This is a genomic window from Aeromonas sp. 9A, from assembly GCF_963900955.1.
In the GTDB taxonomy this organism is placed as follows: Bacteria; Pseudomonadota; Gammaproteobacteria; order Enterobacterales; family Aeromonadaceae; genus Aeromonas; species Aeromonas salmonicida.
The window spans coordinates 3,844,673-3,957,135 of sequence record NZ_CAWRFG010000001.1 but is presented as its reverse complement, the minus strand read 5'-3'; the positions used below and the strand labels follow the sequence as shown (position 1 = coordinate 3,957,135).

113 protein-coding genes, 2 tRNA genes and 2 pseudogenes (2 of these 117 running past the window's edge) are annotated in these 112,463 nt (G+C 59.3%); 58 read left to right on the top strand and 59 right to left on the bottom strand.

The window, feature by feature from the left end:
- A protein-coding gene (acs, locus tag AACX78_RS18280) for an acetate--CoA ligase (protein WP_058393738.1) crosses the window boundary here: on the bottom strand, positions 1 to 527 show its beginning. Its footprint begins 1,420 nt before the window's first position; 527 of the gene's 1,947 nt are visible here — the first part of the coding sequence; its start codon is at positions 525 to 527; its stop codon lies off the left edge, out of view.
- A 168-nt stretch (positions 528 to 695) separates the two neighbouring features.
- On the opposite strand from acs, the gene AACX78_RS18275 reads away from it, so the two are divergent.
- Positions 696 to 995, top strand: coding sequence for a hypothetical protein (locus AACX78_RS18275; protein WP_099994151.1), 300 nt, complete (start codon positions 696 to 698; stop codon positions 993 to 995).
- A 45-nt stretch (positions 996 to 1,040) separates the two neighbouring features.
- On the opposite strand, the gene AACX78_RS18270 is transcribed toward AACX78_RS18275, so the two are convergent.
- From AACX78_RS18270 to AACX78_RS18240, 6 genes are all read right to left on the bottom strand, one after another.
- Positions 1,041 to 3,491 carry a sensor domain-containing protein gene (locus AACX78_RS18270; protein WP_159167043.1) on the bottom strand — a complete coding sequence of 817 codons (2,451 nt, stop codon included), beginning with the start codon at positions 3,489 to 3,491 and terminating at the stop codon, positions 1,041 to 1,043.
- A gap of 124 nt (positions 3,492 to 3,615) precedes the next feature.
- Positions 3,616 to 4,251, bottom strand: coding sequence for a hypothetical protein (locus AACX78_RS18265; RefSeq protein WP_159167042.1), 636 nt, complete (start codon positions 4,249 to 4,251; stop codon positions 3,616 to 3,618).
- Entirely contained in the window at positions 4,241 to 5,380 is a 1,140-nt protein-coding gene (locus AACX78_RS18260; RefSeq protein WP_021138121.1) for a hypothetical protein, read from the bottom strand. Before AACX78_RS18260 ends, AACX78_RS18265 begins: the two co-directional genes overlap by 11 nt.
- A 171-nt stretch (positions 5,381 to 5,551) precedes the next feature.
- A complete protein-coding gene (locus tag AACX78_RS18255; protein ID WP_005317625.1) occupies positions 5,552 to 5,920 on the bottom strand; it encodes a hypothetical protein in 369 nt (122 codons plus the stop codon).
- A 4-nt stretch (positions 5,921 to 5,924) separates the two neighbouring features.
- Entirely contained in the window at positions 5,925 to 6,569 is a 645-nt protein-coding gene (gene torD, locus AACX78_RS18250) for a molecular chaperone TorD (RefSeq protein ID WP_159167041.1), read from the bottom strand.
- 298 nt (positions 6,570 to 6,867) lie between these two features.
- Complete coding sequence (locus tag AACX78_RS18240) at positions 6,868 to 7,155, bottom strand: hypothetical protein (RefSeq protein WP_021138124.1); 288 nt, start codon at positions 7,153 to 7,155, stop codon at positions 6,868 to 6,870.
- 560 nt (positions 7,156 to 7,715) lie between these two features.
- Between AACX78_RS18240 and glyA the strand changes: the two genes are divergently transcribed.
- From glyA to AACX78_RS18165, 15 genes are all read left to right on the top strand, one after another.
- Positions 7,716 to 8,969, top strand: coding sequence for a serine hydroxymethyltransferase (gene glyA, locus AACX78_RS18235; protein WP_159167040.1), 1,254 nt, complete (start codon positions 7,716 to 7,718; stop codon positions 8,967 to 8,969).
- A 106-nt stretch (positions 8,970 to 9,075) separates the two neighbouring features.
- The gene (locus AACX78_RS18230) at positions 9,076 to 9,504 is read left to right on the top strand and encodes a hypothetical protein (RefSeq protein ID WP_125607164.1); all 429 of its coding nucleotides are present in this window, start codon (positions 9,076 to 9,078) and stop codon (positions 9,502 to 9,504) included.
- Between the two features lie 67 nt (positions 9,505 to 9,571).
- On the top strand, positions 9,572 to 9,904 hold the full coding sequence (locus AACX78_RS18225; protein ID WP_159167039.1) for an NIPSNAP family protein: 333 nt from the start codon (positions 9,572 to 9,574) through the stop codon (positions 9,902 to 9,904).
- A 134-nt stretch (positions 9,905 to 10,038) separates the two neighbouring features.
- On the top strand, positions 10,039 to 10,488 hold the full coding sequence (nrdR, locus tag AACX78_RS18220; RefSeq protein ID WP_005317604.1) for a transcriptional regulator NrdR: 450 nt from the start codon (positions 10,039 to 10,041) through the stop codon (positions 10,486 to 10,488).
- A gap of 74 nt (positions 10,489 to 10,562) precedes the next feature.
- Complete coding sequence (gene ribD / locus AACX78_RS18215) at positions 10,563 to 11,672, top strand: bifunctional diaminohydroxyphosphoribosylaminopyrimidine deaminase/5-amino-6-(5-phosphoribosylamino)uracil reductase RibD (RefSeq protein ID WP_159167038.1); 1,110 nt, start codon at positions 10,563 to 10,565, stop codon at positions 11,670 to 11,672.
- A gap of 55 nt (positions 11,673 to 11,727) precedes the next feature.
- Positions 11,728 to 12,381, top strand: a complete 654-nt coding sequence (gene ribE1 / locus AACX78_RS18210; protein ID WP_159167037.1) for a riboflavin synthase E1 — start codon at positions 11,728 to 11,730, stop codon at positions 12,379 to 12,381.
- Between the two features lie 143 nt (positions 12,382 to 12,524).
- A complete protein-coding gene (gene ribBA, locus AACX78_RS18205; protein ID WP_159167036.1) occupies positions 12,525 to 13,634 on the top strand; it encodes a bifunctional 3,4-dihydroxy-2-butanone-4-phosphate synthase/GTP cyclohydrolase II in 1,110 nt (369 codons plus the stop codon).
- A gap of 131 nt (positions 13,635 to 13,765) precedes the next feature.
- Entirely contained in the window at positions 13,766 to 14,236 is a 471-nt protein-coding gene (gene ribH / locus AACX78_RS18200; RefSeq protein WP_005317595.1) for a 6,7-dimethyl-8-ribityllumazine synthase, read from the top strand.
- 14 nt (positions 14,237 to 14,250) lie between these two features.
- A complete protein-coding gene (nusB, locus tag AACX78_RS18195; RefSeq protein WP_005317593.1) occupies positions 14,251 to 14,664 on the top strand; it encodes a transcription antitermination factor NusB in 414 nt (137 codons plus the stop codon).
- Positions 14,665 to 14,765: 101 nt separating this feature from the next.
- On the top strand, positions 14,766 to 15,725 hold the full coding sequence (gene thiL, locus AACX78_RS18190; RefSeq protein WP_058393750.1) for a thiamine-phosphate kinase: 960 nt from the start codon (positions 14,766 to 14,768) through the stop codon (positions 15,723 to 15,725).
- The gene (locus tag AACX78_RS18185; RefSeq protein ID WP_159167035.1) at positions 15,722 to 16,216 is read left to right on the top strand and encodes a phosphatidylglycerophosphatase A family protein; all 495 of its coding nucleotides are present in this window, start codon (positions 15,722 to 15,724) and stop codon (positions 16,214 to 16,216) included. Before thiL ends, AACX78_RS18185 begins: the two co-directional genes overlap by 4 nt.
- A 510-nt stretch (positions 16,217 to 16,726) precedes the next feature.
- Positions 16,727 to 18,451 carry a dipeptide ABC transporter ATP-binding protein gene (locus AACX78_RS18180; protein WP_159167034.1) on the top strand — a complete coding sequence of 575 codons (1,725 nt, stop codon included), beginning with the start codon at positions 16,727 to 16,729 and terminating at the stop codon, positions 18,449 to 18,451.
- Positions 18,452 to 18,510: 59 nt separating this feature from the next.
- Positions 18,511 to 20,067, top strand: coding sequence for an ABC transporter substrate-binding protein (locus AACX78_RS18175; protein ID WP_159167033.1), 1,557 nt, complete (start codon positions 18,511 to 18,513; stop codon positions 20,065 to 20,067).
- A gap of 97 nt (positions 20,068 to 20,164) precedes the next feature.
- A complete protein-coding gene (locus tag AACX78_RS18170; RefSeq protein WP_159167032.1) occupies positions 20,165 to 21,139 on the top strand; it encodes an ABC transporter permease in 975 nt (324 codons plus the stop codon).
- Between the two features lie 4 nt (positions 21,140 to 21,143).
- Complete coding sequence (locus tag AACX78_RS18165) at positions 21,144 to 22,085, top strand: ABC transporter permease (RefSeq protein WP_059111414.1); 942 nt, start codon at positions 21,144 to 21,146, stop codon at positions 22,083 to 22,085.
- 215 nt (positions 22,086 to 22,300) lie between these two features.
- Here the strand turns inward: AACX78_RS18165 and dxs are convergent, their stop codons facing one another.
- From dxs to xseB, 3 genes are read right to left on the bottom strand one after another with little or no spacing between them, the layout of a single operon-like run.
- On the bottom strand, positions 22,301 to 24,166 hold the full coding sequence (dxs, locus tag AACX78_RS18160) for a 1-deoxy-D-xylulose-5-phosphate synthase (RefSeq protein ID WP_159167031.1): 1,866 nt from the start codon (positions 24,164 to 24,166) through the stop codon (positions 22,301 to 22,303).
- Between the two features lie 21 nt (positions 24,167 to 24,187).
- Positions 24,188 to 25,078, bottom strand: coding sequence for a (2E,6E)-farnesyl diphosphate synthase (gene ispA / locus AACX78_RS18155; RefSeq protein WP_159167030.1), 891 nt, complete (start codon positions 25,076 to 25,078; stop codon positions 24,188 to 24,190).
- The gene (gene xseB / locus AACX78_RS18150; RefSeq protein ID WP_005317577.1) at positions 25,079 to 25,330 is read right to left on the bottom strand and encodes an exodeoxyribonuclease VII small subunit; all 252 of its coding nucleotides are present in this window, start codon (positions 25,328 to 25,330) and stop codon (positions 25,079 to 25,081) included. It abuts the gene before it with no gap.
- A gap of 219 nt (positions 25,331 to 25,549) precedes the next feature.
- Between xseB and pomA the strand changes: the two genes are divergently transcribed.
- The 3 genes from pomA (at position 25,550) to greA (ending at position 27,850) form a co-directional block, all read left to right on the top strand.
- Entirely contained in the window at positions 25,550 to 26,308 is a 759-nt protein-coding gene (pomA, locus tag AACX78_RS18145) for a flagellar motor protein PomA (RefSeq protein WP_159167029.1), read from the top strand.
- An 8-nt stretch (positions 26,309 to 26,316) separates the two neighbouring features.
- On the top strand, positions 26,317 to 27,234 hold the full coding sequence (locus AACX78_RS18140; RefSeq protein WP_159167028.1) for a flagellar motor protein MotB: 918 nt from the start codon (positions 26,317 to 26,319) through the stop codon (positions 27,232 to 27,234).
- Between the two features lie 139 nt (positions 27,235 to 27,373).
- On the top strand, positions 27,374 to 27,850 hold the full coding sequence (gene greA, locus AACX78_RS18135; RefSeq protein WP_005317553.1) for a transcription elongation factor GreA: 477 nt from the start codon (positions 27,374 to 27,376) through the stop codon (positions 27,848 to 27,850).
- Positions 27,851 to 27,897: 47 nt separating this feature from the next.
- Here the strand turns inward: greA and AACX78_RS18130 are convergent, their stop codons facing one another.
- Positions 27,898 to 28,491 carry a PilZ domain-containing protein gene (locus AACX78_RS18130; RefSeq protein ID WP_159167027.1) on the bottom strand — a complete coding sequence of 198 codons (594 nt, stop codon included), beginning with the start codon at positions 28,489 to 28,491 and terminating at the stop codon, positions 27,898 to 27,900.
- A 104-nt stretch (positions 28,492 to 28,595) separates the two neighbouring features.
- Positions 28,596 to 28,892: a ribosome assembly RNA-binding protein YhbY gene (yhbY, locus tag AACX78_RS18125; protein ID WP_005298134.1), complete on the bottom strand. Its 297-nt coding sequence runs from the start codon at positions 28,890 to 28,892 to the stop codon at positions 28,596 to 28,598.
- A gap of 97 nt (positions 28,893 to 28,989) precedes the next feature.
- On the opposite strand from yhbY, the gene rlmE reads away from it, so the two are divergent.
- From rlmE to AACX78_RS18045, 16 genes are all read left to right on the top strand, one after another.
- Positions 28,990 to 29,619 carry a 23S rRNA (uridine(2552)-2'-O)-methyltransferase RlmE gene (gene rlmE, locus AACX78_RS18120; protein ID WP_005317545.1) on the top strand — a complete coding sequence of 210 codons (630 nt, stop codon included), beginning with the start codon at positions 28,990 to 28,992 and terminating at the stop codon, positions 29,617 to 29,619.
- 45 nt (positions 29,620 to 29,664) lie between these two features.
- Positions 29,665 to 31,614, top strand: coding sequence for an ATP-dependent zinc metalloprotease FtsH (ftsH, locus tag AACX78_RS18115; protein ID WP_159167026.1), 1,950 nt, complete (start codon positions 29,665 to 29,667; stop codon positions 31,612 to 31,614).
- A gap of 62 nt (positions 31,615 to 31,676) precedes the next feature.
- On the top strand, positions 31,677 to 32,522 hold the full coding sequence (gene folP / locus AACX78_RS18110) for a dihydropteroate synthase (protein ID WP_113719970.1): 846 nt from the start codon (positions 31,677 to 31,679) through the stop codon (positions 32,520 to 32,522).
- Between the two features lie 17 nt (positions 32,523 to 32,539).
- A complete protein-coding gene (glmM, locus tag AACX78_RS18105; RefSeq protein ID WP_005317535.1) occupies positions 32,540 to 33,874 on the top strand; it encodes a phosphoglucosamine mutase in 1,335 nt (444 codons plus the stop codon).
- Between the two features lie 131 nt (positions 33,875 to 34,005).
- The gene (gene tpiA / locus AACX78_RS18100) at positions 34,006 to 34,770 is read left to right on the top strand and encodes a triose-phosphate isomerase (protein ID WP_159167025.1); all 765 of its coding nucleotides are present in this window, start codon (positions 34,006 to 34,008) and stop codon (positions 34,768 to 34,770) included.
- Positions 34,771 to 35,097, top strand: coding sequence for a preprotein translocase subunit SecG (gene secG / locus AACX78_RS18095; RefSeq protein ID WP_021138145.1), 327 nt, complete (start codon positions 34,771 to 34,773; stop codon positions 35,095 to 35,097).
- A gap of 9 nt (positions 35,098 to 35,106) precedes the next feature.
- A tRNA-Leu gene (locus tag AACX78_RS18090) sits at positions 35,107 to 35,191 on the top strand.
- Between the two features lie 92 nt (positions 35,192 to 35,283).
- A tRNA-Met gene (locus tag AACX78_RS18085) sits at positions 35,284 to 35,360 on the top strand.
- A 166-nt stretch (positions 35,361 to 35,526) separates the two neighbouring features.
- Positions 35,527 to 35,985, top strand: a complete 459-nt coding sequence (gene rimP, locus AACX78_RS18080; protein ID WP_005317527.1) for a ribosome maturation factor RimP — start codon at positions 35,527 to 35,529, stop codon at positions 35,983 to 35,985.
- Positions 35,986 to 35,999: 14 nt separating this feature from the next.
- Entirely contained in the window at positions 36,000 to 37,502 is a 1,503-nt protein-coding gene (gene nusA / locus AACX78_RS18075) for a transcription termination factor NusA (RefSeq protein WP_005317524.1), read from the top strand.
- 20 nt (positions 37,503 to 37,522) lie between these two features.
- Entirely contained in the window at positions 37,523 to 40,219 is a 2,697-nt protein-coding gene (gene infB, locus AACX78_RS18070) for a translation initiation factor IF-2 (RefSeq protein ID WP_159167024.1), read from the top strand.
- A gap of 55 nt (positions 40,220 to 40,274) precedes the next feature.
- Complete coding sequence (rbfA, locus tag AACX78_RS18065) at positions 40,275 to 40,709, top strand: 30S ribosome-binding factor RbfA (protein WP_005317518.1); 435 nt, start codon at positions 40,275 to 40,277, stop codon at positions 40,707 to 40,709.
- Position 40,710: 1 nt separating this feature from the next.
- Complete coding sequence (truB, locus tag AACX78_RS18060) at positions 40,711 to 41,670, top strand: tRNA pseudouridine(55) synthase TruB (protein WP_005317516.1); 960 nt, start codon at positions 40,711 to 40,713, stop codon at positions 41,668 to 41,670.
- A 144-nt stretch (positions 41,671 to 41,814) separates the two neighbouring features.
- A complete protein-coding gene (gene rpsO / locus AACX78_RS18055; RefSeq protein ID WP_005317514.1) occupies positions 41,815 to 42,084 on the top strand; it encodes a 30S ribosomal protein S15 in 270 nt (89 codons plus the stop codon).
- Positions 42,085 to 42,251: 167 nt separating this feature from the next.
- A complete protein-coding gene (gene pnp / locus AACX78_RS18050) occupies positions 42,252 to 44,393 on the top strand; it encodes a polyribonucleotide nucleotidyltransferase (protein ID WP_059111423.1) in 2,142 nt (713 codons plus the stop codon).
- 41 nt (positions 44,394 to 44,434) lie between these two features.
- Positions 44,435 to 45,745, top strand: a complete 1,311-nt coding sequence (locus AACX78_RS18045) for an MFS transporter (protein ID WP_339389593.1) — start codon at positions 44,435 to 44,437, stop codon at positions 45,743 to 45,745.
- Here AACX78_RS18045 and AACX78_RS18040 read toward each other — a convergent pair.
- Positions 45,742 to 46,824, bottom strand: a complete 1,083-nt coding sequence (locus tag AACX78_RS18040; RefSeq protein ID WP_058393766.1) for a protoglobin domain-containing protein — start codon at positions 46,822 to 46,824, stop codon at positions 45,742 to 45,744. The two genes, AACX78_RS18045 and AACX78_RS18040, sit on opposite strands and share 4 nt — an antisense overlap.
- Positions 46,825 to 46,963: 139 nt before the next feature.
- Positions 46,964 to 47,317 (bottom strand): DsrE/DsrF/TusD sulfur relay family protein, encoded by a 354-nt coding sequence (locus AACX78_RS18035; RefSeq protein WP_096118667.1) that lies wholly within the window; start codon positions 47,315 to 47,317, stop codon positions 46,964 to 46,966.
- A gap of 159 nt (positions 47,318 to 47,476) precedes the next feature.
- Between AACX78_RS18035 and AACX78_RS18030 the strand changes: the two genes are divergently transcribed.
- Positions 47,477 to 47,869 (top strand): DUF1090 domain-containing protein, encoded by a 393-nt coding sequence (locus AACX78_RS18030; protein ID WP_058393767.1) that lies wholly within the window; start codon positions 47,477 to 47,479, stop codon positions 47,867 to 47,869.
- A 66-nt stretch (positions 47,870 to 47,935) separates the two neighbouring features.
- Here the strand turns inward: AACX78_RS18030 and fumC are convergent, their stop codons facing one another.
- The 3 genes from fumC to AACX78_RS18015 all read right to left on the bottom strand — a co-directional run bounded on the left by fumC (position 47,936) and on the right by AACX78_RS18015 (position 51,774).
- Entirely contained in the window at positions 47,936 to 49,330 is a 1,395-nt protein-coding gene (fumC, locus tag AACX78_RS18025; RefSeq protein ID WP_159167022.1) for a class II fumarate hydratase, read from the bottom strand.
- Positions 49,331 to 49,430: 100 nt separating this feature from the next.
- A complete protein-coding gene (pepE, locus tag AACX78_RS18020; protein WP_159167021.1) occupies positions 49,431 to 50,180 on the bottom strand; it encodes a dipeptidase PepE in 750 nt (249 codons plus the stop codon).
- A 229-nt stretch (positions 50,181 to 50,409) separates the two neighbouring features.
- Positions 50,410 to 51,774 carry an endonuclease/exonuclease/phosphatase family protein gene (locus tag AACX78_RS18015; protein WP_201302892.1) on the bottom strand — a complete coding sequence of 455 codons (1,365 nt, stop codon included), beginning with the start codon at positions 51,772 to 51,774 and terminating at the stop codon, positions 50,410 to 50,412.
- Between the two features lie 143 nt (positions 51,775 to 51,917).
- Between AACX78_RS18015 and AACX78_RS18010 the strand changes: the two genes are divergently transcribed.
- The 5 genes from AACX78_RS18010 (at position 51,918) to AACX78_RS17990 (ending at position 57,640) form a co-directional block, all read left to right on the top strand.
- Positions 51,918 to 52,766, top strand: a complete 849-nt coding sequence (locus AACX78_RS18010) for a patatin-like phospholipase family protein (RefSeq protein ID WP_159167019.1) — start codon at positions 51,918 to 51,920, stop codon at positions 52,764 to 52,766.
- A gap of 544 nt (positions 52,767 to 53,310) precedes the next feature.
- Complete coding sequence (locus AACX78_RS18005) at positions 53,311 to 54,285, top strand: L-tyrosine/L-tryptophan isonitrile synthase family protein (RefSeq protein WP_021138153.1); 975 nt, start codon at positions 53,311 to 53,313, stop codon at positions 54,283 to 54,285.
- A 10-nt stretch (positions 54,286 to 54,295) separates the two neighbouring features.
- Positions 54,296 to 55,171, top strand: a complete 876-nt coding sequence (locus tag AACX78_RS18000; protein ID WP_159167018.1) for a TauD/TfdA dioxygenase family protein — start codon at positions 54,296 to 54,298, stop codon at positions 55,169 to 55,171.
- Positions 55,171 to 56,454 (top strand): glycosyltransferase, encoded by a 1,284-nt coding sequence (locus AACX78_RS17995; protein ID WP_159167017.1) that lies wholly within the window; start codon positions 55,171 to 55,173, stop codon positions 56,452 to 56,454. The genes AACX78_RS18000 and AACX78_RS17995 overlap by 1 nt, the downstream gene beginning before the upstream one ends.
- A gap of 265 nt (positions 56,455 to 56,719) precedes the next feature.
- Entirely contained in the window at positions 56,720 to 57,640 is a 921-nt protein-coding gene (locus AACX78_RS17990) for a L,D-transpeptidase family protein (protein ID WP_021138156.1), read from the top strand.
- A gap of 83 nt (positions 57,641 to 57,723) precedes the next feature.
- Here AACX78_RS17990 and AACX78_RS17985 read toward each other — a convergent pair whose 3' ends face one another.
- The 4 genes from AACX78_RS17985 to fldB all read right to left on the bottom strand — a co-directional run bounded on the left by AACX78_RS17985 (position 57,724) and on the right by fldB (position 61,702).
- The gene (locus AACX78_RS17985) at positions 57,724 to 58,029 is read right to left on the bottom strand and encodes a hypothetical protein (RefSeq protein ID WP_005317463.1); all 306 of its coding nucleotides are present in this window, start codon (positions 58,027 to 58,029) and stop codon (positions 57,724 to 57,726) included.
- A gap of 217 nt (positions 58,030 to 58,246) precedes the next feature.
- The gene (locus AACX78_RS17980; protein WP_159167016.1) at positions 58,247 to 59,587 is read right to left on the bottom strand and encodes a TldD/PmbA family protein; all 1,341 of its coding nucleotides are present in this window, start codon (positions 59,585 to 59,587) and stop codon (positions 58,247 to 58,249) included.
- The gene (locus AACX78_RS17975) at positions 59,587 to 60,987 is read right to left on the bottom strand and encodes a TldD/PmbA family protein (RefSeq protein WP_159167015.1); all 1,401 of its coding nucleotides are present in this window, start codon (positions 60,985 to 60,987) and stop codon (positions 59,587 to 59,589) included. Before AACX78_RS17975 ends, AACX78_RS17980 begins: the two co-directional genes overlap by 1 nt.
- 196 nt (positions 60,988 to 61,183) lie before the next feature.
- Positions 61,184 to 61,702, bottom strand: coding sequence for a flavodoxin FldB (gene fldB, locus AACX78_RS17970; protein WP_005317454.1), 519 nt, complete (start codon positions 61,700 to 61,702; stop codon positions 61,184 to 61,186).
- Between the two features lie 205 nt (positions 61,703 to 61,907).
- On the opposite strand from fldB, the gene xerD reads away from it, so the two are divergent.
- Positions 61,908 to 62,819 carry a site-specific tyrosine recombinase XerD gene (xerD, locus tag AACX78_RS17965; RefSeq protein WP_159167014.1) on the top strand — a complete coding sequence of 304 codons (912 nt, stop codon included), beginning with the start codon at positions 61,908 to 61,910 and terminating at the stop codon, positions 62,817 to 62,819.
- Here xerD and AACX78_RS17960 read toward each other — a convergent pair.
- Entirely contained in the window at positions 62,816 to 64,102 is a 1,287-nt protein-coding gene (locus tag AACX78_RS17960; protein WP_445206868.1) for a diguanylate cyclase domain-containing protein, read from the bottom strand. The genes xerD and AACX78_RS17960 overlap by 4 nt on opposite strands.
- A gap of 333 nt (positions 64,103 to 64,435) precedes the next feature.
- The gene (gene mscL, locus AACX78_RS17955; protein WP_159167013.1) at positions 64,436 to 64,843 is read right to left on the bottom strand and encodes a large-conductance mechanosensitive channel protein MscL; all 408 of its coding nucleotides are present in this window, start codon (positions 64,841 to 64,843) and stop codon (positions 64,436 to 64,438) included.
- A 258-nt stretch (positions 64,844 to 65,101) separates the two neighbouring features.
- Between mscL and AACX78_RS17950 the strand changes: the two genes are divergently transcribed.
- The 4 genes from AACX78_RS17950 (at position 65,102) to nqrE (ending at position 69,002) form a co-directional block, all read left to right on the top strand.
- Positions 65,102 to 65,818, top strand: a complete 717-nt coding sequence (locus AACX78_RS17950) for a disulfide isomerase DsbC N-terminal domain-containing protein (RefSeq protein WP_159167012.1) — start codon at positions 65,102 to 65,104, stop codon at positions 65,816 to 65,818.
- Positions 65,784 to 67,514 (top strand): single-stranded-DNA-specific exonuclease RecJ, encoded by a 1,731-nt coding sequence (gene recJ, locus AACX78_RS17945; protein WP_159167011.1) that lies wholly within the window; start codon positions 65,784 to 65,786, stop codon positions 67,512 to 67,514. Before AACX78_RS17950 ends, recJ begins: the two co-directional genes overlap by 35 nt.
- Before the next feature lie 410 nt (positions 67,515 to 67,924).
- Positions 67,925 to 68,236, top strand: coding sequence for a hypothetical protein (locus AACX78_RS17940; RefSeq protein WP_159167010.1), 312 nt, complete (start codon positions 67,925 to 67,927; stop codon positions 68,234 to 68,236).
- Between the two features lie 166 nt (positions 68,237 to 68,402).
- A complete protein-coding gene (gene nqrE, locus AACX78_RS17935; protein WP_017412923.1) occupies positions 68,403 to 69,002 on the top strand; it encodes an NADH:ubiquinone reductase (Na(+)-transporting) subunit E in 600 nt (199 codons plus the stop codon).
- Positions 69,003 to 69,043: 41 nt separating this feature from the next.
- Here nqrE and AACX78_RS17930 read toward each other — a convergent pair whose 3' ends face one another.
- The 18 genes from AACX78_RS17930 to leuS form a co-directional block, all read right to left on the bottom strand.
- Entirely contained in the window at positions 69,044 to 69,616 is a 573-nt protein-coding gene (locus AACX78_RS17930; protein ID WP_159167009.1) for an RBBP9/YdeN family alpha/beta hydrolase, read from the bottom strand.
- Between the two features lie 142 nt (positions 69,617 to 69,758).
- Positions 69,759 to 70,250, bottom strand: coding sequence for a GNAT family N-acetyltransferase (locus AACX78_RS17925; RefSeq protein ID WP_159167008.1), 492 nt, complete (start codon positions 70,248 to 70,250; stop codon positions 69,759 to 69,761).
- Positions 70,251 to 70,362: 112 nt separating this feature from the next.
- A complete protein-coding gene (locus AACX78_RS17920; RefSeq protein ID WP_059111443.1) occupies positions 70,363 to 71,115 on the bottom strand; it encodes a substrate-binding periplasmic protein in 753 nt (250 codons plus the stop codon).
- A 235-nt stretch (positions 71,116 to 71,350) separates the two neighbouring features.
- Positions 71,351 to 72,316, bottom strand: a complete 966-nt coding sequence (gene lipA, locus AACX78_RS17915; RefSeq protein ID WP_017412924.1) for a lipoyl synthase — start codon at positions 72,314 to 72,316, stop codon at positions 71,351 to 71,353.
- An 85-nt stretch (positions 72,317 to 72,401) separates the two neighbouring features.
- Entirely contained in the window at positions 72,402 to 73,079 is a 678-nt protein-coding gene (gene lipB, locus AACX78_RS17910; RefSeq protein WP_005317363.1) for a lipoyl(octanoyl) transferase LipB, read from the bottom strand.
- Between the two features lie 81 nt (positions 73,080 to 73,160).
- Positions 73,161 to 73,424 (bottom strand): DUF493 family protein YbeD, encoded by a 264-nt coding sequence (gene ybeD, locus AACX78_RS17905; protein ID WP_005317360.1) that lies wholly within the window; start codon positions 73,422 to 73,424, stop codon positions 73,161 to 73,163.
- 279 nt (positions 73,425 to 73,703) lie between these two features.
- Entirely contained in the window at positions 73,704 to 74,894 is a 1,191-nt protein-coding gene (locus AACX78_RS17900) for a serine hydrolase (protein WP_059111444.1), read from the bottom strand.
- Between the two features lie 195 nt (positions 74,895 to 75,089).
- Positions 75,090 to 76,046, bottom strand: coding sequence for a septal ring lytic transglycosylase RlpA family protein (locus AACX78_RS17895; RefSeq protein WP_159167007.1), 957 nt, complete (start codon positions 76,044 to 76,046; stop codon positions 75,090 to 75,092).
- Positions 75,988 to 76,986, bottom strand: a complete 999-nt coding sequence (gene mltB / locus AACX78_RS17890; protein ID WP_159167006.1) for a lytic murein transglycosylase B — start codon at positions 76,984 to 76,986, stop codon at positions 75,988 to 75,990. The genes AACX78_RS17895 and mltB overlap by 59 nt, the downstream gene beginning before the upstream one ends.
- A complete protein-coding gene (gene rodA / locus AACX78_RS17885) occupies positions 76,986 to 78,089 on the bottom strand; it encodes a rod shape-determining protein RodA (RefSeq protein WP_159167005.1) in 1,104 nt (367 codons plus the stop codon). The genes mltB and rodA overlap by 1 nt, the downstream gene beginning before the upstream one ends.
- Positions 78,082 to 79,998: a penicillin-binding protein 2 gene (gene mrdA, locus AACX78_RS17880; protein ID WP_159167004.1), complete on the bottom strand. Its 1,917-nt coding sequence runs from the start codon at positions 79,996 to 79,998 to the stop codon at positions 78,082 to 78,084. Before mrdA ends, rodA begins: the two co-directional genes overlap by 8 nt.
- A 101-nt stretch (positions 79,999 to 80,099) precedes the next feature.
- Positions 80,100 to 80,567: a 23S rRNA (pseudouridine(1915)-N(3))-methyltransferase RlmH gene (gene rlmH / locus AACX78_RS17875; RefSeq protein ID WP_159167003.1), complete on the bottom strand. Its 468-nt coding sequence runs from the start codon at positions 80,565 to 80,567 to the stop codon at positions 80,100 to 80,102.
- Positions 80,568 to 80,586: 19 nt separating this feature from the next.
- The gene (rsfS, locus tag AACX78_RS17870) at positions 80,587 to 80,928 is read right to left on the bottom strand and encodes a ribosome silencing factor (protein WP_005317340.1); all 342 of its coding nucleotides are present in this window, start codon (positions 80,926 to 80,928) and stop codon (positions 80,587 to 80,589) included.
- A gap of 185 nt (positions 80,929 to 81,113) precedes the next feature.
- Positions 81,114 to 81,758, bottom strand: a complete 645-nt coding sequence (gene nadD / locus AACX78_RS17865) for a nicotinate-nucleotide adenylyltransferase (RefSeq protein ID WP_159167002.1) — start codon at positions 81,756 to 81,758, stop codon at positions 81,114 to 81,116.
- Positions 81,759 to 81,834: 76 nt separating this feature from the next.
- On the bottom strand, positions 81,835 to 82,866 hold the full coding sequence (holA, locus tag AACX78_RS17860) for a DNA polymerase III subunit delta (protein ID WP_159167001.1): 1,032 nt from the start codon (positions 82,864 to 82,866) through the stop codon (positions 81,835 to 81,837).
- On the bottom strand, positions 82,866 to 83,012 hold the full coding sequence (locus AACX78_RS17855; protein WP_159167000.1) for a DNA polymerase III subunit delta: 147 nt from the start codon (positions 83,010 to 83,012) through the stop codon (positions 82,866 to 82,868). Before AACX78_RS17855 ends, holA begins: the two co-directional genes overlap by 1 nt.
- A 13-nt stretch (positions 83,013 to 83,025) precedes the next feature.
- Complete coding sequence (locus AACX78_RS17850) at positions 83,026 to 83,508, bottom strand: LPS-assembly lipoprotein LptE (protein WP_021138176.1); 483 nt, start codon at positions 83,506 to 83,508, stop codon at positions 83,026 to 83,028.
- 166 nt (positions 83,509 to 83,674) lie between these two features.
- On the bottom strand, positions 83,675 to 86,254 hold the full coding sequence (gene leuS, locus AACX78_RS17845) for a leucine--tRNA ligase (protein ID WP_159166999.1): 2,580 nt from the start codon (positions 86,252 to 86,254) through the stop codon (positions 83,675 to 83,677).
- Positions 86,255 to 86,399: 145 nt separating this feature from the next.
- On the opposite strand from leuS, the gene AACX78_RS17840 reads away from it, so the two are divergent.
- A complete protein-coding gene (locus tag AACX78_RS17840; protein WP_005317324.1) occupies positions 86,400 to 86,906 on the top strand; it encodes a zinc ribbon-containing protein in 507 nt (168 codons plus the stop codon).
- Positions 86,907 to 86,992: 86 nt separating this feature from the next.
- Here AACX78_RS17840 and lnt read toward each other — a convergent pair whose 3' ends face one another.
- Entirely contained in the window at positions 86,993 to 88,537 is a 1,545-nt protein-coding gene (gene lnt / locus AACX78_RS17835; protein ID WP_159166998.1) for an apolipoprotein N-acyltransferase, read from the bottom strand.
- 158 nt (positions 88,538 to 88,695) lie between these two features.
- Here lnt and AACX78_RS17830 point away from each other — a divergent pair.
- Positions 88,696 to 88,809: pseudogene (locus tag AACX78_RS17830) on the top strand (magnesium/cobalt efflux protein); the annotation flags it as partial.
- 125 nt (positions 88,810 to 88,934) lie between these two features.
- Here AACX78_RS17830 and corC read toward each other — a convergent pair.
- The 4 genes from corC to miaB all read right to left on the bottom strand — a co-directional run bounded on the left by corC (position 88,935) and on the right by miaB (position 92,917).
- Positions 88,935 to 89,819 carry a CNNM family magnesium/cobalt transport protein CorC gene (corC, locus tag AACX78_RS17825; RefSeq protein WP_005317320.1) on the bottom strand — a complete coding sequence of 295 codons (885 nt, stop codon included), beginning with the start codon at positions 89,817 to 89,819 and terminating at the stop codon, positions 88,935 to 88,937.
- Positions 89,820 to 89,922: 103 nt separating this feature from the next.
- Positions 89,923 to 90,387, bottom strand: a complete 465-nt coding sequence (gene ybeY, locus AACX78_RS17820) for an rRNA maturation RNase YbeY (protein ID WP_159166997.1) — start codon at positions 90,385 to 90,387, stop codon at positions 89,923 to 89,925.
- Entirely contained in the window at positions 90,384 to 91,427 is a 1,044-nt protein-coding gene (locus tag AACX78_RS17815) for a PhoH family protein (protein WP_159166996.1), read from the bottom strand. The genes ybeY and AACX78_RS17815 overlap by 4 nt, the downstream gene beginning before the upstream one ends.
- Positions 91,428 to 91,483: 56 nt before the next feature.
- A complete protein-coding gene (miaB, locus tag AACX78_RS17810; RefSeq protein ID WP_005317314.1) occupies positions 91,484 to 92,917 on the bottom strand; it encodes a tRNA (N6-isopentenyl adenosine(37)-C2)-methylthiotransferase MiaB in 1,434 nt (477 codons plus the stop codon).
- A gap of 267 nt (positions 92,918 to 93,184) precedes the next feature.
- On the opposite strand from miaB, the gene AACX78_RS17805 reads away from it, so the two are divergent.
- From AACX78_RS17805 to AACX78_RS17785, 5 genes are all read left to right on the top strand, one after another.
- Entirely contained in the window at positions 93,185 to 94,348 is a 1,164-nt protein-coding gene (locus tag AACX78_RS17805) for an FAD-dependent monooxygenase (RefSeq protein ID WP_159166995.1), read from the top strand.
- Positions 94,349 to 94,413: 65 nt separating this feature from the next.
- Positions 94,414 to 94,680 carry a hypothetical protein gene (locus AACX78_RS17800; RefSeq protein WP_159166994.1) on the top strand — a complete coding sequence of 89 codons (267 nt, stop codon included), beginning with the start codon at positions 94,414 to 94,416 and terminating at the stop codon, positions 94,678 to 94,680.
- Positions 94,681 to 94,744: 64 nt separating this feature from the next.
- The gene (locus tag AACX78_RS17795) at positions 94,745 to 95,311 is read left to right on the top strand and encodes a cysteine hydrolase family protein (protein WP_159166993.1); all 567 of its coding nucleotides are present in this window, start codon (positions 94,745 to 94,747) and stop codon (positions 95,309 to 95,311) included.
- Between the two features lie 119 nt (positions 95,312 to 95,430).
- Positions 95,431 to 96,108, top strand: coding sequence for a cold shock domain-containing protein (locus AACX78_RS17790; RefSeq protein ID WP_159166992.1), 678 nt, complete (start codon positions 95,431 to 95,433; stop codon positions 96,106 to 96,108).
- Between the two features lie 203 nt (positions 96,109 to 96,311).
- Complete coding sequence (locus AACX78_RS17785; protein ID WP_159166991.1) at positions 96,312 to 97,268, top strand: GGDEF domain-containing protein; 957 nt, start codon at positions 96,312 to 96,314, stop codon at positions 97,266 to 97,268.
- Here AACX78_RS17785 and AACX78_RS17780 read toward each other — a convergent pair.
- On the bottom strand, positions 97,254 to 98,216 hold the full coding sequence (locus AACX78_RS17780; protein WP_059111456.1) for a LysR family transcriptional regulator: 963 nt from the start codon (positions 98,214 to 98,216) through the stop codon (positions 97,254 to 97,256). The two genes, AACX78_RS17785 and AACX78_RS17780, sit on opposite strands and share 15 nt — an antisense overlap.
- Before the next feature lie 115 nt (positions 98,217 to 98,331).
- On the opposite strand from AACX78_RS17780, the gene AACX78_RS17775 reads away from it, so the two are divergent.
- Both AACX78_RS17775 and AACX78_RS17770 read left to right on the top strand, forming a co-directional pair.
- Positions 98,332 to 98,556: a hypothetical protein gene (locus AACX78_RS17775; RefSeq protein WP_058393800.1), complete on the top strand. Its 225-nt coding sequence runs from the start codon at positions 98,332 to 98,334 to the stop codon at positions 98,554 to 98,556.
- On the top strand, positions 98,553 to 99,206 hold the full coding sequence (locus AACX78_RS17770) for an HAD-IA family hydrolase (protein ID WP_159166990.1): 654 nt from the start codon (positions 98,553 to 98,555) through the stop codon (positions 99,204 to 99,206). Before AACX78_RS17775 ends, AACX78_RS17770 begins: the two co-directional genes overlap by 4 nt.
- A gap of 62 nt (positions 99,207 to 99,268) precedes the next feature.
- On the opposite strand, the gene AACX78_RS17765 is transcribed toward AACX78_RS17770, so the two are convergent.
- The gene (locus AACX78_RS17765) at positions 99,269 to 99,871 is read right to left on the bottom strand and encodes a nitroreductase family protein (RefSeq protein WP_021138189.1); all 603 of its coding nucleotides are present in this window, start codon (positions 99,869 to 99,871) and stop codon (positions 99,269 to 99,271) included.
- A gap of 307 nt (positions 99,872 to 100,178) precedes the next feature.
- Here AACX78_RS17765 and AACX78_RS17760 point away from each other — a divergent pair.
- Both AACX78_RS17760 and AACX78_RS17755 read left to right on the top strand, forming a co-directional pair.
- Positions 100,179 to 100,519, top strand: a pseudogene (locus AACX78_RS17760) (diguanylate cyclase domain-containing protein); the annotation flags it as partial.
- Positions 100,520 to 100,753: 234 nt separating this feature from the next.
- Complete coding sequence (locus AACX78_RS17755; RefSeq protein WP_021138191.1) at positions 100,754 to 101,230, top strand: YMGG-like glycine zipper-containing protein; 477 nt, start codon at positions 100,754 to 100,756, stop codon at positions 101,228 to 101,230.
- A gap of 70 nt (positions 101,231 to 101,300) precedes the next feature.
- Here AACX78_RS17755 and AACX78_RS17750 read toward each other — a convergent pair whose 3' ends face one another.
- The 5 genes from AACX78_RS17750 to AACX78_RS17730 form a co-directional block, all read right to left on the bottom strand.
- A complete protein-coding gene (locus tag AACX78_RS17750) occupies positions 101,301 to 102,257 on the bottom strand; it encodes a D-2-hydroxyacid dehydrogenase (protein ID WP_159166989.1) in 957 nt (318 codons plus the stop codon).
- 126 nt (positions 102,258 to 102,383) lie between these two features.
- Positions 102,384 to 103,136: a DUF3530 family protein gene (locus AACX78_RS17745; protein ID WP_021138193.1), complete on the bottom strand. Its 753-nt coding sequence runs from the start codon at positions 103,134 to 103,136 to the stop codon at positions 102,384 to 102,386.
- Between the two features lie 119 nt (positions 103,137 to 103,255).
- Entirely contained in the window at positions 103,256 to 103,822 is a 567-nt protein-coding gene (gene efp / locus AACX78_RS17740) for an elongation factor P (protein WP_021138194.1), read from the bottom strand.
- 45 nt (positions 103,823 to 103,867) lie between these two features.
- Positions 103,868 to 105,055, bottom strand: coding sequence for an elongation factor P maturation arginine rhamnosyltransferase EarP (earP, locus tag AACX78_RS17735; protein ID WP_159166988.1), 1,188 nt, complete (start codon positions 105,053 to 105,055; stop codon positions 103,868 to 103,870).
- Between the two features lie 132 nt (positions 105,056 to 105,187).
- Complete coding sequence (locus tag AACX78_RS17730) at positions 105,188 to 106,231, bottom strand: GMP reductase (RefSeq protein WP_058393805.1); 1,044 nt, start codon at positions 106,229 to 106,231, stop codon at positions 105,188 to 105,190.
- A 403-nt stretch (positions 106,232 to 106,634) separates the two neighbouring features.
- Between AACX78_RS17730 and rloA3 the strand changes: the two genes are divergently transcribed.
- Positions 106,635 to 107,138, top strand: a complete 504-nt coding sequence (gene rloA3, locus AACX78_RS17725) for a retropepsin-like aspartic peptidase RloA3 (RefSeq protein ID WP_159166987.1) — start codon at positions 106,635 to 106,637, stop codon at positions 107,136 to 107,138.
- A gap of 74 nt (positions 107,139 to 107,212) precedes the next feature.
- Here rloA3 and AACX78_RS17720 read toward each other — a convergent pair whose 3' ends face one another.
- From AACX78_RS17720 to AACX78_RS17695, 6 genes are all read right to left on the bottom strand, one after another.
- Positions 107,213 to 108,658, bottom strand: coding sequence for an ATP-binding protein (locus AACX78_RS17720; protein ID WP_159166986.1), 1,446 nt, complete (start codon positions 108,656 to 108,658; stop codon positions 107,213 to 107,215).
- Positions 108,659 to 108,734: 76 nt separating this feature from the next.
- Positions 108,735 to 109,424, bottom strand: coding sequence for a response regulator (locus AACX78_RS17715; RefSeq protein ID WP_005317257.1), 690 nt, complete (start codon positions 109,422 to 109,424; stop codon positions 108,735 to 108,737).
- A 112-nt stretch (positions 109,425 to 109,536) separates the two neighbouring features.
- A complete protein-coding gene (locus AACX78_RS17710) occupies positions 109,537 to 110,169 on the bottom strand; it encodes a tetratricopeptide repeat protein (protein ID WP_159166985.1) in 633 nt (210 codons plus the stop codon).
- A gap of 1 nt (position 110,170) precedes the next feature.
- Positions 110,171 to 111,040, bottom strand: coding sequence for an SDR family oxidoreductase (locus tag AACX78_RS17705; protein WP_159166984.1), 870 nt, complete (start codon positions 111,038 to 111,040; stop codon positions 110,171 to 110,173).
- 70 nt (positions 111,041 to 111,110) lie between these two features.
- Positions 111,111 to 111,767 carry a TenA family transcriptional regulator gene (locus AACX78_RS17700; protein ID WP_021138202.1) on the bottom strand — a complete coding sequence of 219 codons (657 nt, stop codon included), beginning with the start codon at positions 111,765 to 111,767 and terminating at the stop codon, positions 111,111 to 111,113.
- On the bottom strand, positions 111,764 to 112,463 hold the final stretch of the coding sequence (locus tag AACX78_RS17695) for an AMP-dependent synthetase/ligase (protein ID WP_159166983.1). 797 nt of this gene lie beyond the right edge of the window; 700 of the gene's 1,497 nt are visible here — the last part of the coding sequence; its start codon lies beyond the right edge, outside the window; its stop codon occupies positions 111,764 to 111,766. The genes AACX78_RS17700 and AACX78_RS17695 overlap by 4 nt, the downstream gene beginning before the upstream one ends.

The window sequence follows — 112,463 nt, the reverse complement described above, 5'->3', positions numbered from 1 at the left end:
ATGATGCGGCCGGCCAGGGCCTCCGGCGAGAAGCCGCCGAAGACGATGCTGTGCACGGCACCTATACGGGTACAGGCCAGCATGGCGATGGCCGCTTCCGGCACCATGGGCATGTAGAGGCAGACCACATCACCCCGATGCACACCCTGTGCTTTCAATACGTTGGAAAACTTGCACACCTCGGCGTGCAGCTCGCGGTAGGTCAGCTTGCGATCCTCTGCCGGGTTGTCCCCTTCCCAGATGATGGCCACCTTGTCACCGCGCTGTGCCAGATGGCGATCCAGGCAGTTGGCCGAGACGTTGAGCAGGCCATCCTCATACCACTTGATGGAGACATGCCCCGGGTCGTACGAGGTGTTCTTTACCTTGGTATAAGGCTTCATCCAGTCGATGATTTTTCCCTGTTCACCCCAGAAGGCATCCGGATCCTGCACGGAGGCTAGGTACATGGCCTCGTAACCTGCCTTGTCCAGCAGGGCACCGTTGCTGATGTGGGCTTTGACCGGGTAGACCTTGCTCTCGCTCATCTGTCACTCCTTTGAATACATTCTCGTAATGATTAAGTAACAACTTATACCTTTGGCGTACGAGGGCAATTAGACTTTTGGATAGATGGAAACATCTGCTTACAGTGCCATTCGTGACAATTCATCAGTGATTGAGTAAAAACATCGGTTTTATCGATGGAGATAGCCATGTTGTCCCTGCTCCTTTGCACCGCCCTCTGGCAGTCCGATGCCTCTACGCTTGCCGATGAAGCCGCGCTGGCTGCTCCCCAGCCCAAAGAGTTTGCCGTGACCCGCGAACAGGCCAGCTTGCCAGCAGTGCGAGAGCGTATTGCCGATCAGATGGGCAATGCATTTCTGGCGCGCAAACCCCCAGTGACTGTTACCCTAGGGCAGCCAAAACCGCGCTACCCGAAGGATGCACTGATGGCAGACTCGCTCCAGGGCCAGAGCGAGGGGTGGGATGCCAGGCTGACGTTCAGTGAGTGAGCCGTATTTTCGATCATTGAGCGGCTCTTGCAGCACTTGCCGGCTTCAGCACCAGACTCCCTTGCGGGGGGTCAGCTGGGCAGCCAGATGGGGTTCGGTCAAGGGGTGGCTGAACAGGTAGCCCTGTCCCTCCTGACAGTGCAGGGATTGCAGAAACTGGCGCTGTGCCTGGGTCTCGATCCCCTCGGCGGTGACCGCCATGCCCAGGCTGTCGGCCAGGTTGATGATGGTGCGGCACAGCTCCCGACTGTGCTTGTCATCGGGCAGAGCCTGCACGAAGGTTTGATCTATCTTGATGCGATCGATGGGCAGGCTTTTGAGCAAGCTCAGGGATGAGAAGCCGGTGCCGAAGTCATCGATGGCAATCTGCACCCCCAGCGCCTTGAGGCGGGTGAACAGCTGCAAGCTATGGTCGACTCGCTGTATGATGCTTTCCGTCACCTCTATCTCCAGCCGCTCCGCCGGGAAGCCGGTCTCCGCCAGGATGGCCGCGACCCGTTCCACATAGCCAATGGCGCGCATCTCCCTTACCGACACATTGACCGAGAGCCGTGGCACGGCCAGCCCGGCCGCCAGCCATGCCTGTCCTTGCTGGCAGGCGGTGCGCATTACCCACTCCCCAATCTGCTCTATCAAACCACACTCCTCTGCCACCGGTATGAAGCGGGCTGGCGCTATCATGCCTTCGCTGGGATGTTGCCAGCGCAACAGGGCTTCCAGCCCGCTCAGGCGGTTATTGGCCAGATCCGTCATGGGTTGATACAGGATGCAGAGCTGATGCTGATCAACGGCCTTGAGCAGCCCCTGCTCCATGCTCATCCGTTCCCGTGTCTGTTCGGCCATGTCGGGACTGTAAAACAGATAGCCGTTACGGCCCTGGCTTTTGGCTTCGTACATGGCGTTGTCGGCGGCACTGACCAGGGCGTCCGGGCTCCGGGCGTGCTCAGGGTAGAGGGCTATGCCGATGCTGGCGGAGATGGCGACCTGCTCGTGTTCCAGTTCGACCGGCTCGCGCAGACGTGCCAGCAGCTGTTCGGCGAGCTGTGCCAGCTCATCCTGTTGTTCGAAATAGGGGATCAGCACCAGGAATTCATCTCCACCTAGCCGAATGGCCACATCGTTGTGACGCAGGCTTTGGCGGATACGCCCGGCCAGCAGCTTGAGCAGTTGGTCCCCCGCCCTGTGGCCCAGGTTGTCATTGATCAGTTTGAAACCGTCGAGATCGATGAACAGCAGGGCAAGTTGTTGCCGATTGAGCTGGGCAGTCTTGATTTCCAGTTCGAGCCGCTCCTGCAACAGGTTGCGGTTGCCAAGCTCGGTCAGAGGATCGTGATAGGCGAGGTGGTTGAGCTGCGCCTCTGCCTTGCGAATGGCGCTGATGTCGGAGAAGGTGATCACATAGTGGGCCGTGTTGTGGCGGCTGTCATAGACGGCGCTGACATGCTGCCAGGAGGTGAAGTAGTCGCCATCCTTGCGCAGACACATCATCTCCCCGTGCCAGGCGTGGCTGCCTGGCAGCAGGGTGTGCCAGGGGTAGTCAATGTCGGTATGGCGACGGGGATGCATGATGGCCTCAGGTGACTTGCCCACTATCTCGTCCGGTTCGTACTGGGTCATGTTGCAGAAGGCCGGGTTGACCGAAATGATCTGGCGCTGCCCATCCATGATGATGATGCCTTCGGCCGTGGTGTCGAAGACTACATTGGCCTGGCGCAGCTTGTCTTCCTGATTGCAGCGATCGGTTGCATCGTGGATCACTCCCATGATGCGGCGTCCCTGAGTGTCGGTGGCGGCCACATGATCGGCATGGAGATCGACCCAGCCCCGCATCTGGTTGGGCCCCAGGTAGCTCAAAGTCAGGTGAAGGGGGGCCGTGCCGTTGAGGGCGGTTCTGAGCTGCTCCCCCGACACGGGATCGAAGCGTTTGATGAAATTATCCATTCCCCCCTGAAACTGGTTGGCGGCCGTGCCGAGCAGGCGTTCGACCTGGCCATCAAATTGCAACCTGTCTTCGGCCACATGCCACTCCCAGACGCCAATCTGGCCTGCACTCATGGCCAGTTGCAGCCGTTGCTGCACTTCATACTGCTCGGTGACATCCCGCACTATGGTCAGTATGCCGTCAGGAGTGCCCTGTTCATCCAGCATGGGGCTGTAGATTGCCTGCCAGCGTCGTTGCTGGCCCTGATGGGCCTCCGTCTGGCCGCTCAGGCTCAATTCCACCTGGGGAATACCGCTGCTGATGAGCTGCTGGAACAGGGGTTCCAGCACAGGGGCCAGCGTCGGCACTATGTCACGCAGGTATTTGCCGTAGTGATCTTCCCGGGAGAGGCCGTTGATATCGGCCAGCGTCTGGTTGACGCTGCGGCAGCGAAAGTAGCGGTCGAACACGCCTATGCCGAACGGCGCCAGCTCAAACAGCTGTTGCAGCTCGTTTGGATTCAGTTGACCCGGCGTTGGCGGATCTGGCATGGATTCGGATGTCTCTTCCTGCATGACGGCTCCTGAATTGACTTTTTTGTCATTTAAGGTGTTGTCAGTATGGCATGAAGCGCTTTGGAGGGAAGAGAGAGGGCTGCATTTGCCCCCTATCTGGTTGTGTTGCCGGTTGAAGTGATGGCTACCAGCTGAAGCGATAGCTCAGGGTCAGGTTCACCACGGGTTGCCAATCGCGATCCTTGATAAGCCACTGTTTGGCGCCCACTTCTGTGCCCAGTCGCCACTGTTGCCAGCCCCAGCTGCGCTCCAGCGTGACGCCCCAATCCCGCCACCCCTCGCTGGTACCATAGGCCGCCATGTGAGCCTGGCTGCCTCGCGTCAGCCAGAGATTGAGGGAGAGGGCAGCCGGCAGCGGCAGGCTGTGTTCCATATACCAGATATGGCCATAGCGACCGGTCACATCATAGAGCTGACCCAGGCTCAGCTGATGATCCTCGTCCAGTTGCCAGCCGAGGCGCCAGAGCGCGCTGAAACGGGTGCGATCCACCACCTGCATGGGACTGACCCCCAGCGCGAGGAAGCTCTGCTTGTAGAGCGGCAAGGCCAGCCCGGCGCTCTGCCCATCGGCAAAGATCAGGCCGACCATGGTTTCTCGCTCATAGGCGAGCCAGAAGTGGGCGCTGGCGTCAGCCTTGACCCCGGCCTGATTGCTGTCGAGTTGCCACTGGCCGCCCACCTGCCACAGGTTATCCTGCTCCTTGGCCGACAAGGGCAGCGCGAGTGGCAGGGTCAGCAGCAGCCAGCGACTACTTGCCATAGAGCCGCACCCAGTCTCTGTCCTGATGCATGCCCATCAGGTGGCAGATGATGCCGGAGCGCTGGAAGGCATAGATGAGCAGCACGCTGGTGGCACTGAGCAGCATGATAAGGCCGAAGCTGTTGGGCAAAATGGTGCCCTGGCGGGCAGTCCACCACAGCAGCAAGGGGCCCCACAGGTGCACGAAGATACTCTTGTGGAAGATGAAGACGGTCAGCGAATACATGCCGATCCAGTTGAGCGGTCGCCAGCACAGGTTGATGTTGCGCTGATGCAGCCAGAGTACGGCCCCGATCACCAGAAACTCCATGCCCCAGATCCCGGCGCGTCCCGTCATGTCCAGCGCCAGCTCGTGCTCGTTGGCGTAGATGTCACTGAGTTCGACCGAACTGCTCTCGCCAAACGCAAGATAGATAACGAGGGCGATGAGGGAGAGAGTCAGTACCAGGCCGTTGAGGCGATCCCGCCACTGGGGGCGCTGATGCCAGCACCAGCCGTACAGGAAACCGAAGCAGCCGCTGGCCATGAAGAGATCGAGGCGTGCATCCAGCTCATAGTCGGGGTGTACGTGCAGCTTCATCCAGCTGTCGATATTGCCAAGCAGGGTCTGCACGCCGAATTGATCCAGCAGCAGGCTGAGCACTGTCAGTACCAGCATGCCCCGGATGCCGAACCAGGCGTAAACCAGAGAGAAGAGTGCCAGCAGGCACATCCACAGCATGACAGGATAGAAGGAGATGGCCTCGCCGAAGTTGGGGGCTATGACCAGCCCTTCGACATAGAGCATCAATATGATGCTGGCAAACAGCACCAGCTTGCCGCCCAGTTGTGGTCTGAAACGCTCCTGGCTGCGACGGCTCAGGTTGAAGGCCGCCAGGGCCAGGTAGATCTGGCTCACCCAGGGAATAAGCCAGGCCGAGACCTGTGCCGTGGTGTTATCCATGGGCAGCAGGTGGCCGGCCATCGCCTTGTGTGACAGATAGAAGCTGTCCCAGAGGGCATGTTCACGGTTGAAAAAGTCGATGTACCAGTAGTTGAGGTAGCCGGTGTAGTGCTCGAAGACGGCCATGAAGATGACAAGCCCTCGCAACAGATCGAGACCCGTGATGCGCGCATCCTGTGGAGGCATGCTGTTGCTCCTGTGTCGGTTGGTAAAAAGGAGCCGCACTATAACGGTTGCAACAAAACTGAATGGGAGCTGAATGTAAGCAGATGTTACCGGCCCCCACCACGCCGACCTTGCTGGGACGGGGAATGCGGGGATCCGGCTGTCATGATTTGTAATACTTTTGGTGGTTTTTCAGCCTTTCTGACGGCCGAATGCCTGAATGCCGCGCGTCAGCACCAGCAGGCCGAGCACATGAAAGGGCAGGGAGAGGGCAAGTAGCAAGAGCCAGTGGGCTTCGCTGCCGCTGGCATTGATAAAGCCTATCCAGGCGACCAGCAGGGTCAGCATGCCGGCTATCTGAAAACGACGGCGAAGCACCACTTCCACCCCCAGGTTGGCGAGATAGAGGGTCAGGAGTATGCCGCCGAAACCGGTGAGCTGGGCCGTGCCATACAGATCTCTGTCCGGATTGAACAGCAAGCTGAAGAGCGGCGTCAGACCCTGATCCTGCGGGATCAGGGTCAGCAGCCAGCAGGCGATCAGTAGCAGGGCGGTTTTCATCGGCTTAGTCGGCGGAGGATGCCGGTTTGACCAGGCTGAGGTAGTTGGCATCCATGGTGAGGAATACACCCAGCAAGCGAGCACTGGCGCCGTAGAAACCGAAGGGATCGGCGGCGCGGCAAGCGGCTTCGAAATGGGGGAACCAGGCCAGCAGATGGCCATGCAGCAAGTCTTCCTGCTCGCCTAGCCACTGTTCACGCTGATCGGCACTGGGGGCTTCGGCGGCACGTATGATGAGGTTGCCCATCAGATCCAGTTCGACCCCAAGGTGATCGACCGGCTGCGGGTATTTGGCACTGACATCGATGGCAAGGCGCACCAGTCGTTGCTGCATGCGGCCGAGGGATGAGGCATCCAGATGGGCGGATTCATAAGGTTGAACGGCCGTATCGGCCAGAAACAGCCCCTTGAAGTCGGCCGCCAGGGCAGTGGCGCGCTCGTCACGCACCAGCAGGCGGGCGATGGCCTCATTGAGCTCGGCGACGGCCGGGCGCATGGGATCCAGCGTGGAGAGGCTCTTCAGGAAGCTTCGCACATCGTAGCTGTCGTATTCGGCGATCTGTTCATCGCTGAGCTCGGCGCTAAACAGGGTGGCGAACCACCAGTAAAGTTCGGCCCGACGTTCGCTAGTGGCCAGAAATTCCTGCATTTTTCCTCCGTGGATGGCAAGCGGGAAACAGAGTGAGCCCGATTCTAACGGCTTTGGCAGAAAAGTTAACCCATAGGTGACAATTCGGCGAACAAGCCAGAAAAAACGCCGCCGATGGCGACGTTTTCAGGGCGTATTGATGGCAACTCAGAGGGGGCGGGTCTCGAACTGCGGCAGCCTATCGGCTATTTCGTGCCGGGGCGCTTTGGAGCCCACGAAGATGTGGAAGCCGGGTCGAGGATCCCGAGGCGTAATCGGCCCCGGAGAACTTGCAGCTCCCAGGGTGATGAATCAGATATCAGATCTCTTCGCGGTAGATCGCCTTCTTGCAACGGGTGCAGATATGCTGGCGGCGAAAATCGGTCTGGTGCAGCAGGCCGACATCCAGTTGCTGATGATGGCCGCAGTGAATGCAGAAGATGATATCGCCATCAATGGCCTCCGGGTGCGCCGCCAGATACTGCTCTTTGGTGGGCAATGTCTCCCACTGGGTGGTGAAAGGGCTTTTGCGACTGCCGGTATAGTAGACCCAATAGAAAACAGCGAATACCGATATGATCAGAAAAAGCATCAGGTTATCCATCATGGTGTACCCCCGTGTTGAGGTGATGCAAGGAAGGATGAGAGAGGCTTGACCCGCCATGGAACAGGTGTGTCGAGTGGAAATTCTTGCTGCCAGCGTTCGGTCGGCAGGCAGGCTGGCGAAAGCTCAGTGCCAGGGGAAGGTGCAAATCGAGATCTATCTGGGGCGTGGCGAGAGTCTTGCCCGGCATGTTTTGCCTCCATCTATCGGCTGTGCAACCGCTGTGCCGTGTAAAGATGTTATCTGTTAGTAACGGCTATATCCATGATCCGGCTCTGGTTTTGGCTGTTTGTTGTCCCGGTTTCTGTTTACTGGCAGGGCTATGGTGTGATGGGTATCGGGGACGGATGGACAGAGGGAGGATTATTCGCCAGCACTAATGTCAGCACGAATGCCAGCGCTATGGCTGAGGGGATAGCCTGCACTGACTTCGAAATTCGCGACACATTTTACATTTTATAAACAATTTTTTGGGTGGTTGGACTGTCTCTTTGATCCAGCTCACGTTACAATGCGCGGGCCCACTTCACCTAACGCGCAAACGATTTTCAGGAGAGAAACGGATGTTGAAACGTGACATGACCATCGCCAATTATGATCCGCAATTGTGGCAGGCCATCACAGACGAGACCCGTCGTCAGGAAGAGCACATCGAGCTGATCGCGTCTGAGAACTACACCAGCCCCCGTGTCATGGAAGCCCAGGGCTCCCAGCTGACCAACAAGTACGCTGAAGGCTATCCGGCCAAGCGCTACTACGGTGGTTGCGAGTATGTCGACGTGGTCGAAACCCTGGCCATCGAGCGCGCCAAGGAACTGTTTGGTGCCACTTACGCCAACGTGCAGCCGCATTCCGGCTCCCAGGCCAACAGCGCCGTTTACATGGCTCTGTTGCAGCCGGGTGACACCGTGCTGGGCATGAATCTGGCCCATGGCGGTCACCTGACCCACGGCTCCCCCGTCAACTTCTCCGGCAAGCTCTACAACATCATCCCCTACGGTATCGATGAGTCCGGCAAGATTGACTACGACGAGATGGAGCGCCTGGCCGTTGAGCACAAGCCGAAGATGATGATAGGTGGCTTCTCCGCCTACTCAGGTATCGTTGACTGGGCCCGCATGCGTGAAATCGCCGACAAGATCGGTGCTTACCTGTTCGTCGACATGGCTCACGTAGCCGGTCTGATTGCCGCTGGTGTCTACCCGAACCCGGTGCCCCACGCCCACGTGGTTACCTCCACTACCCACAAGACCCTGGCCGGTCCCCGTGGTGGTTTGATCCTCTCCGCCGCTGACGACGAAGATCTGTACAAGAAGCTGAACTCAGCCGTCTTCCCGGGCGGCCAGGGCGGCCCGCTGATGCATGTCATCGCCGGTAAAGCCGTGGCGTTCAAAGAGGCGCTGGAGCCCGAGTTCAAGACCTATCAGGCTCAAGTCGTCAAAAACGCCAAAGCCATGGCGGCGACCTTCATCGAGCGCGGTTACAAGATCGTCTCAGGCGGTACCGACAACCATCTCATGCTGGTTGACCTGATCGGCCGTGAGCTGACCGGTAAAGAAGCCGATGCCGCTCTTGGCAAAGCCAACATTACAGTCAACAAGAACTCGGTGCCGAACGACCCGCGTTCCCCGTTCGTCACCTCAGGTGTGCGGATCGGTACCCCGGCCATCACCCGCCGCGGTTTCAAGGAAGCAGAGTCCATCCATCTGACCAACTGGATCTGTGACGTGCTGGACAACCATGACAACGACGAAGTGCTGGCCAACACCCGCGAAAAGGTGCTGGATATCTGCCGTCGTTTCCCGGTTTATGCCTGATACACCAGCCATGCTGGTTTGAGACCAATGCCACCTGCGGGTGGCATTGTTTTTTCTGTTTCGGCCCCGCCATGGGCGCCGAGCTTGTGCAGACATAGGAGGCATAATGCCAGCCCAGCCCGGGATCACAGATGACGATCTGATCGTGTCCATCCGTGCCCAGTACCATTTTCGCGATAGTCCGGAGGGGCTGCTGGCATGGGATGTACGGCGTCTGGTGCGGTTGAGCCAAGGCTTGCCGGTGCAAGCTGTGCCATTGGTACAGATTGCCGAGCTGGATACCGATCACTGGTACGGACACGGCGTGGCCAGACCCACGGTGCGCAGCATAGCCGAGCATTGTCAGTTGATTGCCAGTGCTTCCCTTGCCTATCCCATCATTCTGGATAGTGCAGGTCGGGTCATGGATGGCATGCACAGGGTGTGCAAGGCATTGATAGAGGGACACACTCACATTGATGCGGTGCAGTTTGCGCAAGATCCGGTACCCGACCACGCAGGTTGTGAGCCCGACGACTTGCCCTATGACGACTGAGCTCAAGGTTGACTGAAGGGTTGAATATCGCCTTGCTGGCGGTATTTTTTTAGCTGGAGAAAGTGCGATGAAGAGAGTGCTGGAAATCCGCAGTTATCGGCTCAAGGCGGGGAGCCGCGCCGCGTTTCATGCGCTGGTGACCGAGCAGAGCATGCCACTGCACCGTAAATGGGGGATGGATGTGGTGAGCCACGGTCCCTCCATGCATGATCCGGATGCCTATTTTCTGATGCGGGCATACGATGATCTTGCGCATCTGATCGCTTCCCAGGCGGCATTCTATGCAACGGATGCCTGGCGAGAAGGCCCGAGAGACGCCATTGTTGCGCTGATCGAAGCGGATGCAAATACCGTCATCTGCTTGCCTGCAACGGCCATAGAGGGACTTCGCATCCCCTGAAGTGTTTAAGGAATATAGACGGTGACATATTGTTTTTCTGGGCTTTTACCGGTTTTGGATGGCCGTGCTACACTGGCCCGCCAAGATCCTGCCCCTGTGGGGCAGGTGCCCTGTTTGTTAACGCCGGAGGTCCGATGCATTGCCCTTTCTGTAGTGCGGTTGATACCAAGGTGATCGATTCCCGTCTGGTGGCAGAAGGCCATCAGGTACGCCGCCGTCGTGAGTGCCTGCTCTGTCACGAGCGCTTCACCACCTTCGAGATGGCCGAGCTGGTGATGCCCCGTGTCATCAAGTCCAACGGTTCCCGCGAGCCCTTCAATGAAGAGAAGCTGCGTGGTGGCATCCTGCGGGCGCTGGAGAAGCGACCCGTGAGCATGGAGGCCATCGAAAAGGGGGTCAACCATATCAAGTCCTGCCTGCGAGCCACCGGTGAGCGCGAAGTCGCCTCCCAGCTGGTGGGCAATCTGGTGATGGATGAGCTCAAGAGCCTGGACAAGGTCGCCTATATCCGTTTTGCCTCCGTCTATCGCAGCTTCGAGGACATCCGCGAGTTCGGCGAAGAGATCGCCAAGCTGGAGAAATAAGCTTCCCAATGTCCGGTTACGCTGCGCTAATCGAACCTACAACGCCCATTTTCTCGCTTTGAACGGGAGCCCAGATGTTTAGTCAAGATGATTACCAATGGATGAATCGGGCCCTTGAACTGGCCCGCCGCGGCCGCTATACCACTGCCCCCAATCCCTGTGTCGGCGCCGTGCTGGTGAAAGCCGGCGTTGTGGTCGGCGAGGGATGGCACAAACGAGCCGGAGAACCCCATGCAGAGATCTATGCCCTGCATGAGGCCGGTGACGAAGCCCGTGGTGCGACCGTTTATGTGACCCTGGAGCCCTGCTCCCATCATGGCCGCACCCCCCCTTGCGCCGAGGCGTTGATCAAGGCCGGGGTGACCCGGGTGGTGGCGGCCATGGTCGACCCCAACCCCGAGGTGGGCGGGCGTGGTCTGCGGATGTTGTCGGAAGCGGGTATCAAGACCGATTTTGGCTTGCTGTCGAGCGAAGCCGAGGCGCTCAATCCGGGCTTCTTCAAGCGTATGCGTACCGCTTTTCCGCTGGTGACCGTCAAACTCGGTGCCAGCCTCGATGGCCGCACCGCCATGGCAAGCGGCGAGAGTCAGTGGATAACGGGCCCCCTGGCCCGTGCCGATGTGCAGCGGCTGCGCGCCGGTCACGACGCCGTGCTCTCCAGCGCCGAAACCGTGCTGGCCGATGGCGCCTCCCTGACAGTGCGTTGGGATGAGCTGCCCCCTTCTCTCAAGGCCACTTATGCCAAAGAGACGCTGCGCCAGCCTCTGCGGGTCATCGTCGATTCCCGGAACCGGCTGACCCCGGACTTGCCCCTGTTCCAGAGCACAGGCCCTGTCTTGCTGGCCCGTCACAAGGCGGCTGGCGACTGGCCTGAATGGGTGCAGCAACTGGAGCTGCCCCTGCTGGATGGCAAGCTGGATCTGGTCAGCCTCTTTATGCTGCTGGCCAAGCGGAACATCAATTCCGTACTGGTGGAAGCCGGCCCCAGGCTTTGCGGTGCCCTGCTGGACAAGGGGCTGGTGGATGAGCTGGTGCTTTATCAGGCGCCGAAACTGATGGGGGATGAGGGGCGTGGCCTGTTCCATCTGCCAGTGCTCACCCGTCTTTTCCAGGCGCCCAAGCTCTGCATCAAGGATGTGCGGCTGGTGGGACAGGATATCCGCATCACCGCCAGGATAGCCTGATTTTCCAATCGTTATCGGGGGCCGAACCGGCCCCGTCATCATCAAGGTGATCTGCATGTTTACCGGAATTATCGAAGCGGTGGGAACCCTTGCCGCGCTGCGCCGCCAGGGCGAGGACATGGCGCTCACAGTCCACGCGCCGACGCTGGATTTTGGCGACGTCAAGCTGGGCGACTCCATTGCCACCAACGGCGTCTGCCTGACCGTGATTGGTCTTGGCGACAAGAGTTACACCGCCGATGTGTCGCTGGAAACCCTGTCTCGTACCGGCTTCGCCGCGGCCAAAGTCGGCGATCCCGTCAATCTGGAGAAGGCCTTGATGCCGACCTCCCGGCTTGGCGGCCATCTGGTCTCCGGTCATGTGGACGGGGTGGGTGAGGTGAAGAGCAAGTCCAGCAGCGGTCGTGCCATCGAATACTGGATCAAGGCACCGGCGGAACTCTCCCGCTACATCGCCGAGAAGGGGTCGATTGCGGTAGATGGCATCAGCCTGACGGTCAATGCCGTGCAGGGGGACTTGTTTCGCCTCACCATAGTGCCGCACACCGCCCAGGAGACCACCATAGCCCGCTGGAAACCGGGTCACAGGGTAAATCTCGAGGTGGATCAGATAGCCCGTTATCTGGAGCGGCTGATGCAAGGCAAGGCGCAGGACGCTGCTACCTCCAGCCTGACTCTGGAGAAACTGGCCCAGTCCGGTTTCCTGTAAGTGGCGAAACAGCTGACCAAAACGATTTTCTGTGATCCCGCTCTGATTGAAATGGGGCCCAGAGCCCCCATCTAGAGCAACATAATTCTGTATCAAAGTGAGCCTCCGGGCTCAATCCCCGAAGCAAGTTGATGGAGTAGCCCATGGCGCTGAGCACAACCCAGGAAATCATTGCCGATATCAAGGCTGGCAAGATGGTGATCCTGATGGATGACGAAGACAGGGAGAACGAAGGGGACCTCATCATGGCCGCCTCCTGTGTCCGCCCGGAGGATATCAACTTCATGGCCCGTTACGGCCGTGGCCTCATCTGTCTGACCCTGACCCGTGATCGCTGCAAGCAGCTGGCGCTACCGCTGATGGTTGATCGCAACAATGCCCAGTTCTCCACCGCCTTTACCGTGACCATAGAAGCGGCCGAAGGGGTGACGACCGGTATCTCCGCCGCCGATCGCGCGGTGACCGTACAGGCCGCCGTGGCGCCCGATGCCAAGGCCGCCGACCTGGTGCAGCCGGGCCACATATTCCCGCTGATGGCGCAGGATGGTGGCGTGCTGACCCGCGCTGGCCACACCGAAGCGGGCTGCGACCTGGCCCGTCTTGCCGGTTACGAGGCGGCTTCCGTCATCGTCGAGATCCTCAACGAGGATGGCTCCATGGCCCGTCGTCCGGATCTGGAAGTATTCGCCGAGCAGCACGGCATCAAGCTTGGCACCATCGCCGACCTCATCGAGTACCGCAACCAGCACGAAACCACGGTGGAGAAAGTGGCCGAGTGCAAACTGCCTACCGAATATGGGGAGTTCGAGCTCATCACTTTCCGCGACACCATCGACAATCAGGTGCACTTTGCCCTGAAGAAAGGCGACATCCAGACCGAGCAGCCGACCTTGGTGCGGGTGCACCTGCACGATGTGCTGAGCGATCTGCTGTTGACCGACCGCCATGCCGCCCGCAGCTGGCCCTTGCCCAAATCCATGGCCCGCATCTCCCAGGAAGGCGGCGTGCTGGTGATCCTGGGGGCCGAGGCCCATGGCGCCGAGTTGCTGGCGCGGGTCAAGGGCTTCGAGGCCGCCGACAAGGGGCTGCAACCGGAAGGGGCAAAGTGGCAGGGTACTTCGCGTCGGGTCGGTGTCGGCTCCCAGATCCTCAAGACCCTGGGGGTTGGCAAGATGCGGCTCTTGAGCTCACCGAAAAAATACCACGCCCTCGGCGGTTTCGGTCTGGAAGTGGTGGAATACGTCGGCGAATAAGCACGTCGCCCGAATGACATAGCGATCATGGCCGTCCGTTGCGGCCATGGTTTTTGTCGTGGGTCTGTTGTGCTAGAATATGCGCACTTTTGACTCCGGCCCCTTTTGATTGCACAGATACAGGATTTCCAATGAAGGTTATCGAAGGAAATATCGCCGCTCCTGAGGCGCGCGTTGCTATTGTCGTTGCCCGTTTCAACAGCTTCATCAACGAAAGCCTGGTAGACGGTGCTGTGGACGTACTGAAGCGTCAAGGTCAAGTCCAGGACAGCAATCTCACCCTGGTACGCGTGCCGGGCGCCGTCGAAATTCCCTTGGCTATCAAGAAGCTGGCCAAGAGTGGTCAATACGACGCCATAGTCGCGCTGGGCACCGTCATCCGTGGTGGCACCTATCACTTCGAGCTGGTGGCAAGCGAGAGCAGCAAGGGCATGGCCCAGGTAATGATGGAATATGAAATTCCCGTTGCCTTCGGCGTACTGACCACCGAAAACATTGAACAAGCCATCGAGCGAGCCGGTACCAAGGCGGGTAACAAGGGTGCAGAGGCTGCACTGAGCGCGCTCGAAATGATCAACGTCCTGAAACAGCTGGACGTGTAACGAGGAGAAGTACATTGAAACCGTCCGAGCGCCGTAAAGCCCGCCATTGCGCCACCCAGGCCATCTACCAGTGGCAGATGACCAGGGCCAACGTGGGCGACATCGAAGAGCAGTTCAAGATCGATCAGGACACCAAGGGTGTGGACCTGAACTATTTCCGCGATCTGCTATTCGGGGTAGCCCTCCACTGCAACGAGCTGGACAAGGTGTTTGCACCTTTCCTCTCCCGTCCGCTGGAAGAAGTGGACATGGTGGACAAGGCGATCCTGCGTCTGGCGACCTATGAGCTGACCCGTCGCGATGATGTGCCGCCCCGTGTGGTGATCAACGAAGCGATCGAGCTGGCCAAGGCCTTTGCTGCCGATGACAGCCACAAGTTTGTCAACGGTGTACTGGACAAGGTGATCAAGACGCTGAACAAGCGTTGATCCTGATGTCCATCAGCATCACGAGCGTGTTTACGGCTTCGCAGCAAGATCGTGAACCGCTTTGAAGAGAGGAGCCAGCCTAACCGCTGGCTTTTTATTGCATGGGTGAATTTGAGCTGATTGATAAGTACTTCAAGATCCCCCACGCCCGCAAGGACGTGGTGATGGGCCCTGGAGATGACTGCGCCCTGCTGACCCTGCCAGCGGATACCCAGCTGGCGGTGAGCACAGACACCCTGGTGAGCGGCGTCCATTTTTTTCCCGACATGGATCCGGTGGATCTTGGCTACAAGGCGCTGGCGGTCAATTTGTCCGATCTCGCCGCCATGGGGGCCGAGCCGCGCTGGGTGTCGCTGGCGCTGACCCTGCCCGCCATCAATGAGAGCTGGGTCGCAGGTTTTGCCGAAGGCTTTCTGGAGTTGGCCGAATACTACAATGTGGCGCTGGTGGGCGGTGACATGACCCGCGGCCCGCTTTCCATCACAGTCTCGGTGAAGGGATCCGTTCCCGCAGGCCGGGCCCTGATGCGCAGTGGTGCCAAGGCCGGTGATGGCATCTATGTGACCGGTACCCTGGGGGATGCTGCCCTGGCGCTCTCCCATCTGCTTGGCAAGCGCACCCTCAACGAGAACCAGCTGGCCGCCGTGCTGCCTAGGCTCGATCATCCCCATCCCCGTATTCTGGCCGGCCAGGCCCTGCGCGGGCTGGCGGGCAGTGCGCTGGATCTTTCAGATGGGCTTTCCTCGGATCTCGGTCACATCCTCAAGGCCTCCGGCGTGCGTGCCCAGATTGACCTTGGTCTGCTGCCCCTCTCGCCCGTGCTGCAGGATGCGGTCTCGGAGCTGGATGCCTGGCAGCTGGCGCTGGCCGGGGGCGATGACTACGAGCTCTGCTTCACCGTGCCCGAAGAGTATCGCGGCGCGCTGGACACGGCGCTCGCCAACTGTGGCGTCAAGTTCACCCGGATCGGCCGCATTCTGGCCGGTGAACCGGGTATCGACTATGTTCGCGGCGAGCAAACGGTCGAGCTGCAACTGACAGGCTGGGATCACTTCGCATGACCTTGTTTATGATAAAGCCCGAGCTGAAAAGGCTGAACCTGAAGAACCCGCTCCATTTTCTGGCGGTGGGGTTTGGCTCCGGCCTCTCTCCCAAAGCGCCGGGCACCATGGGGACGCTGGCCGCCATACCGCTTTACCTGCTGGTGAGCGGGCTTTCCACTCCCTGGTTCATTGCCCTGCTGGTGGTGGGTTTCGTGGCGGGTATTCGCATCTGCCAGAGTGCCACCGACGCCATCGGTATGCCGGATCACGGCGCCATCGTCTGGGATGAAGTGATCGGCTTTGGTGTTACCATGATAGCGGCGCCAGCCGGCTGGCCCTGGGTGCTGGCCGGCTTCGTGCTGTTCCGGTTGTTCGATGTGTTCAAGCCCTGGCCCATCTCCTGGTTTGATCGCCGGATTCACGGCGGACTCGGCATCATGCTGGACGATCTCATCGCCGGTTTGTTCGCCCTGCTTTGTATGCAATTACTGGCATATTGGCTGGGTTGAATTGCCCTGTCAGGGGGATGACCACACTGGCATTCCCCTATATACCACTGTTTAATTTTCATTCACTGGCATATGCTGCCGTTTAAAAATCATTTCACATAAATATTCACTACTCATTCGAAGCTTAATGCTATTGTGCTGATAGTGAATATTCCCGCCTGTTGAGCCTTTGTTGAAAGTAAAAGCACTAAAAATGATTGATGATGGTCATATAGTCTGGTTATGTGACATAAGTCATCATTTATGACTATTGAAGTGGCCACTGACTAGGCAAAGTATTGCGAAATTGTATAACCCGATCATTTACACTCGCGGTTAAACCGTCTAAGTTACTCGCGGGTTATTCCAAAAAAATGCAAAAAACCCGCCCGGATCGCTGGTTTAACTGCCTCATGGATTGAGCGTTTCTTACTCAGAACAAGCACTCAAGATAAGTACCAAGGCAAACCGGCATCTGCGGCTGATTTACGGACGAATGATTTGGGACGGATGTCCCCCGCAGAGGTAAACATGTCCTTGCTCGAAGTGAAAAACTTGCGGATCGAGTACCCCTCCCGCTATGGGGTGCTGGCCGCGGTCAAAGATCTCTCTTTGTGTGTCGAAAAAGGGGAGATCGTCGGTGTGGTAGGCGAATCTGGCGCCGGAAAGTCCACCATAGGCAACGCCGTCATCGACCTGCTGAGCCCACCGGGTCGCATCGCCCGTGGTGACATCTATCTCAACGGCGAACTCATCTCCGGCAAGAGCCAGAACGAGATGCGAGCCATCCGTGGTTCCCGCATCGGTTTCATCTTTCAAGATCCCATGACCTCCCTCAACCCCTTGTTCACCGTTGAACAGCAGTTGGTGGAAACCATTCTGGCCAATACTGAGCTCTCTCGCGACGCGGCTTTTGCCAAGGCCCTCGAGCTGATGGGGGCTGTGGGGATCCCGCAGCCCGAGCTGCGCATCAAGCAGTATCCGCACCAGTTCTCAGGCGGCATGCGTCAGCGGGTCGTTATCGCCATCGCCCTGAGTTGCGATCCCGAGCTCATCATTGCCGATGAACCGACCACGGCCCTCGACGTCTCCATTCAGGATCAGATCCTCCAGCTCATCCGCAACCTCTGCAAAGAGCGCCAGGTGGGCTGCATGCTGGTGACCCACGACATGGGAGTGGTTTCCAACGTGACCGACAAGGTGGCGGTCATGTACCGCGGTGATCTGGTGGAGTTTGGGACCACTGAACAGGTACTGGGTCGCCCCAGTCATCCTTATACCCGCAGCCTCATCTCGGCAGTGCCCCGCTCGGACGTCAAGCTGGTGCGCTTCCCGCTGGTCTCCTACATCGAAGATGCCAGTGCGCCTGATACCAATATCGATCTCAAGACTCACTGGCTCGGTCAGAGTCAGGATGAGCGCACTTACGAAGGGGCCCTGCTGCGGGTGGAGAACGTGGACCTGAGGTTTGTCACCAAGGATTCCATCTTCCCGAGCCGCCGCCAGTACGTGCGGGCCTGCAACAACATCAGCTTCGAGATCTTCGAAGGGGAGACCTTCGGTCTGGTGGGGGAGTCGGGCTCCGGCAAGTCCACCATAGCTCGCGCCATTACAGGCCTCTATCCGCCCGATACCGGCAAGATCTTCTTCGAGGGGATCGATCTCACCGCCCTCAAGAGCGAGCGTGAGCGTCGCCCCCTGCGCCGCCAGATGCAGATGGTATTCCAGAACCCTTACTCCTCGATGAACCCGCGCATGAAGGTGCGTGACATCATCGCCGAGCCCATCCGCTTCCATAAGCTGGCGGGCAGCGAGAGCCAGATCGAGGGCATCGTCAACGACCTGCTCGATCACGTCGGACTCGGCCGTGGTGCCGGGGTCAAGTATCCCCACGAGTTCTCCGGCGGTCAGCGTCAGCGCATCTCCATCGCCCGAGCCTTGGCGACCCGGCCGCGCTTCCTCATCTGTGACGAGCCCACCTCGGCGCTGGATGTGTCGGTACAGGCCCAGATCCTCAACTTGCTCAAGGATCTGCAGCAGGAGCTTGGGCTCACCATGTTGTTCATCAGCCACGATCTGCCGGTGATCCGCCAGATGTGCGATCGCATCGGTGTGATGCAGCACGGTCATCTGGTGGAAGTGGCCGAGACCGAAAAATTGTTTACCAATGCCGAGCATGAGTACAGCTGCAAGCTGATTTCCCTCATGCCGGAATTCAAGGGAATGTCCCGTGAGGGGCTGGAAATCGCAAGCTAGGAAAGCACCGGCTCGCCGGTTTGTCTGTCAATAAGAAAGCCAAAAGCATGGAGAAAGACATGAAGAAAGGATTATCCAAGATCGCCATGGCGCTGTTCGCCGCCGGCCTCGCCTTTAACGTTTCTGCCGCCGACATCAAGGTCGCCGTAGCCTCTGATCCGACCTCGCTGGATCCCCAGGAGCAGCTCTCCGGTCAGACCCTGGAGATGTCCCACCTGGTGTTCGATCCCCTGATGCGCTGGACTCAGGATCTGCAGTTCGAGCCGCGCCTGGCCGAGAAGTTTGAGCGTATCGACGACAAGACAGTCCGCTTCCATCTGCGCAAGGGCGTCAAGTTCCACTCCGGCAACGACTTCACCGCCGATGACGTGGTGTGGAGCGTCAAGCGTTTGAAAGACTCGGTGGACTTCAAGGCCATCTTCGACCCCATCGCCGACATCAAGAAGGTGGATGATTTCACCGTTGATATCATCACCGACAAGCCCTATCCCCTGGTGCTGCAGACCGTCACCTATATCTTCCCGATGGACTCCAAGTTCTATACCGGCAAGACAGAAGCAGGTAAAGACAAGGCCGAGATCGTCAAGAACGGTGACTCTTATGCATCCACCAATGTCTCGGGTACGGGGCCGTTCAGCGTCAAGTTCCGCGAGCAGGGCGTCAAGTTGGAGTACACCCGCAACGCCAACTACTGGGACAAGAGCTCCAAGGGCAACGTTGACAACCTGACCCTGGTGCCCATCAAGGAAGATGCGACCCGTGTTGCCGCCCTGCTGGGCGGGGACGTGGATGTCATCTACCCGGTTGCCCCGAACGATCTGGAACGCGTCAAGAATGGCAAGGACACCCAGCTGGTGACCCTGTCCGGTACTCGCGCCATCATCATAGAGCTGAACCAGGGCACCAACCCTGCACTCAAAGACAAGCGCGTGCGTCAGGCGATCAACTACGCCATCAACCAGGTGGGCATCGTCGACAAGATCAACAAGGGTTTTGGTACCCCCGCTGGTCAGCTGAGCCCGAAAGGCTATGCCGGTCACAACGAAGCGCTGGTACCCCAATATGACCTGACCAAGGCCAAGGCGCTGATGAAGGAAGCGGGCTACGAACAGGGCTTCAAGATGAGCTTCATCTCCCCGGCCGCCCGTTACGTCAACGACGTCAAGATTGCCCAGGCAGTCTCCGCCATGCTGGCCAAGATCAACATCAAGGTGGATCTGAAGACCATGCCGGTGGCGCAATACTGGCCCGAGTTTGACAAGTGCGCCGCAGACATGCAGCTGATCGGCTGGCACTCGGATACCGAAGATACGGCCAACTTCTTCGAGTTCCTGACCTTCACCAAGAATGCCGAAACCGGCATGGGTCAGTACAACTGCGCCGGCTATGCCAACGCAGAAGCTGACAAGATGGTGATGGATGCCAACGCCGAGACAGATCCGGCCAAGCGTGCTGCCATGCTGCAAAAGGTGGAAGCCATGCTGATCGATGATGCTGCCTATGTGCCGCTCCATTGGGAAAATCTGGCGTATGGCGCCAAGAAAAACGCCGACATCAAGCCCATCGTCAACGTAATGAACTTCCCTTACTTCGGCGATCTGGTGGTCGGCAAGTAAGCGAGTCGCAAGGAAGGACTGAGCGGGGGTAGCCTGTGGCGACCCCCGCCATTAACAGAAGCCTGTGCCAAGACACAGGCCACGTAGAAGGACAAGCATGTTTACATTCCTGCTGAAACGGTTCTATCAGGCCGTGATAGTGATGTTCGTCATCAGCCTGGTCGCCTTCTCCATCCAGGACAACCTGGGGGATCCGTTGCGCGAGCTGGTGGGACAATCCGTCTCCGAAGCCCAGCGTCACGAATTGCGCGAGAAGATGGGCCTTAACGATCCTTTCCTCATCAAATACAGCCGCTTCTTGAAAAATGCGGTGCATGGGGATTTGGGCACCTCCTATTTCTTCAAGCGACCCGCTCTCGAGGTGATCCTCGACAAGCTGGTGGCTACCCTTGAGCTGGTGTTTGCTGCCGCGCTCATCATCGTGGTGGTCTCCATTCCACTCGGTGTCTATTCGGCGATCCGCCCGCGCAGCATCCTGACCAAGATCATCATGGCCGTGAGCAGCATAGGCATCTCCATTCCTGTGTTCCTGACCGCCATCATGTTGATGTACCTCTTCTCCATCCAGCTTGGCTGGCTGCCGGCCTATGGCCGTGGCGAGACCGCCAATGTGCTGGGCTGGGAGTCGGGTTTCTTCACCTGGGACGGTATCCTGCACCTGATACTGCCGGCCGTGTCTCTCTCCTCCATCATGCTGCCGCTGTTTATCCGGCTGGTACGCTCCGAGATGCTGGAGCAGCTCTCCTCCGAGTACGTGAAGTTTGCCCGTGCCAAGGGGCTGGACAACAACAAGGTCTACTACCAGCACGCTCTGAAAAACACCATGCTGCCGGTGATTACCGTCGGTGGCGTACAGATCGGCACCATGGTGGCCTACACCATTCTGACCGAGAGCGTGTTCCAGTGGCCGGGAACCGGTTTCCTGTTCCTTGAGGCGATCCACAGAGTGGATACGCCGCTCATCACCGCCTACGTCATCTTCGTGGGACTGATCTTCGTGGTGACCAATACCCTGGTCGACCTGCTCTACGGGTTCATCAACCCGACCGTCAACCTGACCGCCAAGGGGTAAGCGCATGAGTAACGCTGTGACTGTGAGCCCAAGCCGTTGGGCTCGATTCAAGAACTCTGATTTTGTCTACTACTTCCTGCGGGACAAGGTAGCCATGTTCAGCTTTGCTGTGTTCGTGGTGTTCGTGTTGGCGGCGCTGCTGGCGCCCTGGCTGGCACCGCACAACGTCTATGACCAGACCAGTTTTGATCTGATGGATGCGGAGCTGCCACCCTCCTGGCTGGATGGTGGTGAAGAGCGCTTCTGGCTTGGTACCGACAACCAGGGGCGTGATATCTGGAGCACTATCCTCTATGGCGCTCGCATTTCGCTCTCCATCGGCCTGTTTGCGGTGGGGTTGCAACTGGTGCTCGGCATCGTCATTGGCCTGATCGCCGGTTACTTCGGTGGCCGCATCGACAATCTGCTGATGCGCTTTGCCGATGTGCAGCTGTCGTTCTCCACCATGATGGTGGCCATCATCATCTCCGCCATCTTCCAGGCAACCTTTGGCTCCGAGTTCTACTCGAAGTTTGCCATCCTGATGCTGGTGGTGATCATCGGCATTGCCGAGTGGCCTCAGTATGCCCGGACTGTGCGTGCCTCTGTGCTTGCCGAGAAGAAGAAGGAATATGTGGAAGCGGCTAAGGTGATGGGGTTCCGTGCTCCGCGCATCATGTTCCGTCACATTCTGCCGAACTGCCTGTCGCCCATTCTGGTGATTTCCACCGTTCAGGTGGCCAACGCCATCATGAGCGAGGCTGCTCTCTCCTTCCTCGGATTGGGGATGCCGGTGGATCAACCTTCGCTGGGCTCGCTCATCAGTGTCGGCTTCAACTACATCTTCTCGGGCTCCTGGTGGATCACCGCCTTCCCCGGCATCTGTCTGGTGGTGCTGGTGCTGGTCATCAACCTGCTGGGTGACTGGCTGCGGGATGTGTTTAACCCGAAGATCTACAAGGGCTGATAAAAACCTGTCCTCACACTTACTGCGAGGGCGTGAACAAGGCTCATGTGCTGGAACCAAAGAGTGCTCACGTATGTCTATATGCTCCGGTTCCTGAGCAGCTTGTAACCTTGCTGACGCCCTTCTCGCGACAGTGTGTGCACAGGTTTGAAATAATGGATAACAAGAAGGGCGCCATCAGGCGCCCTTCTTTATTTGCTCGTCAACGAGCCTGTTCAGGTCAACAGCCAGGCCTCTATGCTGGCTTGAATGCCCGTGCTGTCGAGTCCCAGCAGCGCATAGATCTCCTCCTGGGTGCCTTGCTCCACGAAGCGATCCGGCAGGCCCAGATTGAGCACCGGCTTGCACTGCTTGTTGCGCATCAGCAGCTCGTTCACTGCAGAGCCGGCGCCACCCATGATGGCGTTGTCCTCTATGGTCACGAACTGGTCGTGGCTGGCGGCAAGCGACAGCACCAGCGCTTCATCCATCGGCTTGACGAAGCGCATGTCCACCAGGGTGGCATCCAGCGCCTCGGCGGTAGCCCTGGCCTGCAGCAGCAGGGTGCCGAACGCCAGTATGGCGGTGCCTTTGCCCTCGCGAATGACACGGCCCTTGCCCAGTTCGAGCGCCTGCATCTCGGTCTGCACCTCGATACCTGTGCCACTGCCACGGGGATAACGCACCGCAGCCGGCTGGTTGCACTGATAGCCGGTGTAGAGCATCTGGCGACACTCGTTCTCGTCGGACGGGGTCATGACGACCATGTTGGGCACGGTGCGCAGAAAGCTGATGTCGAACGCTCCCTGATGGGTCGGCCCATCTGCACCCACCAGACCAGCCCTGTCGATGGCAAACAGCACCGGCAATGCCTGCAGCGCCACATCATGGATCACCTGGTCATAGGCCCGTTGCAGGAAGCTGGAGTAGATGGCAACCACAGGTTTCTTGTCGGCGATGGCAAGGCCGGCGGCGAAGGTGACCGCATGCTGTTCGGCGATAGCCACATCAAAGTAGCGATCCGGATACTGCTGGCTGAACTTGACCAGCCCCGAGCCCTCGCGCATGGCGGGGGTGATGCCGACCAGCTTCTCGTCTTTCGCCGCCATGTCGCACAGCCACTGGCCGAAGATGGCGGAGAAGCTTGGCTTGCCGCCACTCGCCTTGGGCAATGTGCATTCGTCCGGATCGAACTTGGGCACACCGTGATAACCGATGGGGTCTTTCTCTGCGGGCTCATAGCCCTTGCCCTTCTTGGTCTTGACGTGCAGCAGCTGCGGGCCCTTGAGATTGCGCATGTTGCGCAGGGTCTCGACCAGCGCCTCAATGTCATGGCCGTCGATGGGGCCTATGTAGTTGAAGCCGAACTCCTCAAACAGGGTACCGGGTACTACCATGCCCTTGAGGTGCTCTTCGGCCCGTTTGGCCAGCTCCTTGACCGGCGGCAGCCCCGCCAGCACCTTCTTGCCACCCTCGCGGATAGTGGTGTAGAGCTTGCCAGACATGATGCGGGCCAGATGGTTGTTCAGCGCCCCCACATTCTCGGAGATGGACATCTCGTTGTCGTTGAGCACCACCAACATGTCCTTGTGGACATCGCCGGCGTGGTTGAGCGCCTCGAATGCCATGCCGGCGGTGATGGCGCCGTCGCCAATCACTGCCACCACCTTGCGACCCAGGCCCTCGCTCTCGGCGGCAACGGCCATGCCGAGCGCCGCACCTATGGAGGTGCTGGAGTGACCGACCGAGAGCACGTCATACTCGCTCTCGCCGCGCCAGGGGAAGGGGTGCAGGCCGTCTTTCTGACGAATGCTCTGCATCCGGTCGCGACGCCCGGTCAGTATCTTGTGGGGATAGGCCTGATGACCCACGTCCCACACCAGCCGATCGAACGGGGTGTTGTAGACGTAGTGCAGCGCTACCGTCAGCTCGACGGTGCCGAGCCCGGAGGCTAGATGACCACTGGAGCGACTCACCGAACGCAGCAGATATTCACGCAGTTCGTTACACAGCAGCGGCAGCCGTTCGTAGGGCAGGGATCGCAACTCGACCGGCGTATCCGCGAGGGCCAGGTTGGGGAAATTGCTTATATCAACGCTCATATTGTTACTGTTATCCAGCGTTTAGTGGGTTCGCTCAATGATGTAATCGGCAAACGCTTCCAGAATGTCGGTATTGTAGGGCAAAGATTGCAAGGCTGTTAAGGCTTTACCGTGCAGTTCGCGAGCCAGCTCACGGGCATTGTCGAGTCCGAGCAGGGCCGGATAGGTACTTTTTTCCTGTGCCAGATCAGAGCCTTGTGGCTTGCCCAGTGTCACTGTATCCCCTGTAATGTCGAGGATGTCATCCTGTACCTGGAAAGCGAGCCCTATGGCTGCCGCGTACGTTTGCAGTGTCGCCAGTGTGGAGTCGTCTATGTCGGCCTTGCACAGGGCACCGAGTGCCACTGCGCATTCGATCAGGGCGCCAGTCTTGTGGCGATGCACCTGCTCCAGCTCGGGGAGGCTGATCTGGCGGCCTTCGGCCTGCAGATCCAGTGCCTGTCCGCCACACATGCCAAGGTAGCCGGAGGCGCGGGCCAGGGTGCTCAGCATACGTACCCGGTTGGCCAGAAGCCGGTCGGGCAGGGGATGATCTGCCAGAATGGAGAAGGCCAGGGTCTGCAAGGCATCACCGGCCAGGATGGCGGTGCCTTCATCAAATGCCTTGTGTACTGTCGGTTGACCACGACGCAAGTCATCGTTGTCCATGGCGGGCAGATCGTCGTGCAGCAGCGAGTAGGCATGAATGCACTCCACTGCCGCGGCAGGGCCATCCAGCAGCTCGCGTTCGACGCCCAGCATCTCCCCCACGGCATAGACCAGGAAGGGGCGCACCCGCTTGCCGCCGAGCAGCAGGCCATAGCGCATGGCATCGCGCAGACGCGGGGCCATGGCGGGCAAGGATTCAAGTTGTGCAGACAGACAGTCGTCAATACGTTGCCGATGCAGACGGGAAAAATCGTCCAGCGTCACTCATTCCTCTCCTTGCTCTGGCTGGAAGGGGACTGCTTGCTCAGTGCCATCGGCCTGAGTCAGCAGGATCTGGATCTTCTGTTCGGCCTGTTCCAGCTTCTGCTGCCCAGCCCGTACCAGATGGACACCCTGTTCGAATTGCTTGAGCGCCTCTTCCAGCGGTAAGGAACCTTGTTCCAGTTGATGAACTATGGTTTCCAGCTCTTCCAGAGTGGCATCAAAACTCAGGCGGTCGATTTTCTTACTGGCCATGTTCATCCTCGGGGATTGAAAAAAACGGCTTATCTTAACATCGACGACGCACAGGGGGGAGGCAGAAAAGCACAGTCGGCTTAAACTCTCGGAAAAGTGGCCGATAATAAGCCATCTTGTGGGTAAGGAAAAATATGGCGGCCCTTGCCGCTTGGTGCGTAATAGCAGAAAATTCAACAAACTATCATAGACATCAGAACCGGTGACAGGAGTAGGGACGTGGATCTAGGCAGTCTGATAGGCATAGTGCTCGGCTTTGGGGTGGTGGGTTATGCCATGGTGCTGGGCGGTGGCGTCGGCATGTTTGTGGATGTTCCCTCCATTCTGATCACTTTTATGGGCTCAATTTTTATTGGCATGATGAAGTTCAACATCGGCCAGTTTTTTATGGCATTCAAGGTCGCTGGCAAGGCCTTCATGTACAAGGGGGACAAGCTCGATGACCTGATCCTCAAGTCCGTCGAGCTGGCCGATGCGGCTCGCAAAGGGGGCTTTCTTGCACTGGAAGCGGCCGAGATCCCCAATACCTTCATGAAAAAGGGGATCGACATGCTGGTCGATGGTCATGATGCGGACGTGGTGAGATCTGTGATGGAAAAAGACATAGACCTCACCGAGGAGCGGCACACCAATGCCACCAAGGTCTTTCGGGCGCTGGGGGACTTGGGCCCCGCCATGGGCATGATAGGTACTCTGGTGGGGCTTGTTGCCATGCTTTCCAACATGAGTGATCCCAAATCCATCGGGCCTGCCATGGCGGTTGCCTTGTTGACCACCCTTTATGGGGCCATCCTTGCCAACATGTTTGCCATTCCCATCGCGGACAAGCTTGATTTGCGCAATTCGGAAGAACGGCTCAGTCGCTCGCTTATCCTCGATGCCATCATGGGGATCCAGGATGGTCAGAACCCCAGGGTGATAGAGTCCCTGCTCAAGAATTATCTGCATCAATCCAAGCGTGAGCAGGCAACGGAGTAATCTTCGCCATGGCAAAATGCAAGTGTCCGCCTCCCGGTCTCCCCGCATACATGGGGACCTTCGCCGATCTCATGTCATTGCTGATGTGTTTCTTCGTACTGCTGCTCTCTTTTGCCGAGATGGATGTACTCAAGTTCAAGCAGATCGCCGGTTCTATGAGAAATGCTTTTGGTGTGCAGAGCATTCTGGAAGTGAAAGACATTCCCAAGGGAACTTCCGTCATCGCCCAGGAGTTCAGGCCGGGTCGCCCTGAGCCGACCCCTATCGACACCATCATGCAACAGACTATCGACATGACCCAGACGGAGCTTGATTTTCAGCCCGGTGACGCCGATCAGGCGGGTGGGCATGACAAGACTGATGGGCAGTTGAGTGGTGGCGATACCCAGCAAGAGGCGCAAAAGCAGCAGGAAGCACAGAAGCAGCAAGAGCAGTCAAATGCACTGGCGAAGGCGCTGGCCGAGCAGATGAAAGCCCAGATTCAAGATGGCGCCATCGAGGTGGAAGCCCTTGGTCAGCAGATTATCATCCGGATCCGTGAGAAAGCAGCCTTCCCGGCCGGTTCGGCTTTCTTGCAACCCCAGTTCTGGCCGGTTATTCGCAAAGTCGCCAGCTTGTTGAAAGATGTGCCAGGCGAGATAACCGTGTCGGGCCACACCGACAACATAGCGACCGAAAATGAGCTGTTTCAATCGAACTGGGATCTCTCATCCCAGCGTGCGGTGGCGGTGGCTCACCAGATGATCAAGGTGCCTGGCTTTGACGGTAAACGGTTGGTGGTGCAAGGCATGGCCGATTCCCAGCCCCTGGTGCCCAACACCAATCCGGACAATCGGCGTATGAACCGGCGAGTGGAGATCTCCATCATGCAGGGCAAACCGACAGTGTCGGCCCCGATTGGCGTCTCTGAACCCAAGCAGAATTGAGTGCAAAGCGCGATCCCGCTCGCAGGGACTGACATGGATTTTGTGCTGGCTTCATATTAAGATGCCCCATCCGAACCGATAGCTGCGGCTCTCTTTGATTGCCGCAGCTTCTCTTTTTCAAGCAACCCAGGTTTCGACTATGAATCATACTCCGATGACTGTTCGCGGCGCGGAAAAGCTGCGTGAAGAACTCGACTATCTGAAGAGCGAGCTTCGTCCGCAGATAATCGAAGCGATTGCAGATGCCCGTGAACATGGCGATCTGAAAGAAAACGCCGAATACCATGCCGCCCGTGAGCAGCAAGGTTTCTGTGAAGGTCGCATTCAGGAAATTGAGAGCAAGCTCTCCAATGCCCAGGTGATCGATGTCACCAAGATTGCCAACAATGGTCGCGTCATCTTCGGTGCAACCGTGACTCTGCTCAAGAGCGAGACGGAAGAAGAAGTGGTCTACCGTATCGTGGGTGACGACGAGTCGGACATCAAACAGAACATGATCTCCGTGAACTCGCCCATTGCCCGAGCCTTGATCGGCAAGGAAGTGGACGATGTCGTCATCGTCAAGACGCCGGCTGGCGATGTGGAATACGAGATCTTGGCCGTCGCCTACCTCTGATATGAGGTGATGCCTGAAACAGGGGAGCACGGCTCCCCTGTTTGTATTTAGCGGGGTTGGTAAGCCTGGGTGAACGCATCCTGATGGCGCTGGAACATCCAGCTTCGCAGTCGTTCCAGGTCTGGCTTGGCCATCTGGAAGTGGAGTGCCCAGCCTTGTACGCCATTGCGCTGATGGATATGCCTGATCAGCTCGGCGCAGAGGGGGAGAGGGGCCAGTTCATGAATGAGCAGGGTACCGCTGAGAGTGGTGCCGACGGTCAGTCTGGTCGGCAAGCCTTCCACTACAAGCCCATCCAGCGACAGACTGTGTACCAGATATTCGGTTTCGGCCATCTTGAAGCGGGCTTTTTCATCCAGGCGCCAGGCGCGCAGATGGGGGTAGCCCAGCTCCTTGATGACGGGAGCGGCGATGCGTGGTTCGACAAAGCCATCGTCTCCCTGCGTGAAACGCAGCGGAAATCGGAGTTGATGCCCGGCAAAGCGGGCTTCGAGTACCAGCTGATCGGCGCGTTGCAACAGCCCGAGCAAGGGAGTGGCGAGATAACCGCTCAGGGATTGTCCGGCGGCCATCTCCTGATCGCTCCCCAAGTCCCGTAGCATGGCCAGTTCATCTTCGGTGAGAATCTGATGGTGATCCATAGCGGGTATCCAGGAGTATTCATCGCAGGTTAAGGGCCTGGCGACTACTTTGGCAAGCGACTTGGGAAGAAGAGAAATGAAGGAAAGAGCGAGGCTCTTTCCTGTTACTTGCGGGGCAGCTGGATTTTTGGCTCGTTGGCCTGACGGTAGATGGTCAGCACGTGGCCGATGCTCTGTACCTTGACCGCGCCGGTTTCACGGACAATTGCATCCATAACCAGTTGTTTCATCTCACGATCTTCAGACGCAACCTTAACCTTGATCAGCTCGTGGTGGTTCAGCGCCAGATCGATCTCGGCCAGTACACCTTCGGTCAGACCATGTTGACCCAAGAGGACAACGGGCTTCAGACTGTGGGCAAGGCCCTTGAGGTACTGTTTCTGTTTATTGTTGAGAATCATGGCAATTTCTTCATAAGTCAGGGTTGAAAGGGGCGTATTCTACCCCCACTTAGCCCTTAATACTAATAACCCTTGTGGTTTTTTAAAGTCGATAATCATGACCCAGAAAAAACGTTCCCCCAGCTCAACCCGCTGGTTAAAAGAACATTTCGACGATCAATACGTCAAAAAAGCCCAGAAATTGGGGCTGCGTTCCCGCGCTGTTTTCAAAATTGATGAAATTCAGGGCAAGGACAAATTGCTTCGCACCGGCATGACGGTCGTGGATCTGGGGGCAGCCCCAGGTGGCTGGTCCCAGTTCGCCGTTGAGCAGGTGGGTGACAATGGGCGAGTCATCGCCTGTGATATTTTGCCGATGGATCCCATTGCCGGTGTCGATTTCCTGCAAGGGGACTTTCGGGAGGAGACTGTACTCGGCGCTTTGCTGGACCGGGTTGGTCCGGACAAAGTGGACGTGGTCATGTCTGATATGGCGCCCAATATGAGTGGCACCCAACAGGTGGATCAGGCCCGCGCCATGTACTTGATCGAGCTCGCGCTCGACATGTGCAATCAAGTGTTACGCACTAATGGCAGCTTCGTGGTGAAGGTATTCCAGGGAGAGGGGTTCGATGCCTATCTCAATGAAATTCGTAAGCTTTTCTCTGCTGTCAAGATTCGTAAACCAGACTCGTCTCGTGCTCGTTCACGAGAAGTCTACATTGTGGCTACCGGTTTTAAACTGTAGTACCCTAACCTTCATCGTTAACTGTCAGTCTGCGAGGTCATTGATTTGAGTGACATGGCGAAAAACCTAATCCTGTGGCTGGTCATCGCCGTCGTGTTGATGTCGGTGTTCAATAGCTTCAGCCCCAGCGATACCACCAGTCGCCAGCTGGACTATTCCAGCTTCGTTAAAGAAGTGACCCAAGAGCAGATCCGTGAAGTGCGGATGGATGGCAAGGTCATTAATGGCGTCAAGCGCACTGGTGAACGTTTCACCACCATCATACCGGCGCCGGATCCCCAGCTGCTCAACGACATGCTCAATCACAATGTCAAAGTGATGGGTGAGAAGCCGGAAGAGCCGTCTTTGCTGACCTCTATCTTCATCTCCTGGTTCCCGATGCTGCTGCTGATCGGTGTCTGGGTCTTCTTCATGCGTCAGATGCAGGGCGGCGGTGGCAAGGGTGCCATGTCGTTTGGCAAGAGCAAGGCTCGCCTGATGAGCGAAGATCAGATCAAGACCACTTTTGCTGACGTCGCAGGCTGCGATGAAGCCAAAGATGAGGTGAAAGAGCTGGTCGACTATCTGCGCGACCCGAGCAAGTTCCAAAAACTGGGTGGCAAGATCCCGACCGGCGTACTGTTGGTAGGTCCTCCCGGTACCGGTAAGACCCTTTTGGCCAAGGCCATAGCGGGCGAGGCCAAGGTGCCTTTCTTCACCATATCGGGTTCTGATTTCGTCGAAATGTTTGTGGGTGTCGGTGCCTCCCGGGTACGTGACATGTTTGAACAAGCCAAGAAGTCGTCCCCCTGCATCATCTTCATCGATGAAATCGATGCGGTCGGTCGCCAGCGTGGCGCCGGTCTCGGCGGTGGTCACGATGAGCGCGAGCAAACCCTGAACCAGATGCTGGTCGAGATGGATGGTTTTGAAGGCAATGAAGGCGTCATCGTCATCGCAGCCACCAACCGTCCTGACGTACTGGATCCAGCCTTGCTGCGTCCGGGTCGCTTCGACCGTCAGGTTGTGGTCGGTCTGCCGGATGTGCGCGGTCGCGAGCAGATCCTGAAAGTACACATGCGCAAGGTGCCATTGGCAGATGATGTCAATGCAGCCGTGATTGCACGTGGTACTCCGGGTTTCTCCGGTGCTGATCTCGCCAACCTGGTCAACGAAGCTGCGCTCTTCTCTGCCCGTGAGAGCCGCCGTGTGGTTTCCATGGCCGAGTTCGAGAAGGCGAAGGACAAGATCATGATGGGGGCGGAACGCCGTTCCATGGTGATGAAGGAGTCCGAGAAGGAGATGACGGCTTACCATGAGGCGGGTCACGCCATCATAGGTCGTCTGGTGCCGGATCATGACCCTGTCTACAAGGTTTCCATCATACCGCGCGGTCGTGCGCTGGGTGTGACCATGTACCTGCCCGAGCAGGATCGCTGGAGCCACTCCAAGCAGCACCTGGAGTCCATGATCTCCAGCCTGTACGGTGGTCGTCTGGCGGAAGAGCTGATATACGGTGCCGAGAAGGTCTCGACCGGTGCGTCCAATGACATCGAGCGTGCGACCGACATCGCCCGCAAGATGGTGACCCAGTGGGGCATGTCCGAGCGTCTCGGCCCCATGCTCTATGCAGAAGAAGACGGCGAAGTGTTCCTCGGTCGCAGCATGGCCAAGGCCAAGCACATGTCCGATGACACTGCCAGGGTCATCGATGCCGAGGTCAAGCAGGTTATCGATCGCAACTACGCCCGCTCCAAGCAGATCTTGCTGGACAACATGGACGTACTGCACACCATGAAAGATGCCCTGATGAAGTACGAAACCATCGACGCCAAGCAGATCGATGATCTGATGGCCCGTCGCGAGGTGCGTGCTCCGAGCAACTGGCATGATGAGCACAGCGATACCCCGTCAGGTGGCGCCACTGTCGCAGAGGATGCCAAACCGGCTGTGACCGAGGCCGAGCAGGTGGCTGATGTCGATATCGACAAGGCCAATGATCTCCCGGCCAAATAAACTGTAATGATACAAACCCCGGGCTGGTCCCGGGGTTTTTCTTTATGCAAACGGAAGTGAAGATGCAGCTAATCAGCAAAGGGCTCAGCCTCTCCCTCGAACGCCCCCATGTCATGGGGATCCTCAATGTCACCCCAGACTCCTTCTCCGATGGCGGTCATTTCAATCAGATTGAACGGGCGATGGCCCATGCGCGTCAGATGGTCTCTGACGGAGCAACACTTATCGATATTGGTGGCGAGTCGACCCGTCCTGGCGCTCCTGACGTGAACGAACAGGAAGAGCTGGACAGGGTGATCCCCGTGGTCGAGCGGCTGGTCGCCGAGCTGGATGTGATGGTATCCCTCGATACCTCCAAGGCTGCCGTGATGCGCGAAGGTTGCAAGGCGGGAGCCCATCTCATCAATGATGTCAGGGCGCTGCTTGAACCCGGCGCCCTGGCGGTTGCCGCAGAAGCTGACGTACCTGTGTGTCTGATGCACATGCAAGGCCAACCGAGAACCATGCAGGCCGAACCCCATTATGATGACCTGCTGGGGGAGGTGAGGGCTTTCTTCGATGAGCGTATTGCCGCCTGTCTGGCTGCCGGGATACGGCGCCAGCAGCTGTTGCTGGACCCGGGCTACGGCTTTGGCAAGACGCTGGCACACAACTATCAACTACTGGCACAGCAGAGCAAGTTGCTCGATTACCAGCTTCCGCTCTTGGTCGGCATGTCGCGAAAGTCTATGATAGGCAACCTGCTTGGCCGACCGGTTGATGATCGGTTGGCCGGCAGCCTGGCTTGCGCGCTGATCGGGATGCAACATGGCGCCCGGATCATCCGGGTGCACGATGTGCGAGAGACCATGGATGCCCTGCGCGCCGGCTGGATGGTAATGACGGGACAAGATTTCATATCCAAATAAAAAAACGAGAACAGATAATGGCAAGAAAGTATTTCGGCACCGATGGTGTCCGCGGCAAGGTTGGCGAATTTCCGATCACCCCTGATTTCGTGATGAAGCTGGGTTGGGCAGCAGGCAAGGTGCTCTCCAAGAAGGGCACCAAGAAGGTGCTGATCGGCAAAGATACCCGCATCTCTGGCTACATGCTGGAATCAGCACTGGAAGCTGGCCTCTCCGCTGCCGGCCTCAAGGCTATTCTGATGGGTCCCATGCCCACCCCGGCCGTTGCCTACCTGACTCGCACCTTCCGTGCCGAGGCCGGTATCGTTATCAGTGCCTCACACAATCCCTTCTATGACAACGGCATCAAGTTCTTCTCCGCTGACGGTACCAAGTTGCCGGATGATGTGGAAATGGCTATAGAGGCCGAGCTGGATCACGAGATCAAGTGTGTCGAGTCCGCCGATTTGGGCAAAGCCGTGCGTATCGAGGATGCTGCTGGCCGCTATATCGAGTTTTGCAAGAGCACCTTCCCCTCCAATCTGAGTCTGGAAGGGTTGAAAATGGTGGTCGACTGCGGCAATGGCGCAACCTATCACATAGCCCCCTCCGTCTTCCGCGAGCTGGGCGCCGAGGTGATTGCCATCGGCTGCAGCCCGGATGGTCTCAACATCAATGACGGGGTCGGTTCTACCGCTCCCGACGCGCTGGCAGCCAAGGTGCTGGAGTGCAAGGCAGACCTGGGCGTGGCCTTCGACGGTGACGGCGATCGTCTGGTCATGGTTGATCACACCGGTTACATCATCGACGGCGACGAGATCCTTTACATCATTGCCCGCGATGCCCTGCGCAACGGTCGCCTCAAAGGCGGTGTGGTCGGTACTCTGATGGCCAACATGGGCCTGGAGCTGGCGTTGCAGACCCTGGGGATCCCGTTTGCCCGGGCCAAAGTGGGTGACCGCTACGTGCTGGAGATGATGAATGAGAAAGGCTGGCGTATCGGGGGTGAAAACTCAGGTCACATCATCTGCCTGGATCAGACCACGACAGGGGATGGCATAGTCGCCGCCCTGCAGGTGCTGATGGCCATCTGCACCGCCGAGATGCCGCTGGCCAAGCTGCGCTCCGGCATGAGCAAGTTCCCGCAGGTGCTGGTGAACGTCCGTTTCGCCGAGGGCAAGGATCCGCTGGCGGCTGACGCCGTCAACCAGGAAGTCGCCAAGGTGGAACAGGAGCTGGCCGGCCGTGGTCGCGTATTGCTGCGTAAATCCGGCACCGAACCCCTGATCCGGGTCATGGTGGAAGGTGAACATGAGCAACAGGTGCGCGACATGGCCCAGCGCATTGCACAACAGGTTGAATCGGCGTTTTAATGAACAAAAAGGGCGGCTTTTTAGCCGCCCTGGTTGTATCTTGTTCAAACGATTCGAAAATTCAAAAATAGCACTTGTCAGCTGACAATCCTCTGGATATTATCAGCCCCGCTTTCGCAAGGGAGTTGCCGATGGGACATCGCAAGCCGTTTGTAGCAGCCAACTGGAAGTTACACGGCAGTAGGTCGCAGTTAGAGCAGTTTACTGGCCAATGCCTGAAAGGTATTGATGAGCAAGTAGATGTGGCCTTGTGTCCATCCCATGTGCATCTCGACTTCGCCGCCGCACTGCTCAACGAGCAAAAGGTAATGAAGTTGGGGGCTCAGAATGTGAGTCAGCACCGACAAGGCGCTTATACGGGTGAAGTTTCGTGTGAGATGCTGGTTGAGGCAGGGTGTCGTTACGTACTGGTAGGGCACTCCGAGCGCAGGCGTCTCTTTGGTGAGACCAGCTTTATCGTCGCAGAGAAGTTTGCGGCAGCCAGAGCGGCAGGCTTGATCCCCATCCTCTGTTTGGGGGAGTCAGGTGCAGCGAGGCAAGCGAGAAGAGCCTTCGAGGTGATCGCTGAAGAGCTGGATATCGTCATAGAGAAAAATGGCGCGATGGCTTTCGATAATGCTATCATCGCCTACGAGCCGATTTGGGCTGTAGGTACAGGTAAATGCGCCACACCCGAGCAGGCACAAGAGGTTCATTCCTTTATACGCGGTCGCTTGGCGGAGGATACTCCGGTAATAGGTGAGAAAGTTAGAATCATCTATGGTGGGAGCGTGACACCGACCAATGCGAGAGATTTGTTTGCCCAGCCCGACGTTGACGGCGGCCTGATTGGTGGAGCAAGCCTCGATGACAAGACGTTTTTAGGAATTGTTGAAGCGGCAAAGGGTGCAAGTTAAATGTACGAAATTCTTTTAGTCGTTTATCTGCTGGTTTCACTGGCTCTGATTGGTCTGGTGATGATTCAGCAAGGTAAAGGGGCTGACATGGGCGCCTCCTTCGGCGCAGGGGCATCGAATACCGTATTCGGCTCCGGTGGTTCAGGCAGTTTCCTGACCCGAACAACAGCAGTTTTGGCTACTCTGTTCTTTCTGATTAGTTTGGTGCTTGGCTCTATGTCTAGCCACAAGGTCAAACAGGGTAGTGAATGGGAAAATCTGCAACAAACCGAACAGGTTGAGCAGACCAAAGCGCCAGTAAACAAAGATACTGACGTTCCCCAATAAGTGAGTTTTGCCGTGGTGGTGGAATTGGTAGACACGCTATCTTGAGGGGGTAGTGCTCTAGGGTGTGCGGGTTCGAGTCCCGCCCACGGCACCAATTAAGCAGTGAACTCGGGTAACCGGGTGTATTATAGTCACTCAGTCTTGTATGAAGAGAATGAACTGGCTATAATCTCGCACGATTTCGGACGCGGGGTGGAGCAGCATGGTAGCTCGTCGGGCTCATAACCCGAAGGTCGTCGGTTCAAATCCGGCCCCCGCAACCAAATTTCACGCATTTCCTACGCTCAGGAAGGCGGTCGCTGCGAGGCGACAATCAGGGTAAAGCGCCAAGCCCCGATTTGACATCGGGGCTTTTTGTTATGTGCGATTTACTCTGAATCGATATCTATCTGGGCTTTATGCCCTTTTTTTGTTTTTCGGAGGGTGACTTTGGCTACGTTGGAACAACGTTTGACCGATCTGCTCGAGGCTCCGGTCGTTGCCTTGGGTTTTGAACTTTGGGGTATTGAGTTTATCCGCGCGGGTAACCACTCCACTTTGCGTGTCTTTATCGACGGCGAGAATGGTGTGACTGTCGAAAACTGTGCTGAAGTCAGCCACCAGGTTGGCGCCATCATGGATGTCGAAGATCCCATCACAGAAGAATACTTCCTGGAAGTATCCTCCCCTGGTCTGGATCGTCCGCTGTTCAAGGTTGCCCAGTTCGAAAAATACGTTGGCCAAGAGGCGGCAGTGCAGCTGCGGATGGCAACAAATAACCGCCGCAAGTTCAAAGGCGTAATCAAAGCTGTGCAAGGCGACATGATCACCCTGACAGTAGATGGTAAGGACGACGTGTTGGCTTTCACCAATATCCAAAAAGCGAACATAGTGCCGAACTTTGGTTAACGAGGCTATCGGATATGAATAAAGAGATTTTGCTGGTCGTTGACGCTGTATCCAACGAGAAGGCGGTACCCCGCGAGAAGATTTTCCAGGCTCTGGAGACTGCGCTGGCGACTGCGACCAAGAAAAAATATGAAGGCGAGATTGAAGTTCGGGTTGAAATCGATCGCAAGACCGGTGACTACGAAACCTATCGTCGCTGGGTTGTTGTGGCCGATCAGGCTGCAATGGAGAACCCGTACGGTGAAATCACCCTCGAAGCCGCTCAGATCGAGCAGCCCGAGATCCAGCTCGGTGACTATGTAGAAGATCAGATTGACTCTGTTACCTTCGACCGTATCACCACCCAGACCGCCAAGCAGGTTATCGTGCAGAAAGTGCGCGAAGCCGAGCGTTCCCAAGTCGTTGACCAGTTCAAGGACAAGGAAGGCACCATCATCAGCGGTGTGGTCAAGAAGAGCAATCGTGACAACGTGATCCTGGATCTGGGCAGCAATGCCGAGGCCGTTATCTTCCGTGACGACATGCTGCCGCGCGAGACCTTCCGTCCGGGCGACCGTATTCGTGGTCTGCTCTACGCCGTGCGTCCCGAAGCCCGTGGTTCCCAGCTGTTCGTCAGCCGCTCCAGCCCGGACTTCCTGAAAGAGCTGTTCCGCATCGAAGTACCGGAAATCGGTGAAGAGATGATCGAAATCATGGGCGCCGCCCGTGACCCGGGCTCCCGCGCCAAGATCTCCGTCAAGACCAACGATCGTCGTATCGACCCGATCGGTGCCTGTATCGGCATGCGTGGTGCTCGTGTGCAAGCTGTCTCTGCCGAGCTGAGCGGTGAGCGTGCCGACATAGTGTTGTACGATGACAACCCCGCACAATACGTGATCAATGCCATGGCGCCAGCCGATGTGGCCTCCATCATAGTGGATGAAGACAACCACACCATGGATATCGCCGTGGAAGCCGCCAACCTGGCCCAGGCCATCGGCCGCAACGGTCAGAACGTGCGTCTGGCTTCCCAGCTGACCGGTTGGGAGCTGAACGTCATGACCGTCGAGGACATGCGCTCCAAGCACCAGGCCGAGAACGATCGCATCCTGACCCTGTTCACCAGCGCCCTGGACATCGACGACGATTTCGCCGGTCTGCTGATGGAAGAAGGCTTCTCGACTCTGGAAGAGATCGCCTTCGTACCCGTCAATGAGCTGCTGGCCATCGACGGTCTGGACGAAGACATGGTGGAAGAGCTGCGCAAGCGTGCCAAGGATGTCCTGACCACCAAGGCCCTGGCCAAAGAAGAATCCTTGGATGGCGTAGAGCCTTCCGAAGACCTGCTCAATCTGGCTGGCCTCGGTCGCGACATGGCATATGCCCTGGCCGCGCGTGGTGTCGGCACCCTGGAAGATTTGGCAGAGCAAGGTATCGACGACCTTGCCGACATTGAAGAGCTGACCGCTGAGAAAGCCGGTGAGCTGATTATGGCTGCTCGCAATATCTGTTGGTTCGGAGAAGAGCAGTCTGAATAAGATCAAACGGAGGAAAATGAATGGCAGAAGTATCAGTCAAACAACTTGCCACTGACATCGACACGCCGGTTGATCGTCTTCTCCAGCAGTTTGTCGATGCCGGTATCAGCAAGAGCAAGGCCGACGACCTCGTCAGCGAGTCTGAAAAACAGACTCTGCTGGCTCACTTGAAAAAACAGCATGGAGGTGACGAGCTCACCGCACCAGCCCGCATGACTTTGCAGCGCAAGACCAAGAGCACCATCAGTGTTCAGGGGACTGGCGGCAAGAACAAGGAAGTGCAGGTTGAAGTGCGCAAGACTCGCACCTATGTAAAACGCTCGGCGCTGGAAGATGAACAGCGCCAGGCGGAAGCCGAGGAAACAGCGCGTTTGGAAGCAGAAGAAAAAGCTCGTAGCGAGGCCGAGAACAAGGTTCGTCTCGATGCTGAAGAGAAGGCTCGCCGTGAGGCTGAGCAGGCTCGTCGTGAAGCTGAGGAAAAGGCGCGGATCGAGGCACAATCAAAGGCTCGACAGGCTCCACAGCCCGCCAAAGCAGCCAGTAGCACAGCTCAGCAAGAGGCAGAAAAGATGGCCAAGCGCGAAGCAGAAGAACTGAAGCGCCAACAGGAACAAACAGCTTTGCAAAAAGCAGAAGAACTCGCCGCCAAGAAAGCCGAAGAGGCTCGTCTCATGGCGGAACAGAACGGCCCTCGCTGGGCTGAAGAAGAAGCTGCTCGCGCCAAAGAGAGCAGTGACTATCATCTGACCACCAACAAGCATGCGCAAGCCGCAGAAGACGAGTTGGACCGGAAGGAAGAGACCAGTCGTCGCACGGCTGCTGCAGCGGTCAAGGCCCCGAAAAAGGCCGGTCGTCGTGAAGACGATCGCGACTCCCGCAACCCGCGTGCCCGCAAAGGCAAGCGCGGCAAGATGGCCATGCCCAACGCCATGAAGCACGGCTTCAACAAGCCCGCAGCTGTGGTTAACCGTGACGTTGTCATCGGCGAAACCATCACTGTAGCCGAACTGGCCAACAAGATGGCCGTCAAGGGTGTTGAAGTCATCAAGGCGATGATGAAGATGGGCGCCATGGCCACCATCAACCAGGTGATCGATCAGGAGACTGCCCAGCTGGTCGCCGAAGAGATGGGTCACAAGGTGGTGTTGCGCCGTGAGAACGAACTGGAAGAGGCGGTACTGTCCGATCGTGACGAGACCTCCGAAGCCAAGTCCCGTGCCCCTGTCGTGACCATCATGGGCCACGTCGACCACGGCAAGACCTCGCTGCTCGACTACATCCGTAAAGCCAAGGTTGCTGCTAGCGAAGCCGGTGGTATTACCCAGCACATCGGTGCTTACCACGTCGAAACCGACAGTGGCATGATCACCTTCCTGGATACTCCGGGTCACGCTGCGTTTACCTCCATGCGTGCTCGTGGTGCCAAGTCGACCGATATCGTCGTTCTGGTTGTTGCTGCCGATGACGGCGTCATGCCGCAGACCATCGAAGCCATCCAGCACGCCAAGGCGGCTGAAGTACCCATCGTGGTTGCGGTCAACAAGATCGACAAGCCTGAAGCGGATCCGGATCGCGTCAAGACCGAGCTGGCCCGTTATAACGTCATGTCAGAAGACTGGGGTGGCGACAGCCAGTTCGTTCATGTCTCTGCCAAGTCTGGCGAAGGTATCGACGACCTGCTGGAAGCCATCCTGATCCAGTCCGAAGTGCTGGAACTGAAAGCGGTAGTCGATGGCATGGCCAGCGGCGTCGTGATTGAATCCTTCCTGGACAAAGGTCGTGGTCCGGTTGCCACCGTGCTGGTACAAGAAGGTACTCTGCGCCAGGGCGACATCGTACTGTGTGGTCTGGAATACGGTCGTATTCGTGCCATGCGTGACGAACTGGGTCGCGAGATCAAGGAAGCGGGTCCGTCCCTGCCGGTGGAAATCCTGGGTCTGTCCGGGGTGCCGTCTGCCGGTGACGAAGCCACTGTTGTACGTGACGAGAAGAAAGCCCGTGAAGTGGCGCTCTATCGTCAGGGCAAGTTCCGCGACGTCAAGCTGGCTCGCCAGCAGAAGGCCAAGCTGGAAAACATGTTCGCCAACATGACCGAGGGCGAAGTGTCCGAAGTGAACGTGGTGATCAAGGCTGACGTACAGGGTTCGGTGCAAGCCATTTGCGATGCGCTGGTCCAGCTCTCTACCGACGAAGTCAAAGTCAAGATCGTGGGCTCGGGTGTTGGTGGCATCACCGAAACCGACGCCACTCTGGCTGCGGCTTCCAGCGCCATCCTGGTGGGCTTCAACGTCCGTGCCGACGCTTCTGCGCGCAAGGTCATCGAATCCGAGAGCCTGGATCTGCGTTATTACTCCGTCATCTATGATTTGATCGACGAAGTGAAGCAGGCCATGAGCGGCAAGCTGGCTCCTGAGTATCGTCAGGAAATCATCGGTCTGGCTGAAGTGCGTAGCGTCTTCAAGTCACCGAAGTTCGGCGCCGTTGCCGGCTGTATGGTTACCGAAGGTGTGGTCAAGCGTTCCAACCGTATCCGTGTTCTGCGTGACAACGTGGTTATCTATGAAGGCGAGCTGGAATCCCTGCGCCGCTTCAAGGATGACGTCAACGAAGTCCGCAACGGTTACGAGTGTGGTATCGCGGTCAAGAACTACAACGACGTACGCGAAGGCGACCAGATCGAAGTTTACGAGACCATTGAAATTCAACGGACTCTGTAAGCCGACAGTTAGACAAAATAGGGGGCTGCGGCCCCCTTTTATCGCAGGATAGAATATGGCCAGAGAATTCAGCCGGACCAACAGGGTCGGCCAGCAGATCCAGCGCGAAATCGCGCTGATCTTGCAGCGTGAGGTCAAGGACCCGCGCATCGGCATGGTAACCGTCTCGGACGTGGAAGTGTCCAAGGACCTCAACTATGCCAAGGTTTATGTCACCTTCTTGCAGCTGGATATCGATGCCGAGCGCATCGCGGAAGGGCTCAAGGGCCTGACCGAAGCGGCCGGCTACATCCGCAGCCTGCTCGGCAGCGCCATGCGCCTGCGGGTGGTGCCCGAGCTGCGCTTCTACTACGACCAGACCCTGGTCGAGGGGATGCGCATCTCCAACCTGGTGTCCAACACAGTGCGTGACGACAAGCGTCGCATGGCCGAAGCCGGCCGTGAAGAAGACGAAGCCGCACCGGATGATACAACTGAGGATAAAGCCTGAGATGTCTCGTAGACGCCGTTTCAAGGGTCGTGACGTACACGGCATCCTGCTGCTGGACAAGCCGACCGGTCTGACCTCCAACGATGTGTTGCAGAAGGTCAAGCGTATCTACAACGCCGCCAAGGCCGGTCACACCGGCGCTCTGGATCCGCTGGCGACCGGTATGCTGCCGATCTGCCTCGGCGAGGCCACCAAGTTCTCCCAGTATCTGCTGGAGGCGGACAAGCGCTATGAGGTGACCGCCAAGCTGGGCGAGCGCACCAACACCAGCGACTCCGACGGCGAGGTGGTTTCCACCCGTCCGGTGAACGTGGCCCTGGGTACCCTGATCGAGTCGCTGGACCAGTTCCGCGGCCCCATCATGCAGGTGCCGTCCATGTACTCTGCCCTCAAGCACAACGGTCGCCCGCTCTATGAATATGCCCGTGAAGGCATAGAGATCGAGCGGGAAGCACGCCCCATCACAGTGTTCGAGCTCAAGCTCATCAGCTTTGAAGGGGATGAGGTCAAGCTGGAAGTGCACTGCAGCAAAGGCACCTACATTCGCTCCCTGGTGGACGACCTGGGTGAAGTGCTGGGCTGTGGCGCACACGTTACCCAGCTGCGCCGTACCCAGGTGGCCACGTATCCCTATGAGCGGATGCTGACCCTGGAACAGCTCGAGTGCATCTTCGAACAGGCCAAGGCAGAGAGTATCCCGCCACGGGAGCAGCTCGACCCCTTGTTGCTGCCGATGGATACCGCCGTGGCCGCACTGCCCGAGGTGAACATGCTGGCGGCAGTCGCCGCCTATGTGAACCAGGGTCAAGCCGTGCAGGTAGCTGGCGCGCCGCAAAGCGGCCAGGTTCGCATGACGGTGGGCCCGGAGCGTGAGTTCATCGGTGTGGGCGAGATCGACGATGAAGGGCGGGTTGCCCCCAAGCGTCTGGTTCGCTACCACGATGAACACGACGAGGAGTGATCCTCAGGCGGTATCAGGGCGTCTTTCCCGCTGCGCCTCTTTCTCGTTGCGAAAAGTGACGGGGACGATTATGATACCGCCCTCATTTCACGGCTGAATTAGAGATTGGCTGTGAACCTTTAAACACTCTACTGGAGTAATACCATGTCTCTAAATGCTGAGATCAAAGCTTCCATCGTTGCTGACAACGCTCGTTGCGCCAACGACACTGGCTCCCCCGAAGTGCAGGTTGCCCTGCTGACTGCCCAGATCAACCATCTGCAAGGTCACTTCAAAGAGCACGCTAAAGATCACCACGGTCGTCGTGGTCTGCTGCGCATGGTTTCCCAGCGTCGCAAGCTGCTGGACTACCTGAAGCGTAAAGATGTTCAGCGTTATGCTGCTCTGATCGCCAAGCTGGGTCTGCGTCGTTAATCGACCATCAGATTTCGCGAAAAAGGGGAACCTCAGGGTTCCCCTTTTTTATTGTCCGTCAGGCTGTTGCCATCCTCACAGAATGTGTGTCACTGCTTACCTTTTGGTTCGAATCAAGTATACTTGCACGCGAATTTAAAGAGCCAAATTGTAAAAAGGAAATTCACGTGAATCCTATTGTAAAGTCATTCCAGTACGGTCAACACACCGTCACTCTGGAAACCGGTGTGATGGCCCGTCAAGCCACTGCGGCCGTTATGGTCAGCATGGACGATACCTGCGTATTTGTGACCGTAGTAGGCAAGAAAGAGGCCGATCACGGTCGCGATTTCTTCCCGCTGACCGTCAACTACCAGGAGCGTACCTATGCTGCTGGTCGTATCCCGGGTGGTTTCTTCCGTCGCGAAGGCCGTCCGAGCGAAGGCGAAACCCTCACCTCCCGCCTGATCGACCGTCCTATTCGTCCGCTGTTCCCGGAAGGCTTCCTCAATGAGGTTCAGGTGGTTGCCACCGTTATGTCCGTGAACCCGCTGGTTTCCCCGGACATCGTTGCCATGATCGGTGCCTCTGCTGCACTGGCCATCTCCGGCATCCCGTTTGGTGGCCCGATTGCGGCTGCTCGCGTGGGTTACATGAACGGTCAGTATGTGCTGAACCCGACTACCGCCGAACTGCCCCAGAGCGATCTGGATCTGGTGGTTGCCGGTACCGCCAACGCCGTGCTGATGGTGGAATCCGAAGCGGCCATCCTCTCTGAAGAGGTGATGCTGGGCGCCGTTGTGTATGGCCACGAGCAGATGCAAGTCGTGATCAACGCCATCAACGAATTCGCCGCCGATGTGGGTACCCAGCCATGGGATTGGACCCCGCCTGCGACCAACGAAGCCCTCAAGGCCAAGATTGCCGAGCTGGCTACAGCTGAACTGGGTGAAGCCTACCGCATCACCGAGAAGGCCGTGCGTTACGCCGCCATCAGCGCCATCAAGCAGCGCGTGATCGAGCAAGTGATCGCCGCCGGCGTGGAAGACGATGCCAAGAAGATTGGCGAAGAGTTCCACAGCCTGGAAAGCCGCATCGTCCGTGGTCGCGTCGTACGTGGCGAGCCGCGCATCGATGGTCGCGATCCGGAAATGATCCGTGCCCTCTCCGTCGGTACCGGCATTCTGCCCCGTGCTCACGGTTCTGCCCTGTTCACCCGTGGTGAGACTCAGGCCATCGTCGTTGCGACCCTGGGTACCGAGCGTGACGCCCAGAACATCGACGAGCTGGCTGGCCACCGCGCCGACCGCTTCATGCTGCACTACAACTTCCCGCCGTATTGCGTCGGTGAAACCGGCATGATGGGTAGCCCCAAGCGTCGTGAAATCGGTCACGGTCGTCTGGCCAAGCGCGGCGTTGCTGCCGTGATGCCGAGCGCCGCCGAATTCCCGTACGTGGTGCGCGTGGTGTCTGAAATCACCGAATCCAACGGCTCCTCCTCCATGGCGTCCGTTTGTGGTTCCTCCCTGGCGCTGATGGATGCGGGTGTGCCGATCAAGGCCTCCGTTGCCGGTATCGCCATGGGTCTGGTGAAGGAAGAAGAAGGTTTCGTCGTGCTGTCCGACATCCTGGGTGACGAAGATCACCTGGGCGACATGGACTTCAAAGTGGCCGGTACTACTCAAGGTATCACTGCGCTGCAGATGGACATCAAGATCGAAGGCATCACCAAAGAGATCATGGAGATTGCCCTCAAGCAAGCCCGTGGTGCTCGCCTGCACATCCTGAAAGTGATGGACGAAGCCATCCAGGCGCCGCGTGCCGAGATTTCCGATTTCGCCCCGCGTATCCATACCATCAAGATCAATCCCGAGAAGATCAAGGACGTGATCGGCAAGGGTGGCTCCGTGATCCGTGCGCTGACCGAAGAGACTGGCACCAACATCGAGCTGGATGATGACGGTACCGTCCGCATCTCCGCCGTGGCCAACGAAGCGGCCATGGAAGCGATCCGTCGTATCGAAGCCATCACTGCCGAGATCGAAGTGAACCGCATCTATGAAGGCAAGGTTGTGCGTCTGGCCGATTTCGGCGCCTTCGTCAATATCCTGCCGGGTAAAGACGGTCTGGTACACATCTCCCAGATCACCGACGCCCGCGTGCAGAACGTGGCCGACTTCCTGAAGCTCGGTGACGTGGTGAAGGTAAAGGTACTGGAAGTGGACCGTCAAGGCCGTGTGCGTCTCTCCATCAAGGAAGCGAATGCACCGACCGAAGCCGTTGCTCCTGCTGCTGACGTAGCCGCTGTCGAAGAGCCGGCTGCCGAATAAGGCTGCTGCACTGTGAAGAGCCGACCTCAGGGTCGGCTTTTTTGTGTCCGCTGTCCGCCACGCTTGTTTCCTATGAGACCCTCTGTTACAACGGAGAGCTCCCCGCACGACGGGCAACAAGGAGCAGTATGATGTCGTGGGCCCTCCTCAGGCAGTTTTCCCCTCTGGTCTGGACAGTGATCCTGGGTACCTTCATGGTGCGCACCAGCTATTACATGGTCTGGCCGTTTCTCTCCATCTTGCTCTATCGGGAGTATGCCCTTTCGGCCACCAGTATCGGTGCCATGCTGGGGGCGACTGCTGCGATCTCGACTCTGGTCAGTTTCTATGGTGGCTGGCTGTCGGACAAGCTGGGGCGGCGCAACATCTTGCTGGCCGGTTGTCTGGTCGCGCTGCTCTGCTACGGCCTGTTGGGATTTGCCCACTCTGTATTCTGGTTAGGGGTCGGGGTGCTTGGCAGCGGCCTCTCTTCCGGCTTGATCGATGCGCCCGGCAAGGCGCTGATGGCCGACAGCCTCATCTTTGCCAAGGCCCGCGAGCTGGCACTCCACCTGCGTTACTTCTTGCTCAACCTGGGGGCGGCGATCGGGCCCCTGCTTGGGGTGACGCTGGGGATCAGTGCCCAGCAGCACACTTTTTTGCTGCTCTCCGGCAGCTATCTGCTGCTGGGAGCCGCCTTCGTCTGGGGTTTTCGCCAGCTGATTGAGGGCGAGCAGCGCAGCGACGGCCTGGGTCTGCGCGCCGCCATCAAGGTGCTGTGGCTGGATTTGGGTTTTCTGTTGCTGGTGATGGCCAATCTGCTGATGGTGCTGGTCTACTCCCAGTTTCACTCGCCGCTGGTGCAATACCTGACTCGGGCAGAAACCCCAGAGGTGGCGAAACTGGTCGCCATCCTGGTGACCACCAATGCACTGACCGTGGTTGTGCTGCAATTCCCCCTGCTGCATCTGCTCGCCCGCTGGCCGCACAAGGTGCGGCTGCAGGTCGGCATCATGTTGTTTCTGGGGGCTCAGGTGCTGTTTGCGCTGGGGGATCCCCAGCAGTGGTCACACTGGATCGGGGCCGTGCTGTTGCTGAGCGTGGGGGAGACCATTCTGTTTCCGCTGCTCAACGTGCTGATCGACCAGATGTCGCCCCCTCATCTCAAGGGGAGCTATTTCGGCGCCGGTGCGCTGGCCGGGCTGGGTGGGGCCATTGGCGCCGTGCTGGGAGGCTGGATTATCGAGCAGTGGAATGGCCAGTGGCTCTACATACTGATGACGCTGCTCTGCGTGCTGACTTTTCTGTTGTACGAATGGGGGGCCCGGATCCCGCGCCCCGAGGCGGCGAAATCCTGTGCCCACCAAGGCTAGTGGGTCTCTTTCGGATTCACCTCTTTCAGCGCCTTCTTGGCGGCATACATGCGCTCGTCGGCCAGCCGGATCAGGCTGTTGCCCTCGTCGAACTGCAATGGCCCTGTCTGCACCAGGCCGATGCTGAGGGTCACATCACCTATCTGCTCTGCCAGTGTGTGGGTCAGCCGTTGCAGATAGACGTCTCTGGCCTGATCCTCGCTGCAGTTGGGCAGGATCAGACAGAACTCGTCTCCGCCGTAACGAAAGCAGCAGTCCTCGGCCCGTGACACCTTGCGGATGGACGCGCCCACTATGCGCAGTATCTCGTCTCCCCGCTGGTGCCCCTGGGTGTCGTTGATCTGTTTGAAGTCGTCGATGTCGAGGTAGGCAATGACCACTGGCTCGGCCCTGCGCTGGCAGGTGCGCAGGGTGCGGGTCAGGTTCTCCTGCAGGTGGCGCACGCTGAGCAGGCCGGTGAGGGCATCGGTGCGGCTCATCTCCTCCAGTTGCTGGGTACGCTCCCTGACCTTCTCCTCCAGCGCTTTGGCATAGATCTCCGACTTCTCCTTGGATGACTCTATCTCCGAGACCAGGCTGCGGATGTAAGTTTCGAATACCAGGGTAATGTCGAACAGAAACAGTTTGTCGAGGGCGGTCAGCATGGCGATGCGCTCGGGCTCATGGGCTATCTGGAGGAAGATATCCTCGATGAGCAGACCCTTGAGGGTGTTGATGGCCGCCAGATAGAGCTTGGGTTCCACCCCGATCCGCTTGTGTACCAGCCCGATCCGCAGCCGGTTGTTGACGTACTCCAGGTCATACAGGCCGCTGAACAGATCGAGTATGTAACGGCGCTGAGCCGCTCTGAGTCTTGTCAGCGTATCGGCATCGCCGATCAGCAGGGCAATCTCGGTGATCCCGGTCTGCAGTATATAAAACTTGTCGACCAACATATCAATATGAGGTTCTATCTTGGCGCGATAGCTGGCGAGCCGGGTGAAGTCGTCCTCGTCCAGCAGCAGCAGCTCCTTGCGATGGGCGATCTCAAACTCGGTGATCCGCATCTGTTCCAGCAGGGTCTGTTCGGTTGGATTCATGGTAGTTCCCTGAACGAATATGAGGGGGGCGCACATCGTTATCTAATTGACAGTGTAGACAGTAAAAACAGGGTAATGGTTTTCAAATGGCGCAGGCTCCCCGCTGATCAAGACTTGCGCCTCTGAGGCTGTGAGCTGGCTAGAAGGTCAGCACCTTGTCGGCTGCCAGTGTCCATTGGGCCAGCAGTGGCAGGGTACCAATCTCGATCCCCTCAATGAGGGGCAGCGCCGTGATGCCGCGGGCATCGGTGCAGGTCTTGCACAAACGGATGGCGGTGCCCTGTGCCAGCAGTATCTCCAGCATCTGGCGCAGGTTGTAACCCTCGGCCGGGGCTTGCCCCGCCAGGGCGGCACTGACAGCGTCGGACATCAGGAACAGCTGCAGGCTGGCGCCACCCTGCTCGCCCAGGGCAATAGCCAGACGCAGGGTATTGAACAGGGACTCGCTGCCATAGGGGGCGCCGTTGGCAATGATGACAATATGTTGATTCATAAGAGACTCCATCACGAAAACACCATTGTAGACCCGGCCGGCCTGTATTGGCGTGATGTTGCACAAACTCTGTCGTACCGGTTTGCGCATGACTTGACCCGGTTGGCCGAGTACGGTCTGATAGGCGACCATCAAACATGACAGAGGAATGAGGTCGTTATGTGGAAGGTTTTCGGAATAAGTATGCTGCTGTTGGCCGGTCAGGCTTATGGCAGCCAGCAGGTCGGCTGCAAGGCTCGGCAACAGGCAGTGGCGGATCAGCTGGTTTTCGCCAAGGCGCACAATAATGCGGATCAGATAGCCGGGCTGGAGCAGGCGCTGCGCAACATAGAGGCCCACTGTACCGATGACGGTCTGTTCAAGGAGCAGCAGCAACGGGTAGCCAAGCTGAAAGAGCAGGTGAATGAGCGGCTGCTCGAGCTGCAAAATGCGCGTGTGTCGGGCAAGCCGGACAAGATCGCCAAGAAGCAGGCAAAGCTGGAAGAGGCCCAGGCCAAGTTGCTGGCGGCCCAGAGCGAGCTGGATGCCCTGAGCAAGCTGATCAAACCCTGAACGACGAATTGCACAATGAAAAAGCCGGGCATGCCCGGCTTTTTCATTTTTCAGCAGGCACTCATGTCAGATCCCCCGTCGCCCCACCATGTTGGCGGGCACTACCCAGGCATCGAACTCCTGCGCCGTGAGGTGGCCGGAGGCGATGGCGGCCTCCCGCAGGCTGAGCCCCTCACTGTGGGCCCGCTTGGCTATCTCGGCCGCCTTGTCGTAACCGATGTGAGGGTTGAGTGCCGTGACCAGCATCAGGGAGCCGGCCAGCAGCTCGTCTATGCGGGCCCGGTTGGGTGTGATGCCGGTGGCGCAGTGGTCGTGGAAGCTCTGCATGCCGTCGGCCAGCAGGCGCACGCTCTGTAAAAAGTTATGGGCGATCAGTGGGCGGAAGACGTTCAGCTCGAAGTTGCCGCTGGCGCCGCCTATGTTGATCGCCACGTCGTTGCCCATCACCTGGGCACACAGCATGGTGAGCGCCTCGCACTGGGTCGGGTTGACCTTGCCGGGCATGATGGAGGATCCGGGTTCATTTTCCGGAATGAGCAGCTCACCGAGCCCGCTGCGGGGGCCGCTGGCCAGCCAACGTACGTCGTTGGCGATCTTCATGAGTGACGCGGCCAGCGTCTTGAGGGCGCCGTGAGCATGAACCAGGGCATCGCTGCTCGCCAGCGCCTCGAATTTGTTGGGAGCACTCACCAGGGGCAGGCTCGTCTGCTCCGCCAGGGTGGCCGCCACGGCATCGGAAAAACCGGGTGGCGTGTTCAGGCCGGTGCCGACGGCCGTGCCCCCCAGTGCCAGTTCGCAAAGATGGGGCAGGGCGGCTCGAATGTGGCGCTCCCCCTGTTCCAGCTGGGCAACCCAACCGGAGAACTCCTGCCCCAGGGTGAGCGGGGTGGCGTCCTGCAAGTGGGTGCGGCCAATCTTGACGATATCGTCGAAAGCGTGGGCCTTGCGGGCCAGCGTCGCGCTCAGGGTGATCAGGGCGGGCAGCAGTTGCAAGGTAATGGCAGTGACGGCGGCCAGGTTCATGGCGCTCGGGAAGACATCATTGCTCGACTGACTGAGGTTGACCTGATCGTTGGGATGGACGAGACAGCCCTGCCCCCGCGGACCGCCGAGCAGCTCGCTGGCCCGGTTGGCCAGCACCTCGTTGACATTCATGTTGGTCTGGGTGCCCGAGCCTGTCTGCCAGACGCGCAGTGGAAACTCTTCCTCATGCAGGCCGCACAGGACTTCATCGGCGGCGCTCATGATGGCCTGGGCCGTGCGGGCGGGCAGCAACCCCTTGGCGTGATTGACCCGGGCGCAAGCAGACTTGATACGGGCCAGGGCGCAGATGAGCTCGGCGGGTTGGCGTTCCCCCGAGATGTCGAAGTGGAGCAGGGAGCGCTGGGTCTGGGCGCCCCACAGCCGTTCGGCCGGCACCTCTATCTCCCCGAAGCTGTCGTGTTCGATCCGTGTCGTCATCGCATACTCCCGTCTAACAAAACAAGGGGCGAGGGAAGATCCCTTGCCCCTTACAGCATGGCAAACCGCCGGTTCGGCGGCTCAGATCAGCACCTCACCTCTATGCCCCCTTTTTGTGAGGGCTAAAGGGGGTCAACTTAGCCAGCGGGGTGGCATCCATGAATTCCTGCACCTCCTCGCCGTGTTTGAAGATCTTGTAGCTCTCGCCGCGGGCGCTCCAGTATTCGAGGGTGTCGCCGCTACTCTCACCGCTTATCTGCAGCAGGCTGGCTTCGCGCAGGGCCACCACATGTTCGCTCGGATTGATGGCGCAGAACTCCGCCAGACGTTCGTCGCGGGTTTCGCCCATGTGACCGCTGATGCTGGCATCCAGATAATGAGGGTTGATCTGCAGCGGGAACAGGCCCAGTGCAGGCAGCACGGCGGCGTTGCACACCGGCATGTCGTTGGTGGTGCGAATGCTGGGGGTTGCCACATTGCAGCCTGCGCTCCAGCCCACATAGGGCACGCCCCGCTCGCGTACCGCGCGCTGGATTGGCACGACCAGACCATATTCGTGCAGTAGCTGGTTCAGGCGCCAGGTATTGCCACCGCTGATGAAGATGGCATCAGCCTGATTGATGGCATCCACAGGGTCATCAAACTGATGAATACTGATGGCTTCTACCCCCAGACTCTCGGTGAGATCGCGGGCGCGGGCATCCCAGTCGCTGCGGATCACGGCGTAGGGGATCAGAAGTATGCGTTTGACTTGTTTTCGGGCGAGCAGGGTTTGCACCCTATCCCGGGCCCAACCGAGCAGACCCGGAAATTCAGTGGCTTTACCGTTGCTGAGAAGAAGCAGTTCCATGAAGCGTGTCCTCGATGAGTGAAAGCGGAGGCATCATCGCCAGAGCCTGGCGACAAGAGTCCCCATTCTAGCCTCATTGGTGCCCGGGTTCTGTGATCCCGTCGCTCCACCTTGGCAATCGCCCCCATTGCTGCGCCCCTTGGCGCTTGCCGTGACCAAGGGCGGTTCACTTTGTTTGAAAACAATCAGGGGGCCCGCGGGCCCCCTGATTGTTGATAACACCATCAAGTTAGTCGAGCTTGAGGTCGACCCACACCAGCCGGTGATCCGAGCTCACTCCCTTGGCGATGCCCAGCTTGGCGTCGTACACCAGGTGATAGCCCGGCTCGAAGCTGGCGGGCCAGAACACGCCCGAGGCGACCGCGTTCAGGTTGGCGGAGGGCAGCAGGTGATCGAGCTGCAGGCCGCTGCTGCTGGTGATGCGCTCCGGGGTGGGGCGCTTGTTGTTGCGCTTGCACTGATCCGGCTGGCTGGCGAGGCATTCGGGGCCGCCCTGGCTGACCGGAATGATGGCGCCGTTGGTGACCGCCTGGTTGACCAGCACATGGTTGTGCAGATCCTGAATGGCGGTGAGATCCCCGTCGCCAATCTGGGGATCGGCGTTGAGATCCCCGGCGATGACGAACTTGGCGCCCTCGGCCAGGCCGCCGGCCTTGCCCGCGTCATCCACTATGTAGCTGGCGGTCTCCACGTAGTCCTGCCAGAAGGCGACTTCGGCGCGGTTGTGCTTGACGTTGTGGCGCGCCGCGTTGCCGAAGATGGGCGGGGTCGGGTGGGAGATGAGGAAGTGGATAACCTCCTCCTTGTTGCCGCGCTTGATGCGCACCGGCACGTCGGCGTGGTTCTTGGAAGAGAGGGGGAACTGCTGCCAGGCGGCGTCGTCATACCAGGCATCGCCACACTGGCGGCCCGCCGGGATCGGGGCCTTGGGGTTGCTGCAGTCGTCGATGACAGGGTTCGATTCGCCCGGCATGTCCTTCCACTTGAAGTGCTGGAAGGTGCGGATCTGCTTGGTATCGATGGGGTACTGGGACATGACGGCGAAGGCGTACTGGCCGTGGTAGTTGCCAAAGCCCCAGGCGTCGTCCGGCCCTGTGTTGACCTTGCCATCCTGGTTGAGGTCATGGCCGCTCATCAGGCCGGTGTTGGTGGCGAAGTTTTGCAGCACAGGGTAGCTGATGGCGGTCACCTCGCCGTGCTGGGCGTGGGCCAGATAGTTGTCGTTGAACGCCTTCAGATCGGCGGTGCCGGCTCCCTTGCCGTCGTTGTCGAACTCGTTGAGCAGGAAGACGTCCGGCCGGGTGCGCTGCACTATCTCGGCGATATTGCGGATCTGCTGCACGTCCAGGGCCTTGGTCTTCTCTGCGCCGCTCAAGGTGCCGTCGGCGAGGCGAGCCAGCAGGCTGTCCTGCTCGGCGCGGGTCAGGGCCAGTTCCCCGCTCAGCATGCCGGGAGCGGTGCGATCAAAGGAGAGGTTGAAAGTTGCGAAGCGAACCATGGGGGTCGGGGTCTCGGAGTCGTTTTGGCTGTTACAGCCTGCCATCAATCCGAGGGAAATGGCAGCGGCGAGTAGGGACTTGCTGATTTTTTTCATTGTAATATTCCGTAGCATCAATAAGTTATACCTCATGGCACCAGAGCAGAGGCGCGCCCATTATAGGGAGCGCAACGTGGGGATGGGCACCGGATGGGTCAAAGTGTGAGTCCATTCACAGAGCAAATTCAGCGGGAGGTGAGATGAGTCGGCGGCAAACGGCCCTGGTGGTCGAGGGGGGCGCCATGCGCGGCATTTTTGCCGCCGGTGTGCTGGATGCCTTTCTGGCACAGGGCAGGACGGCGTTTGATCACTGTATCGGGGTCTCGGCGGGAGCGGTCAATCTGGCGGCTTTTCTGGCCGGTCAGCGGGGACGCAACCACAGCGTCATCACGGACTACTCCTGCCGCCCCGAGTTCATCAGTCTGGCCAGGTTCGTGCGTGGCGGTCACTGGCTCGATCTCGACTGGCTGTGGGCGATCACCATCCGCGAGTGCAGACTCGATCTAGCCCGCTTTGCCGTCAATCCGGTGCCGCTGACAGTGGTGACCACCCGGGTCTCGGACGGCCAGGCCGCCTACCTCAAGGGGAACGCGGCCGAGCTGGAGCAGCAGATCAAGGCCTCCTGCTCTGTGCCCCTGGTCTATCGCGACTTCGTGCGCATCGGCGGGGAGGCCATGACGGATGGTGGGGTGGCCGACTCCATTCCGGTGCGTTACGCCTACGAACAGGGGGCGCGCGATATTACCGTGGTACTCTCCCGCCCCCTCGGCTATCGCAAGCGGGCGCCACGTCTGCCGGCCCTGCACCGTTATCTGCTGCGCCAGACCCCGGCTCTGGCTCGCGCCAGCCTGGCTCGCCATCACAGCTACAACGACGCCATCGACTTCATCCGTCAGCCACCGGCGGATTGTCACATCCGGCTCATCCACCCGCCGGCGGGCTTTCGGGTCGGTCGCATGACCACAGACAAGGGGCGGCTGGAGCAGGGTTACCAAATGGGCTGGCAGGCGGCCCTGGATTATCTGGCGGCCGACCGGGCCCAGTTTTGAATCGTCTGGCGGCTCCGCCCGGGGCCGCTACCATGAAAAACCATGGCAATGCCGCTGCGGGTCAGTGATGAATCACTTCGCCCGCCACTCCCCGTCTTGATTGCCAAAGCTCACGCCCTGCTCGTCGTCTTAATATGCAGCTGGATAATAGTTTGCGATATTTAAAACAAAATGGTCAGCATTGCCGGCATGAGAAAATATCACTATTAATTTGAGCTAAATAATCCACGAGTCAAATTGTGACGGATTAATAGAGCCGGTGGGGAACTTTCCTGATTGGTGTTTTTTAATACGTTTTAATATTTATTAAATCTGTTTTTATTCATATGCATAGGGTGAGTTAGCTTATGCGAAATAGATTGTTAGCGCTGGGTTGAATCTCTTTACATTAATGGCGAATTGATAGCCTGACTTCATCTCGGCTACTGTCCCCTCTCGATTCGTTTGGGTAGCAAACGGATACATCCATAATAACGACAGAGACTGGACGCATTGATAAAGAGTCATCTTTATTGATTTTATCCTGCCTAAAGGAGCCGGAATAATGAGTGGTTTATCTTCCCATCAAATTGCCCGTGAGATATTTGCCGAGTTGTTGCCCTATCGTCGCCGCTTTCCCGATCCCATCCTGGACCGGCACAGCGAAGAGCAGGAGGTGGCGGCCATCCAGATCCCCCGGCTGCAGGCCTTCATCGAGCGGGGCGAGACCATCACCTGCGTCTTGCCCGCTTTTCCCACCAAGTCGCCGAACCCGAACAAGGTACTTGGCACCCTGCCGGACATGGCGGAGCGCCTCTCCCTCAGCTTTCTCAATCACCTCTGCCAGCGTATCCAGCTGCACTACCGGCCCGGCATGCGGATCCTGATCTGCTCGGATGGCCATGTCTTCGGCGATCTGATCCGGGTATCGGACCCGGCCATCGATGCCTATCAGGCCCACATAGAGCAGCTGATCCTGGAGCTGGGGGCGACCCACCTCGGGGTCTTTCACCTGGGGATGGTGGCGGGCATGGCCGAGTTCTGCGCCAGCCGTGATTTCGACACCTTGCGTGAACAGCTGGTTGAGCGTTATGCCGAGCCGCTGGCGCAGATAAGCGAGGAGGTGAAGACCACGGAGGAGGGGGTTCGTCTCTATCGTGCCATGACCCGCTTCCTGTATGAAGACAGTCAGCTGCCGGACACGCCACTCTCCAACACGGCGCTGCAGCGGGATGCCAAGTCGCGCACCCACGGCGTGATCCAACGCAGCCGCGCCTGGGGCAAGCTGCTGGCGGAGCGCTTCCCCGAGGCCATCCGTCTCTCCATCCACCCCCAGGCCAGCCACAGCCTGAAGATGGGCATTCACATGCTGCCGACCCGGGATGACTGGCTCACTCCCTGGCACGGGGTCGCGGCCAATCTGGATGGCCAGTTCGTGCTGATGAAGCGGCGCGACGTGCTGGCCCTGGAGCATGAACTGGTCCATATCCACGGCCGTCCGAGCCACTACCTGATCCACAGCAAACGGGCCGCCGCCTGAGGAGTTCACCATGACTGCATCCATTATTCCCCTCGGCGGCGAGCTCTGCCGTATCCATCCCCAGGTTCCCTTTGGCCTGCTGATCGAACCGGCCAGGAGCGAGCAGCCGGTGCAGGCTCTGCCGGTCGGGTCGCTGCGCGAACTGGCCCGTCGCCACGGCGTGCTGATCCTGCGTGGATTTGGTTCGGGCTTTGTCGACCCCGAGCGGCTGACCCATTACGCCGAGCGCTGGGGCGAGATCATGATGTGGCCCTTCGGCGCCGTGCTGGATGTGAAAGAGCACGAGAACGCCACCGATCACATCTTCGACTCCAGCTATGTGCCGCTGCACTGGGATGGCATGTACAAGCCAACCGTGCCGGAGTTCCAGCTGTTTCACTGCGTGCATGCACCGGCCGCCGATGAGGGTGGACGCACCACCTTCATCAATACCCGCCAGCTGCTGGTGGATCTCGATGGCGAGCGGCTGGCCCGCTGGGAGCGGGTGCGGATCACCTATCGCATCAAGCAGGTGGTGCACTACGGCGGCGAGGTGAGCTCGCCCCTGCTGGTGCCTCATCCTGTGAGCGGCGAGACCGTCATGCGCTACAACGAGCCGCCGCGCGAGGGGGTTCGCTTCCTCAACCAGCATGCGCTGCAGATTGAGGGGATCCCGCCCGAGGATCAGGCCGCCTTCCTGCAGGATTTGCACGAGCGACTCTATGATCCCCGCTACTTCTATGCTCACCAGTGGCAGCCGGGGGATGTGGTGATTGCCGACAACTTCGGCCTGCTGCACGGGCGGGAAGGCTTCACCGCCCGTTCGGCACGCCATATCCAGCGGGTCCATATCCAGGCCAGTCCGCTCTGCCTCAACCCGGCGCTGGCGCCGCAAGGGGCTGCGTGATGGCGACCATTTTGCTGGCGGCCACCGCCACTCCCGGCCACGTCAACCCCATGCTGGCGGCGGCCCGCCTGCTGGTGGGGGAGGGGCACAGGGTGCTGATGCTGTGCGGGGCCCTGTTCGAAAAAGGGATCCGCCAGAGCGGCGCCGAATTTGTGTCCTTCTCCCCCGAGGTGGATTTTGACTACCGGGCGTTGGAGCAGCACTTCCCCGAGCGTGCCGAGTTGAGCGGCACTGCCCAGATGGCGCTGGCACTCAGGCGTTTCTTCGCCGCGCCCATCCCGCAACATGACAGCCGGTTGCGGGCGCTGATCGCTGAAGAGGGGGTGGATCTGCTGCTGCTGGAGAACGGCTTCTACGGAGTGCTGCCGCTGCTGCAACAGGCCCGCAGCCAGCGCCTTCCCATCCTGATGCTGGGGGTGAACCCCGTCTCTTTCTCGAGCCTGGATGCCATCTTCTACGGCCCGCGCATCGCCCCCGAGCTGCGCCACTCCCTTGGCGAGCTGCCTTGGCTGGATGAACAGACCCGGCGACTGCAGGCCGAGGTGCAGCAGAGCTTCGATGCTGCCCTGGCCGAGGCGGGGGCGCCGCCGCTGGCGGCCCCCTTCACCGATGTGATGGTGACGGCGCCGGATGCCTTCCTGCAGCTCTCCTGCGCCGGCTTTGAATATGAGCGGCCGGAGCTTGAGGGGCTGATCCGTCATATCGGCCCCCTGCTGCCACCCCGGATTGCGTTGACGCCGCCGCCCTGGTGGGAACGGCTGGATGGTCGGCCGCTGGTCATTGTCAGCCAGGGCACCCTGGCCAACGTGGATCTGGGGCAACTGCTGATCCCGGTCATGCAGGGGCTGGCGGGTGACGAGGTGCAGTTGCTGCTGACCACGGGCGGGCGGGATCCGGCGCTGCTGGGCCCATCCATCCCCGCCAATGTGATCGTCACCGACCATGTGCCGTTCGAGCTGGCGCTGCCCCGTGCCGCCGTGCTGGTGACCAACGGCGGCTATGGTTCTGTGCAGGCCGCACTGGCCCACGGTGTGCCATTGGTGGTGGCTGGCACAGGGGAGGACAAGGCCGAGGTGGCCACCCGGGTGGCGTGGAGTGGCGTTGGCATCAATCTGCACAGCAACGAGCCGACGGCAGAGGCCGTGGCTGCGGCAGTGCGCAAGGTGGTGCACGAGCCGCGCTATCGGGCACGGGCGCACCTGCTGGCCGACGAGATGGGTAGGCTGGATGCCAGGGCCGCCATCAGGGAGGCTGTAGCCCGCCTGCTTGCCAGAGCCTGCTGAAGAGAGGGAGACCCATGGGTCTCCCTTTTGTTCATGCTCTACTCATTTTCTGATTGTTAGCTTGGCAAGGGTAAAAATGACAAGTCAGGAGCAGTGAATAGACTGTTCATGCAAAAAGAGCCATCCTGACGTTGAAATTTTGTCCGACTCAGGGAAGAATGCGCGCTCGGTGATTGGCCTCGGGCGCCAGGTGACTCGTCACAGGTCAGACCGAGGATGACACGGCCCCCGGCCAACTTGGTACAGGAAACCACACAGGAATTTTATGAATCCTTTTCGCACTGCCGCTTCGGCCCTTTTATTTACGCTGACGCTGGTCAGCTATCAGGCTGCTGCCGTTGAATACCAGCTGCCCGCTGCCAATAGCCGCCTGATCGGTGAGAACCTGGAGTATGTGGTACCCGCGGACAATCGCCCGCTGGAGCAGATCGCCTCCGACTTCCAGTTGGGTCTGACCAACATCATGGAAGCCAACCCCGGGGTCGATCCCTATCTGCCGACACCGGGCAGCAAGCTGATCATTCCTCATCAGCTGATCCTGCCGAATGCGCCCCGTGAAGGTATCGTCATCAACGTGGCCGAGATGCGCCTCTATTACTACCCGAAAGGCAAGAATGTCGTCGAAGTGCTGCCCATCGGTATCGGCCAGCTGGGTGTGAATACCCCGGAAAACTGGATCACCAAGGTTGAACGCAAGCGTGCCAACCCGACCTGGACTCCGACCGAGAACATCCGTCGCCGTTATGCGGCCCAGGGCAAGACACTGCCTGCGGTCTGGCCAGCGGGTCCGGACAACCCCATGGGTCTGCATGCCCTCTATATCGGCAACCTGTATGCCATCCACGGTACCAACGCCACCTTCGGCATCGGTCTGCGAGTGAGCAGCGGCTGCGTGCGCCTGCGCGCCGACGACATCAAGTATCTGTTTGACAACGTGCCGGTCGGCACCCGCGTCCAGTTCGTCAATCAGCCGGTCAAGTCCACGGTCGAGCCCGATGGCGGTCGCTACATGGAAGTCCATGAGCCACTGTCACGCAATGAGGAAGAGTTCAACTCCTCGGCGTCCGTGCCGCTTCCCATGACTCCTGCCATTACTCGCTTCATCGCTCATGCCGACAGCGACTCCAATGTGGTCAAACAGGTGCTGGAACAGCGTACCGGTATGCCGACGCGTCTCAACCCCTGAGCCTGATGGCTTGAATGTGAGACTCGGTAATGACAACGGCGACCCTATGGTCGCCGTTGTTGTTTCTGTCCTCGGCAGTGGGATTATTTGTGGCTGATGGTGACGATCGCCATTGTGCGGCCTTCATCGACCCACTGGTAGGAAACCTGACTGTGGGAGAGGCTCATTGACGCCTCTCTTGCCAGCTGTTGCAGATCAACTGTCTCGGTTGTTTGTGAGGGGCCGGAGAGGCAGGTGACCTGCATCTGCTTCTCTTGCTGGTTGACGCGGCAGGCATCTTCCACGATGGCGCCGCTGAAGGTGATGCGTCCTGTGCTGCTTGCCGAAGCGGCCTGTGCCATCGATATGCCCAGTGTGGCGAGGGTGATCGCCATTGCGATTGTCTTCATGCAGACCTCCATATTGTCTTGCACTTTGGTAGGAAACCGCGTTTTCATTGCCTTGCATTGTCAGTATCGACGGTGCCAGGCGGGGCATGAGCATTATTTGACCATTAGCCGGCAAGCTCCAAGCCACAGGTCAGAATAAAAAAGAGGGCAACCCTTGGGGTTGCCCTCTTGCTGTTCAGAACGGGACAAAGTGCCATTTTCTCTTTAAATGCGAGGGTTACTTGCCCGCAATGTTCAAACCACCGAAACGGATCAGCGGCGCGTAGAAGCCCTTGCCATCGTTGTGCTGCAGACGGTCACCGACCGCTTCCAGCTCGCCGAGCAGGCGGTAGAAGTTGCCTGCGACCGTGATGCCGCGCACCGGCTGGACTCGCACGCCATTCCGGCACAGGAACCCTGACGCGCCGAACGAGAAGTCACCGCTCACCGCATCAGCCCCTGAGTGCAGGCCATCGAGTTTGACCAGCTCCAGATACTCGCCGGTTTTGACCTCTGCCTCGCTGTGGGGACCTGTGCCAAACACCAGATGGCGAGTGGTCACATCCAGCGCGCTGCGGGCGCTGCGGGCGGCCGAGCCGTTGCTCGCCACGCCAAAGTGGTGGGCTGTGGCGCTGTTGTGGAGCAGGGTTTTCAGCTCTCCCTCGCCAATCAGCAACAGATCCGAGGTGGCTGTCCCCTCGCCATCGAACGCCTTGATGTTCATGCCGCCCGGCATATAGGCCCGGCTCTCCAGGGTGAGCCAGCGAGAGGCCACAGACTGGCCCACCTTGTCTCGCCAGGGGTTGATCCCCTGCTGGGCCCACTTGCCCGAGAGCGCTGCCTGGAAGCAGCCAAACAGGCTGGCGAAGCAGTTGGTGCTGAAAATGGCGCTGTAGTGACCGCTCGGTACCGCTTCCCCCGGCAACAGGTCATGGGCCACAGCGTAGATCTGTTCGACAAGGGTCTGGCTATCCAGCTCGTCGAAGCGGCGGCCATACTGCCCTTGCGAGTGCATCGACTGGCGGCCATCCCGCTCCACCAGCGCCGAGGTATAGCAGCCGACGCTGAATTCACTGTGCTGGCAGAAGGTACCTTTGCTGTTGGCGAGCCAGAGCTGGCTCTCACCTTCAAAGAAGCCGTTGTAGGGGGCTCCGGTGACGGCCGGCAATGCCAGCATCTGCGCTTCGAGGCGCAGGGTCAGAGCGATCTTCTCCTCCACCGGCGTAGTATCGGGCTGGTTGATTTCGGCGCAGTCGGTGGTGATCCGGCTATTGGCCACCGAGATGTGCTGATCTGCGTCCACCTTGGCAAAGCGGCTGGCATCGAGGGCATCCTGCAGCATGGCATCGAGCGCCAGCTCATCGAGGGATTCCGAGTAGGCGATGCCGACCCGACCCTCTTTGATAAGGCGAATGCCGAGTTGCTGGCTGCTGGTGACCTTGTATTCCCCGAGCTCGCCCTTGTCGGCCTTGAGGGAGAAGGCTTTGTCCTGATTGGCGATGATATCCGCCTCGGCGCCCAGATCGGCGACCTTCTCCAGCAGGCGGGTGAGCAGGTTGTTCATATCGAGTGTGCTCATCAGGCGTTCCCTCCTACCAGGATCTTGTCAACTTTCAAGGCGGGTTGGCCGACAGACGTGGGTACCGAGCCCGAGACGGAGCCGCACATGCCGGCGGCCAGCGCCAGATTGCTCCCGACCATGGAGATCTCTTTGAGCACTTGCGGGCCCGTGCCGATCAGGGTCGCCGATTTGAGCGGGCGGGTGATCTTGCCGTGCTCGATGAGATAGGCCTCCTGCACGTTGAAGTTGAACTCGCCGGTACCCGGCTGCACCGAGCCGCCCCCCATCTTCTTGGCATAGATGCCGTGCTCGACTGTGGCCAGCATATCGTCGAGGCTGTGGTTGCCCGGTTCGATATAGGTGTTGCGCATGCGCGAGGTGGGGGCGTATTTGTAGGATTCGCGCCTTCCCGAGCCGGTCCGGGCGTAGCCAGTCTTGAGGGCGCCCATTCTGTCCACCAGAAAACCGGTCAGCACGCCGTCCTTGATGAGCTGGGTGTGCTGGGTCGCCATCCCTTCGTCATCGACGTTGATGGAACCCCAGGCGTTGCTCTGCAAGCCTTCATCCACAGCGCTGACTGCCGGATTGGCGATCAGCTGGCCCATCTTGTCGTGGAATACCGAGGCCTTCTTGGCGACCGAGGTGGTCTCCAGCAGGTGGCCGCAGGCCTCGTGAAAGATGACGCCGCCAAAGCCGCTCTCCATGATGACCGGCAGGGTGCCGCTCGGGCAGGGGGCTGCACCGAGTTTCACCAGCGCTTGGCGAGTGGCGGTGAGGGCCAGCTCGCGCGGATCGATACGATCTGCGTGTTCCCAGCCCATCAGGGCGCCGGGAGCCTCATAGCCTACGCTCTGTTCGCTCCCCTCAACGGCGATGGTCTGGGCCATGATGCGGTTGTAGTGGCGGCGATCGCTCACCTGCAACCCTTCGCTGTTGAAGATCTCCACCTCCTGCTCCCAGCCCAGTACATTGCCGGAGAACTGGCTCACCTTGCTGCTTTCGGCGCGGGCCACCGCATCCATGGCGTGCAGATAGGCAATCTTCTGCTCCAGCTGCTTGTCGGCCGACAGCGGCAACGCCACCGGGTTGCGATCGGTCAATCGGGTGAAATCGAAGGCGGTGGCGGTCACCACTGGGTCGCGTCTGTCTTTGGCCGCCAGCAGAGTGACGATGCGCAGCAGCTCGTCGCGGCTGGCCAGATTGGTGTAGCCGTAGAGCACCTTGTGGCCGTAGCACAGGCGCACGCCTATGCCGAAATCGAGGCCGCCACTGATGTTCTCTATCTGGCTGGAGAGCAGGCTGAGCTGGCTGCGGCGCTTGCGCTCCACAAACAGCTCGGCGAAGTCAGCCCCAAGCCGTAGCGCGTGATCGAGTACGTCGCGGGCAATGGCGGGGGCCAACAGGGAGAATGGGGTCATAGAATATCCTTTTCTGGTCTGTTCCTGTTTGCTTCCGACACCCGTTCTGATTGTGTTATGGGGTGTCGATTGCATTGTTGCAGACCAGCACAAAAAAGTCGCTATAGCGTCAAGCGATGATACCGATTGAGAAAATCGGTGCGATAACTGCGCCCGGACGGCCAATGCATCGGGACACTGGCCGCCGGTCAGGGGCTCACAACAGTTCGTGGATCTCGCCGAGGATCTGGTCGACCCACTGCTCGATGCGAGATTCGGTCTGGTCATACTGGTTGGCGTCATCGAGGGCCAGCCCGACGAAATGCCGGCCATCGTCGATCAGCGCCTTGGAGGCGTCGAACTCGTACCCTTCGTTTGGCCAGTAACCCACCAGTTTGACCCCCTTGGGCACCAGCTGATCGTGCAGGAGGCCGAGGGCATCCTGATACCATTCGCCATAGCCCAGCTGATCGCCCATGCCAAACAGGGCTATGATGCGCCCCTCCAGATTGACATCGGCTATGTCTTCCCAACGGGATTCCCAATCTTCCTGCAGTTCGCCGAAATCCCAGGTGGAGATGCCCAGGATCAGGATGTCGTACTCCTGCATGCGGACAAGGGGCACATCCTTGATGTTATGGATATCGACCAGCTCGGGGCCAATGAGGGCGCGGATCTTCTCGGCGGCCATCTCTGTGTAACAGGTGGTGGAACCGTAAAACAAACCTATCTTCATCGCACTGTCCTTACCGTAAAACAGATCGCTCTTCATCCTGGCGGCGCGTGGGGCGTACGCGCCCGGAGGCAACAGGGAGGGGCGCCAGTTTAGCAGATAGACCGACGCCCTTCACGGGGCAAGCGTGGTGCAGGCCCTCAGATCCCGCTGTCGCCCGGCGCCTGGCGCGCTACAATGTGCCACCGTTTGCCCAAGACCCAATACCATGACCAAGCCAGCGCCTGCCGTGCACAATCATCCCCTGATCGAACCCTTCCTCGACGCCCTCTGGCTGGAGCGGGGATTGTCTGACAACACTGTCAGCTCCTATCGCAGCGATCTGGAAAAATTTGCCCTCTGGCTCGACGGGCAGGGCAGCTCTTTGCTGCTGGCCGGGATGGATGAGATCCAGCACTACCTCGCCTGGCGGGTGGATCACCAGTTCGCCGCCAGCAGCACGGCCCGTTTTCTGTCTGCCCTGCGCCGCTTTTATCAGTATCTGAACCGCGAAAAGCTACGCAGCGATGATCCGACCGTGCTGCTGGAGGGGCCCAAACTGCCCAAGAAGCTGCCCTCTGATTTGAGTGAAGCCGAGGTGGAAGCGCTGTTGCAATCACCGTTGGTGGATGACCCGCTGGAGCTGAGGGACAAGGCGATGCTGGAGCTGCTCTACGCCACAGGGCTGCGGGTATCCGAGCTGGTGGGGCTCACCGCCGAGCATGTCAGCCTGCGTCAGGGGCTGGTGAGGGTGGTGGGCAAGGGCAACAAGGAGCGACTGGTGCCCATGGGGGAGGAAGCGGTGCACTGGCTGGAGCGTTACTACCGGGAGGCACGCACCCTGCTGCTGGGGGGCACCAGCTCGGACGTGGTATTTCCCTCCAAGCAGGCCCGCATGATGACCCGTCAAACCTTCTGGCACAGGATCAAGCTCTATGCCCAGCGTGCCGGTATCCGCGGGGAGTTGTCTCCCCACACCTTGCGCCACGCCTTTGCTACCCATCTGCTCAATCACGGCGCCGATCTGCGGGTGGTGCAGATGCTGCTGGGCCACGCCGATCTCTCCACTACCCAGATCTATACCCATGTGGCCAACGAACGGCTCAAGGCGCTGCACGGCGAGCACCATCCCCGGGCTTAAGCGCGCTGCAAGCGATTCTTGCCCGTTTGCTTTGCCTGATAGAGGGCAGCATCCGCGCGGGCCATCACACTGTCCGGTGGGGTATCGAGGGATTCGGCAATGCCACCGCTAAAGGAGACGCTCAAGCCTGGTTCACGCCAATCCTGCTGACCCATGCTGGCGCGCCACAGCTCCATCAACTGCTGCGCGCTGGCAATGTCAGTCTGTTCAAAAATAGCGACAAACTCTTCTCCCCCAAAGCGGCAAAGGGTTGCGTGTTCCTCCAGCAATTGGTTACCGAGCTGAGCGGTGCGCTTTAAGACGGCATCGCCGATTGGATGGCCATAGGTATCATTGATTCGTTTGAAGTTATCAATGTCGATAATCGCCAATATGTATTGGTGATTATCTCTGTGTAGCGTGGCCAGGATCTCTTCCAGATGGCGGCGGTTGTATAAACCGGTTAAAGCATCACGCAGAGATTTCTCTGTCTCTGCCTGCATTTTGTCTGAAATCATCACTATTTCATCTTCCAGCTCTTCAATGCCGGCCAGTTTTGGGATCACAATTTGTTGTCCTGCTGGTGTGACTCTTAATTGGCGAACCACTTGAACCAATGTGCTTATTGTATGCTCCAGTCGCTGTCTGAAAATAATAGCGACCAGCGTAAAGATAGAGAGAGACAATATCAGGCTGATTAATGTTGTGGGCAACATTTCACCAATCAGAAAACTGTTGGTAAAAGGGAACACTGTGATGACCAGCCAGGACGGATTATTATGCAATGCATGGTAAGCGATGAGCTCTCCATCCATACTCATGAATGAGCCATTGCGACCCTTCAGTTCATCAGTCCAGGATGTGACCAATGGCATGCCGTTTTCAAGCGGATCACTGTGGGCGATAACCAGTCTGCTGCCTCGGTCGTAAAGCATATAGCCGACCTTGTCACCGCTCTCCAGCAGCCTGCCAATTCGGGCTGAAAAAACCTTCAAGTTGAGATCTATTCCGATTACCCCCAGAAAATTGCCTTGATTATTCAGTACTGCGTGAGAAAGCGTCACGACAGGTGTTTTTTGAACGGCATCAATATAAGGTGAGCTCCAGATACTGGTACCTGGCTTTTCCATCGCATTCTGGTACCAGGTTCGTTGGGTTACATTGATATCCTGTGGCATGGATGCCAGCGAGAAGTTGGCTTGCTTATTATTTTTCAATACATAATAAACCGTCTTTATCGGTCCTTCAGGATAAAGAAGATATTGCCAAATGTCGTGATATCTGGTGCGCAAGGAAATCGGCAATTGACCATCTTTTTTTTAATGTCATCGATGATGATGTTTATTTGTCGTTCGACAGAAGATAGCGAGTTATCCCATTGCTGGCCAGTGCTGTCATTAAAAAAACGCATTGTATTCAGCAGAGTGTTTTTTTGCATCACAGAAAAAAGATATGCGCTGCCCAGCGTTGTCAAAACAAGAGGCAGCGCCAACAAAAATAGAAAGCGAAGAATAAAACTGTGGTTGGAGCTGGATGAGGGGGTCACTGACATAATCACGATGCCTATATAGCGATGGAATAGGTATAACCATAGCTGATGGGCATCGTGATATGTGGTCGCTGCTTATATGAGCTGTTTACTTGCCTTGTTGTGACTTGAGCAGATCACGAATTTCGCTCAGCAGCTCCTGATCCTTGGTGGGACCTGTGGGGGCTGCAGCCTCTTCCTGCTTGCGCTTGAGAGTATTGATGGCTTTGAGCCCCATGAAAATGGCGAAGGAGATGATCAGAAAATCGATGATGGTCTGGATAAATTTGCCGTAGGCGATGACCACGGCCGGGGTTGCACCCTCTGCAGCCTTCAGGGTCACGGCCAGATCGCTGAAGTCCACACCGCCCAGGATCAGGCCGATGGGGGGCATGATGACGTCGCCCACGAAGGAGGAGACTATCTTGCCGAAGGCGGCACCTATGATGATACCGACCGCCATGTCGATGACGTTGCCTCGGGCGGCAAAGGCCTTGAACTCTTGAATCAGACTCATGTTTCCCTCCAAAAATGGGTAAATTGCAGCCGTCGCCGCATCAAAATTTGAATAATCAAGCATCAGGAAACCAGAGGATGGCCGCTTTTTTCCTGTCGTCACGGTTAGCTTGCTGGGCCGCTGCCCAATTGGCAACCTGTCAGGGAGGGATTTTTTTGCAGGTCTCTCTATTAATCAATCAGTAATTAACAAGTTGAGGCCAGGACATGGCCTGAGTTACCTTGTGAGTCCATTCGTTCATGCCAAGTGAGTAAAAGAGTGAAGCATTTACTACTGGGAATGATGCTGCTGTGCACCTTTGCTGCCAGCGCGGGGATGGATCCCCAATTATTGAAACAGCGTATAGAGCAGCGCCTCGGGGTGCAGGTCTATCTGGTGGATGAAACCCCCATGCCCGGTCTCTTCATGCTGGGCACCAGTCAGGGGCCGCTCTATACCGATGCCGGAGGCGACTATGTGCTTCAGGGCATCATGCTGGATCTGGGCCACGACATGAAAAACCTCACCATGCTGGGTCAGCGTCAGCAACGTCAGCGGGCGCTGGCCCAGATTGGCGAACGGCGTATGCAGCTCAAGGCCGAGCCCGAGCGTCACAGCGTCACCCTGTTTACCGATCTAACCTGCCGCAACTGCCGTACCGCGCTGGATGAGTTGCCCATTTTGCAGGCACAGGGGGTGAGTGTGCAGTTACTGCCAGCGCTGGGTACCTTCGCCGATGTGGTAGAGGCACAGGCGCTCTGGTGCGATCCTGGCCTGTTCAGCGAACTTGAGCTCAGTGATCGTTTGCCTGCGACCGGCTGTAATGAGATCCTTGCCCATCATATCGGCCTGAGCCAGTGGCTCGGGATCAAGGCGCTGCCGAGCTGGGTCCTGCCAAACGGGGATCTGGTGCGGGGTTATCAGAGCCCTGACCAACTGCTCAAGATACTGGATCACATCAATGCCCCTGCAAATCCGTCGTCGTCCGCGAGTTGATGATTCCCATCTGCCCGCTACTTTGCACCCACTGCTTCGTCAAGTCTTTGCCAGCCGGGGGGTAGAGGATCCTGCCCTGCTCGAGCGCAGCGCCAGCCAGCTGTTGCCGCCCCAGCGCCTGTTCGGCATGGAGCAGGCAGTGCCCCTGTTGGCAGCTGCGCTGACCGCCCAGCAGCGCATCCTGATCGTCGGTGATTTTGACTGCGATGGCGCCACCAGCTCGGCCCTGTGCGTGCTGGCATTGCGGGCCATGGGCGGCCACCACATCGATTTTCTGGTGCCCAACCGTTTCGAATTCGGCTATGGCCTGACCCCGGAGATAGTCGAGCTGGCGGTGGCACGCGGCGCCGAGTTCCTCATCACGGTGGACAACGGTATCTCCAGCATCGCCGGGGTGGCGGCGGCCAAGGCGGCCGGCATGCAGGTTCTGGTTACCGATCATCACCTGCCGGGCCAGGAGCTGCCTGCTGCCGATGCGATAGTGAACCCCAACCAGCACGGCTGCGACTTCCCCTCCAAGTCCCTGGCCGGGGTGGGGGTGGCCTTCTATCTGATGGCGGCCCTCAACACCCACCTGCGCCAATTGGGCTGGTATGAGCGCCAGGGCATTCGTGCCCCCAATGTGGCGGATTATCTGGATCTGGTGGCGCTCGGCACAGTCGCCGACGTGGTGGCGCTGGATGGCAACAACCGCATCCTGGTGCATCAGGGGCTGCAGCGGATCCGCGCTGGTCGCTGCCGTCCCGGCATTCAGGCGCTGGTGGACGTGTCGGGCCGCGATGGCCGACGCCTCACCGCCGCCGACCTTGGTTTCGCGCTGGGACCGCGTCTCAATGCCGTGGGCCGGCTCGATGACATGTCCCTCGGGGTCGCCTGTCTGCTGAGCGATGATCTCAATCTGGCGCGCCAGCTCGCCTCCGAGATGGACAGCCTCAATCAGGAGCGCAAGGAGATCGAGCAGGGGATGCAGGAGGAGGCACTCGCCACCCTGGAGCAGATCCGCTTTCGCGATGGCGAGGTGCCTTCCGGCATAGTGCTGCACAGAGACGAGTGGCATCAGGGGGTAGTGGGGCTGGTGGCCTCCAAGGTGAAGGAGAAGTACTACAGGCCTGTGATCGCGTTTGCCGAGAGCAGCGAGACCGAGCTCAAGGGTTCAGGTCGCTCCATTCCCGGTGTGCATCTGCGCGATGCCCTCGAACTGCTCGATACCCGCCATCCGGGCCTGATGGGCAAATTTGGCGGCCACGCCATGGCGGCGGGGCTGACCCTGCCCAAGGCCAATATCGAGGCCTTTGGCCGGGCGTTTGAGACGGTGATCAGTGAGCTGGTGACCCCGGAGCTGCTGACCGGGGTACTGCTCACCGACGGCGAACTGCTGTCGGATGAGCTCAGCCTTGAGCTGGCTGAGCTTATTCGCGCCTCCGGCCCCTGGGGCCAGGCCTTCCCCGAGCCGCTGTTTGACGGCGAATTCGTGCTGGTGCAGCAGCGGCTGGTGGGGGAGAAACACCTCAAGATGATGCTGACCACGGATTCGGGCCATGCGGTGGATGCCATCGCCTTCGGGGTCGACCTCAAGCGCTGGCCGGACGCCTCGGTGAAGCGGGTGCGGTTGGTCTACCGGCTCGACGTCAACGAGTGGCGTGGCAACCGCAGCGTGCAACTGCTGGTGGAGCATCTGGAGGCGGCCGGTCTTTAGTCCGGCAGCGATAGCTCTCTGTTGATGAAAACGGCCACTCTCGGGTGGCCGTTTTGTTATCGGAGACGGCGCTCATCACACCTGATGGACTCGAATGACAACGAGATGGGCCGATACGCCCCCATTTTTATCCCAGCTTTTAAATGCCGGTTTTGTGGGTAAAGTGGGTGTTTTACATCAAGTCTTGCTTCATACTGGATGCAAGAATTCAATAAATAGCGTACCTGTGATATATTCGCCCCCGTTCAATCCCTTGCCTTTTCAAGGAGTCTGACCTTTTGCCACCCCTTGGCCGATCACCGCCGGGATGGATGGCTCTCGCCATCGCCTGCTTACTGTGGCTTGCTGCGTTTACCGCGGCAGGGGTCACTGCATCCGATCAGCCGGCATCTGTTGTGTCTGCGGCCCGGATGCAACTGCACGAGCCGTCCGATCAAGGGTTGGCAAACAGTGTCAGTCTGCCACCTGCCGCTCATTGGCGGCTCGGCGTCGAGCAGGGGCGCCGGCTGGAGGGGGCCAATCACCCCCATTTCGGCCAGATGCTGTTGGCCTGGTTCCAGCACGACATCCTGGGTTTGCTCTGTGGTTTGTTGTTCTTCCTGCCCCTCATCTACCTCAGGCAGCTGTCCAGCTACTTGGGGGACCTTCATAAACGGCTGCTGTTCGGCCAGCATCTGCAATTTCGCTTCTGCCACGGTGACTCGTGTCCGGCTTGCTGCTGAGCGCGCACCGGATCCGGCGTTTCCCCGTCGACTGACTGTTTGACTTCTCTGCTGGCTGACGCCTGCGATCGGTTGCCGCGCCTTGTTGCCCCTGCCAGTGCGCTCTGACCTGTTGGTCAGGGTGCCGTGGCAGGGTTGTTCCCTGCACAAGCTGTGAGCCGATCCGATGGATTATTATGTAAACCTGTTTATTCAGTCGATTTTTGTCGAAAACCTGGCGCTGGCCTTCTTTCTGGGCATGTGTACCTTTCTGGCCGTTTCCAAGAACATCAACACGGCATTTGGCCTGGGCATGACGGTGCTGGTGGTCATGGTGATCGCCATTCCCCTCAACAACCTGATCTACCGTCATATCCTGCGCCCGGGCAGCACCTTCCTCGGGGAGTTTGATCTTGGCTTTCTCGATTTCATCATCTACATAGGGGTGCTGGCGGCGCTGGTGCAGGTGATGGAGATGGTGCTGGACAAGCATTTCCCGGCGCTCCATCACGCCCTGGGCATCTATCTGCCGCTGTTGACGGTGCACTGCGCCATCTTCGGCGGTGTCATGTTCATGGCCCAGCGGGATTACGATTTCATCGAATCCGTGGTGTATGGAGCGGGCTCCGGACTTGGCTGGTTGCTGGCCATCGTCGCCATCGCCGGCCTGCGCCAGAAGATGAAGTATTCGGATGTGCCCGAGGGGCTGCGCGGCATCGGCATCACCTTCATAGTGGCAGGGCTGATGTCGCTCGGCTTCATGTCCTTCTCCGGCATGTCGCTCTAGGCACGCTATCTGTGAAAACGGCCACTTGCGTGGCCGTTTTGCTATTCGGCGGGGGTTATCATCCCCAGCAGCCGGTCGTGGACCAGCGGCAGTGTCAGGAAGCCGTCCCGATCGAGGAAGTGGCCACCCTGCTCCAGGCTGTAGAGTGGCGCGGCCAGCTGCTCGCTCAGGTGCTGGCAGTAGCGATAGGGCACTATGGCATCATCGCGGGAGGCAACGACAACCCGTTGTGGTGCCAGTGTCATGATGTGCGCCGGGTCGTAACGCTGGGTCATGAAGGCATCCAGCTCCGGCAGGGTATGCAGTGGCTGGTCGAAACCGGATACCAGCAGGATACCGCCCACCCGGCGGGAGGCGGGCAGGCGGCTGAGCTGGCGCAGTATGGCGATGCAGCCGAGGCTGTGGCCCAGCAGGAAGGTGTGCTCGTCGTGATCCTGGACAAGGCGGTCCATGGCTTGATCCCAGGCATCAGGCTCGGGATGGTGCGGGTTTGGCATGGCCAGCACCTCGACCTGGATACCGCGGGACTCGAGTTTCTCCTTGAGCCAGGGGAACCAGTGGGACTGGGGGGAGGCGGTGTAACCGTGCACGATAAAGACGCGGGTGTGTGACATCTGCATGATCCTGAAACGGGGCAACAGGGAATGAAAAACCGTGCCGCTGCGGCAACTGGCCGGGGCGGCCACATCATAGCAGCCCCCGCCTGACCGCAACACGCCCCTGGCGGGATGGGGGGCAAGATGAGGCTCAACAAAACTAACCCAGCAGCTTGGCCATGTTGTGCCCTGTGATGATGAAGCCTGCCTCCTGATAGAGCGCCAGGGCCCGCGGGTTGTCGTACGCGACCCGCAGCTTGATCTGGCTGATGCCACTGGCCCTGAGACTGGCTTCCAGTGCCGCTATGGCAGCCTTGCCATAGCCCTGGCTGCGCAGGGCCGGGTCGATATAGAAGTCGTAGATAAAGGTGGCGTTATCATCGGCATTGATGGCGTGCCAGAGATAGCCCAGTGGCTCTGCCTCTTCTCCCGTCACCTCGCCCGGCATGATGCAGAGCAAACAGTGACCCGGGGTGGCGATCCCCTGTGGCAGGTACTGCAGCAGGGAGGCCTCTGACTTGCGGCGAGCGGTGGCGAGATCATAGCCATGGTTGCTGGCCAGATCTTGTGCGTAGTCCTCGAGGGAGCGGTCGTAGAAGACGGAATAATAGGCAGCGCTCATGGGGAGCAGACGAACGAGGGGGGTTGGCATCTTGGGTATCACTCCTGAAAAAGGAGTGATTACGTTAACGCTATGGCAAGGCGATCGCAAACGGCGGTGTCGTAGTCAGAGTTAAGATAGCTTCAGCCTTTTTACGTGGCTATCAATCGCCTATTTGAGGGCCAAAGAGGTAGCGTCGTTGATAATCCTCAATCAGCCGCATTATGTCGAGCCTTGCAATGGCGAGCTCCAACCGCTCTTTCAGATCTTGCTGATCGGGTCGGAACATAATGTGCAGGCTCTTGTGTTCAAGGATTTTGGGATGAAACTGCAAGCCGGTAGAGTCCAGCTTTCCGTCATGCTGGAGCAGCCAGTAAAAAACGTCCCTGTCTATGACAGCCAGGTCCAGTCTATCTCGCTGCAACTTGCGCAGGTTGAGGTGATCCCCATAAACAGCAAATGTCTGGAGGCGCTTTATTGCCATCAACTGATCAAATTCAGAAGTATTGACATAACCTGCGACTACCCCGATCCGGTAAGGGGATAAATCCTCAAGCTGCTGCCAGGGGATCAGTGGTCCGCTGCGTTGCGCCAATCCCAGTATGCTAGCCCCCACACTGGTTGAGTTGCGCCATAGAGAGGGAAAACGATCAGATAGGTACTCGGGAAAGTAGCCGCTGTAGGGCTGCGTTGGGTCTGCGGCTAGCATGATGGCTCGTTGCCAGGGGTAAAAATCGAACTCGACCTTTAGCCCTGCTTCAGCAAAAGCCTTTTTTACGATATGACCGGTGAGGCCACCATCTGGCAGGCTTTGACTGGTATAAGGGGGCCATTCCAGAGTAGTCAGTCGAATGGTGTTGGCCAAGAGCTGCAAGGGGAACAACAGCAGCAGTGACAAGAGAATAGAATATCCCATTGGTGATGTACTCCTTCCTCCAGCCAATGTTGATTATCGGCCACAATTGGCGGCTCAAAAAGTCGGCCCTGATGATAATGCTGTCGGCTAAAGAGATTTGCGTCTTGGTCCTATGGTATCAGCACTAAAAAGTGAGGGAGGCGTGAAGCCTCCCTCTTTTGACATATATAGCCATAACCGCATTTAACTGACTGTTATTGGCACTAAAGTGCCCTTGATAGAGGCAGATCCACGACTATTTGACCTCTTCACCCTTGGCTTGCAGGTCCGCATGGTAGGAGGAGCGCACGAAGGGGCCGCAGGCGGCGTGGGAGAAGCCCAGCCCCATGGCGACATCTTTCAGCTCGTCAAACTCTGCGGGCGGCACGTAGCGCTTCACCGGCAGGTGGTGGCGGCTCGGCTGCAGGTACTGACCCAGGGTCAGCATGTTGACGCCGTGCTCGCGCAGATCTTTGAGCACCTGCACTATCTCTTCGTTGGTCTCGCCAAGGCCCATCATGACACCGGATTTGGTCGGCACATGGGGGTGCATCTCCTTGATGCGGCGTAGCAGCTCAAGGGACCACTTGTAGTCGGCACCGGGGCGGGCGACACGGTACATGCGCGGCGCGGTTTCCAGGTTGTGGTTGAACACGTCCGGCGGTGTCTCGCGGAACACCTCCAGCGCCTGCTCCATGCGGCCACGGAAGTCCGGGGTCAGGATCTCGATGCGGGTCTGGGGGCTGTGCTCGCGGATCTGCTTGATGCAGTCGGCGAAGTGCTGGGCACCGCCGTCGCGCAGATCGTCGCGGTCCACCGAGGTGATGACCACGTATTTCAGCCCCATCTCCTTGATGGTGAGTGCCAGCTTCTGCGGCTCGTCGGGATCCAGCGCCAGCGGGCGGCCGTGTGCCACGTCGCAGAAGGGGCAACGACGGGTGCAGATGGCCCCCATGATCATGAAGGTGGCAGTGCCGTGGTTGAAGCACTCGGCCAGGTTGGGGCAGGAGGCCTCTTCACACACTGAGTGCAGCTTGTTCTTGCGCAGCGTGCTCTTGATGTGCTCGATCTTCTGGCTCGACGGCGGCAGCTTGATCCGCATCCAGTCCGGCTTGCGCAGCACTTCCTCGTTGGGATCCGGCATGAATTTCACCGGGATCAGGGCCATCTTGTCGCCATCGCGCAGCTTGACGCCCGGCTCCATACGAACGGGTTTGCTCATGATTCACTCTCGGTGTTTGTTATTGTCTGGTTGATAGCCGTTTGGGCCATTTTCATGCCCTCATGGGCGCCCGGCATGGGCTTGCTCATGGGGTATCGTCGGCATTTGTGATCGTTTGATAGCCAATCAGGCTGGCCAGTTCGGCCACCAGAATGGCTTGCGCCTCAGCCACGCTTTGCGGGCCGCCCAGGGCGCTGGTCTGGGTCATGGCCATGCCCGCATAGCCGCACGGGTTGATGCGCAGGAAGGGGGTCATGTCCATGTTGATGTTGAGTGCCAGGCCGTGAAACGAGCAACCCTTGCGGATCCGCAGGCCCAGGGAGGCGAGTTTGGCCTCCATGCCCAGCTCGTTGGTCACATAGACGCCGGGGGCATCGGCCTTGGCATAGGCCTGGATATCGCTTTTTGCCAAGGTATTGATGATGGCGGTTTCCAGGCAGGTCACCAGCTCGCGTACCGACAGCTTGCTGCGGCGCACATCCACCAGTACATAGAGCACCAGCTGGCCGGGGCCGTGGTAGGTCACCTGACCGCCACGATCGCTCTGCACCACGGGGATGTCACCGGGAGCGAGCAGATGCTCGGCCTTGCCAGCCTGGCCCTGGGTGTAGACGGGATCGTGCTCCACCACCCAGAACTCATCCGGGGTATCGCTGGTGCGGTTATCGGTGAAGGCCTTCATGGCATCCCATACCGGCTGGTAGGGGCGGCGGCCCAACTGTCTGACTAACAGTTGTGGTTGGGCGGGGATCTGGAGTGACATGGTTCCTCACTGACAGGCGCTTGAGTCGGCAAAACAGGATTGCACAAAATCAATCGCCCCTGGCGGGGCGAGAGAGGTGGCTTACAGAACGTAGCGAACCAGCTCGATCTTGCCGAGAGCTGTGTACATGGCTTCGATATGTTCCTTGCTCTGGGCCGTCACAGTGACCCGCACCGAGTGGTAGTTACCCTTGGTGCTGGGTTGAACGGTCGGGCTGTAAGTGCCTGGGGCATGCTGCTGCAGCACTTCTACCACCAGATCAGGCAGTGCCGGATCGGCTACGCCGAGCACCTTGAACGGGAACTTGCAGGGGAACTCCAGCAGTTCATCAAACTTGGTATTCATCTACTCACCTTTTGGCGTCATCACGGGATGACCTTATCTTTCATCTTGTGTGGCCAAGTGGCCTATGGCCCATCAGGGCCGCCAGTACAAGTCTATATGGGCATTGCCCGGGCCGGGATCAAGGCCCGGACTGATCGACAAGACATGGAGGTGCTGCTTTTTACCACAAATCAGCTGTCGGCGGAACCTGCAGATTGCAGGGTTATTCGCTCACCGAGACCCAAACTGGAGAGCGGCGCCTATTGGCGCCGCTCTTTTATCACTATTTTATCCTGTGGCTTACTTGAACCAGCTGGTGACCAGCAGTACCAGGTAATCCCACAGACGGCTCATCAGGCCGCCTTCCTGCACTTCTTCCAGCGCAACCAGGGGAACCTGCTTGATCTCCTTGTCGCCCTGCTTGAGGAATACTGTGCCCACTCGCTGACCCTTGGCCAGCGGTGCTTTCAGTTCGCTTTCAAGCTGGAAGTCCGCCTTCAGGTTGTTGCCCTGACCACGGGTGACCAGCACTGATACGTCCTTGTCGACACCCAGTTTCACTTCCGGTTTGTCACCCATCCAGATCTTCTGGGTGACAAGCTCGGTACCGGCCTTGTACGGGGTCAGGCTCTGGAAGAAACGGAAGCCGTAGGTGAGCAGTTTCTTGCTCTCGGCGGCGCGGGAACCTTCGCTGCTGGCGCCCAGCACAACGGCGATCAGGCGCATGCCTTCGTTGTTGGTGGCGGAGGAGACCAGATTGTAACCAACCTGGCTGACGTGGCCTGTCTTGATGCCATCCACTTGCAGGGACTGATCCCACAGCAGGCGATTGCGGTTGTGCTGGGTGATGCCGTTGAACACGAAGGATTTCTGGGCGTAGATCTTGTACTCCTCCGGCTGATCGTGGATCAGGGCCTGACCCAGACGAGCCATGTCGCGAGCAGTACTGTAGTGACCTTCTTCATCCAGTCCGTGGGGGTTTTTGAATTGGGTATCTTTCATCCCCAGCTTGGCGGACCAGGCGTTCATCAGGCTGGCGAAGGAGTCAGTGCTGCCCGCCAGGAATTCGGCCATGGCGACGCAGGCGTCGTTGCCGGACTGGATGATGATGCCCTTGTTCAGATCATCGACGGAGACCTGTTTGCCCACCTCGATAAACATCTTGGAGGAGTCGGTGTAGTTCTTGGACCAGGCGTTCTTGCTGATGGTCACCATGTCGGTGTTCTTGATGTTTCCTTCCAGCAGCTCGTGACCAATGATGTAGGAGGTCATCATCTTGGTCAGGCTGGCGGGCGGCAGGCGTTCATCGGCGTTGTCTTCTGCCAGCACCTGGCCCGAGTAGTAGTCGATCAGAATATGGGCTTTGGCGGAGATCTCCGGCGCGGCGGGAACGACCATGGGGGCGGCGTTCGGTGTGGGTACAGGTGTGTTGGCCTGGGCGGTGGCGCTTATCAGGGAGGCCAGAATAACTGAACGGGCAAATTTGGACATCTTGAAATTCCTGGAGCCTGGATGGGGGGTAACCCAAGTTAAAATGCGGGCTTAACTATACCAGAAGCGCCCGTTGGTCATAGTCCGACGTGCCATCTGGCCTGGTTTTTTATCCATCAGTAGTGGGCATCACGCCGGGAAACGACGTGATACCCATCAAGATGGCGGTGGCCACCTTCATATGAGCCACACGGCTCAGGGGACGATAAAGGCTTGCTCCAGCCCCCCCTGACGGATCTGTGCCAGCAGGGTGGCCTGCTGATCGGCGGCGACCGGGCCCAGCAGGACGCGGAAGAGGGCATTGTGTGTCACCACTTGATACGGCACGCCGTAGCGCTGAGTCATCACTTTGCCCATGGCCTCGGCTCTCTCTTTGGATCCACTGGCCAGCACCTGGATCATCTTGCCGTCGCCATTGCTGGCGGGGGCGGCTGCCTTGGCCGGTGCCGGTTTGGCTGCCGGGGCTTTGACGGGCGCGGCAGCAGCAGGGGTTGCCATCGCCAGCGCGGTCGGTTCACCCAGGAAGCCATCTTGCGATATCGTCTTGGTCGCTGCTGCGGCCGCGGTCGTCGGGGTCATTGCGATGGGCTTCATCGGCTCAATGATCATCATCTGATCCGGCGTGTCGTTGATAAGCTCCAGTCGCACGCGGGCCTCGCCACTCGCTACCATATCCAGCTGCTCTGCGGCAGCGTAGGAGAGATCGATGAGACGATCACTGCCAAAGGGACCTCTATCGTTGACCCGCACTATGGTTTCCAGCCCGTTGCTCAGGTTGGTGACCCGCACATAGCTAGGCAGCGGCAGGTTGCGGTGGGCGGCGCTGAACAGTTTGCTGTCCAGCACGTCGCCGTTGGCGGTCTTCTGGCCGTCCAGATCCGGGGCCAGCCAGCTGGCGGTACCCTCTTCGGTATAGTGCTTGATGTTGCGCCACACCTCGTTCTTCTGCTTGCCAATCCAGTAGTCACGGTTGCCGCTGGCACTCAGGGGCTCGGGGCGCGGAATGGCGCCTGTGGCTTGTGGTATTTCTATGACCTGGGGTTTTTCCTGGGGCATGGGAGCCTGCGGCAGGGGGAGCTGTTCCGGCTGGCTGCTACAGGCGGCCAACAACAAGGTCAGGCTGAGCGGGAGAAATTTGTGGCTCTGATGCATACGCTTCCTGGATTGCTTGACTGAGTTGATGCACCGCCATCGCATAGAGAGGGCTGCGGTTATAGCGGGTGATCACGTAAAAATTGTGGCGCGCGACCCAGTATTCCGGTCCATCGGCCTGTTCCAATGCCAGCAACTTCACAGGTGTCTGTGGCGCCAGCTGCGTGGCGACTTCAATGCCGGCGGCGGCCAGCTCTGCCCACTGCTGCTTGAGTTCAGGCTCGGGTCTGAGCAGGGTACTGACGGGGGCCAGACCGATCAAGGCGGGCTCGACGGCAGACTCGCCCCAGCGCCATTGATGCTCGGCGAAATAGTTGGCGACGCTGCCGATGGCATCCACAGAGTTGCGAAACAGATCCCGCCGACCATCGCCGTCAAAGTCGACCGCGTAGTGGCGATAACTGGAGGGCATGAACTGCCCCATTCCCATGGCACCGGCATAGGATCCCTTGAGAGTGGTGAGAGGCCACTGTTCCTCCTCGGCCAGCAGCACCAGCTGGGCAAACTCCTTGGCAAAGAAGTCGCTGCGTTCCGGATAGTGGAAGCCCAGGGTGTAGAGACTGTCGAGCACCGAGTGGCGGCCCATCTGGCGGCCATAGAAGGTTTCGATGCCTATGATGGCGACGATGAGGGCGGCGGGCACCCGATAGGTCTGCTCGGCCCGCGCCAGGACATCGGCATGGCGTTGCCAGAAGCTGACCCCGTCCTGAATGCGGCTTGGCGTCACAAACAGCGGCCGATAGCGATGCCAGGGTTTGGCTTCCCAAGGGCGGCTGATGGTGTCCAGGATCTCCTGGCGCAACTGCGCCTTGGCGGCAGCATCCTGCAACGCAGCCAGCGGCACCTGTTGTTGCTCCGCCAGCAGGCTCAGTCGCTCGGGCGAAACGGTCGCGTTCGCTGCCAGCGAGCACAGTGCGAGTGCCAGCCACCATGGTTTCATCAGGCCAGCAGTCTTCTGTGAGTTTGAATGGACATCAGGATGCCGAAGCCGGCCATCAGGGTCACCATGGAGGTGCCACCATAGCTCACCAGGGGCAGTGGCACCCCCACCACAGGTAGTATGCCGCTCACCATGCCCATGTTGACGAACACATAGACGAAGAAGGTGAGGGTCAGGGCGCCACCGAGTAGACGCTCGAAGCTGTTCTGGGCCTGCATGGAGATAAACAGGCAGCGGCTGATGATGTAGAGATAGATGACCAGCAGCAGAGCCACGCCCACCAGTCCGAACTCTTCGCTGAAGACCGCAAAGATAAAGTCGGTGTGGCGTTCGGGCAGAAACTCCAGCTGGGACTGGGTGCCTTGCAGCCAGCCTTTGCCAAACACGCCACCCGAGCCGATCGCTATCTTGGACTGTATGATGTGATAGCCGCGACCCAGGGGGTCTTTCTCGGGGTCTAGCAGCATCAGTACCCGCTGGCGCTGGTAGTCGTGCATCAGGAAGAACCAGAGTACCGGCATGAAGGCGCAGATCAGCATCACCGCCAGAGCAATCAGCCACCAGCTGATCCCCGCCAGGAAGATGACGAAAAAGCCGGAAGCGGCCACCAGTATGGAGGTGCCGAGATCGGGTTGGGCCGCGATCAGCAGGGTCGGCAGCAACACCATCAGCAGCGCAATGATCACATGGCTGAATTTGGGAGGCAGGGAGTGGCGACTGAGCCAGGCTGCCACCATGACGGGCATGGAGAGCTTCATCACCTCAGAGGGCTGGAACTTCATGAAGCCAAGATCAAGCCAGCGCTGTGCCCCCTTGCCGATGTGGCCAAATACGTCCACCGCGATCAGCAGCAAGACCACGACCACAAACAGGGGGATCGACCAGCGCGCATAGAGTGAGGGAGGCAACTGGGCCAGGCCTATCATCAGGCCGAAGGCCAAGCCGCCGCGTACCAGCTGGCGCACTATGGAATCCACATCCTGACCTGATGCGGAGTAGAGCACCACCATGGAGAGGGACATCAGGGCCAGCAGGCCGAGCAACAGCGGCAGGTCGATGTGCAGTTTGTACCAGAGACTCTGCTGCCGTGATGAATTACTCATTGGGAACGACCTCGCTTGGTGGGGACGACGGCTTGGGCGCTGGTGGCAACTGGGGCTCAGGCGGGGCCAGATAGGCATCCAGCATCTGGCGCGCCACGGGCGCTGCCATGCTACTGCCACCACCGGCGTTTTCCAGCACCAGGGCCACCACGGCCTTGGGCGCATCAAAGGGGGCAAAGGCGACGAACAGTGCGTTGTCGCGATGCTCCACCTTCATGGTGCTGGCGTTGTAGACCTGATTCTCTTTCATGCCCACCACCTGGGCGGTACCCGACTTGCCAGCAGCCTTGTAGGGGGTGTTGGCAAAGGCGCGCCGCCCGGTTCCTTCATGGCCGTTGATGACGCGCCACATGCCATCCCTGGCCACTTGCCAGTAGCTGTCGCTCTTGGCCTGAAGGGCGATATTGGGGTTGACGGGGGCGTTGACCACGCCCTCTTGCGAGGCGGTGCTCTTGAGCAGGTGTGGCGTCACGTCGTGGCCGTTCTGGGTCAGTATGCTGGTGGCCTTGGCCAGCTGGATCGGCGTGGAACTCCAGTAGCCCTGACCTATGCCGATGGAGATGGTGTCCCCCTGATACCAGGGCTGGCGCCAGCGTGCCATCTTCCAGTCGCGGGACGGCATGACGCCTCGGGTCTCTTCATACAGATCCACGCCACTGTACTGGCCGAAGCCGAACTTGGTCATGTAGCTGTGGATCTTGTCGATACCGACCCGATAGGCGAGATCGTAGAAATAGGTATCCGCCGACACCTCGATGGCGCGGTAGACATCGAGCCAGCCGTGACCCCATTTTCGCCAGTCACGAAACTTCTTGGTGGTGCCCGGAATGGAGAAGCTGGGGCCGCCGAAGTAGCGGTAGTTGGCGGTGATGGCCCCTTCGTTCAGCCCCATTACCGCCATCATGGGCTTGACGGTGGAGGCGGGGGCATAGATGCCCTGGGTGGTGCGGTTCACCAGCGGGCGGGCAGGATCGTTGAGCAGCGCCGAATAATTGGTGTTGGAGATGCCGGTCACGAACAGGTTGGGATCATAGCTGGGGCTCGACTCCATGGCCAGGATGGCGCCCGTATTGGGATCCATCATGACGATGGCTCCCCGGCGACCGGCCAGCAGTTCCTGAGCCTTCAGTTGCAGGCGGATGTCGATGTTGAGGTAGATGTCCTTGCCAGGCTCGGGTGGCTGGAATTTGAGGGTACGCACCACCCGGCCGCGGTTGTTCACCTCGACCTCCTGATAACCGGCTACCCCGTGCAGCTGATCCTCGTAGAATTTCTCCACCCCCTGCTTGCCGATGTCTTTGGTGGCGGCATAGTTGGCGAATTTTTCCTCTTTCTTGAGGCGAGCCTCATCCTGGGTGTTGATCTTGGCCACATAGCCCAGCGCATGGGTGAGGGTGTCACCAAACGGATAGTAACGCTTGAGGTAAGCCTCGATGCTGGCACCCGGGAAGTTGTGCTGGTTGACCGAGAAGAGGGCGACCTGATACTCGGTCAGCTTCTCGAACAGGGGGACAGGCTTGAAGCGGCGCTGACGCTTGACCTCGGCCAGGAACTTCTCCTTGGTCCCCTCTGGCAGCGCCAGCAGGGTGATCAGCTCATCGGTGGTCTTGTCCAGATCCCGAGTCTCTTCCGGCACGATTTCCAGGCTGTAAACCGGGCGGTTTTCAGCCAGCAACACGCCGTTGGCGTCATAGATGAGGCCCCGCGGCGGCGCCACGGGCACAACCCGGATCCGGTTGTCGTTGGATCGGGTCTGATAGGTTTCGAAGGACTCGACCTGCAGATAATAGAGATTGCCCAGCAACACCAGCATCAGCACCACCATGCCGATGTAGGCGACCAGGGTGCGTCGGAAGAAGAGGCGGCCTTCGGCGCTGTGGTCGCGCATTTCGATGCGATTCTTCAGCATGCCGCTACCTTATGACAGACGAAGGGAGAAGACAAAAACCCCATGGGTTATTCCCTGTGATACGGGTGATATAAGGGGGTGATGCGCCAGATGTGCATGGTTCATTCCCTGTGATACGGATGATTGGTGGTAATGCTCCAGGCGCGATAGAGGCTCTCGGCCACCAGCACCCGTACCAGCGGATGGGGCAGGGTCAGCGGCGACAGTGACCAGCTCTGTTCGGCGGCGGCCTTGCACTCCGGCGACAAGCCCTCCGGGCCTCCCACCAGCAGGGCCACATCGCGGCCATCCAGTTTCCAGGCTTCCAGTTGCACGGCGAGTTGTTCCGTGGTCCAGGGCTTGCCGGGGATATCCAGGGTCACAAGGCGCGAGCGGCCGGCCGCGGCCAGCATGGCTTCCCCTTCTTTTTGCAGGATGCGGGGAATGTCGGCATTTTTACCGCGCTTTCCGGCGACAATTTCGACGAGTTCGAATGGCATGTCTTTGGGAAAACGGCGACGGTACTCTTCGAAGCCACGCTCTACCCAGGCAGGCATCTTGGTGCCCACTGCAATCAACTGGATCTTCATCGTTTGTTACACTTGTGCCCTATTGCGCATTCACTTGAGCGGCACCGCTCCAGAGTTTTTCCAGTTGGTAGAAATCGCGATACTCATCCTGCATCACGTGCACTATTACGGATCCCAGATCCACCAGTACCCATTCACCCGTGAGCTGGCCTTCCACGCTCAGCAGGTCGAGCCCCGCATGGCGGGCTTCGCTGGCCAGATTGTGAGCGATGGCGCTGACGTGGCGGCTGGAGTTGCCGGAACAGACGATCATGGTGTCCGTGATGCTGGATTGACCGCGCACATCGAGGGTGATGATGTCGCGGCCTTTCATGTCATCGATCTTGTCGACGATAAAGGCTTGCAGTTCTTGGCCTTGCAATGATTCTCTCCTGTATTCCGGCGCCCTGCTACTTACGTCAGGGCGGCGGATTATATCATGGTCACTCCCGTTTCCCAGTCTGGTGAAGGGGAGTGGAGCGGGGGCCATGCCGGGTCGGCAAACCAGGCCCCTGTTGATCAATATAGTGCGCAACTGGCCCTGACAATAGTCGGCACCAGTTGCATTCAGTCCGCCTGGTAGAGGCCCTGTTGCCGGATGTAATCGGCCACAGAGGCTGGCAGCAGATAACGGGGATCCTGTCCCGCCGCCAGCAGCTCTCTGAGCCGGGTTGCCGACAGCGCTATGGGCAGATTGTCTGCCAGCCAGATATGGCCGGCAAGGCGCCGGTGCAGCGCGGTGGCATCAGTGGTGTGATGGCGTGCCAGCAGCTCGGCCACCTTGGTCGGGTAGTCAGGTTGCCAGCCGGGGCGCACGCTCACCACCAGGTGGGCGTAATCGAGCAGTGCCTGCCAGCGATGCCAGCTCGGCAGCGTGAGCAATGAATCCATCCCCATCAGGAAGCAGAGCGGGGTATCGGGCAGTTCTTCCCGCAGCGCCATCAGGGTATCTATGGTGTAAGACGGCTTGGCCCGCTTGAGCTCCCGCTCATCCACTGCAAACCCCGGGTTTTCCGCCGCCGCCAGTCTGACCATGGCGAGGCGCTGCTCGCTCGAACAGAAGGGATTGGCCTTGTGGGGCGGTATATGGTTCGGTATCAGGCGGATTTCGGCCAGCCCCAGTGCGTCGCGCGCGTCGATGGCCGGTCGCAAATGGCCGATATGGATGGGGTCGAAGGTGCCGCCCAGCAGGCCGATGGGTGCTGTTAGCATGACCTTATCCCCGAGTCGTCAAATGGTTTGGTGGCAACAGGGCCACTTCGGTTCTTCAGGTCTGGCGGCGAGCTCATCATGATGCTGGCTCCAGCAAAGGCAGGGGTGTGCCATCGCGAAAACCGAGGGCGAGGGTCTGCAACATCAGCCAAGCCCGTTCGGTGTCGAAGCGACGCAAGGCGTCGTCAAGCTGGGCCATCAGTTGCCACAACTGCTGCAACTTGGTGAAGGGCAACCGGGTCAGCGCCTGCTGGATCAATTGCTGGCGGCTCTGCCAGATGCGTAGGCGTGAGAAGTGCTCCACCAGCGGCTGGCCGGCTCTGGCAGCCAGGGCCAGCTCGGTGAGCTGTTCCAGCTCCCGGCACAGGGCCCAGGAGAGCATGCCGGGCTCAGTGCCCTCGGCACGCAGGGCCAGCAGAATGCGCTGGGCCCGGTTTACCTTGCCTTCCAGCAGGGTATCGATGAGCTGGAATGGCGTGAAGTGGGCGTGCCGTATGATGGTCTCTTGCAGATAGGCGACGCTGATGGGCTGGGGCGGCGCCAGCAGGGTCAGTTTTTCTATCTCCTGGCTCGCGGCCAGCAGGTTGCCCTCGTAAGAGTGACACATGAAGTTGATGGCGTCGGGCAGCGCCTTGAGGCCGAAACGCTGGAAGCGGGCCCCCATCCAGCGTGGAAAGAAGCGGGGCTCGGGGTGATTGACCGGCACATAGGTACCGCCCTGGCTGAGCTTGTCGAACCAGGCTGCCTTCATCTGGGTCTGGTTGAGGCGACCACCGCTGAGCACCAGCAGCAGATCCGGATGCAGTTGCTTGCCAATCTCGCTGATGCGGGCGGCGAGATCCTTGTCGACCTTGGCCGGCAACTCCAGCTCTATGATCTGGCGGGCGGAGAAGAGGCTCATGGCCTGGCAGGCATCGTAGACCTGATTCCAGTCCAGCCCCGCCTCGACCACGAAGCTATGACGCTCGTCGAAACCCTGCTTGCGGGCGACCTGACGGATGGCGTCGATAGCCTCCAGCTTCAGCAGAGGCTCGTCACCAAAGATGAGGTAACAGGGCTTGAGCCCTGTCTTGAGATGATCTGCGAACTGCTCGGGATAGATCCGCATCAGAACTTGGCCTGGTTGAGTCGGTGGGGCGCAGGGGCGATGGCCTGCTCTTGCAAATTGAGCTGAGGCTCGTCGCCAAAAACGAGATAGCAGGGCTTGAGCCCTGCTTTGAGATGGTCCGCGAACTGCTCGGGGTCGACTCTCATCAAGATGCTCGCATCAGAACTTGACCTGGCTCAGCTGGCGGATGACCAGACTGGCGGCCTGCTCCTGCATCTCCTTGCCTAGCTGCTCCTGCTCACGGGAGGAGGCCAGTGCCGCGTCAGGTTTGTTCAGGAAGCTGCGGTTGAAGGTGATGGGAAACACCTGAGTGGGTTTGCCCGGCATGGAGACGGTGAATTGGGTGCTGTAGCCCAGCAAATACTCACGATCCTGGCCGATGGCGTCAACCGAGGCTACCTGGCTGGTGCTGCGCACGCCAGCCAGGGTGAGCACAGGGATGCCCTCCTTGTCTGCGAGCTGTACGCCCGCGGCCTTGAGACGAGTGGTCACCAGACGGTAGAAGTCGCTCTTGTTGTCACCGACCACCTTCATGGTCATCAGCTCGGGCGGGATGGCGGTGCCCCGCATCTGAAAACCGCAGGCCTGCAACAGCAAGCCCATCAGTGCGATGGCCATCCAGCGAGTGAGGGTGGTGCCCATATGAAATCCTCTTTGCGTGAAGTGAAGAGCGGCGGGCGTCTGCCCGCCGTCATCATGATTGGCAACGGTCAGCTGACCCCTTCCCGACCTGCTTGTTTGCAAGGGAGAAGGAGCAAGACGCTCCCTCCCATAACAAAAGGAGTGCAGGGGAGAAGCCTTGCCACCATTAGCTAGCGACAATGTTGAGCAGCTTGCCCGGTACATAGATAACTTTGCGCACTGTCAGACCGTCGGTGAACTTCTGGACGGAGGCATCGGCCATTGCCAGCTTCTCGACATCAGCCTGGCTTACCTCGGCCGGTACTGTCAGTTTGCCACGCATCTTGCCGTTGATCTGCACCACGACCAGCTTCTCGGTCTCGACCATGGCCGCTTCATCGGCCACCGGCCAGACGGCGTGATCCACGTCGTCGCCCTTGCCCAGCATCTTCCACAGCTCGAAACCGATGTGCGGCGTGATGGGGGAGAGCATGACCACAACGGCTTCCAGCGCTTCCTGCATCAGGGCGCGGTCCTGCTCGTCGGTGCCGAGCTTGGCCAGGTTGTTCATCAGCTCCATGATGGCAGCGATGGCGGTGTTGAAGGTCTGACGGCGACCCACGTCATCGCTCACCTTGGCGATGGTCTTGTGCAGCTCGCGGCGAACGGCTTTCTGTTCGCTGGTGAGGGCTGCCACATCCAGTGCCGGAACGGCACCAGCAGAGACGTGCTCGAAGGTCAGACGCCACAGGCGACGCAGGAAGCGCTGGGCGCCTTCTACACCGGAGTCGGACCACTCCAGGGTCATCTCGGCCGGGGAGGCGAACATCATGAACAGACGGACGGTATCGGCGCCGTAACGCTCGACCATCAGCTGCGGGTCTATGCCGTTGTTCTTGGACTTGGACATCTTGGTCATGCCGGAGTGGGTAACGATGCGACCCTCAAGGTCGATGGCCTTGGTGATGCGACCCTTGTCGTCACGCTCTACCTTGACGTCGGTCGGGCTGACCCAGACGTTGCCGCCCTTTTCGTCTTTGTAGTAGAAGGCGTCGGCCAGCACCATGCCCTGGCAGAGCAGGCGCTTGAACGGCTCGTCGCTGTTCACCAGCCCTGCGTCACGCAGCAGCTTGTGGAAGAAGCGGGCGTAGAGCAGGTGCATACAGGCGTGCTCGATGCCGCCTATGTACTGATCCACCGGCAGCCAGTGGTTGGCAGCAGCCGGATCCAGCATGCCCTTGTCGTAGTCCGGAGAGCAGTAGCGGGCGTAGTACCAGGAGGACTCCATAAAGGTGTCAAAAGTGTCAGTTTCCCGGAACGCTTCCTGGCCGTTGTAAGTGGTCTTGGCCCACTCGGCGTCGGCCTTGATCGGGCTCTGGATGCCATCCATCACCACATCTTCCGGCAGCAGTACCGGCAGCTGATCTTCCGGGGTCGGCACAACTGTGCCGTCAGCCAGGGTCAGCATGGGGATGGGGGCACCCCAGTAACGCTGACGGGAGACGCCCCAGTCACGCAGACGGAAGTTGACGGTGCGTTTGCCCTTGCCGAGCGCTTCCAGCTTGCTGGCGATGGCATCGAAAGCTGCCTGGAACTCGAGACCGTCGAACTCGCCGGAGGCGAACAGCACGCCCTTGTCGGTGTAGGCGGCCTCGGTCACGTTCGGCGCTTCACCGTCAGCCTGCTTGATCACCGCCTTGATCTCGAGACCGTACTTGGTAGCGAACTCATGATCGCGCTGGTCGTGGCCCGGAACGGCCATCACGGCGCCGGTGCCGTAGTTCATCAGTACGAAGTTGGCGACCCAGACCGGCACCTTGCGACCATCCAGCGGATGAATGGCATAGAGGCCGGTGGCCATGCCTTTCTTTTCCATGGTGGCCAGTTCTGCTTCGGCAACCTTGGTGTTCTTGCATTCGTCGATAAAGGCGGCCAGAGCCGGATTGGTGGCGGCAGCCTGCAGGGCCAGCGGGTGACCGGCGGCGATGCCCACATAGGTGACACCCATCAGGGTATCGGGACGGGTGGTGTAGACCTCGAGGTCGCCATCCTGATCGGCAATCTGGAAGTGGATGTTGACCCCTTCGGAGCGGCCAATCCAGTTGCGCTGCATGGTCTTGACCATCTCCGGCCAGCCTTCCAGATTGTCGATGTCGTTCAACAGCTCTTCGGCGTAGTCGGTGATCTTGATGAACCACTGTGGGATCTCTTTTTGCTCCACCGGGGTGTCGCAGCGCCAGCAGCAGTTGTCGACTACCTGCTCGTTGGCCAGTACCGTCATATCGTTCGGACACCAGTTGACTGAGGAGGTCTTCTTGTAGACCAGACCCTTTTCGTACAGCTTGGTAAAGAACCACTGCTCCCAGCGGTAGTAATCCGGCTTGCAGGTCGCCAGCTCGCGATCCCAGTCATAACCCAGCCCCAGCATCTTCAGCTGGTTCTTCATGTATTCGATGTTTTCGTAGGTCCAGGGTGCCGGTGCGGTATTATTCTTGACCGCAGCGTTCTCCGCCGGCAGACCGAATGCATCCCAACCTATGGGTTGCAGCACGTTCTTGCCATTGAGGCGTTGATAACGGGAGATCACATCACCTATGGTGTAGTTACGAACGTGCCCCATGTGTAGACGACCAGACGGATAGGGGAACATGGACAGGCAGTAGAATTTCTCCTTGTCTACTTTCTCCACGGCCTTGAAGGTTTTCTTGGCATCCCAGTGCTTTTGCACTGCTGGTTCGATCGATTGGGGAACGTATTGCTCTTGCATTGGTGACATCCGGATCTGTGAAATGAATAGATAAATCAGCTGGGAAATCGCAATAGAATACCCATATCCAGCGGCGGCAACAACCGCCAGCATCCGTCAGGCCTTATGCCGGGCATGATCAGGGTTCAGTAGAGGAGTAACGACCATGGACAAACGTCAAAAAGGGTACGAAGCCTTCATTGCAGAGTTGCAAAAGCAGTGGCAGGAGACCGAACAGTTCCAGGGGGAGCGCCTCAACCGGATGATCGCCAAGGTGCAGGCCTATCTGGAGGCCGCCAGCGACCTGACCCAGGATGAGCTGGCGCTGATCGCCGAATACGTGAAGCGGGATCTGGGCAACTATGAGCTGAGCCGCAACGATGATAAAGCCCGCAGCGATGAGGCCGTGGAGGAGTCCGCCTTCATGCTGGCCCTCAAAGACACCGCCTGGTCCTGGTTGGCGGATGTGACCGACCGCGCCCAGGTGGAGTGGCGCGAGCTGGCCGACGAGCTGGAACACAAAGGGGTGTACGAAGCGGGAGACTGGGTGGGACTCGGCGTCATGGTGTGCGAGCAGTGCGGCTGGCGCCATACAGTGCTGCACCCTCAACCACTCGATACCTGCCCCGAATGTGGCGGCCACGAATATCACCGCGAGCCGCTCTCGCCCTGAATACCATCAACTAGCGAAATGAAATGGCAAGAGGCGCCCCATGGGGCGCCTCTTTTGTTGATGTACAGGTGTTGGAACGTGCCGGATCAGAGCTCACGGGCCCAGGGATGGGCACGTGGACGCAACGCCAGTGCGAGCCCCAGCAGCAGGGCCGTCATGCAGTACAGCGGCCAGTCGCCAAAGCGCAGGTAGGGGGTGGATCCGTGGGCGGGCCGCACCTCGGCGCGCAGCACCCCGGCTTCGAACTGCGGGATCTGGCCTATGATGCTACCGTCAATCTCGGTGACGACAGTGATGCCAGTGTTGGTGCCCCGCAGCAGCGGGCGGGCCAGCTCGAGGGCGCGCATGCGGGCGATCTGCAGGTGCTGCCAGGGGCCGATACTGGTGCCGAACCAGGCATCATTGGAAACGGTCAGCAGGAAGTCGGTATCGGGTTGTACATTGCGGCGCACCTCTTCAGGGAAGATGATCTCGTAGCAGATGGCGGCGGCAAACTTGAGCCCCTTGGCAATCAGGTTCGGTTGCTGCTCGTCCCCCCGGCTGAAGGAGGACATGGGCAGGTTGAAGAAGGGGGCTATGGGGCGCAGCAGATCCTCAAACGGCACGAACTCGCCGATAGGCAGCAGGTGGTGCTTGTAGTAGCGGTTCTTGTGCTCATAGTGATATGCCTCCTTGCCGTCAGCGTCCTGCACGCCCATGCCAAGCACCGTATTGAAGAAGCGCTGCTGCTCGAAATCGTAGTGGACTATGCCTGCCAGCAGACCCGTATCGTTCACCTTCATCGCCTTGTCCAGGCTCTCCAGGTAGTTGCCCATCTCTTTCTCGATGGCCGGGATCGCCGATTCCGGCCAGATGATGATGTCGGCATCCTGATTTTCGCGGCTGAGATCCTGATAGGTGCGCACCGTCGGTACCAGGGCCTCCGGATCCCACTTGAGGGACTGGGCGATATTGCCCTGTACCAGAGCTACCTTGACCGGCTCGCCCCGGGTCACCCAGTTGAGCTGCATCAGTCCATGGGCGGCACCGATAAGTGCGACGGGCACCAGCAGCCAGACGGGTTTGCGGTTCTGCCACACCAGCCAGAGGGCGGACGTCGACAGCAGCAGTGCCAGCGTGATGCCCTGCACCCCCAATATGGGGGCAAAGCCCTTGAGCGGTCCGTCGATCTGGCTGTAACCAAACCAGAGCCAGGGGAAGCCTGTCATTACCCAGCCCCGCAGCCAGTCAGCCACCAGCCAGAGTGCCGGGAAGGCGAGCAGCCAGCGGCTCCAGTGACGGCCACTGAAGAAGCGGGCAAAGGCCCAGCAGGCCAGGGCCGGATAGAGCGCCAGATAAGCCGATAGCCCTGCCAGCAATACGAAGGCGACCGGCAGCATGATGCCGCCAAACATGGTCATGCTGACATGGATCCACCAGAGCCCCGGCAGGAACAGGCCCATGGCATAACCAAAACCGCGCCAGGCCGCCTGTTTGGGATTGGCCTTGTCCAGCAGCGCATAGAGGCCGAGCAGTGACGGGATGACCAGAGGCCAGTAGTCGAACGGCGAGAAGGCCAGGACGGCGAGCGCGCCGGATGCCATGGCAAACAGACTGGTCAGGAGTTTTGATTTCACGGGCGATGATTTCACGGACTATGCAGGCTCGGATTGGACGATAACAGGTTGATTGGCCGGTATCTTAACCTGTAAATGCGGTTAACGGCGAGCCTCCCGACTGCCTGGGCCTGTTCAAGCAAAAAGCCGGGCAGGAAATGGGCGACAGGCACGGTTCACTGGGGGAAGGGNAGATCGAGTTGCAAGGTTACCTGTTCAAGGTGATGCACGCCGACCGGCGCCGCCTGCAACAGCTGCAGGTGAAGATCCCCGACAACCATGTCGCGGCCCAGTCTGAAGCGCAATAAGTCGCTCTGACGCCCTGTAAGCCTCACGCAACTGTCTTGCCGTAAAGCATCAGCGCCCCGACGAGCGGGGCGCTGATGCTTTACGGCAAGACAGTTGCGTGAGGCTTACAGGGCGTCAGAGCGACTTATTGCGCTTCAGACTGGGCCGCGACATGGTTGTCGGGGATCTTCACCTGCAGCTGTTGCAGGCGGCGCCGGTCGGCGTGCATCACCTTGAACAGGTAACCTTGCAACTCGATCTCCTCACCCTTTTTCGGCAGGTGGCTGAAGGCGTGCATCACAAGACCGCCCACAGTATCCACCTCTTCATCGCTGAACTGGGTGCCGAAGAAGTCGTTGAAATCCTCGATCTCGGTGAGGGCACTGACTGCGAAGACCCGCTTGCTGATGCGGCGGATCTCGTCCGGCTCATCTTCGATATCGTCGAACTCGTCATCGATCTCGCCGACGATGAGCTCCAGTATGTCTTCAATGGTCACCAGACCAGACACACCACCAAACTCGTCCACGACGATGGCCATGTGATAGCGCTCTTCGCGAAACTCCTTGAGCAGGCGATCGACCCGCTTGCTCTCGGGCACTATCACGGTCGGGCGCAGGATTTTTTCCAGCTGCAGCGGCTCGCTGGCATGGTGGCCGCCAAAACCGAACGGCAGCAGATCCTTGGCGAGCAGTATGCCCTCCACATGATCCTTGTCTTCGTTGATCACCGGAAAGCGGGAGTGACCTGACTCTATGATCACGGGCAAGATATCGTCCACCGGCTGGGACTTCTCTATGGTGACCATCTGGGAGCGGGGGATCATGATGTCGCGAACGCGCAACTCGGCTATTTCGAGCACGCCTTCAATCATGTCCTTGGTGTCCTGATCGATGAGATCGCGCTCCTCGGCATCCGCTATCACATCCACCAAATCGTTGCGGTCTCTTGGCTCGCCCTGGAAGAGTTGGCTGAGTTTGTCGAGCCAGGTTTTCTTCGGCGAGCCGGTACTAGGGTGATCGTCAGTCATTTTTTCTCTTGGTTACTCGCTTGAACACATTCGGAATTGTCTTGGTGATATAAGGATGGCCATCGGCTGTTTCAAGACGATGACTCTCCCGCCCTTTACGCTTTTACTCTTCGTCGTTCAGATAAGGATCGGCAAAGCCGAGTTCTTGCATGATGTCACGTTCCAGCTGTTCCATCTCCTCGGCCTCGTCATCCTCGATATGGTCATAACCTAGCAGATGGAGACTGCCATGCACAACCATGTGGGCCCAGTGTGCTTCCAGCGGCTTGTTCTGCTCGGCAGCCTCCTGTTCCACCACCTGACGGCAGATGACGAGATCGCCGAGCAGCGGCAGTTCCATGCCGGGTGGCGCCTCGAACGGGAAGGAGAGCACATTGGTGGGCTTGTCCTTGCTGCGATAGGTGAGGTTGAGCTCGCGGCTCTCCGCCTCGTCGACGATACGCACCGTCACTTCGGCCTCTTCTTGGAAGCCGAGAATGGTGCCGTCCAGCCAGCCTTGCAACTGGGCTTCGGTGGGCAGACCGTCGGTGTCCGCGCAGGCCAGTTGCAGATCCAGGGTCACACTCATTGGGCACTCTCCTTGTGGGATTTGCTGGCCGCCTGCTCGTCTGCCAGTTTGGCATCGAACGCTTCGTACGCCTGCACTATGCGTGCCACCACTGGGTGGCGAACCACGTCTTTGGATTCAAAGAAGTTGAACGACAGGCCATCGACACCTTGCAGCACTTCCAGCGCGTGGCGCAGACCGGATTTGGCGCTGCGCGGCAGGTCCACCTGAGTAATGTCACCGGTCACCACCGCCTTGGAGTTGAAGCCGATGCGGGTCAGGAACATCTTCATCTGCTCTGTGGTGGTGTTCTGGGCCTCATCCAGGATGATGAAGGCATCATTGAGGGTGCGACCGCGCATATAGGCGAGCGGCGCCACTTCGATGATGTTGCGCTCCATCAGCTTCTCGACCCGCTCGAACCCCAGCATCTCGAACAGGGCGTCGTAGAGCGGGCGCAGGTAAGGGTCGACCTTTTGGGAGAGGTCCCCGGGCAGAAAGCCGAGTTTCTCACCCGCTTCCACCGCAGGACGGGTCAGCAGTATGCGACGGATCTCCTGACGCTCCAGCGCATCCACCGCCGCTGCCACAGCCAGATAGGTCTTGCCGGTACCGGCCGGGCCTATGCCGAAACAGATGTCGTGGCTGACGATATTGGCGATGTACTGGGCCTGATTGGGGCTGCGTGGCTTGATGAGGCCGCGTTTGGTCTTGACCGTCACCTCCTTGCCATAGGGGATGCTTGGCGCTGGTTCGTCATCTTGCTCCAGCACCCGCGACTCCTGAATGGCCAGATGCACCATGTCGGGGATGATGTCGGTCACCTTGCCGCCCTTGAGGGGCTGGGTTTCCACATAGAGGTGCTTGAGTATGACGGCCGCCGCATCCACCTGGGCCTGTTTGCCCAGCAACTGGAAGTGGTGGTCACGGTAGCTGATCTCGACGCCGAGACGGCGCTCCAGCTGCTTGATGTTGTCATCGAAGGGGCCGCACAGGCTGGCAAGGCGCTGGTTGTCGGCGGGCTCCAGATGCAGATTCAGGGTCGCTATGTGTCGGCTCAAAATATCCTCGTCTTGACGCAGTGCCCATCCGGCAAGGCCAGATGGGCACGAAGAGATTAGTGGGGAGTGAAGGCGGCCACGCCGAGGGCATCGGGCACATTGTCGGGACGACGAGCCAGGATCTCGCGGGGCGCAGTGGCGATGCGCAGGTTCATCTCATCCTCACCGCGGATAAAGCGACCGCGCAGTGAGTTGGGGCGTACCTCGGTGATCTCCACATCGGCAAAGCCGCCGATGAGGGTATGTGCCCCTTCGAAGTTGACCACGCGGTTGTTTTCGGTGCGACCACACAGCTGCATGGGGTCGAGCCTGGAGGGCCCTTCCACCAGGATGCGCTGAGTGGAGCCCAGCATGGCACGGCCAATCTGCATCGACTGGTTGTTGATGACATGCTGCAGGCGGGCCAGACGGACCTTCTTCACTTCCATGTCGACGTCGTCTGGCATGTCGGCGGCCGGCGTGCCGGGACGCGGGCTATAGATGAAGCTGAAGCTCATGTCGAAGTTGATCTCTTCGATAAGCTTCATGGTGGCCTCGAAATCCTCGTCCGTCTCGTTCGGGAAGCCGACGATAAAGTCGGAACTGATGGTGATGTCCGGACGGGCGGCGCGCAGGCGGCGGATCTTGGACTTGTACTCCAGCACTGTATGCGGGCGCTTCATCATGGTCAGGATGCGATCCGAACCGCTCTGCACCGGCAGGTGCAGGAAGCTGACCACTTCCGGCGTGTCCTTGTAGACCTCGATGATGTCGTCGGTGAACTCGATGGGATGGCTGGTGGTGTAGCGAATGCGGTCTATGCCGTCGATGGCCGCCACCAGGCGCAGCAGCTCGGCAAAAGAGCAGATGCTGCCATCAAAGGTCGGGCCCCGATAGGCGTTGACGTTCTGGCCCAGCAGGTTCACCTCGCGCACGCCCTGTTCGGCGAGCTGGGCGATTTCGTAGAGCACGTCATCCATCGGCCGGCTTACCTCCTCGCCGCGGGTGTAGGGCACCACGCAGAAGGAGCAGTATTTGGAGCAGCCTTCCATGATGGAGACAAAGGCGGTGGCACCTTCGGCTCGGGGTTCCGGCAGACTGTCGAATTTTTCGATCTCGGGGAAGGCGATGTCCACCTGGGCACCACGGCCCTCCTGGACCTGCTTGATCATGGCGGGCAGGCGATGCAGGGTCTGCGGACCGAAGACGATATCCACATAGGGGGCGCGACTGCGAATGTTCTCCCCTTCCTGAGAGGCCACGCAGCCACCCACGCCGATCACCAGACCGGGTTTGTTTGCTTTGAGCTTTTTCCAGCGGCCCAGCTGGTGGAACACCTTCTCCTGTGCTTTTTCGCGAATGGAGCAGGTATTCAGCAGCAAGACATCTGCCTCTTCGGGCTCTTCGGTCAGCGTGTAGCCATTGCTGGCATCTAACAGGTCGGCCATCTTGGACGAGTCATACTCGTTCATCTGGCAACCCCAGGTTTTAATGTGAAGTTTCTTGCTCATTGATTCTCTTGACTTGTGTTGAAATCGGCATGGTCAAAGGACCGGGCATTTTACTCCGCAATCTGGATACTGCCTAGCTAATATCCAGCCCGCCATGGGGGGCTTTGCCCCGGAGCCTGTCCGTATGGGTATGGGCTTTCTCCTTGATTTGGCGCAGCAATTCGCAATTTGTCTCACTGTTTCTGCCGGTCCCTTGCGGTATCATGTCCCCATTCGGTCCGGCCCCGCCTACTCTGGTCCGGTGCGTCCCTTTTCAGGAATCAAGTTATGGAACAGTGTGATATCGCCATCGTCGGCGCTGGCATGGTCGGCGCAGCCACCGCCTGTCTGCTGGCGGCACAGGGCCTCTCCATTCGGGTCATAGAGACCCAATTGCCCGAGCAATACGCCCCCGAGCAGCCGCTGGATCTGCGGGTTTCCGCTATCAGCCAGGCCTCGGTGGCGATGCTGGATAAGACCGGAGCCTGGTCGCACCTGCAGCAGATGCGGCTCTGTCCCTACCGCCGGCTTGAGACTTGGGAGCTGGATGGCTTTGCCACCCGTTTCGACGCGGCCGATCTCGGCCTGCCCCAGCTTGGCTACATCATAGAGAACCGGCTGGTGCAGCTGGCCCTGCTCAAGAGGATGGAGGATTTCCCCAACATCCAGACCCACACTCCGGCAGCGGTGATGAGCCTGCGTCAGAGCGCGGATGAGGCGGTACTGACCCTGGACGACGGCACAGAGCTTTGCGCTCGCTGGGTGCTGGCCTGCGATGGTGCCGAGTCCCAGATGCGCCGGCTGGCTGGCATAGGCGTGTCCCGCTTTGAATATCGCCAGCACTGCATGCTGATCAACATCGACACCGAGTTTGCGCAGGAAGACATCACCTGGCAGCAATTTACCCCGAGTGGTCCGCGCGCCTTCCTGCCGCTACCCGGCCAGCACGGCTCCCTGGTCTGGTATGACAGCCCGGCCCGTATTCGTGCCCTGTCCGCCATGAGCAACGAGAAGCTGGGGGAGGAGGTGCGCCGCCACTTTCCGGCCCGGCTCGGCGGCTTCACCGTCACGGCCAAGGGGAGTTTCCCGCTGGTGCGACGCCACGCCAATGACTATCACGCCGGTCGGGTAGTGCTGCTCGGCGATGCCGCCCACACCATCAACCCGCTGGCGGGGCAGGGGGTCAACCTTGGCTTCAAGGACGTGGCCTGCTGGACCGGCTTGCTGGCAAAAGCCGGTGCCGACTGGCATCAGCTGGCCCTGGCGGAGCGTTACGAGCGCCGCCGTCGCCCTGACAACCTGCTGATGCAGTCAGGGATGGATCTCTTCTACGGTGTGTTCAGCAACGAGATAGGACCGCTCAAGCTGGCTCGCAATCTGGCCCTCAATCTGGCGGACAAGGCAGGCCCGCTCAAGGAGATGGCGCTGCGCTACGCATTGGGGCTGGTTTGACAGGCGGCTGCCAAATATATTTGGCTGGGATGAGTTGCTTATTTAAATATTGGTGAATTTGAATTATGAAACTATTAGATGGCGAAATAGTTTTCCTCCATATTGTTGCAACGGTAGCTATATTTAGCATTGTTTATTACTTCTTTGGTTTATGGGGAGTTCTAGGTGTTATCTTGCTGATTGTGTGGGGTTTATATGCCTCATATCAAGACTCCCTTGCTGTGGCGAGGAAGAGAAAAGAACAGATGGATACATATGAGAGAGAACAGGAATTGTTAGCTGAGATTCAAAGGTTAAAAGATGAACTGATGAAAAATAACATATGGATATGAGCTTTAATAAAATCTTTTCTATGTGCAATAGAATGTCAAGTAATTAAAAGTTGAGTATTAAGTGATGAAAAAAGCACTGCTGGCGATCGATTTTATCAACGACATAGCTCATCCGGACGGACGTATCGCTGCCTCGGCTGCCCATGTGGTGGAACAAGACGCCATCGCTCATGCCAATCAGGCGCTGGCCCATGCCCGCGGCCACGGCTGGCTGGTGGTGCTCATCAAGGTGGGGTTTGACGGCAATTATCTGCTGCAACCCAAGGGGTCCCCTATGTTCGGCCGAGCCAAGCAGTTTGGGGCCCTGTCGCTTGCCGACAATGGCACCGACTTTCACCCCGATCTTGACGTGCAACCCGGCGATCTGGTGCTGACCAAGCCCAGAGTCAGCCCCTTCTATGGTACCGCGCTGGAGCCGGCGCTGCGGGCCAATCGCATTGACCACCTCTATCTGTGCGGAGTCAGCACCAGCTGGGCCATTCAGGCTGCGGCGCGGGACGGCCACGATCGCGACTACGCCATCACCATACTGGAGGATGCCTGCGCTGCCGCCGACGCCAGCGAGCACCTGGGTTCGTTGCGGATGCTTGGCCGTATCGCCGAGATCATCAAGGTGGCCCAGCTGGAGTGATCCCGCCGGTCAAGGCTGTTTTCGCTCACTATTTTGACATTTTGTCCCCAGGCCCCTGTTGAGCTGGCGCCGTTTTAGGGCAACATGGTGTCAGCATTGATGGCCACAAGGATGAGGGCATGCGTTATCAAGGACGGATCGCGAGCTGGAACGAGGCGCGAGGCTTCGGCTTTATCACGCCGGAGCAGGAGGGGGGCGAGCAGCAAGGGAGCGAACTGTTCGTGCACATTTCGGCCCTGCAATCCGATGGCTCGCTGCCCAACGTCGGGGAGCGCGTCTCCTACCAGTTAGGCACTGGCAAGGATGACAAGCCCAGAGCCGTGCAGGTGTTCTTTCCCGACAGACCCTTGTCGCTGGCGGACGGGTTTAATCCATCTTCTGCATCCCCCCGGCTCGGCAGAGAGACCAGCACCCGATCGCCACAACCAGCATCACCCAGACCCAGACCCAGACCCAGACCCGTATCCCGCCCTCGCCCCGCCTATCGCCACAAGAGCAGCTGGCGCGGCAAAGTGATCCCCCTGCTGCTGGTGGTGGGACTGTTCTCCCTCTACTCCCTTTTTTCGACCGACTCTGTGGTCCCCTTGCCGGTTTCCTCCTTCATCGGTGATGAAGGCAGTGCCTCCCGTAGCACGCCACAGACCTCTGCTCTCAGCTATCAGTGCGATGGTCGTGAGTATTGCTCCCAGATGACCTCTTGCGAGGAGGCTACCTGGTTCTTGCGACATTGCCCGAACACCAAGATGGACGGAGAGGGGGATGGGGTGCCCTGTGAACGGCAGTGGTGTGGTCACTGAGGCTGGCCTGCCCGATTGCCGCTGCGAATATTCACCGCTCTTTTCATGCTGATGTGCCATGTCGGATAGGGTAATACCGGGCCATGCCCTGTCTGTTCGTTGGCGTCACCTTTGTTGGCAAGGTGACGGATGGCGGCTTTACTTCTAGTGCTGACTCGTTTGTTGCCGTATATGCCATTTATTATTTTTTCAGGATCATGGTCATGGTGGATTACTTTCAGGGCTCGTTGTTTCACTTTTCCGAACGGGCGCAGTACTTGGCAGCCTTGCTGAACTCGCTGGAAGACCAGATCGCCGTGATTGATCGGGCTGGGGTTATCCACTACACCAACCTCGCCTGGAACCGGTTTGCCGAGCAAAACGGCATGCCAAAAGGGTATGACTGGCTGGGTATCAACTACTTGCGGGTGTTCGACAGCGCCGTCGAGCCGCTGGTGCTGATGGCGGCAGAGGGGATCCGCCGGGTGCTCTGTGGCGAACAGGACCATTTCCATCTGGAGTATCCCTGCCACAGCCCGGATATACAGCGCTGGTTCATGATGCGGGTCTCCCCCGTACTGGGGGTGGATGTCGAGTTTTATACCATCACCCATATCAATATCACTGAGCGCAAGTTGCTGGAGCTGGATGTGACCCACCTCTCCCAGCATGATCCCCTGACAGGTCTTGCCAACCGGCGCCTGTTCAACAGTTTTCTGCATAACGAGTGGCGTCGCAGCATGCGGGAGCGCACGCCCATCTCTTTCATCATGCTCGATCTGGACAACTTCAAGGCGTGCAACGATCACTTCGGCCATCAGGTTGGAGATGATCTCTTGCGGCAGGCGGGTCACCTGCTCAACGCCTTTTGCCAGCGGCCTGCGGATCTGCCAAGCCGGTTCGGGGGCGATGAATTTGCGGTGGTCCTCGGCAATACCGGCAAGGAGGCAGCCTTGAGGATGGGGGAGGCGATTCGCCTCGGGATCAAGGAGTTGAGTATGAATGAGCTGGGCGATGCCCGGCTCAGCGCCAGTATCGGCATTGCTACCCAGCTTCCGGAGCGGGTGCTGATCTCGGAAGATGAGCTGCTGGCCGCAGCCGACATGGCTCTCTACACGGCCAAGAAGGAGGGAAAAAACCGTTGCCACAGCGTGGCTTGCCCCTCATTACCCAACCCTTGAGTGAAGGCCACATTCGATAATGGGACCGTGGCGAGGCTTTATCCCTTCTGACTCTGCCGGCTGAGGTGTGGGATGTGCCGCCATGACCAGTTGCAGGAATCGATCGCGAATGGGATCGGCAAACTCGGAATTCCAGACCAGACTGATTTCCCACTCTGACTTTGGCCCGGACAAGGGGTAGAGGGTGACGCCCTGGCCTGCGATAAAGCTGACGCTGCGTGGCAGTATGGCGTTGCCGATCCCGGCGGCCACCAACGCGACCAGTGTCTGTATATCCTCTGCTTCCTGGACTATGGCGGTCAGCCGGTTGGCGCCAAGGAAGCTGGCGATCTGCTGGCTCAGCCCAGGACAGCGATGGCCGACCATTTGCAGCAGGGGCTGGTTGGCGAGGGCCCACTCAACGTCGAAGGTGGCCGGATCCGGCCCCGTCATCTGGCTGGGAACGGCCAGCACCAGCCGGTCGGTCAGCAATCTGTACTCTTGCAATTGAGGGGCCTGTGGTCTGCGCATGAAGCCCAGTTGCAACTGACCCGACAGCAGACGCTCATGCTGGGTGGCTGAGGTCATGTCTTGCATGTGTACCATCACATCGGGTACCTGCTGCTTGAAGCGGGCGACCAGCGAAGGAGCCAGCGCAAAGCTGGACAGCCCGAAGCCAATCTTGAGCCGTCCGGCAATGCCGCTCGCCAGCGCCAGGGCATGGCGTTCAAATCCCCTGCCGTGCTCGACCAGTGCGCTGGCCTGGGTGAGCAGCTGGGTGCCGATGGCGGTCAGTTGGGCGCCATGGCGACCCCGGTTGAACAGGGTGCTGCCAAGGGCCAGCTCCAGCCCCTGGATCTGCTTGGTCAGCGCCGGCTGGGTGATAAACAGCCGGCTGGCAGCCTCCCGGTAGTTGGCGGTCTCGGCCAGCATCACGAATGCCTGCAGTTGCCTCAAGTCGAATTTCATTCCGTTTGGTTATCCAATGTGGCGATTAATTGATTATAAATTATCTAACTGCCTTGTTCTAATGGTCTCGTTACGGGCCATTTGCCCGCTCTGACGTGCAACAAGGAGCCATATCATGTCTACCGAACGCTATCTGTTTCTGATCAAGGGAACCCTGGTGATGGCCCAGCCACTGGCTGCGCCGGAGACGGGAGAACTGCTGACCAGCCTGCTGCAACAAGGCTTCGTCGTCGGGCCTTTGCAAGTGTGGGCGAGCAATGCCGAGCAGGCGTTGGCCTGTTATGAGCAGAGTGCCCAGCAGCGGGCCTTCAGCAATGTGCTGGCTGGGGCTTCGTCATGACCCGGCTCACCCTGCGGGCTGCGGCCCTGTTGCTGGACATGGATGGCACCCTGGTTCACTCCACCGACGAGGTAGAAACCGTGTGGCGACTCTGGTGCAGACGTCATCAGCTGGCCCCTGAGCCCGTGCTGGCCATGTGCCACGGTTTGCGCTCGCGGGAGGTGATCCGGGCCCTGGCACCGCAGCTGGACATGGTGCAGGAGGTGGCCCTGCTCGATGAGCTGGAGATCCATCACACCGGGCGCGGTGAGGCCATCATGGGCAGCCGGGCTCTGCTGACCCGCTTGCCAGCCGAGCGCTGGGCGCTGGTCACCTCCGCCAGCCAGAGGATTGCCCGCCATCGGCTGGAGAGTGCCGGTTTGCCGCTGCCTACCCTGCTGGTGGGAGCGGAGGACGTGGTTCATGGCAAGCCGGACCCCGAACCCTATCTGCTGGGGGCCAAGGGGCTCGGGGTTGCCCCTGCCGACTGTCTGGTGTTCGAGGATGCACCGGCTGGCATACAGAGCGCCCTGCGAGCCGGCTGTGCCGTGGTGCAGGTCGGAGGCAAGCGGTTGCTGGATCCGGCCGTCATAGCCGTGATCCAGGATTGGCGTCAGGTGAGTGTGGAGGTAGATGAGAAGGGTATGTTGCAGGTTGGCCTGCTGACCTGACAGGCGTCTGGAAACAAGCAGCCCCCGACCAGCGGGGGCTTGAAGCGGATGTGGGGTCTGGGTTATTTGAAGACGCGAAACCGCACTGCATCATCCATGAAGGTCTTGTCGCCAGCCGGTTGCTCGATGCTGCCAAAAGGCATCTGGGCGCGCAGCAGCCAACTGGCGGGCAGGTCCCACTCCTTGCGTACCGCTTCGTCGATCAGCGGATTGTAGTGTTGCAGGGAGGCGCCAACCTTCTCCTGGGCCAGGGTGGTCCAGACCGCAAACTGGGCGATGCCGGTGGCATGTTCCGACCAGATGGGGAAGTTGTCGGCATACAGCGCAAACTTCTGCTGCAGATCCTTGATGACATCCGTGTCCTCGAAAAACAGCACTGTGCCGAACCCTGCGCGGAAGCTGCCATCTACCTTGGTTTCACTCTGGGCATAGGCGTCCGGTGGCACGATTTTCTTCAGCTCGGCCTTGACGATATCCCACAGCTTGTGGTGCTGGGCGCCAAACAGTATGACGGCGCGGGAGCTCTGGGAGTTGAAAGAGGAGGGGCTGTGCTTGATGGCATCCTGGATCAGGGTCGTCAGCTGCTCCGGCGTGTGAGACACCTGGTCGCCCAGGGCATAGATGGTACGACGTACTTTGATCTGTTCGATAAACGGACTGCTCATAACATCTCCTTTGTTTGACAGATAATCGCATTCGGTGGTCGTTGCAAGGCCATCCGGCTCCGATTGTGCAAGCTATAGACTATAACACTCGCTTCCTCCTTAACCGTCAACGCCCAGTGGTCACTGTTTTTACTCTCCGTGGATATTGGTTGGCAGGGAAGAATGAGCCGCCTCACATTCTGGCGTTTTTAATCCATTGGCGGTTATCCAGCCGATTTCTATCGACGATTGCTCCTGCCTTTTCACCATAAGTTCGGTTCACATCGACTGTTTCAGTGGCAGCGTGATGATCAAGTAGGTGCCCAACCGGGTAGGCGAGCTGCTGACTGCCGAGCCTGGCACCGGCGCCGTCTATCGGATCGGGGGGGACGAGTTTGCTGCCCTGCTGCCGTGGGAGCGCCACGAGCGGGAGTCGCGACTGCATCATCTGCTGGCGCGGGTACGCAACCAGCAGTGGCTGGAATCCAGGCACAGGTCACCCTGAGCGCGGGTGGCGCCCACTACCCGGATGATGGCCTTTTTCTGTTCGAGCGGGCCGACGAATGCCTCTACCAGAGCAAGCGACCGGGTCGGGATCGCTGGCATCTCTTTCCATATCCAGATACTGGCGGTGAGCCTGCATCCCCCGGGGTGACAATATCTGTCTGATCCCTGCATGCCGTTGCCGGGCTGCGACAGCCTGACGCTGGACTAAATACCGTTCACCTTGTGCCGAACTGAGATTTTTTATCTTTATTTTCATGGTGTTAATTTTTGATTTTTCTTCCTGACGTCTTGCCGGGATTCCTTTGGATTAAATGTCAGGCTGTTTGCGCTACTGGCGCGGCGGGTGGCCATTTATATAGTGCAGGGGAAATTAATCAGGTTTGACAGGAGTACCCCATGGAGATGAAAAAGCGCGGCATGAGTGCCCTGGCCCTGTTGGGCTCCCTGCTGCTGATGAGCGGCGCTGTGCAGGCCTCGGAAACCCTCAACACCATACTCGGTGGCGGTGCAGGCGGTGTGGCGGGCACCATGATTGGCAAAGAGCTGGGAGGCGATACCGGTGCCCTGGTCGGTGCGGCACTCGGCGGTGCGGCCGGTGGCGCCGCCACCGCCAACAAGGGAAACAAGAATGAGGCGGCCCTGGGGGGCGCCGTCGGTGCACTGGGTGGTGCGGCCATCGGCAAGAGCGTCGGCGGCAGCACAGGCCAGCTGATCGGGGCCGGTGTCGGGGGGGCCAGCGGCTCGGCCATCGGTGCCAAGACGGGGGATGGTCACAAGAGCAATAACAACCGCTACGATGACGATGATCATCACTACAAGAAACATAAGAAGCACAAAAAGCACAAGAAACACAGATGGCACGACGATGACTGATGTCAGCCTTGCGGCGTGCTGGCGACAAATAGAGGAAGGGGCCAACAGGCCCCTTTTTGCATGATGTGACTCAGATCAGCCGGTGCTGGCGTCGTCCCTCGGCGAAGGCGTTGATATTGTCGATCAGCTGATCCGCGAGGCGCTGCATCGACTCCTCGCTGGCCCAGGCCACATGGGGAGTCAAGATGAAATTGGGGTATTGCAGAGCCTGCATCAGCGGATGATCCGGGGGCGGCGGCTCGACGCTCGCCACGTCGAAACCGGCGCCGCCGAGGCGACCGTTGGCCAGCGCCTTGAGCAGTGCCGCTTCATCCACCAGGCCGCCACGGCCCACGTTGATGAGCAAGGCGCCCGGTTTCATCAAGGCCAGCTCCCGTTCGCCGATCAGATGGCGGGTGTAGGGGGTGAGCGGGCAGTGCAGGCTGACCACATCCGAGCTTTGCAGCAGCGCATCCAGCGGCAGCCGATCTTCGTCGTGGCTGGCGCCTGTCTGGCTCTGGGCGTAACGCACTATCATGCCCATCCCCTGCGCCCGTTCGCCGAGCGCCTGACCCAGGGTACCTTTGCCTATGATGCCGAGCTGCTTGCCGTGCAGATCCATGATGTTGTGGTCGAAGAAGCAGAACTGGCCGCTCTGCTGCCAGCGCCCCTCCAGCAGGGACTGGCGCCAGGCAAACAGGTTGCGCGACAGGGCCAGCATCAGTGCCATTGCGTGCTCCGGCACAGAGGGGCCCGAGTAGTTGCGGATGTTGCACACCCCGACGTTGGCGGCCCGGCATGCTTCCAGATCCACGTTGTCGCTGCCGGTGGCCGCTAGGGCGATCAGCTTGAGATCCGGCAGTTGTGCCAGCTCAGGGGCGCCGATGCGTACCTTGTTGATGATGGCGATGCTGGCATTCCTGAGCCGCTCCACCACCTGCTCGGGGGCCGTGCTTGGATGGCTCTGCCAGTGATGGGGAAAGTCGGGCCGGTGCAGTGTGATGCCCGCATCCAGGGTATCGCTATCGAGAAAAACTATCTGCTGCATGACGCCTCCTGCCATTGGAGCCGTCATGATGCCAAATATGGGCGCCAGGGAGCCAGCCCGAACGTCGTCCATGGTGAATCAATGGCGCTGTCTGTGACGCTGGCGGCATTTGGGGGCAGGCCGAGGTCAGAGCCAGCCGAGGTGGGTGAGCCAACCCTGAATGCGGGTCGGTGTTTCATCCAGCTCCATCAAGGCGTAGGGACGGTAGTTGAGCTTGTGGCTGCGGCGGCTCTCGCTGCGACGAGCTTCGGCGGCCAGCAGGGGCCAGCGCCCGCCCTCTTCCTGATAGAGATCCAGGGTCGGCATGGTGGCCTGGGCTACCTGCTTGGCCAGGGTCTGGTTACTTTGCACATTCGGAAAGAAGCCATCGAGCAGCACCAGAGCATCGGGGGCGGGCACTTGCTCGCTGGCGATAAGATTGGTGGCCCAGGCGGCGCTGGTGCCCTGGGCCAGTATCAGCTTGAAGCCCCCTTCTTGCAGCTTGGCATCCCCCAGCTTGATGATGCGGGCGGCAAACTGCTTGCGAAAGTCGTCGATGGCCTGCTGTTTCTTCTCGGCGGCGGGGTCCAGCTCTGCTTGTTGAGGAGAGGGAAGCAGCAGCAGGGTATCGAAGCCGAGCCGGCCGAGGGCCCGTGTCAGTTGCCACAGCTGGCCGCTGCGCTGCCAGTCCGGCAGCAGGATCGCCAGCCCCACATAGCTGTCGCTGTCGTGCTTGGCAAACAGCACTGTCTGCTTGTCGATCTGGGTGCTATCGGGCAGCCCTTGCCAGTCGCTGTTCTGCCAGTAGTCGAGGGGGGCGGGTGGCGTGACTTCGCTGGCCTGCGAAGCACCGCTTGCCAGCAGGGTCAGTAACAGCAGTGATAAGGATAATCTGGCCATAGTGCGCTCCCCGGTTAACTGGGTTAGCGGCGGCGGGCTGGTTTTCTGAAGTGCGGCCAGGGGATCAATAAAAAAGCGAGCCAATGGCTCGCTTTTTTGCATTCAATTCAAGGGGTCGATCAGGAGAGGCGACGCTTGAACTCGCCGGTGCGGCTGTCGATTTCGATCTTGTCGCCGATCTCTACGAAGGCGGCAACCGCCAGCTCGTAGCCAGTGCCCTTCAGGCGGGCAGGCTTGGTCACTTTACCTGAGGTGTCGCCACGGGCGGCCGGCTCAGTGTACTCAACTTCGCGAACTATGGTGGTCGGCAGTTCTACGGAGATGGCTTTCTCGTTGTAGAAAGTCACTTCGCAGATGTCTTCCATGCCGTCTACCAGGTAGTTCAGCACGTCACCCAGGTTGTCTTTCTCGACGTCGTACTGGTTGTACTCGGTATCCATGAAGACATACAGGGGATCGGAGAAGTAGGAGTAGGTGCACTCTTTACGCTCCAGCTGAACCACGTCCAGCTTGTCGTCGGCCTTGAATACGGTCTCGGTCGCGCTACCGTTGAGCAGACCCTTCAGTTTCATCTTGACCACGGCGGAGTTACGGCCGGATTTGTTGAACTCAGCCTTCTGGACCACCATCGGCTCGGTGCCGATCATGACTACGTTACCAGCGCGGATTTCCTGTGCGGTTTTCATGTAAAAAATTCCTGTTCGTGAAACGGACGGATAAAAACTGCCAGATTATATACGGCTTTCTAAAAATTTCACCAACCGCGTGACGAGATCCCCGTCCTCGAGCAGCTTCTGTGACCAGCTTCGCGCATCTTGCTGCCAAATAGCGCTATATCGGGGCCATTGGGCCCAAAGTTTGCTGGTATCTTCCCCCAGGTTGAGGGCGTGGTTGAAAGCCCGCAACCATTGGGCTGCCTCCGGGGGAAAGTCCGCCAGATAGTGATCGAGAAAACCCTCCAGCTTGACCATATGGGCCTGCTCTTCCTGCGGGTAGATGTGCCACAGGAAGGGGCGGGCGGCCCACTGTGCCCGCACGAAGGAGTCCTCGCCGCGCACCAGATTGAGATCGCAGCTCCACAGCAGCCGGTCGTAGCCTGCCTGATCCGTCATGGGCAGCAGCTTGATGGTGAGACTGCCCGCGTGCAGCAGAGCCCCCGCCTTGGCGGTGACGATGGCGCTCGCAAGGCCGGCGCCGCGCAGCACGTCATTGAGCGAGCGCCCCAGCGGCAATAGCAAAGTGACGGGGGTTGGGCTCTGGCACCAGCCCTCTATCAGGCTCACAAGCGCCTCGCTCTCGTAGGTAAAGAGGCTGACTCTCAGCTCATTGTCCCCTTTGGGCGGCAATCCCAGGCTGGCCCAGTAGGCGGCAAGGCCAGTCTCATCCTGTTGCCACTGCTCACGTTCGGCGATGAGCCCCTGTTCGCACAAGAGGCCGCCGGTGCTGGGGGTGAAGCCCGGGAAGAAGAAGTATTTGTTGAGGCTCAGGTCGCCGACCCGCTGGGGCGACGCAAGGCCGTGGCAATCTTCAACCCAGGGTTCGGCTGAGAGGTACTCCAGATTGATCCAGCAGGGGGTTGGCTGCTGCTGCGCCATACGTTGGGTAAAGGCAGCGGGCAGTTCGCAGGCAAACGCCTCTATGACCACCTTTGCCGGTATCACATCCGCCGGCAGCGCGTTGTGCCAGTGCTGGATATAGATGCCCTGTTGCCACTGACCGTCCAGCGCGGGATCGAGCCCCGGACAGATGCGGGCGAAGCTGGCCAGATCGTCCACCCAGAGCCTGACGCTACCCTGGTCTTGCTGTTTCAACTGACGAGCGAGCCGCCAGGTGACGCCTATGTCGCCGAAGTTGTCCACGACGCAGCAGAAAATATCCCAGTCGAATGGCGGTAGTTTGAGTGGCGAAGAGGTTGTCATGTGAGGGCACCGATGGAAAAGAGATACAAAAAAACCGGTGTGCAGGGTAGCACACCGGTGGGCTGGCTTCTAAGGGACTGCCGTCAGCCTGCCTGGCTCATCGCGTTGCGCTGGCAGACAGCAGGGGCAGGTTCATTCCTTGCCGTAGACGTTGTTCTCTTGCTCGCGCACCCGGATGAAGGTGGTGCGCTTGGTGAGCTCCTTGAGCTGGCTGGCACCCACGTAGGTGCAGGTAGAGCGCACGCCGCCCAGGATGTCGCGCACCGTGTTCTCGACCGGGCCGCGGTAGGGCAGCAGCACGGTTTTGCCCTCGGAGGCGCGATAGTCGGCGACGCCGCCGGCGTGCTTGTCCATGGCGCTCGATGAGCTCATGCCGTAGAACTTCATGAAGGGGGTGCCATCCACGTCCACCACTTCGCCGCCGCACTCCTCGTGGGCTGCCAGCATGCCGCCCAGCATCACGAAGTCGGCGCCGCCGCCGAAGGCTTTGGCCACGTCACCCGGGCAGGTGCAGCCGCCGTCACCGACAATCTGGCCGCCCAGACCGTGGGCCGCATCGGCACACTCTATGATGGCGGAGAGCTGGGGGTAGCCGACCCCTGTCTTGACCCGGGTGGTACAGACCGAGCCCGGGCCTATGCCGACCTTGACGATGTCGGCGCCGGAGAGGATCAGCTCCTCGACCATCTCGCCGGTGACCACATTGCCCGCCAGGATGACATGGTTCGGGCAGGCTTCACGGATCTTGCGCAGGAACTCGACGAAGTGCTGGGAGTAGCCGTTGGCCACGTCCACGCAGATGAAACGCAGGGCGGTTGACATGGCCAGGATCTGGCGGGTCTTGGTGAAATCGTCTTCGGAGGTGCCGGTCGATACCATCACATGGCCGAGCAGTGCCGGATCCGTGCTGTTGACGAAGGCTTGCCACTGCTCAAGGCTGTAGTGCTTGTGTACCGCTGTCATCATCTCGAAGCCTGCCAGTGTCCTGGCCATGGCGAAGCTGCCGACGGTATCCATGTTGGCGGCGATGACGGGAACGCCCTGCCATTGGGTCTGGGTGTGCTTGAAGGTGAACTGACGGGTCAGGCTGACTTGGGAACGGCTCTTGAGGGTAGAGCGCTTGGGGCGGAACAGGACATCCTTGAAACCGAGCTTCAAGTCTTCTTCGATACGCATTACGAATTCCTTATTGAGCCTTGTTGAAAGTCACTTTTGCAGTGGTCAATTTTCGGCAGGCGCAAAAAAACCGGCGGTTTTCAGGGCCTCCGGTTTACAACAGTGTAGGCAAAAATCCCGCCAGAACAAGACTGATAATTCACACATCATTGTGGTAGCCTTTGGCGTCACAACCTGAGCGCAGCCTCAGGTGTCATCCAGCACCACTTTTTCTCCGAACGCCTCCGCCACTTAACGCTTCAAAAGAATCCCTTTGTGGCCTGAGGCCGTGATCCTGACGCGGGCAGCTCGAGCGCCGCGCTCACCGGCATGACGCCGCGTTTCGTCAGTTGACAGCAGGCGTTTCCATCCCCACTCTTGGCCTCTCGGGCCCTTGTCGGCCCTGATCTGACGAGGAATGAAGATGCTTGTATTGCGAACCATGACCTTGCTGCTGGCTTGCCTCTCCCTGCCGGGAATGGCATGGGCGGCAGCGTCCCCTGCCGTGTATGGCTGGATTGAGAAGGGACTGATCATGCCAGGCAGTGTGGCGGTGAAGATGAAACTCGATACAGGCGCACTGACCTCTTCAATGGATGCGCGGGATCTGCACCACTTCAAGCGCGATGGCAAATCCTGGGTGCGCTTTACCCTGCAACTGACCGATGCCAACACCGACAAGCCGGTGAGCCAGACGCTGGAGCGTCCGGTGGAGCGCATGGTCAAGGTGCGAGGCGCTGGCGGTATGGAGCAGCGGCCGACGGTGACCATGTCCATCTGCCTGGGGGACAAGGTATACAAGGAGTGGTTCACCCTGCGGGATCGCAGCAAGATGATCTATCCGGTGCTGATTGGCCGTCGTTTGCTGGCGGAGCTGGGTGCAGTGGATTCGAGCCAAACCTTTACGGTGAAGCCCGCTTGCCGTTGAAGGTCAATGTGAATGTCATGAACAAGGAAGTGGAGGCCCCGGCCTCCACTTTTTATTGATGCGCATTGCCAGCTTTATGCCAAGGCGCGCAGGGGCGGCGCTGGCAGCCGCACGCTGACTTCCAGTCCCCCCTCTGGCCGGTTGTGGATGTCCAGATCTGCGCCGTGCAACTGGGCGATGCGCGAGACGATGGCTATGCCGAGCCCGACGCCGTCACCTTGCTGGGGATTGACCCGAAAGAAGCGCTCACACAGGCGCGACAGAGCCGCAGTGGGTATGCCGGGGCCTGTATCGCGGATATCGATCCTGACCCGATTGCCCTCCTGCTGTACCTCGACCGCGATCTCGCCCTGGGCCGGGGTGTAACGCAGCGCGTTGTCGATGAGGTTGCTGAACATCAGATCCAGCAGTGTGCTTTGACCCATCACAGTCAAGTGTTCGGCTCCCTCCAGTGACAGCTGCTGGCCCTTTTTAAGGGCGATGGGCGCCAGCGTGGCCAGTGTGCCTTGCAGCAAATTCCCCAGGTCAAGTTCGGTCAGCTCCAATCCTTGCTGGCTGTCGATGCGCGCCTGGGTCAGCAACTGGCGGATCAAGCGATCGCTGCGATCGAGCGCCAGCAACATCTTGTGCAGTGACTGCTGGCGGCTGGCGTCATCCTCGGCGGCCAGCGCATTCTCGCTGTGGATGCGCAGTACCGCCAGCGGCGTGCGCAGCTCGTGGGCCGCCTCGTTGGTAAATTGCTTCTCCCGATCTATGGTGTCGGCCAGAGCGTGCATCAGGCGGTTGATCTCGTCGGTGAGCGGGGTCAGCTCCTGGGCGCGGATCTTCAGGTTGAGCGGGCTCAAGTTGGCAGGATGACGTTCGCCTATGGCCTGTGCCAGCAGTCGCAGTGGCGCCAAGCCACGGGAGATGAGCCACCACAGCAGACCGAGCAGGAAGGGCAGCGTGATGAGCAGCGGCAACATGGCCAGGGTAGCCATCTTGCTGGCCAGTTCACTGCGCTCGTCATCCCGCTCCGCCACGACGAGCCAGGTATGCTCGTTCTGGTTATAGAGAGTGAAAGTGCGCCATTGATGCCGGTCTTTTTCTACCGTGTTGAAGCCGGGGGCCAGCTCGACCAAGGGCTGGTTCGGGGCGCTCGGGGAGCGCAGCAGTATGCTGCCTTGCTCATTGAGCAGCTGAAAGTAGAGATTGCGCTCGAACTCGTGTCCAAGGGGGGTCAGCTCCCTGTCTTCTCCTCGCAGATTGAAGCTGGTGTCCTTTTGCCACTGGTCCGGGTTGTGCTGCTCCCACTCTTCATAGACGGTGCCGTTGGCGGGCAGGGCGCTGTGCTGATCCAGATAGCGGCTGAGCAGCTGGTTGGTGATGCGGGAGGATTGAGCGAGACGAGCATCGAACAGCTCCTCCATCTCGTGGCTCGCCTCCAGATAACCGATAAGGGCGCTGATGGCCAGGCTGGTACTGACCAGCGCCAATATGCCGGAGAGCAGAAAGCGGCGGATGGAGCGGGGGTGATTCATGCAAAGGGCTCCCTGTGCTGTGGCTGCTCAGAGTCGGGGGATATGTTGCCGCTGCCGCGAGCTGAACCAGGGTGACTCATGCAAGGTGACCTTTGTGCTGTGACTGTTCAAGCTGGGGGACTATGTAACCGACACCACGGATATTGCGGATGAGGTCGCTGTAGAACTTCTTGCGCAGATGGTGGATATGCACCTCCACCGCATTGCTCTCGGCGCCTTCATCCCAGCCATACAGGCTCTGCTGCAACTGATCCTTGCTCAGTACCCGGCCGCTCTGGGTAACGAGCTCCTGCAACAGCTTGTATTCGTGGGGGGTGAGCTTGACCGGTTCGCCCCGATAGGTGACCTGTTGTGACTCCGGGTGGATGAGGATGTCGCCGTATTCGAGCACAGCCTGGGCTTGCCCCTTGCTGCGTCGCACCAGGGCGCGCAGGCGGGCATTGAGCTCCTGCAGGGCGAAGGGCTTGACCATGTAATCGTCGGATCCCGCATCCAGCCCCAGCACCCTGTCGTCCAGGGCATCGCGGGCCGTGAGGATCAGTACCGGCAGCACCTGGCCTTCCCGGCGCAACTTGCGCAGCAAGCTGATGCCGTCGATGTCCGGCAGATTGAGATCCAGAATGAGGGCGGCGAACTCCTCACTCTTGAGCACAGACAGGGCGGGCAGCCCCTGCTGCAGCCAGTCCACCGTGTAGCCACTGCTGCGCAGGGCATCCACCATGCCATCGCCCAGCATCACATCATCTTCTACCAGCAGGATCCGCATTGTGTTCCCTCTTGCTACCTAGTTCATGGTTTACGCCAGTGACATAAACGACGCTGCCCACCAGTATGCAAGCGGGCGGGCAGAGTTTACATCACTGATTTATCAGGGTGATTTATAGCTTGGCGAGCCGGTCGCGGATTTCGAGGCGACGGCCCTGATCTGCCAGCTCGCGGCCGGGGCGGTCCGGTGCGGCCAGCGCCTTGTCCAGATAGGTTTTCGCTTCGGCTTTGCGACCCTGATCCAGCAGGAAGTCACCATAGAAGAAGTTGGGATCGATGCCGGCGGGGTTGAGTGCCAGCGCCTGCTTGAGCAGCTCCTCTGCCTTTTCATCATCGCCAAATCCCACCGGCCAGCCCGGTACCTGGTAGTAGAGTGAGCCCAGACTGGTGTAGGCAGAGCCTTCCAGCGCCTTGGGATCCTGCTTGAGGGCGATCTCCAGTTTGGCCTTGGCCTCTTTCACCAGACCCAGGGCGTCAAGCCCACCCTTGGCGCCGGCCCAGGTGCTCTTGACGATGGCCGACCAGATCAGCAGGTCGGTCCGAAAGGCCTCTTTGGCGCTGGCCTGATCGGCCTGGCTGCTCAGGGTTTCAAGGCAGATCTCCTTGGCCTTGCCGGTTTGCTGGTACTGGCAGACGGCCCACTGTTGCTGGATCGGAATAAGCACATCATCCGCAGCCGCGACACAGCTTGAACCCAGCAGGAGGGCGATGGCACAGGAGGTGGCAGAGTTAAGGGAAAAGCTCATATCAAGGTTCCTTTTTGGTCGGGATCGGGCGGGACAATGCCGGTTGCGGCGCAGCGCTTGCGCTGGTGTCTGCCGTCCTTGGTGGAAGGTGGCGGGCGTAGCGTTCAATGATGGGCAGTTGTTTGGCCAGCGCCCGATCGACGATGCCGGGCAGCAAGGCATTGAGCCGCACGAACAGTTTTTCCGGCCAGCCGAGCCAACTGCGGCTGGTCTCGTTGCACAGGGCGATGACGGCGGCTTCGGCAACTTCCTGCGGGCTGTCGGTCTGGGTACCGAGCTCGGCATTCATCTCGTATGCTGCCTCTGAGTTGAGACGGGTACGGGTCGCACGGGGAGCGAAGTGCAGCACCTTGATACCGGAGCCTTCCAGTTCCCGTCCCAGCGCTTCGCTAAAGCCGCGCAGGGCGAACTTGCTGGCACAGTAGACGCTGTAACCCGGATACCCTATTGCACCAAAGCTGGAGCCGATATTCATGATGATGGCGGGTTTGCGCAAATGGGGCAGCAGGGTGCGGGTAAGCTGAATAGGGGCCTCGATATTGAGCAGCAGCTGACGCTCCACCTGCTCGGCGCTTTGATCTTCCAGCCAGGCGAACTGGTTGCAGCCAGCGTTGTTGATCAGCACATCCAACCCCTCTTCCAATGCAGGGTGTTGCAGCAAACGGGCCCGTTCCTGGTGGGATCCCAGATCGGCGACCACTGTCTGGTGGTGTTCCGGATGGGGCAGCTCCTTGCAGAGGCGATCCAGCACGCTGGCTCGGCGACCGTGCAGCAACAGGTGTGCCCCCTGCGCCGCCAGCTCCTGGGCCAGTGCTTCGCCGATCCCGCCGCTTGCGCCCGTGAGCAGCACTCGCTTTCCTTGCAGTTTCATCGGGTTGGGGTTCCTGTTCCTTGATTGAGCCTGCCGTGGGTGAGCGACATGTCTTTCTCCCTTTGCCGTCTCATTGCGGGTTGTCTGTCAGCTGATAGAGCATGTCGGCATAGAGGCGATAAACCACCTTGGCCGAGTGGATGATGGCGGCCTGATCGGCGGGATCTTCAACCCGGTTCATCAGGGACTCGAAGAACTTGAGATGTTCCTGATCCAGGGTGCCGTGGGAACTCAGGTAGCTCATGGCCTGAGGTGGCAGACCGAGGCCCGCCTTCAACTGATCGGCCACGGTCAGGGCGATGGCGACACTGGTGCCTTCCAGCACCTGCACCATGCCGAAGAATCCCATGGGGTTGCCGCGCTGGATCTGGTCATAGAGAAAAGCCACCATCAGCTCGATGGGCAGACCGGGCTGGCCATGGCGCACTGCCTCGGCATCCCCGCCACAGGCGCGGATATCGTTCAGGATCCACTCCTGATGGCCATACTCCTCATCGATATATTCGGCAATGGCGCCCCGTACCCATTCGTACTCCTGACCCAGCTTGCCGCCTGTGGCCATCAGCAGCGGTACCGTATGGCGCACGTGGTAGAAGGCTTGAGACAGAAAATCAACATAGGTGCCACGGGAGATATCTCCCTTGCGGCACGCCTCTATGATGGGGGCATTGAACAGATGTTCCCGTGCCGATGCGGTGGCATGTTGCAGCGTGTGATAGAAGCTCATGAGGTCTCTCCGGTAAGGCATTGGCTGATTTGACGGGAAAAATGGTGATAGATCCGCTCGCGGCGGGGGCGACCGTTGGCGGTCAGCAGATCGGGATGCTGATCCAGTGTCACCGGCAGCCAGTGATGGATACGGGCATAGTCGGGCAGGCGCTGATTGAGCTGCTCAACCTGTTGCGCCAGCTGGGCGTCTGCACCGGGTCGCGACTGGATCAGGGCGACGTTGGCGGGCTGACCATCGCCGAAGATCACGATGCGGGCAATGGCCGGACAGAGCTGGGCTTCGGCCTCGACCCACTCGGGGGAGAAGTTGCGGCCAAAGGCGGTGATCTGCACGTTCTTCTTGCGCCCCGTGATGTGCAGGTAACCCGCCTCATCCAGATGACCCAGATCGCCGGTGGCGATCTGCACGGTAGAAGGATCATCGATAGCAAACCGGGCGGGTTGTTGTTCGTCTGAGCCCAAATAACCCAGCATGGCAGCGCCCTCCACCAGGATCTCGCCATCAGCGGCGATCTTGATCCGGCAGTGAGGCAGAGGCTGACCCACGTTGCCGAGGCTGTGGCCATCAGGCCCATTGAGTGCGACGACGGAGCCGCATTCCGACAGGCCATAGCCTTCAAACACCGGCAGCCCCAGCTTGCGGGCACGGCTGATAAGCTCGGGGGCGACCTTGCCGCCGCCCACGGCGACGAAG

Bases quoted from the DNA above. Each gene is read 5' to 3' on its own strand.
- AACX78_RS18275 (WP_099994151.1), top strand. From the start codon at position 696: ATGTTGTCCCTGCTCCTTTGCACCGCCCTCTGGCAGTCCGATGCCTCT.
- AACX78_RS18270 (WP_159167043.1), bottom strand. From the start codon at position 3,491: ATGCAGGAAGAGACATCCGAATCCATGCCAGATCCGCCAACGCCGGGT.
- AACX78_RS18265 (WP_159167042.1), bottom strand. From the start codon at position 4,251: ATGGCAAGTAGTCGCTGGCTGCTGCTGACCCTGCCACTCGCGCTGCCC.
- AACX78_RS18260 (WP_021138121.1), bottom strand. From the start codon at position 5,380: ATGCCTCCACAGGATGCGCGCATCACGGGTCTCGATCTGTTGCGAGGG.
- AACX78_RS18255 (WP_005317625.1), bottom strand. From the start codon at position 5,920: ATGAAAACCGCCCTGCTACTGATCGCCTGCTGGCTGCTGACCCTGATC.
- torD (WP_159167041.1), bottom strand. From the start codon at position 6,569: ATGCAGGAATTTCTGGCCACTAGCGAACGTCGGGCCGAACTTTACTGG.
- AACX78_RS18240 (WP_021138124.1), bottom strand. From the start codon at position 7,155: ATGATGGATAACCTGATGCTTTTTCTGATCATATCGGTATTCGCTGTT.
- glyA (WP_159167040.1), top strand. From the start codon at position 7,716: ATGTTGAAACGTGACATGACCATCGCCAATTATGATCCGCAATTGTGG.
- AACX78_RS18230 (WP_125607164.1), top strand. From the start codon at position 9,076: ATGCCAGCCCAGCCCGGGATCACAGATGACGATCTGATCGTGTCCATC.
- AACX78_RS18225 (WP_159167039.1), top strand. From the start codon at position 9,572: ATGAAGAGAGTGCTGGAAATCCGCAGTTATCGGCTCAAGGCGGGGAGC.
- nrdR (WP_005317604.1), top strand. From the start codon at position 10,039: ATGCATTGCCCTTTCTGTAGTGCGGTTGATACCAAGGTGATCGATTCC.
- ribD (WP_159167038.1), top strand. From the start codon at position 10,563: ATGTTTAGTCAAGATGATTACCAATGGATGAATCGGGCCCTTGAACTG.
- ribE1 (WP_159167037.1), top strand. From the start codon at position 11,728: ATGTTTACCGGAATTATCGAAGCGGTGGGAACCCTTGCCGCGCTGCGC.
- ribBA (WP_159167036.1), top strand. From the start codon at position 12,525: ATGGCGCTGAGCACAACCCAGGAAATCATTGCCGATATCAAGGCTGGC.
- ribH (WP_005317595.1), top strand. From the start codon at position 13,766: ATGAAGGTTATCGAAGGAAATATCGCCGCTCCTGAGGCGCGCGTTGCT.
- thiL (WP_058393750.1), top strand. From the start codon at position 14,766: ATGGGTGAATTTGAGCTGATTGATAAGTACTTCAAGATCCCCCACGCC.
- AACX78_RS18185 (WP_159167035.1), top strand. From the start codon at position 15,722: ATGACCTTGTTTATGATAAAGCCCGAGCTGAAAAGGCTGAACCTGAAG.
- AACX78_RS18180 (WP_159167034.1), top strand. From the start codon at position 16,727: ATGTCCTTGCTCGAAGTGAAAAACTTGCGGATCGAGTACCCCTCCCGC.
- AACX78_RS18175 (WP_159167033.1), top strand. From the start codon at position 18,511: ATGAAGAAAGGATTATCCAAGATCGCCATGGCGCTGTTCGCCGCCGGC.
- AACX78_RS18170 (WP_159167032.1), top strand. From the start codon at position 20,165: ATGTTTACATTCCTGCTGAAACGGTTCTATCAGGCCGTGATAGTGATG.
- AACX78_RS18165 (WP_059111414.1), top strand. From the start codon at position 21,144: ATGAGTAACGCTGTGACTGTGAGCCCAAGCCGTTGGGCTCGATTCAAG.
- dxs (WP_159167031.1), bottom strand. From the start codon at position 24,166: ATGAGCGTTGATATAAGCAATTTCCCCAACCTGGCCCTCGCGGATACG.
- xseB (WP_005317577.1), bottom strand. From the start codon at position 25,330: ATGGCCAGTAAGAAAATCGACCGCCTGAGTTTTGATGCCACTCTGGAA.
- AACX78_RS18140 (WP_159167028.1), top strand. From the start codon at position 26,317: ATGGCAAAATGCAAGTGTCCGCCTCCCGGTCTCCCCGCATACATGGGG.
- greA (WP_005317553.1), top strand. From the start codon at position 27,374: ATGAATCATACTCCGATGACTGTTCGCGGCGCGGAAAAGCTGCGTGAA.
- AACX78_RS18130 (WP_159167027.1), bottom strand. From the start codon at position 28,491: ATGGATCACCATCAGATTCTCACCGAAGATGAACTGGCCATGCTACGG.
- yhbY (WP_005298134.1), bottom strand. From the start codon at position 28,892: ATGATTCTCAACAATAAACAGAAACAGTACCTCAAGGGCCTTGCCCAC.
- rlmE (WP_005317545.1), top strand. From the start codon at position 28,990: ATGACCCAGAAAAAACGTTCCCCCAGCTCAACCCGCTGGTTAAAAGAA.
- folP (WP_113719970.1), top strand. From the start codon at position 31,677: ATGCAGCTAATCAGCAAAGGGCTCAGCCTCTCCCTCGAACGCCCCCAT.
- glmM (WP_005317535.1), top strand. From the start codon at position 32,540: ATGGCAAGAAAGTATTTCGGCACCGATGGTGTCCGCGGCAAGGTTGGC.
- tpiA (WP_159167025.1), top strand. From the start codon at position 34,006: ATGGGACATCGCAAGCCGTTTGTAGCAGCCAACTGGAAGTTACACGGC.
- secG (WP_021138145.1), top strand. From the start codon at position 34,771: ATGTACGAAATTCTTTTAGTCGTTTATCTGCTGGTTTCACTGGCTCTG.
- nusA (WP_005317524.1), top strand. From the start codon at position 36,000: ATGAATAAAGAGATTTTGCTGGTCGTTGACGCTGTATCCAACGAGAAG.
- infB (WP_159167024.1), top strand. From the start codon at position 37,523: ATGGCAGAAGTATCAGTCAAACAACTTGCCACTGACATCGACACGCCG.
- rbfA (WP_005317518.1), top strand. From the start codon at position 40,275: ATGGCCAGAGAATTCAGCCGGACCAACAGGGTCGGCCAGCAGATCCAG.
- truB (WP_005317516.1), top strand. From the start codon at position 40,711: ATGTCTCGTAGACGCCGTTTCAAGGGTCGTGACGTACACGGCATCCTG.
- rpsO (WP_005317514.1), top strand. From the start codon at position 41,815: ATGTCTCTAAATGCTGAGATCAAAGCTTCCATCGTTGCTGACAACGCT.
- AACX78_RS18040 (WP_058393766.1), bottom strand. From the start codon at position 46,824: ATGAATCCAACCGAACAGACCCTGCTGGAACAGATGCGGATCACCGAG.
- AACX78_RS18035 (WP_096118667.1), bottom strand. From the start codon at position 47,317: ATGAATCAACATATTGTCATCATTGCCAACGGCGCCCCCTATGGCAGC.
- AACX78_RS18030 (WP_058393767.1), top strand. From the start codon at position 47,477: ATGTGGAAGGTTTTCGGAATAAGTATGCTGCTGTTGGCCGGTCAGGCT.
- fumC (WP_159167022.1), bottom strand. From the start codon at position 49,330: ATGACGACACGGATCGAACACGACAGCTTCGGGGAGATAGAGGTGCCG.
- pepE (WP_159167021.1), bottom strand. From the start codon at position 50,180: ATGGAACTGCTTCTTCTCAGCAACGGTAAAGCCACTGAATTTCCGGGT.
- AACX78_RS18015 (WP_201302892.1), bottom strand. From the start codon at position 51,774: ATGAAAAAAATCAGCAAGTCCCTACTCGCCGCTGCCATTTCCCTCGGA.
- AACX78_RS18010 (WP_159167019.1), top strand. From the start codon at position 51,918: ATGAGTCGGCGGCAAACGGCCCTGGTGGTCGAGGGGGGCGCCATGCGC.
- AACX78_RS18005 (WP_021138153.1), top strand. From the start codon at position 53,311: ATGAGTGGTTTATCTTCCCATCAAATTGCCCGTGAGATATTTGCCGAG.
- AACX78_RS18000 (WP_159167018.1), top strand. From the start codon at position 54,296: ATGACTGCATCCATTATTCCCCTCGGCGGCGAGCTCTGCCGTATCCAT.
- AACX78_RS17995 (WP_159167017.1), top strand. From the start codon at position 55,171: ATGGCGACCATTTTGCTGGCGGCCACCGCCACTCCCGGCCACGTCAAC.
- AACX78_RS17990 (WP_021138156.1), top strand. From the start codon at position 56,720: ATGAATCCTTTTCGCACTGCCGCTTCGGCCCTTTTATTTACGCTGACG.
- AACX78_RS17985 (WP_005317463.1), bottom strand. From the start codon at position 58,029: ATGAAGACAATCGCAATGGCGATCACCCTCGCCACACTGGGCATATCG.
- AACX78_RS17980 (WP_159167016.1), bottom strand. From the start codon at position 59,587: ATGAGCACACTCGATATGAACAACCTGCTCACCCGCCTGCTGGAGAAG.
- AACX78_RS17975 (WP_159167015.1), bottom strand. From the start codon at position 60,987: ATGACCCCATTCTCCCTGTTGGCCCCCGCCATTGCCCGCGACGTACTC.
- fldB (WP_005317454.1), bottom strand. From the start codon at position 61,702: ATGAAGATAGGTTTGTTTTACGGTTCCACCACCTGTTACACAGAGATG.
- xerD (WP_159167014.1), top strand. From the start codon at position 61,908: ATGACCAAGCCAGCGCCTGCCGTGCACAATCATCCCCTGATCGAACCC.
- mscL (WP_159167013.1), bottom strand. From the start codon at position 64,843: ATGAGTCTGATTCAAGAGTTCAAGGCCTTTGCCGCCCGAGGCAACGTC.
- recJ (WP_159167011.1), top strand. From the start codon at position 65,784: ATGCCCCTGCAAATCCGTCGTCGTCCGCGAGTTGATGATTCCCATCTG.
- AACX78_RS17940 (WP_159167010.1), top strand. From the start codon at position 67,925: ATGCAACTGCACGAGCCGTCCGATCAAGGGTTGGCAAACAGTGTCAGT.
- nqrE (WP_017412923.1), top strand. From the start codon at position 68,403: ATGGATTATTATGTAAACCTGTTTATTCAGTCGATTTTTGTCGAAAAC.
- AACX78_RS17930 (WP_159167009.1), bottom strand. From the start codon at position 69,616: ATGTCACACACCCGCGTCTTTATCGTGCACGGTTACACCGCCTCCCCC.
- AACX78_RS17925 (WP_159167008.1), bottom strand. From the start codon at position 70,250: ATGCCAACCCCCCTCGTTCGTCTGCTCCCCATGAGCGCTGCCTATTAT.
- AACX78_RS17920 (WP_059111443.1), bottom strand. From the start codon at position 71,115: ATGGGATATTCTATTCTCTTGTCACTGCTGCTGTTGTTCCCCTTGCAG.
- lipA (WP_017412924.1), bottom strand. From the start codon at position 72,316: ATGAGCAAACCCGTTCGTATGGAGCCGGGCGTCAAGCTGCGCGATGGC.
- lipB (WP_005317363.1), bottom strand. From the start codon at position 73,079: ATGTCACTCCAGATCCCCGCCCAACCACAACTGTTAGTCAGACAGTTG.
- ybeD (WP_005317360.1), bottom strand. From the start codon at position 73,424: ATGAATACCAAGTTTGATGAACTGCTGGAGTTCCCCTGCAAGTTCCCG.
- AACX78_RS17900 (WP_059111444.1), bottom strand. From the start codon at position 74,894: ATGTCCAAATTTGCCCGTTCAGTTATTCTGGCCTCCCTGATAAGCGCC.
- AACX78_RS17895 (WP_159167007.1), bottom strand. From the start codon at position 76,046: ATGCATCAGAGCCACAAATTTCTCCCGCTCAGCCTGACCTTGTTGTTG.
- mltB (WP_159167006.1), bottom strand. From the start codon at position 76,986: ATGAAACCATGGTGGCTGGCACTCGCACTGTGCTCGCTGGCAGCGAAC.
- rodA (WP_159167005.1), bottom strand. From the start codon at position 78,089: ATGAGTAATTCATCACGGCAGCAGAGTCTCTGGTACAAACTGCACATC.
- mrdA (WP_159167004.1), bottom strand. From the start codon at position 79,998: ATGCTGAAGAATCGCATCGAAATGCGCGACCACAGCGCCGAAGGCCGC.
- rlmH (WP_159167003.1), bottom strand. From the start codon at position 80,567: ATGAAGATCCAGTTGATTGCAGTGGGCACCAAGATGCCTGCCTGGGTA.
- nadD (WP_159167002.1), bottom strand. From the start codon at position 81,758: ATGCTAACAGCACCCATCGGCCTGCTGGGCGGCACCTTCGACCCCATC.
- holA (WP_159167001.1), bottom strand. From the start codon at position 82,866: ATGCGGATCTATCCCGAGCAGTTCGCAGATCATCTCAAGACAGGGCTC.
- AACX78_RS17855 (WP_159167000.1), bottom strand. From the start codon at position 83,012: ATGAGAGTCGACCCCGAGCAGTTCGCGGACCATCTCAAAGCAGGGCTC.
- AACX78_RS17850 (WP_021138176.1), bottom strand. From the start codon at position 83,508: ATGGGCACCACCCTCACTCGCTGGATGGCCATCGCACTGATGGGCTTG.
- leuS (WP_159166999.1), bottom strand. From the start codon at position 86,254: ATGCAAGAGCAATACGTTCCCCAATCGATCGAACCAGCAGTGCAAAAG.
- AACX78_RS17840 (WP_005317324.1), top strand. From the start codon at position 86,400: ATGGACAAACGTCAAAAAGGGTACGAAGCCTTCATTGCAGAGTTGCAA.
- corC (WP_005317320.1), bottom strand. From the start codon at position 89,819: ATGACTGACGATCACCCTAGTACCGGCTCGCCGAAGAAAACCTGGCTC.
- ybeY (WP_159166997.1), bottom strand. From the start codon at position 90,387: ATGAGTGTGACCCTGGATCTGCAACTGGCCTGCGCGGACACCGACGGT.
- miaB (WP_005317314.1), bottom strand. From the start codon at position 92,917: ATGAGCAAGAAACTTCACATTAAAACCTGGGGTTGCCAGATGAACGAG.
- AACX78_RS17805 (WP_159166995.1), top strand. From the start codon at position 93,185: ATGGAACAGTGTGATATCGCCATCGTCGGCGCTGGCATGGTCGGCGCA.
- AACX78_RS17800 (WP_159166994.1), top strand. From the start codon at position 94,414: ATGAAACTATTAGATGGCGAAATAGTTTTCCTCCATATTGTTGCAACG.
- AACX78_RS17795 (WP_159166993.1), top strand. From the start codon at position 94,745: ATGAAAAAAGCACTGCTGGCGATCGATTTTATCAACGACATAGCTCAT.
- AACX78_RS17790 (WP_159166992.1), top strand. From the start codon at position 95,431: ATGCGTTATCAAGGACGGATCGCGAGCTGGAACGAGGCGCGAGGCTTC.
- AACX78_RS17785 (WP_159166991.1), top strand. From the start codon at position 96,312: ATGGTGGATTACTTTCAGGGCTCGTTGTTTCACTTTTCCGAACGGGCG.
- AACX78_RS17780 (WP_059111456.1), bottom strand. From the start codon at position 98,216: ATGAAATTCGACTTGAGGCAACTGCAGGCATTCGTGATGCTGGCCGAG.
- AACX78_RS17775 (WP_058393800.1), top strand. From the start codon at position 98,332: ATGTCTACCGAACGCTATCTGTTTCTGATCAAGGGAACCCTGGTGATG.
- AACX78_RS17770 (WP_159166990.1), top strand. From the start codon at position 98,553: ATGACCCGGCTCACCCTGCGGGCTGCGGCCCTGTTGCTGGACATGGAT.
- AACX78_RS17765 (WP_021138189.1), bottom strand. From the start codon at position 99,871: ATGAGCAGTCCGTTTATCGAACAGATCAAAGTACGTCGTACCATCTAT.
- AACX78_RS17755 (WP_021138191.1), top strand. From the start codon at position 100,754: ATGGAGATGAAAAAGCGCGGCATGAGTGCCCTGGCCCTGTTGGGCTCC.
- AACX78_RS17750 (WP_159166989.1), bottom strand. From the start codon at position 102,257: ATGCAGCAGATAGTTTTTCTCGATAGCGATACCCTGGATGCGGGCATC.
- AACX78_RS17745 (WP_021138193.1), bottom strand. From the start codon at position 103,136: ATGGCCAGATTATCCTTATCACTGCTGTTACTGACCCTGCTGGCAAGC.
- efp (WP_021138194.1), bottom strand. From the start codon at position 103,822: ATGAAAACCGCACAGGAAATCCGCGCTGGTAACGTAGTCATGATCGGC.
- earP (WP_159166988.1), bottom strand. From the start codon at position 105,055: ATGACAACCTCTTCGCCACTCAAACTACCGCCATTCGACTGGGATATT.
- AACX78_RS17730 (WP_058393805.1), bottom strand. From the start codon at position 106,231: ATGCGTATCGAAGAAGACTTGAAGCTCGGTTTCAAGGATGTCCTGTTC.
- rloA3 (WP_159166987.1), top strand. From the start codon at position 106,635: ATGCTTGTATTGCGAACCATGACCTTGCTGCTGGCTTGCCTCTCCCTG.
- AACX78_RS17720 (WP_159166986.1), bottom strand. From the start codon at position 108,658: ATGAATCACCCCCGCTCCATCCGCCGCTTTCTGCTCTCCGGCATATTG.
- AACX78_RS17715 (WP_005317257.1), bottom strand. From the start codon at position 109,424: ATGCGGATCCTGCTGGTAGAAGATGATGTGATGCTGGGCGATGGCATG.
- AACX78_RS17710 (WP_159166985.1), bottom strand. From the start codon at position 110,169: ATGAGCTTTTCCCTTAACTCTGCCACCTCCTGTGCCATCGCCCTCCTG.
- AACX78_RS17705 (WP_159166984.1), bottom strand. From the start codon at position 111,040: ATGAAACTGCAAGGAAAGCGAGTGCTGCTCACGGGCGCAAGCGGCGGG.
- AACX78_RS17700 (WP_021138202.1), bottom strand. From the start codon at position 111,767: ATGAGCTTCTATCACACGCTGCAACATGCCACCGCATCGGCACGGGAA.